Here is a 114,219-nt window from a genome sequence, read left to right as displayed (position 1 = left end):
CCGTCCTCGTCCGACGAGATGCCACCGGCTCCGCGTCACAGCCATGTGCGGAACGCGCAGCCCAATCTGCTCGTCCATCGGCGCTGCGCAGGGTGCGGAGAGATTAGGTGGCGAGGTCAGCAGTATCGGGCGACGATGCCGCTGTAGGAGCCGGTGTCGAAGTCGGTGAACCACATGCTCAGGCCCCCGCCGGCCGGGTTCATGTCGACAACCGCGCCATGCGATTGCAGGGCCGTGCTCGGCGCGTTCGAGACGGCCTGGATCGCTGTGCCGCAGCTGTCGGTCTGCCGCGAGAAGGCCATAGGGACGGCGTAGACGTCGCGGCGGGCATTGACGACGCCGAACACCCGGTAGCCGTCGCCGCCCGACGCGGACGGGCCGCAATTACCGCCGTACACGCGCAGCGCCGCGTACGCGCGGCTGTTGCTGGTGGCGTACTTCACCCGGAACAGGCATTCACCGCCACCGACGCCGGGGCCGCGCAGCAACGGCGTCCAGGTGCCGAACGGCAGGTGGTAGTACACGTCGATCTGGGCGCGGGCAGGGGCCGCAGGGGAGGCGAGCACGAGGCCGGCCAAGCAGGTCAGGCCCGCCGTGACGGCGGCCGAGCGGCGACGCAGACGCATCTTCCCCTCCTCGGGGCGCGGGGTTCCCCCGAGCGTGACACCTGACCGGCCCTGTTCAAACAGCGCCGCCGTGCCCACCATCGGCCAGCCCCGCGGCATGCCGCTCAAACGTCACCCCGGCGTCGCCCGGCCGTTCGACAAGCTCGCCGTCCACTACCAGGCCATAGTGACTGGCTCCACCAACCTCGACATGTGCCCTAGTGCTTGACGGGCTGCGCGGTGATGCCGATGCGCAAGCGCAGCAACAACGACGCTACGGCGCCCGTCGCTGCGGCAAGCACACCACATAGGATGAGCGCCGACCGGACGCCCGAGGCGTGGACGGTATGGGTGAACGTGCCGCAGAGGGCGACCCCCAGCGTGAGGCCGAACTGCCGGGCGGCGTTGGCCGCCGCGCCCGCCGTCCCCGCGTACCGGACGGGCACGGAGGCCATCGCGACGGCGGGCAGCACGGGCGACACGATGCCCGCCCCGACACCGCTGAGGACGAGGAACGAAAGCAGCATCGCCCAGCTCGATCCCGCGTGCAGCGCGATGCCGGTCAGCGCGCCGATGCCGATGACGACCGTGCCGGCTCCCAGCGTCCAGTGGGGACGCAGCCGCTGCAGCCGGTTGCTGATCAGCCCCGACACGGCGATGAAGACCAGCAGCTGGGCCACCAGGACGAGCGAGGTGGCGAGCGCGCCGAACCCGACGTCCGCCTGGATCCAGGCCGACAGGCTCGGCAGCGCGCCGAAGGCCGCGAAGTAGTACCCGAAGGCCACCAGCAGGACGCCGACGAATCCCGGTGTGGCGAACAGGGCGGGCGGCAGGATCGGCCGGGTGGTGGCGCGCTCGACCAGCACGAACCCGACCAGCGCGACGGCCGCGATAAGCCAGGCGACCAGCGGCCCCGGCGCGTCCCAGCCTGCTTCGCCGGCCGCGATGACGGCGTAGGTCGAGGCGGACACGGTGACCGTGATGGTGGCGATCCCCGGCCAGTCGACCGTCCTCACGGCCTGTCCCGGACGCGGGCGTCCCGTCGCCGGAGGCAGGAAGCGCGCGGCCAGAACCAAGGCGAGAGCGCACAGCGGCAAAGCGCCGAGGAAGATCCAGCGCCACCCCGCGTACTGGGCCAGGACGCCGCCGCCCACCGTGCCCACGGCGGAGGCCGCGCCCGCCACCGCGCCCCACACCGCGAACGCGGTCGCCTTGTCACGGCCGGTGTAGGCCGATCCGATCAGCGGCAGGATGGAGGCGAACATGGCGGCCCCGGCCGTCCCCTGGACGGCGCGGGCGGCGACCAGCCAGGACGGGGACGGGGCGAGGCCGCACGCCAGCGTCGCCACGCCGAAGGCGACCAGCCCGGCCAGGTAGAGGCGGCGTCCGCCGAGCGCGTCGCCGAGCGCGCCGGCGCCGAGCAGCAGCCCGGCCAGCGCCAGCGTGTACACGTCGATGATCCATTGCTGGGCTCCGAAGCCCGCGTGCAGGCCCGAGCCGATGCTCGGCAGCGCGACCGTGACCACCGAGGTGTAGAGCAGCAGCAGGAACGTCCCCAGGCAGCACGCCGCCAACGGCAGCCAGCGCGCCGCCCCGGGTCTCGGCTCCGCGTCGGCCGCGTCGGTCAAGGGCGTGGTGTTCGCAACAGATCCAATAGACACGCTTCAACGGTGATGTAATGAGCTTGTGTCTGTAAATCCTTACGGCAGGACGCTGCTGCTCGCCGTCGTCGATCTCCTCAACCGTCCGCCGGCCACCCCCGCCGAACTGGCGGACCGCTGGACCGGGACGGGCATGCCGCTGGAGAGCGTCCCCGGACCGGACGACCTCACGACCGTGCACGGCTACCTCGAAGACTGGACGCGCCTGGTCGGCGCCGCCACCGAAGCCGACCGCGTCGTCCTGCTCAACGAGATGCTCGCCCGCTACGCGACGCCGCCCACCGTCACCGACCACGACGGCAGCGGATGGCACATCCACTACCGCCGCAACGACGCGGGCTTCGCCGCCATCCTCACCGCCGCGACCACGGTCGCCGCCGCGCAGCATCTCACCAGCACGGGCATGCACCGGCTCGGCTTCTGCGCGCTGCCCGAATGCGACAACGCCTTCGTCGACTTCAGCCGTCCCGGACGGCAGCGCTACTGCTCTCACCCCTGCTCGAACCGGGACGCCGTCCGCCGACACCGCACCGCCCAGAAAGCACGAACCACAGCCCGCTGAATGCCACCTCCGGCTTCCGCAACCGTGGGTAGGCAGCCGCCCGAGGACGTGCCCGTCAACAGCATCCCCTCGGCTTACGCGCGTCTTGCTTTCCCAGCGGTGTTGTCCTCGTCCACGGCTCGTGGACGTGGCGCGGGCTCGTCCGAGGTGGGTTGGCCGGGGCGGGTGGTGATGAGTACGGCCACAAGGACCGCCATCGCCAGCAGGATCCCGGCCGCCCAAGCGCAGGCGACGGCGTTGCCGTGGACCGTGGCTTGAGCGAGGGCCGACGGTGCGTCCCGGTGGGCGGTGAGGTAGACCGAGGCGGCGCCGGCGGCGATGGTGTTCAACAGCGCCGTGCCGATCGAGCCGCCGATCTGCTGGGCGGTGTTCACGACGGCGGAGGCGATGCCGGCGTCGCGGGGATCGCCGGTGCTGGTCGCGGTGCTCATGCTGGGCGCGAAGAGGCTTCCCATCCCCAGCCCGCACAGCAGGAGGGCGGGCAGGACGGACGCCGCGTACGGGCTGTGCGGGGACAGCCGAGTGAGGACGGTCAGCCCGGCGGACGCCAGGACGAGTCCCGGCGCGATGATGGTCCGGGGCCGCACCCGCGACAGGAGTCGGCGGGAGACCTGGGTCGCGGTGATGGCCGCGGCCACATAAGGCAGGAACGCCAGCCCGGTTCGCAGCGAGGAGTAATGCAGGACCGTCTGCAGATGGAAGGTCATGAACAGGAACATGCCGAGCATGCCGAAGGTGGCGGTGGCCACGGCGAGGAACGCGCCCACCCGGTTGCGGTCGGCGAGCACCCGCAGCGGCAGCAACGGGTCGGACACCTTCGCCTGCACCACCACGAAGGCCGCTAGCAAGACCACGGCGGTGACCAGGAGCCCGATGATCGGGGTGGAGGCCCATCCGTAGGAACCGGCCTCGCCGAGGGCGTAGATCAGTGCGGTCATTCCACCGCAGCCCAGGATCGCCCCGGGAAGGTCCAGCCTGACCCCGGCGTGCCCCGGGGTGGCGGGGAGCACGGTGACGGCTCCGACCACCACGGCGGCCGCGATGGGAACGTTCACGTACAGGCACCAGCGCCAGCCGAGGTACTCGGTGAGTGCGCCACCCAGGATCTGCCCGCAGGCGCCGCCGGCCATCAGGGTGACGCTGAACATGGCGAAGGCCCTGGCTCGCTCGCGTGGGTCGTTGAAGACGGTCGTGAGCAGGGCCAGCGCCGATGGGGCGAACAGCGCGGCGAACGCGCCCTGCGCGGCGCGGGCGCCGATGAGCATGGCGGGGCCGGTCGCGAGGCCGCCCAGCATCGAGGCGACGGCGAATCCGGTCACTCCCGCCAGCAGCGTGCGCCTGCGTCCGAGAAGGTCTCCCAACCGTCCGCCGAGCAGCAGCAACCCTCCGAAGGCCAGCGTGTAGGCGGTCACGACCCACTGCCGGCCGCCGTCGGAGAGGCCGATCGATCGCTGGGCCGAGGGAAGCGCGATGGTCACGACCGTCGTGTCGAGAACCACCATCAACTGGGCCAGGGCGACCACCCCGAGCCCCCCACCAGCGTCCGTGCCGTCCGGCGTGCGCACTCGCGTCGGGCATCCCGCACCTCCTCCGCATAACTGGACGGTAACCGTCCTAGTTCGCGGTCACGCCAACCTATGTGGACGGAAAGCGTCCAGTCCGCTGGGACGGGCAGGAAGAGGAGACGGGATGCGGCACGCGCACGAGCAACTGCGGTCCGACGCACGGCGGAAGCGGGACCAGATCGTCCTCGCGGCGCGCGCCCTGTTCGTGCGCCAGGGCATCGACGTTCCGATGGAGGAGATCGCGCGCCAGGCCGGAGTCGGCAAGGGCACTCTCTACCGCCGCTTTCCCGAACGCGACATGCTCGTTAGTGCGGTGGCGCTGGATGTCTACCGCCAGCTGGGCGACATGGCGCGCGCAGCGTCCCAAGAGGAGCCGGACGCCTGGAGCGCGTTGAGTCGCTTCTTGCACGACTGGGCCGAGGTCCGGTTCGGCTTCCTGCACGCCGGAATGTGCGCGCCGCTGCCCGGATTGCTGCAGGCCGATGAAGAACTGCGGCAAGCCCGCGACACCTGGCTCGGGATGGTCGACCAGATGGTGAAGGGCGCGCAGGCCGAGGGTGTGCTGCGCACGGACGTCGGCACCGGAGACCTCGCACTGTTCATCAACCTGCTGGTCCAGCAGCGCGACGTGCCCGACGGCCTGGCCGGCCTCCTCCCTCAACGCTTCCTGGCGCTCATGCTGGACGGACTGCGCGCCCACCCAGCAGCGCCGCTCCCCGGCTCTCCCATCACCAGCGCCGCCCTCGACCCGGCAGGTTGAACCCAGATTGGCTATGAATCGGCCGGTAACTGGTCTCGGAACCGGATAGCCGCCGCTTCTACCTTCCGTGACATCAACCAGCTAGGGCCGCCGACTCGGAGGACGCGGCTCCAGGAAAGGGAGAGTCACGATGACCAAGACCACCCCCACCACCAAAGGCCGCCGTGCCCGCCGTCTCGCCGCCGGGCTCGCCCTGACCGGCGGCAGCGCCCTGGCGCTGCTGGGCCTGGCGGGTACCGCCCACGCCGACGCCAGCAGCGTCACCAACGCCTGGCTGGCCCCCGGCCAGGAAGCCTGCGCCGCCGCCCACGCCACCACCTACCTGGAGGCCTCGCAGCAGAGCACCTCCCCGGGCCTGAAGTTCAAGCTCATCGCCCAAAGCGGCCTGGTCATCAACAGCAGCCCCGGCCCCTACACCTACTGGAAGACCTCGACCGGCACCGGCTCGGCGAACTGGCAGGGCCCCGGCGACTACACCGCATGCGCCAAGAACAACGGCACCTCCCCGGTCTACCTGTACTACGTCATCATCACCACCTCCTGAACCCACCGAAACCGGACCTCGCCCGCTGGCATCGTCCACGGCCATCGCTGCATGCAGGTGCTTGGTCAGCGGTAGCGGGCGAGGTCGTCGTGGTGTTGCTGAAGGGCGGGGGAGAGCGCGACGCGGTCCGGTTGGAGGAGCCCACGATCAGGAACCCGTCGCAGGTGCCCAGCGCCTCATGGGAGGCGGGCGTGCCGATCAGGCCCATGCCGCCGGTGGTGTAGGGGCTGTCACCGGGCACGCAGTCCTTGCCCAGCCCCGCCTTGATGATCGGCGCGCCGAGGACCTCGGCCAGGTGCGAGGGCGTGCGGTTCATCAGGGCGCTGCGCACCGCTCGGTCACCAGCCAGGTTCGCTCGCGTTCGGAGGTCGGTGACGGGCGCGGGCCAGGCGAATAGGCCCTGATTCGGAGTCTGGCCAGGGGTGTTACCAGGTGTAGAAGGCTTCGTAGGCGGGTTCGAGGAGGTTGATTAGGTTGCGGCCGTGAGCGGTGATGGCGGGGCGGTCGAGTCGGTAGAGGGCTGGGACGGCGGGTGGGGTGTGGGGTGGGGGCGTGCGGGGTGGGGCGGCCTCGCGCCAGAAGCTGTCCGGGAGGTTCTCCGGTGGGAGGTCTTCCTGGGGTGGCCGCGTCGCGCCGGGGGCGGCGAGGTGTAGGCGCTCTTGTAGCCGGGTGCGGGTGCGTCCTCGCCAGGTCAGCAGGACGAAGGGGTCGTCATCGAGGGTGTCGGCGAGGCTCTGCAGGACCGCGGTGACGTGGACGCACAGCCGGTTTCGTCCCGGGCAGGGGCAGTCCAGGGTCAGGTCGCCGGGCCGGGCGGGGAGCAGCGCGAGGCCGAGGGAGGCGAACAGGCCGTCGACGTCGGGGGCGAGCTCGCCGCCGAGGATCTGGTGGGCCAGGTCGGGGGCGGCCGCGATGGCGTTCTCGACGCGGGTCCATTCGGCGCTGCTGTATACCGGAAGGTCGATCCATACGTCATAGGGGCGTCGGCGCGAACCCCGCACCCGGGCGTTGACCGAACCCGGCGTGACGGTCAGATCGGACACCGCAGCGGGCACGGAACTCGTCCGGACGGTCATGCCGAAGGAATCGAGGCGGTCGAGGAAGCGTCGCGACCAGGGGACGGGTGTCATGCGGTCACCTGCTCGCGTCCGGCGTCGGCGGGCAGCGCCACCAGTTCGTGCAGTGCGTCCAGGCTCAGGTCCGCCAGCCAGTCCTCCCCGGTGCCGACGGCCGTTTCGGCGAGCGCGCGTTTGGTCTCGATCATCGTCTCGATGCGCTCCTCCACCGTGCCCGCGCAGACGAGCTTGCTGACCTGGACGTCCCGGCGCTGGCCGATCCGGAAGGCCCGGTCGGTGGCCTGCTCCTCGACCGCCGGGTTCCACCACCGATCGAGATGGACGACCTGGTTGGCGGCGGTCAGGTTGAGGCCGGTGCCGCCGGCCTTGAGGGACAGGACGAAGACCCGCGGGCCGTCCGGGTCCTGGAAGCGGGCGACCATCTGCTCACGCGCGCGCCGGGCGAGTCCGCCGTGCAGGAAAAGCACCTCCTCACCGAGTCGCTCGGTGAGATGCGCCTTAAGCAAGGTCCCGAATTCGGCGAACTGGGTGAAGCAAAGCGTCTTGTCTCCCTTGGCGAGCGTCGCCTCCAGGAATTCTTCGAGGCGGGCCACCTTGCCCGATCTGCGGGCGAACCCGGCGCCGGTGCCCTCCTTCAGGAATTGCGCCGGATGGTTGCAGATCTGCTTGAGCTTGCTCAGGCTCGCCAGCACGATGCCGCGCCGTTCGATGCCGTCGCGTCGCCGGGCGGCGTCGAGCATGTCGGCCACCACCCCGCGGTAGAGGGTCGCCTGTTCGGCGGTGAGACCGCAGGTCAGCGTCGTCTCCCTCTTGTTGGGAAGGTCCTGGATGATCGCGGGATCGGTCTTGAGCCGCCGCAGGATCAACGGCCGGGTATGCCGACGCAGGGCGGCCGCCGCGCGCTGGCTGCCGGTCTGCTCGATCGGGAGGGAGTAATGCTCCTTGAAACGGGCGCTCGATCCGAAGAGGCCGGGATTGGCGAAGTCGAGAATGGAATGCAGCTCCGACAGGCGGTTCTCCACGGGCGTTCCGGTCAGCGCGATGCGCTGCTCGGCGGGCAGCGCCCGGACGGCTCTGGCCTGCTCGCTGTTGCGGTTCTTGATGTGCTGGGCCTCGTCGGCGACGATCCGCAGCCAGTCGATCCGGCGCAGCGCCTCGACGTCCAGCCGGACGACCGCGTAGGTGGTGATCACGATGTCGGAGCTGGTGACGGCCTGGCGCAGGGCGTCCCCCGAGCGCCGGTCGACGCCATGGTGCACGTACACCCGCAGCGCCGGCGTGAACCTCTCGATCTCGCGGCGCCAGTTGTCCACCAGTGACAGCGGGCAGATCACCAGGGTCGGCCCGTTCTGCTGCCGGTGTTCGGCTGCGACCAGCCCCAGCACCTGGACCCCCTTGCCCAGCCCCATATCGTCGGCGAGGACGGCCCCCAGGCCGAGCTGGGACAGCAGGCTCAGCCAGGCGACGCCCCGCTCCTGGTAGGGCCGGAGCGTGGTGCCGAACCACTCCGGCAGGACGACCTCGTCCAGTTCCTGCCCGCCGTTCAGCAGGTCGCCGAGGCGTCCGTCGGCGAGGACTTGCGTCACCGGGAGGCCGCCTGCGCTGGCCTCGGGGTCCAGCGCGGTCCGGACGACGCGTCTGGCAGGCATCGTCCCCGTTGCCTCACGTGCCACGAAGTCCGCTGCGGCGGCGAGCCGGGCCGGATCGACCCGCACCCAACGGCCGCGCAACCGGATCAGCGGCTTCTTGGCGGCCACCAGGTCGGCGAGTTCCTGCTCGTCCAAGGCGAGTTCGCCGATCGCCACCTGCCACTCGAAGTTCACGATCGACTTCTTGTCGATCAGGCTCGGGCCCTGCACGACGTCGGGCCGGGCCGAGCGGGTCGTCAGCGCCAGGCCGACCCGCGCGGGCCGCTGCCACCATGCGGGCAGGTACACCTCGAAGCCCGCTGCGGTCAGGACCGGCGCGGTCTCGTTCAGGAAGGTGAGGGTCTCGGCGCGGTTCAGGGTGACCGCGCCCGGTCGCGGGGCCCGCAGCAGCCGCCTCAGCTCGGGACGGATCTCGCAGGCGCGTTCGAGGAGGGCGAGGAAAAGCTCCTGCGGCTCGTCCACCTTCCGCTGGAGCGCGGCGAGGGCCGGGCCCCTCGACCACAGCTCGCTGGCGGTGACCAGGAGGGACGGCTCGTCGGCCGCCTGCACCAGCGGCTCCAGGGACCAGCGGTCATCGTGATCGGGGCCCTCGCCAAGCGGCTCGGCCAGCCGGAAGCCCAGGCGCAGGCGTTCGTCCTCCGGAGTGTCGGACATGTGCCAGGCCGCCAGGCCGGCCTGAAGCGCCCGCATCTCCGCCGCGTCGGACGGCTCGGCTGCGTCGGACGCGTCGGGCGAGTCGGTTGCGTCGCGCGGGGCGATGCGTCCGTCCTTGGAAGCCAGCGCCTTGAGCCAGCGCTCCGCCGCCGTGCCGGCCGGTCGGCCTCCGCCCAGCAGCGCGGGACGGTCCTGGAGGATGGCCCGGGCCTCGCAGTCCACCAGCACTTCCAGCAGGCCCGCGGTCAGCTCGGCGGCGTGGCGGCCGGGCCGTCCGCCGGTCGGCTCCGCCAGGCAGATCGGCGGGGTCGTGGCGGCCAGGTCGGCGATCTCCTGCCTGCGGACGGCATCGGGCGCCGGCCGCCACCTGGCGTAATGGCCTACGTCGTCCGCGGTGACGAGCGTGGGAAGGATCTGCCCTTGACCGACCAGCCTCCATGCCAGGTCGTGGACGTTGGTGAGCCAGCGCAACGAGGCTCCGTAGGGGATGTCGAGCTCGTCGTCCGTCACCGAGCCGGTGGCAAGGTAAGGGCGACGCGGCGCGTGCAACTCGCCGAGGAGCTGGGCGGCGTCCGAGGGCTCGAAGAGCAGTGCCGGAACGCGCCATTGGGAGCGTGCAACCGCGCCGCGCGGATGCGCCGTTGGGAGATCCTTGCCGTAGGGGCCGGTGAGTTCGGGAGACCGGAAGGGCGCTCCGGCATGGGAGGGAAGCACCAGCTCGATCGTCCCCTCACGGGCCCTGGTGTCCACCAGCCATTCGAGGGAGAGACCCGCTCCGCTCAGGAACTGCCCGACCTGCTCCGCGGAACAGGCGAACGGGTGTGCGAGCTGAGGCTGCTTCCCCGGGAGCGGACGTGCGTCTTCAGCCCAAAGGGCGAGACGATGATCCGCCCTCCAGAGTGCATGCAACGCGAACATTCTCAACCTGATCGTCGATGTCGTGGGGGAGTCCTCAGCCACCCTGCCAGCCGCCGATCAGTGCCCGATCAGCGAGCACGGATGCGGCCGGCCGGCCGGTAGTACTTACTACCAGCAGCAACACCGTCCTCGCCGCGCCCGCCCGCGCCCACCCCGCGGACGGCTGGGTGCCGTCGTTCCGGACCGCGACCTCGATAGGATCTGGCGCGCCCGGAATCCGGCGGGCGCCCAGCCGCACAGTGAGGGAGAACATGAAGGACGCGGTTGCCGGGCCGGACGGCGCGAAGATCCGGTGGGTCGAGATCGCGGGCGACGAACCGGTGCGGGTGTGCGTCCACGGCGCCGGGGCACAGGCGGCGGCGTACTTCACGCACGCGATGACCCTGCCGTCCGTGGCTCGGCGGCGGACGTTGATGATGGACCTGCTCGGGTTCGGGCTCAGCGATCGGCCGACCGGTTTCGGCTACGGGCTGGAGGACCACGCCGACGCGCTGGCAAGGGCGCTGGACGCCGCGGGCGTCGGTGCGGCAGAGGTCATCGGGCACAGCATGGGCGGCGCCGTGGCGATCGTGCTGGCCGTCCGGCGACCGGATCTCGTGTCGCGGCTGGTGTTGATCGAGGCGCCTCTGGACCCGGTGCCGCCGCCCGCACCCGGCACGACCGGCATCACCAGCTTCACCGAGGCCGAGTTCGCCGAGGGCGGGATGGCGCAGATCCTTGAGCGGGTCGGTCCGTTCTGGGCCGCGACCATGCGCCTGGCCGACCCCGTCGCCCTGCACCGCAGCGCGTACGGCCTGCGCGCCGGGACCAGCCCGTCCGCCAGAAAGCTGCTCATGGAGCTGACGATTCCGCGCACGTTCCTGGTCGGATCCCTGTCCCAACCCCTCGAAGGCCGGACGGAACTGGAGGCCGCGGGCGTGCAGGTCGTCACCGTTCCCGATGCCGGACACAACGTCATGGTCGACAACCCGCAGGGCTTCGCCCTCAGCCTCGACGACTCCCCGACACCTGGAACTCCCGAACGATCTAGCTGAGCCGGACCAGGTGCTCACAGCCCTCACCGGACAGCCCCCGGAAGGCGGCTTGCGGGACGAGCGCACGCGACACGGCTGGTATTACTGGGGCATGCAGGAAGAGACCGCACGCTCGGCGATCGACACGTTCATCTCCGCGTTCAACGCCTCGGACGACGACTCGGTGGCCGCCCTGCTCTCCCAGGCCCTCACCTCGGACGTGGTCTTCTGGGGGCCGCTGGGACGCAGCGAAGGAATCGGTGCGGTCGCGCGGTTCGTCCTGGACCTGCGACGTCACCCGGCGGGGACCGGCACGATGATGCGCTGTTCAGCGGTGGACATGCCCGACGAATGGGCCCGGTACCAGTGGGCCTTCACCACCCCTGAAGGAGGCCCTCGCCTGGCCGGAACCGACGTCGTCCACCTGCGCCGGAACCTCATCGACCAGGTCATCGTCTTCGCAGGCGACATGAAGCCCCTCGCCTCCTAACCCGTCCTGGCGTCGCCGCCCTCCCCCGAATTTGCTGCGGGTGCGGGCGCGTTCGGCGTGGCCCGATCTGCACGGTGGGCGCTTCTTCGCCGGGACGCGCCCCACTCCCGAATCCGATGGGGCGGGTTAATAGCGCTTGGCGTACCAGGTGGGTGGTTCGCCGAAGATGGCTTTGAAGTCGCGGATGAAGTGGCCCTGGTCGGCGTAGCCGAGGTCGGCCGCCAGGGCGGCCCAGTCGATCGCTCCGCCGGTGGCCATGCGCGCGGTCACCTCGTGCAGGCGGTAGCGGCGGATCACCCATTTGGGTCCGATGCCGACGTACTCGGCGAACAGCCGTTGCAGCCCCCGCATGCTCAGCCTGAGCTCGCCGGCGAGGTGTTCGACCCTGGTCACGGCCTTGTCTTTGGCGATCAGCTCGACCGCGGCCGCCGCCTGGCGTGCCCGGGGGTCGTCCTCGGGCAGGTGTTGCAGCAGGAACGCCTCCACGGCCGGCACGTCGAGCGTGGTGGGCAGGTCCGGGCCGAACACCTCGGCCGCCGGGACGACGCGGTCGGTGATCGTCGAGACGGAGGCGCCGAGGAGCGGGCGGAAGCAGCCCGGACGGAACGCGACGCCGAAGACGTGGCCACGGCCCTCCAGGACCTTGATCTGATAGCCGCTGCACACGCCGTTGACGTCCGCGCGGTCGCTGCTGAACGACAGGTGCACCTTGGGGTAGGGCACGATCTTCTGCCGGTAGGGCTCGGCGTAGTCCCAGCGGGCCTCCCAGTACCGCTCCACCCAGGGCGCGAGCGCCGGGGACGGGTCGTGGAAGGTGTGGCGCTGGTACCTCGTCCACGCACCGCGCAGTTCACGAACGTCCCGCTCCACGCGGCGAAGTGTATGTCGCCTTTGTTCAATCCCTCGCGGCACGGGACGCCTAGCGTCTCTGCCATGTCACATCTGTCCAACGCTGCCGAGGCCCTGGCTGCCGTCGCCGGCGCCATCAACGACGACCAGCTCGCCAACAAGACGCCGTGCACGGAGTACGACGTGCGGGCTCTGGTCAACCATCTGCTGTTCTGGGGGCCGTCGCTCGCCGGCGGCGGCCGCAAGGAGTCGGTCCCGCAACCGGCGGCCAGCGAGTCCGAGGCGAACCTGGCGGACGACGACTGGCGCGGCCGCCTGCTCGCCCTGCTGGACGACATCACCTCGTCCTGGGCGCCGCCGAGCGCCTGGGAGGGCGAGACGGACATGGGCACACCGCAGACGCTGCCCGCGCCCGTCCTGGGCGACATGATCACCGGCGAGCTGGCCCTGCACGCCTGGGACCTGGCGGTCGCGACCGGGCAGCGGCTGGAACTGCCCGCCGACCTGCTGGCGCATCTGCACGGCAGAGTGCTCGCCAGCGTGGAGCAGGGGCGGGAGATGGGCATGTACGGACCACAGGTCGCCGTGCCGGACGACGCCCCCGCCTTGGACCGCATCCTCGGCCTGACCGGCCGCGACCCCGCCTGGACGTAGCCGACCGGGGAATCGGAGCGACCGAGCACCTCACCCCACCCGCAGCCGGAACCCCCCGGCGTCCACGACACCTGCACACGGCGACGTTTCGGATCGCGGCCCGCCAAGGCTTCTTGGTTGGGGCCTGTCGCCGTGGGGAGGTGTGGCGGGCCCGCGACCAGCGCCTGGGACGTTCCGTCGCCGTCAAGATCATGTCGGTGTGGGCGGAGGCGTCGCCGGAGCGGTCGGCCCGGTTGATCAGGGAGGCCAGGGCGGCGGCGTCGCTCCAGCATCCCGGGATCGCGGTCGTGCACGATGTCGCCGAGCAGCAAGGTGCGCCGTTCCTTGTGATGGAGCTGCTGCACGGCGTCGATGTCGGCACGCTGATCTCAGGACGGTTCGCCGGCGGCATGCCCTGGTCACGCGCGCGGTATCTGGCGGTCGGCGTAGCGGAGGCGCTGGCGCACGCACACGCCCGGGCCGTCGTCCACCGGGACATCAAGCCGGCGAACATCATGGTCGTGGACGGCCGGGCGAAGATCCTTGATTTCGGCATCGCCCGGTTGGCCGAGGCGTCCACGCTGACCGCGCAAGGCCAGGTGCTCGGGACGCCCTCGTACATGGCTCCCGAGCAGTGGCGCGGAGTTGCGCATTCGAATGCGTGGCCCATCGGTGAGGTCGCCGAGCCAGTCGATGAGCAGGGCCGACACCTCGGCCCGGACGCTGGTGGTCGCCGCGGACGTCTCGAAGAAATGCCCGGCCCGCGGGACGATCTCGCATCGGACTGGCAGTCCCAGCGCGGATGCAGCCTTGCGCAGCGCTTCGGTCTGGTAGGGCGGGCACACCCGGTCGTGCTCGCACCCCACCAGGAGCAGCGCGGCGTCCAACTCGTCCAGCCAGGTGATAGGGGAGCGGTCGCGGTAGGGGGCGTGGCTCAGGTCGGGTGCGCCGAGGGCGGCGATGACCTGGTCGGTGTAGTCGGGGAGGAACGCGCGGGCGCGTTGGACGTGGTCGGCGAAGTCGGCGATCGGGCACAGTGCGGCGATCCCGGCGACCGGCAGGGCCCGGCCCAGGTGGAGGGCGACGCGTGCGCCGGTGGAGTGCCCGACCGCGACCAGAAGCCGGTCGTCGGGCAGTCCGGCCGCGCGAACCAGATCGGTGACCGTCCGATAGGCGCGAGGTCCGCCGCGATCGTCGTCGTCCTCGTCGTAGAGGCCGGTCACCAGCGTGGCGTCCCACCCCGCCGACACGGCCGCCTCGGCGATCCACCGGTACCAGTCCGGCGCGACGCCCCGGCCCGGCACGACCACGACCGTGCCACCGGGTTCGGCCGGGTGCGGCGGGGCGGGGAAGTCGCGAAGCGAGGGCATCTGCGTACCTGGGTCATGCGTCGGATTGGACGGACGGGACGGCGTCCGCGCTGCTCAGGCTGCTTTCTCGGATCACTCGTCCGAGAGTCAAACAGTCGCCCCTCGCCCGGTCAAGGCCGCTCCCTCGCCCCAGGGGCTTGTCCGACTGGTCAGGCTGGGGGGTGTTCATCGGTGGGCGTGGTGGGCTGGGGGTTGGGGCGGCCGGGGAGGAGGAGGCAGAGGGGGATGGCCGCGGCGGTGAAGGCGGCTGACCACCAGAAGGCGTCGGCGAAGCCGGAGGCGAGCGCGGCGGGGGAGTGGGCCCCGGACGAGGCGCGCTGCAGGATCATGACCAGGACCGCGACGCCCACCGAACCGCCGACCTGCTGGGTGACGCGGCTGATGCTGGAGGCGGCGGGGATCTGCTCGCGTCCGAGGCCGACGAACGCGGCCCCCATGATGGCGATCATGGCGGCGCCCAGTCCGAGGCCGCGCACGAACAGCACGGCCATCAGCATCAGGTCGCTGGTGGAGGCGGTGATGAAGCCGAACGGGACGGTCGCGGCCAGGGCGGCGGCCAGGGAGACGAGGGCGACCGGACGGGATCCGAAGCGGTCCATGTACCGTCCGGCCAGCGTGCGGGACAGCAGCGTGCCGACGCCTTGGGGGATGAGCAGCAGTGCGGCGTCCAGGGCGGATTGGCCGCGGACCTGCTGCCAGTACAGCGGCAGCAGCAGCATCGTCCCGTACAGGGCGGCGCCGGACAGGAACACCAGCGCCGAGGACGAGGCCAGGGAGCGGTGGCGCAGGAGCCGGAGGTCGAGCATCGCGCGGGGGCCGCGGCGTAGCGCCCACCAGACGTAGCCGAGGAGCAGGGCAAGGCCGCCGGCCAGGGGCAGCGCGACCGTGAGGGCGGTCGAGCCGCCGGGTCCGGCGAGCTGGGTGAGGCCGTAGATGACGGCGGCCAGGCCGGGGGACAGCAGGAGCATGCCCACCGCGTCCAGGCGGGGACGGGGAACGGGGCGGGACTGGTCGGCGGGCAGGTCGCGCCAGGCCAGGTAGCCGCCGAGCAGGCAGAACGGGATGTTGAACAGGAAGATCCAGCGCCAGTCGCCCAGGTGCAGCAGGACGCCGCCCAGCACCGGTCCGAGGACCGGGCCCAGGGCGGTCGGCACGGTGATCAGGGACATGACCCGGCCGATGTCGCGGCCCTGCGCCGCCTGCATGATCAGCGTGGTCATCAGCACCATCATGATGCCGCCGCCGACGCCCTGGACGACCCGGAAGGCGATCAGGCTCCGGATGTCCCACGCCGCCGCGCACAGCAGCGACCCGAGGAAGAACAGGCCCAGCGCGGTGATCCACAGGCGCTTGCCGCCGAGGACGGCCTGGGCCCACCCGAGCGTCGGCATCGCGGCCGACAGGGCCAGCAGGTAGGCGGTCGTCACCCACTGGGCGGTGGTGAGCGAGGTGTGGAGCCGTCCGGCGAGGCCGCCGGTGGCGACGCTCATGATCGTGGTGTCGAAGATGACGGCGAGCGCCCCGATGATCAGGGTGATGGTCAGCCGCCGGACGGCGGGGTCGACGCGTCCGGATGCGGCGGGCGGCGGTGGTGGCTTGGCGGTGGTGGCGTGCACCGATCCTCCTTAGATAGAAGACTCTATCTTGCAGTGCCACCCTAGGCCGCTAGGATTGGATAGGCAAATCTATCTAGAGTGGATCCGGGGGACGCATGGCCGAACGACGCCGCGGCGCGGCACTGGAGAAGGCGCTGCTGGACGCGGCCTGGCAGGAGCTCGCCGAAGGCGGGTACGCCCGCTTCACCATGGACGCCGTCGTCAAGCGCGCGGGCACCAGCCCTCCGGTCCTGTACCGGCGCTGGCCCGACCGCGACGCGCTGGTCAGGGCGGCGATCGTCCACGTCGCCCGGGAGAACATCCTGACGGTGCCCGACACCGGGAGCCTGCGCGGCGACCTGCTCGCCCTGATGCGGGAGATCAACGCCACCCGCGTCCCCCTGGTCATCGTCATGAACGCGCACCTGGCCGACTACCGCCAGGAGACCGGGGCCGGTCCCGGTGACCTGTTCGACCCCGCGGTGACCGGGCGCAAGGAGGCCCTCGACGCGCTCTACGCCCGCGCCGTCGACCGCGGCGAGATCCGACCGGAACGGCTCACCGAGCGCATCAAGACCCTGCCCTTCGACCTGCTGCGCCACGAGATCCTCACGACCTTCGCCCCCGCGCCCGACCACGTCCTCGAAGAGATCGTCGACACGATCGTCCTGCCCTTGATGCGCTGAGCCACCGGGCCCTGCCACCTCGCCGACTGGCGCAGCGAGCGCGTCGCCGAATCACGCCCGCTGCTGGACGAGGAGGCCGCCGCCGCAGGCCGCGACCCCGCCCACATCACCACCATCTACAACGTCTCCGGACCTTGCCGGGCGCTCAGCTCCAGGAGTTGAACGGGCGTTAGCGCACGTCTGAGACGGCGGACTTCAGGTCATCGAGTGCTTCGTGGATGAGCGGCGCCAGGTCGGGCGGCGGGGATTGGCCGATCCAGCCGGTGAAAGCGACCTTGAAGGCGGCGATCCCCGCCTCGGCGGCCAAGGTCGCGGTCCGGTCCGGAACGCCGCGCGTCCGCAGCGCCTCCGCGACCGTCCGCGCAAGGTCCGCCAGCTTGACCAGCTCGCGTTCCCGCAGCTCGGGATTGGCCTCGATGACGGCCTGGCGTGCGCTGGCCTCCTCGTGGCGGTCCTGCAGCAGCCCTGCGGCGGCTTCCAGGCCCGCGGCGACCGCGCCGATGGCGCTGGACGTCCGGGGCGCACCGGTCACGGCGTCCAGCACGCGTTCCTGGAGGACGCCCGCGCCCGCGAACAGGACATCGCGCTTGTCGGCGTAGTGGCGGAAGAAGGTCCGCTTGGTCAGCCCGGCCCGGACCGCGATGTCCTCCACCGTGGTCTGGTCGAACCCGCGCTCGGCATACAGCACCAGCGCCGCCTGCTCCAGGCGGCCGCGCGCGTCCGGTTCCCAGCGGCCCACTGCCCGCCTCCCCACGATGTTTGTCCGGTCCTTGATTCTACGGTGACGACACCTAGTGTCATGACGGGCTATAGTGATGTCATCGAGTGTCATCACTATCCGGGAGGTTGCGATGCGGGTGTTCGTCACGGGAGCGTCGGGCTGGGTCGGCTCGGCCGTCGTCCCCGAACTCATCGACGCAGGCCATCACGTCCTCGGCCTGGGCCACTCGGACCACTCGGCCGCCGCCCTCACCGCGGCCGGAGCCGAGGTGGTCCGCGGCGGACTGGACGATCTGGACGTCCTGCGCGAAAGCGCCGCCGACTCCGACGGGGTGATCCACCTGGCGTTCGTCCACGACTTCACCAAGTTCGACCAAGCCGTCCAGACCGACGCCCGGGCCATCGAGGCTCTGGGCGCGGCGCTGGAGGGCTCCGGCAAACCGCTGGTGGTCACCGCCGGGACCCCGGCCGTCCCCGGACGCGTCGCCACCGAGAACGACCAGGCGCAGCCCGGCAGCCCGGCGGCCGGCCGCGACGCCAACGCCCGGACCGCCCTCGCCACCGCGGCGCGCGGGGTTCGCCCGTCAGTGGTGCGGCTACCCCGCTCGGTCCACGGTGAGGGCGACCACGGCTTCATCGCCCAGCTGATCGGCATCGCCCGCGACAAGGGCGTCTCCGGCTACGTCGGCGACGGCACCAGCCGCTGGCCCGCCGTCCACGTCCTGGACGCCGCGCACCTGTACCGCCTCGCCCTCGAAGACGCCCCTGCGGGATCGGTCCTGCACGCCGTCGGCGACGAAGGCGTCCCCACCCGCGACATCGCCGCGACCATCGGGCGGCACCTCGACCTGCCCACACGTCCTGAACCGGCCGAGGACTTCGGCTTCCTCGGCGCCCTGCTGGCCACCGACCAGCCCGCCTCCAGCGCTCTGACCCACGAGCTGCTCGGCTGGAAGCCCACCCGTCCAGGACTCCTCGACGACCTGGACCAAGGCCACTACTTCACGTCGAAGGCCTGACAAGAAGCCCGGTGCGGCCACCGGCAGCTCTCACCCTGCGCCTGCGTCCTGTTGGCGTGTGGCGATGATCGATCCGCCGCCGGACGGGTTGGCCAGCGGCCTGCCGTAAGAGGCCGCGATGGGTGCGAGTTCGCGGAACTCGGTGCTCCAGCCGGTCTGCTCCAGCCGCTCCGGGGCGTCGGGGCCCAGGCCGCGTTCCTGTTCGGCCGCCTGGGTGGTCATACCGGGCATGATGCGCGCGGCTCCGGGGACAGGCTGGACCCGCCGGGCCATCGCGTCCAACGGGATGTACCCGAAACCGAAGCGGCTGTCGGGCGCGGACAGGGCGGTGATGGTGTCGGCGACCTGCCAGGCCTGCTCGCGGAGCAGGTAGGCCAGCACGCCCGCATCGACCCACTGGGTCGGCATCTGCGGCTGGAAACCGGCTTCGAGCAGCGGTGCGGACCAGTCGCCGCGCAGGTCGGCCGGCACGACGCTGCGCCGGCAGGTCGGGGTGGCGTGTTCGTCGGCCAGGACGCGTTCCTTGAAGGCGAACAGCTCGGGCACGTCGAGTTCGATCAGGTGGACCGAGGACGGCAGCGCCAGCCGGAAGGCGTGCGTGTCCAGGCCCGCGCCGAGCATGACGATCTGCTTGCGGCCGGCGGCGACCGCTTCTCGCAGGGAATCGTCGCCCATCCGCACACCGACGGTACGTCCCTGGTAGAAGACTTCGACCAGTCGCCCGACCGTGGCCCAGACGTCCGCCGCGTCCGCCGAGGAGTCCTGGAACTCCCGCTCTGCCGCTGCCACGAACGCTTGGGCATAGGGGTCTTGGTACAGATGATCGGGCCGGGCGGTCTCCCGTGCCCGGATCATCGCCATACCGATCGCCGTGACACCGACACCGGTCAACGATTCGGGCAGGGCGGGAGAGGACATCGGCACCTCCGTCGCAGATGCCCGCGAGTCTCTAAAATACGATCACGTCTGTCAAACCCCGGAGCCGATCTCTCGATGTTCGGCACGCGACGGAGATGCCGTCCAGCGGCTTGCCATGCTCACCGCCATCGGGATCGGCCCGCACAACTTCGCCAAGGGCCTGGCCATCGGCGATGCCGCCGCCATGAAACCCTCACGACCTGGGGCGTCCTCGCCGGACTCGTCCTCGGCTTCGCGACCGACGCTTGGGACGCGCCCCCCGGCCGCGTCCCGTTCTCAAGGATGAGTCAGCCGGGGAACGTCCCGGAGCTGGAGACGTACAGGCGGACCCCGCCCGCGCTCAGCGGGCCGACCACGCCACGCCCCGGGAAGCCCACCTCCTGCGGGCTCAGGATCACCAGCATGGGGTAGATCTGGACGGTCTTGCCGAGGACCCGGCGGACCTCTTGGAGCGTCCCGATGTCGGTTTGGGCGCCCATGCTCGCCGCGTTGCCGTCCCTGAGCGCCTTCCACTGCGTCAGGATCAGCGGGTGGTGGCTGTCGACCAGGACGTCCTTGGGCATGTTGTAGGCGATGTCGAACGCCCGCTCCGGGAACGGCGGCGCGATGTACTCGCGCTGGTAGCTCGGGGCCTGCGCGCCGCGATGCGCGGTCTGCCAGAACAGGAACTGGACGATGGCCCACTGCTCCCAGCCGCCGCCCTTGAGGTTGCACGCCTTGTCGATGAGAGGGGCTTCGGCCTGGTACCAACCGTTCAGGTCGTCGAGCAGTTCCTTCTCGCTGATCGCCGTGGGCACGATGCCCTCCCCTTCGAGGGTCGAGGACGCTTCGGCAGCGTCGCCGCCTTCACTTCAGCCCGAACACCGAGGCAGAGCAAGCGCGCGGGCAACATGTGGACACCCGTGACCACACGGGGACACGCCAGTTGGATTCCGGCAGCGCTGTGCGTACCACCAGCAGCTGAAGACCAGCCACACCTGCGACGACTCCCACGCCCCATCACCCCCTCCCATCGCCTCGACCCCGTCGGCAGAGATGGACGCCAGCCGCTCCCTGACACCGGCGACGGCAAGGTTCCTGCTCGGTTCCCTTCCCGACCTCCGGTCACGAGGACCTGCGTCGGGTCTCGGCGAGGTGGAGGTTGATGTACCGGGCGAGGATCAGCGGGTCTTCCGGGGCGTCCGCCTGGAAGCTCACGCGTCGCAGCAGGCTGACGTTGTCGAGCGTGATGCCTTCGCGGGCGAGGACGAAGACGAGCGCGAGGAAGGCCGCGCGGGCATTGCCGTCGTCGAAGGGGTGGAAGAAGCACACGTCGAGATAGGCCCGTGCTGCGCGGGCGGGCAGGGGAACCCGCGGGACGACTGGTGTCGTCCAGTGGGAGGGATTGGGCGAGCCGTTCGGCGATGTCGTCCACCAACACCGTGTCGGGGCTGATCCAGCTGTGGAACCGCCCACCGACCGCCTCGCCGACCAGCGCCTGCGCGAAGTCCGCCGGCACCTGCCAGCGGGACAGGAACCAGGTGAGCACCTGCGCGCAGTGCCGGTGCCAGCCGCTGCCGTGGCCGGTGCGGTCAACGACCTGCCAGATCAGGTTCCGGGCGGCCCGCTCCCACACAATCCGCTATCAGCGACCGCGGGCGGATCCAACTGGTAAGCCTCGAACCAGCCGGCGACGCGTTCCAGCCAGGCGCGCCACTCGCACAGCGCTTCGACCACGCGGGCGAGCGTCTCCCGCTGGGTGGTGATCGAGTGCCGTGGGCAGCACCACGCACCGACGGGGCCTCCGTCGAAGTCGCCCTCGTCATGGGCCCACCGCCAGCCCAGCGCCCATCGGCCGTACCGCTCGGCGAGCGCATGCGACATCGCGTCCGCCCAGAGAGCGCCCCGCTTGCCCCAGTTGCTCATCTCGCCGACATCGACGGAGCCCTCCGGACGGCCGGGCACGCGTCGGGCCGGCCCAAGTGAACCCACCACCCCCACCGCCGTGCTCACCTGGGCCTACCTGGTCCCCAGCCCCCTGGATTGTCCCGCCCCCCGGACTGACCAGCCAGGACGGCACCGTCATCACCGGCACATGACCCCAATCGACGCCGCGAGCAGGTCGCACGCGCGCATGAGTTACGCGGGACGGCCTCCACAGCCAGCGGGCCCGGGCCACGGACCAGACCGCGTCCAGCCGCGCCGAGGTTTCGACATTCCTTGAAGTCGGGCCGCCTATTAGGAACGAAGCTTGCCTAAAGGGCTTCTACCTTGATGGTCATGAGGAACGACCGCACGATCGGCCCGCTTCGGATCGAGCTTGACCAGGGTCGAGCTGGTGCGCTGGCGCGGGTGGGACTGGCGCGGTGCGGTCGGCAACGGCGGCGGGCTGCTGGTCTCGCCCTAGGAGGGTCGGGTTGAGCCCGACACCGTCGGCGGACTTCCTCAGACCCCGTGTATTCGCTCGAAAGGATCTTCCATGTACCTCGTCATCGGTGCCACGGCCCACTTCGGACGTCAGGCGGTAGAGGAGTTGGTCGCCGCGGGTGCCCCGGTGCGGGCGCTGACCCGTACGCCGGAGCGGGCCGGGCTCCCGCCGGAGGTCGATGTCGTCCGGGCTGATCTGACCGAGCCCGAGACGCTGCCGGCGGCGTTGGACGGCGTCGAGGCCGCCTTCCTGGTTCTGCAGTACGGGATGGACGTTGAGCCACTGCTGGCGGCCGCGGGCCAGGCGGGGGTGCGGCGGTTGGTGTTCTTGTCCTCGGGGGCGGTCGTCCCGGGTGCCGAGCGGCAGCCTGACGTGATCGCCCAGTACCACCGCGATGTGGAGCGGGCCGTCGAGGCGTCCGGAATGGAGTGGACGTTCCTGCGGCTGCTGTTCCCCGCCATCAACTCGTTGACGTTCGCGATGCAGTTGCAGGGCGGTGACGTCATTCGCGCCCCGTACACCGAAGCGGCCTTCGGCGCCGTGCACGAGCGCGACGTCGCCGAAGTGGCCGCGCGGGTCCTGGTCGGCGGCGGGCACGCGGGGCGGGCCTACGACCTGACCGGCCCCGAGTCGCTGACCCAGGCGCAGCAGGTCCGCATCCTCGGCGAGACGCTGGGGCGCCCGCTCACCGTCGAGGACCTCGACCCGGAGCCCGTGCTGGAGCAGATGAGCGGGTTCATGGACCCCGAGTTCCTGGCCGCGCTGTTCGCGCTCATGGCGCAGGCGGTCGGCAAGCCCGCGCAGGTCAACGACGTCATCGAGCAGATCACCGGGCATCCCGCGCGGACCTACGCTCAGTGGGCCGCGGATCACCGGGCCGACTTCAGCGGCTGATCAACGAGGCTGGGGCGGCATCGGCCGTCCCAGCCGTGCGGACGGAGAGGACGGCACGGGTGGCACAAGAGCTGGGGCGACGGGAGTTGGGAAGAGCCCTGCTGGCCCGGCAGTGGCTGCTGGAACGGTCCGACGCGACCGCCGAGGAGGCGGTCGCCTGGCTGGTCGGCATGCAGGCGCAGGCGCCGTACGCGCCCTACTTCGGGCTCTGGAGCAGGTTGCGGACGTTCGGCACCGACGACCTGGCGGGCGCGCTGACCGAGCGCCGCCTGGTGCGGGTCGCGCTGATGCGCAGCACCGTCCACCTGGTCACCCCGGCGGACTACCGCTCGTTGCGGCCATGGGCGCAGCCCGCGCTCGACCGTGAGCTGGACACCGCGTTCAGGACGGCCCTGAACGGTGTGGACCGGGCGGCCGTGGCGGAGTCGGGCCGGGCGCTGCTCGACGCACGGCACCTCACCCCCAAGGAGCTCAGGGCGGCGCTGCACGAGCGGTGGCCCGAGCACGAGCCGCGCGCGCTCGCCACCGTCGTGCGCAACCTGGTGCCGCTGGTCCAGGTGCCGCCACGCGCCGTCTGGGGCGTCGGCGGTACCAACCGGTACGCGACGGCGGCTGCCTGGACCGGGGCCGAGCCCGCCCCCGCCGCTGACTCCGAACACATCGTGCTGCGCTACCTCGCCGCGTTCGGCCCGGCCTCGGTCGCCGACCTGCAGACCTGGGCCGGACGAACCCGGCTGCGTCCCGTCCTGGAGAGGCTGCGGCCGCAACTGGCGGTCTTCCGCGACGAGGACGGGGCGGAGCTGTTCGACCTGCCGGACGCGCCGCGTCTCGGCGCCGACGTCCGCGCGCCGGTCCGCTTCCTGCCCGAATACGACAACCTGCTGGCCTCCCACGCCGACCGCACCCGCGTGATCTCGGACGAGGCCCGCAAACGGGTCATGACAGGCAACGGCATGCGCGCCACCTTCTTGGTGGACGGCCAGGTGGCGGGCGCCTGGAAGCTCCAACCGGGCAAAGCGTCGGCGACCCTGGAGATCGACCCGTTCCGGCCGCTGACCCGCACCGAGCGCGCCGAGGTCGAGGCCGAAGGCGCCCGACTGCTGGAGTTCGCCGCACCCGGCGCCGCGCACGACCTCCGCAGCAGCAGCGCCAAGTGACCGGCGAGAGTTCGTCCAACGAACCCCGATCATCCGTGCCATTCGACACCCCGGGCGTCGGGAGAAACCAGGTCGCCTCACCGATGCCGGCATGCAACGGTTGCCGCATGCCTCAACCGATCTTGCGCACCGAGCGCCTGCTGCTGGTACCGCTGGCCGACCGGCATCTCGACCTGGAGGTCCACCTCGACTCCGACCTGGAGGTGCTGCGCTACCTCGACGCGAGGACGCCGACCAGGGACGAGGTGGTCGCCGCCCATCGGCGGCGGATGGCCGCGGCCGGCAAGCAGGACGGGTTGGGCTTCTGGACGGCTCACCTCTCCCAGGAAGGAGAGGAGGGCGAGTTCGTCGGCCTCATGATGCTGCCGCAGGCGCACGGCCCCGACCAGCCCGACGATCCGACCGTCTGCGATCTGGGGTACCGGCTCGTCCGCCGCTACTGGCGTCAGGGCCTGGCCAGTGAGGCGTCCCGTGCCCTTCTGCGGCACGCCTTCGACACGGTCGGGCAGAGCCGCGTGATCGCCCAGACCATGGCCGCCAACGCCGGATCCGTCGGAGTGATGCGGGCCATCGGCATGCGATACGTGCGCACCTACTACCCCCACTTCGACCAGCCGCTCCCAGACACGCACCTAGGCGAAGTCGAGTACGAAATGACCCGCACCATGTGGAACCAACTCCGCTAAACCAACCCCAGCCCCGAGACCTCCCGGCTTCGAGGCATCACGACCAGCCGGGGCCGTCAAAGGGGAACTCGCCATGGCGCCACACCATCGACCCGGTCCGGTCGCTGAACCCGGAGAGCATGGCGATCTCGCAACTTTCGAGCTCGTCCGGCTCCGGGTTGGCCACGATGGAACCGGACTCGAACCGGACGGCGATTCCGGTATCCGAACCTTCCTCAACCGCCCGGACCGGATGACCGATCAGGGAGCAGAGGCTGTCGCGGTAGCCGTGATCACCGAGGCCGCGGGCCTGGGCGTCGACGGTCACCCGCGGCCACACCAGCAACGTCAGCCGGGGGCCGTCGAAGTCCAGCTGGAGGTAATCCCGGACGAAGATCACAGACCCCAGTTCGTGACCGACCAGAGCCACAAGCAGCGAGTCGGTCATGACGAACTTCCCGAGCCCTGTGACCGGATCATGGCCCGGAAGCCGGCGGCGCGCCGCCGAAAAGAGCAGACCTCCACTGGCCCAACAATGGTGTAGTCGCCGCTGGCGCGCATCCGAACCAGCTCAGCCTGCTGGCGGGTGATGGGATTGAGGCGTCCGGAACCTACGCGGCTGCCCAGCGACAGGCGGACGCGGCGGGCGATCAAGGTGCTGCCGACGTGGACGGCCGTCGGCGCCCGGCCGAGGCCGGCTCGTTCCCGATTGGTGGAGGCGACTCGCTTGTCGAGGCAGGTGCGGTTTTCGGGCATTTCGGCAGTCGTGCTCGTTGGGTATGGCTCGTCTGCACAGGGCTTATGTCACTTCGGCAGCCCTGTGGAGGATTCTGTTGCCTTCAGATGGAGCCGGAGTCCGTCGGGCCGTCGCTGCCGCGGGGCTGCCGGCCGGATACGGTCCGTTGAAGAGGGGCAGCGGATTCCCCTGCGGCAGGGGGAGGGCGCGAATGGTGTTGGTGAGCCCCGAGGCGAGGCGCGTGCTTGGGGACGGGGCTGTGGCGAAGCTGTGCGCCTCGGACGTGTATGGGCGGGCGGTGATCGAGGCCGGGTGGGTGCTGGATGACGGAGCGGCGCTGCTGGTCGCCTACCGGAGGTCCTACTTCGGAAGGCGACCAGCCGAGGCGGTGGATTGGGAGCTGGCCGTCAACGGGCGAGGCATTCCCGATGGCGACATCACCGCCTGCGGGGATGAGCGGATACGGCTGTTGATGCGGCGTGGGATGGCGTTCGCCTGGGAGGCGCTTCACGCGCTCGGCACGTCGGCTCCCGGACATCCGATGATCGCGCGTGTCTCGGCCAGCGAGGTGTTGTCAGAGCCCGGCGCGTTCACTGGATACGTCTCCTTCTTCTCGGCCGAGTTCGCCGATGCCATGGGGGTGGGGCGTGGGGGCGAGGGCGACGGGGTGCTGGTCTACCTGACCAGCGAAGAGTGCACGCAACCTCTGCCGGAGGACGCGGCGCGCATCCGATGACCGGAACGAGGGTGGCCGTCCCCGCAAGGGACTTGTGAGGAGCGGTGCCGTATGCGGTCGGGGTCGGGCACGGGCCGCCTCCTGATCTGGCGTCCTACGTCCTACTCGCCTCAGTGTTGTCGGTCAGCGCTGTGATGCTGGGCTCGTTCAGTCGTCGGTGGTTTGGAGGGCGGTGGCGATGGGGGTTAGGGCGGTGATGAGGGCGTCGAGTTCGTGCGGGGTGAGGGTGTTGTAGGCGGGGGCGGCTTGTTGGTCGGTGAGGTCCTCGATGCGCTGCCTGGTGGCGCGGCCGGTGGCGGTGAACTGGCCGGCGGCGTTCACCAGGCCGCGGTCGCGTAGGCCGTTGATGACGGCGGCCAGCTTCGCCTTGGGCAGGTGGTGGATGCGGCCGAACTCTTCGGGCTTCATGCCGAGGGTCAGAGCGACCAGGACGTGGGCTTCGGTGCCGCTGATGCCGTGGGCGAGCAGGACGGCGTTGTGGCCGTCCCCGCGGTGTTCGCGCAGCAGCGTCGCTGCGTGCCAGAGCTTGGCGACCGGTTCCTGCGGGATGTCCAGCGCCCGCAGTCCGGCGTACAGGGGACGGCCTTCGGTCGGGGCGCTGATCGCCGCTCGGGTGGTCAGGTCGGCGATGCGTCCCAGGTCGGGGGAGTCGGCGAGGACGCCGATCCGCTGCCGGAGGGCGGCGGCGCTGCCCCGCTCGCGGACGGCGATCGCCTCCTCCGGGGTGATCTTGCCCCAGACCCAGGGGATGTGGCGCGCCACCTCGCCGTCGGCGAAGTTGTAGAAGACCGCGTGGACGACTTCGGCCGGGGCCAGGCCCAGCGGGGCGGCGCGGCCGGCGAAGTAGCCGTCCCAGTAGTTGCGCATGCCGAGGGCCAGGAACTCCTCGTTCGGCACCTCGGAGAAGGTGACGGCGCCGATCGGCTCGATGAGCTCGGACATGCGGTGGATCTTGGCCAGCGGGTGCGGCATCGGTCGGTGTCCCCTCGGGTCGCGACCGCCTCCTGGTGGCGGCCTCTCACCATGGCTACGAAGGGCCCGTCCCGGATCCGACAATGTCTGCTCGATTTTTTTTCGGCGCAGCGAGCGGGGCCAGCGACGGCTCACGGCAGGATCGCGTCGACGTAGCCTCCGTCGACGCGCACCGCGCCGCCTGTGGTGGCCGAGGCGTGCTCCGAGCTGAGGTAGACGACCATGTTGGCGATCTCCTCCGGCTCGATCAGGCGCTTGAGCAGCGAGTTGGGACGGTGCTCGGCCATGAAGCGCCGCTGCGCCTCGTCCCAGGGCAGGTCGTCGCCGACCAGCTCGCCGACGAACTTCTCCACGCCGGCGGTGTGAGTCGGTCCCGCGAGGACGGTGTTGACGGTCACGCCCGTCCCGGCGGCGGCCTTGGCGTAGCCGCGCGAGACCGCCAGCAGCGCCGTTTTCGACATGCCGTAATGCACCATCTCCTCCGGGGTGACCACCGCGGAGTCGCTGGCGATGAACTGCACCCGTCCCCAGCCCCGCTCGGTCATGCCCGGCAGGTAGAGGCGAGCGAGCCGCACCCCCGACAGGACGTTGACCTCGAAATAGCGGCGCCATTCGTCATCGTCGATGTCCAGCACGGGCCGGGCCTCGAAGATGCCGAGGTTGTTGACGAGGATGTCGAGGTCGGGCACCTGCTCACGCATGGTTTCGGCGCCGTCGGCGGTGGCCACGTCGGCCGCCACGCCCTGCAGCTTGGCTCCGGGCACTTGTGAACGCAGGGTGTCGAGCGCGCTGTCGACGCTCGCCTTGGAGCGTCCGTTGACGACGGTGGACGCCCCGGCCCGCGCCAGCCCCGCGGCGATCGCCAGGCCGATGCCCTTGGTGGAGCCGGTCACCAGCGCCGTCCGCCCCGTGAGATCGATGTCCATGCCGGTGATCATGCCCAGCCCGGCCAGCGCCGAAATCACCAAGCCGCGGACGCGGTCGGGGTGGGGACGGGGCGGCGGCTGCGAGGGGTCATGGTTTGCGGTAGTAGGTCAGGAACATGTCGACGCCGCTGGTGATGAGGGCGTCGGTGAAGGCGGGGTCGAGTCGGTCGCCGTAGGCGCTGTGGACGATGTGGGGGTAGAGGACCAGGGCGTAGAACTGGACGAGGGCCAGGTCCATGTCGGGGATGGCCAGGTCCTCGCGGGCGCTCAGGGCGGCGGCGAGGGGTTCGGCGAAGCGTTCGGGGCCCTGCTCGCGCCAGGCGCGGCCGAGGTCGGGGAAGCGGCGGGCTTCGGCGGCGATGAGTCCGCGCAGGGCGAGGATCTCGGGTTGGGCCATGCCGCCGACCCATTGGCGGGCGGTGGCGATCAGGACGTCCCGCAGGTCGTCGCCGGTGCGCAGGCGCTCGGACATGGCCTGCATGGTCTCGCCGAGGGCCTGTTCGAGGGCGTCGGTGACGACCTCGGTGAACAGTTCCTCCTTGCCGGCGAAGTGGTTGTAGACGGTGACCTTGGAGACGCCCGCTTCGGCGGCGATGTGGTCCATGCCGGCGCCGAAGCCCTGCTCAAGGAACTGCTGGCGGGCCGCGCGCAGGATGGCGGCCCGCTTGCGCGCGGCGCGTTCTCCCGACGGGACGTGCCTGCTGGTTGTCGTCATGCCCCGCAGTCTAGCTGTACTGAACTGTTGAGTTCATATGAACTGTCCTGTACAGTTCAGTTCGCCGCGCGGCATCCACTTCGGGCCTCAGTCGGCCTTCCCGTGAATGAAAAGAGACTGCACATGACGAGCGAGCTGACGATCCTCGGGATCTCGGGGAGCCTTCGTACCGACTCCTACAACTCCGCCCTGCTGCGGGCTGCCCGCGACCTCGCACCGGCCGGGGTCGCCCTGGACATCTACGCCGGACTGCGCGATATCCCCCCGTACGACATGGATCTGGACACCCCGGACCGCCGACCTGCCGCCGTCCAGGACCTGCGCGACCGGATCAACGCGGCCGACGGCCTCCTGATCATCACGCCGGAGTTCAACTACTCCATTCCCGGCGTCCTGAAGAACGCCCTCGACTGGGCCAGCACCGACTGGACCGAGACCGAGGGGCTTCCGCTGCTGCGCAAGCCCGTCGCCATCGCCGGCGCGGCGCCGACCAACTTCGGATCGGTGCGCGCCCAGCTCGCCCTGCGCCAGGTGTTCGTGTGGACCGACTCCGACGTGGTGACCAAGCCCGAAGTGATCGCCTTCCGCGTCCATGAACGCCTCGGCCAGGACGGCCGGCTCATCGACGAGGGCACCGCCGTCCTGCTGCGCAACCTGCTGGACGCCCTGACCGCCAAGGCCGCCGCCAAGGCCGCGACCAAGGTGGGAGCAGCCCGATGACCACCGACATCGTGCAGGGAACGGTCGCCGCAGGGTTCGAGGACGTCCGGACGGCCCTGGAGCAGGTGGCCGCCGACGAGCCGGGCCTGGGCGCCCAGCTGGCCGTCCGGCACCGGGGACGGCCGGTCGTGGACCTGTGGACCGGACCAGGCCTCACCGGCGACTCCCTGCTGGCGACGTTCTCCTCCGGCAAGGGCGCCGCGCACCTGGTCGTCGCGCTGCTGGTGCAGGACGGGACGCTGGAGCTGGACCGGACCGTCGCCGACTACTGGCCCGAGTTCGCCGCCGCGGGCAAAAGCCGCATCACCCTGCGGGACCTGCTGGCCCACCGGGCCGGGCTGATCGGCGTCCCCGGCGGGTTCAGCACCGCCGAACTGGCCGACGACCGGCTGATCGCCAAGCGCCTCGCCGAGCAGGCGCCCCACTGGCCGCTGGGCAACACCTACGGCTACCACGCCTTCGTCATCGGAGCGCTGACCGGCGAGGTCGTCCGCCGAACCACCGGCCGCTCGATCCAGGAGCTGTACGAGGAGCGGCTGCGCGTCCCCTACCAGCTGGACTTCTACCTCGGCCTGCCCGAAGACCAGGAGCCCCGCTACCTCCCGACGCAGCCGCTGCCACCAGACAAGCAGGCCCTGCTCGCCCGCCCCGAGCCGGAAAGCCTGACGGCCCTCGCCTTCAACCTCAACGCCACCCCGCCGACCGATCTGGTCGCCTTCGCCAACCAACGCACCGTGCGGGCGCTGGGGCCCACCTCGTCCGGAAGTGTCGGCAACGCCCGCGGGCTCGCCAAGCTGTACGCCGCGACCATCGGCGAGATCGACGCACGTCCGCCCCTGCTGGAGGCGGCGACGCTGGCCGAATTCACAAAGCTACACACCCCCGGCGTGGACGTCGTGACCGGCGAAAAGGACCACTTCCTGCTCGGCTTCGAGGCGCTGGGACTCCGCTACCCGGGCCTCGGCGCGGACGCCTTCGGCCACAGCGGCGCCGTCGGCGCCCAGTCCTTCGCCGACCCGGCCAGCGGCATCGCCTACAGCTACACCCGCCGCCGCTTCGCCCTCGGGGACGGGGAAGGAGGCGCCCCCGAGAACCGCCGCCTGATCGACGCCGTCATGCGCGCGGCAACCCGCTGACCCAAACCGCGCTCGTCCTCCCACCGCTCACCGGGAAGCGCGACAACGTCGGCCGCCGCGGCCAGACTCACCGTCAACCCGCGGCGGCCGCCCGGGCCGGTGGACGGCCTTGAGGGCCCGAATCTAAGGGCAGCGGCCGAGGGGGACCACGAAAACCCGGCGATACCAAAGGGCGGGTCGGCGGCGCGTCACATTTCTTGCTCCCACCAACCGCGGGTGTTGACGCCTGCGGTGTCGGCAAGCGCCTCCAGTTCAGTGATCTCCTCCTCGGCCAGGGCGATGCCGCGAGCCCGGATCAGTCCGTCGATGTAATCGGCCCGCGTCACACCGACGATCGGGGTGGTTCCCTTGGCGATGGCCCATGCGATGGCGATCTCGGCGGCGGAGGCGCCGCGGTCCTTGCCGAGGGCCTGCATCCGGTCGGTCAGCGCCTGCAGCTGGGGCAGGATGCCGTTGTACACCGCCGCGCGGTTGCTGCCCTCCGGCAATGGACGGGCCGGACTGTACCGGCCGGTCAGCGCGCCTTGCTCTAGGACCATGTAAGCGAAGAATCGCACCTCGTGCTCGCGGCAGTACTCCAGCAGACCCGCGCGTTCGGAGCCGCGGTACAGCAGGCTGTAGTGGTTCTGGATTGCCTCCACACGGAACCCGGCCTCCCCGAGGATCTGATCGGCGAGCGCGACCTGCTCCCGGTTGTGGTTCGAGACCCCGACATGCCTGACCCTGCCGTCCTCCAGCAGCGGGATCAGCGAGGGCGTCCATCGCGCCACGTCGGCGGGATTGTGGATCCAGAACAGATCCACGTAATCGGTCCTCAGCCGCTCCAGGCTCTGCTCCAGCATGTCGGCGACCGGATCGTCCCCCTCGCCCGCGGCCTGCGGGGTGAACTTCGTCGACAGCTGGTACTCGCTCCGGTCATAGCCCGCCAGCGCCTCGGCCAGGACGCTCTCCGAACGGCCCATCCCGTACACCACGGCGGTGTCCCACAGGGTGAATCCGTTCGCCTGCGCCTTCTCCACCACGTCCCGCAGACCGGATGCGCTCAGCCGGCTGCCGAAGTAGCCGTCGCCCGCCTCGCCGCTGTCTCCCCAGGCCCAGGTGCCCAACGCCACCGGCGGCACTGTCAACGCCTTGCTGCTCATGTCGTGTCTCCATCACTTGATCTCGCGCCCGGATTGGACGCTTGCCCCCAGCAGACCGCGAGCGCCGCCCCCGCGGAAGGCCGCGCCTATCGGGGGGACAACCTCAACCCCCTTCTACCCCGTGACCAGCGCATACCATGAAGGACATGGACCAACCGCCCGGAAACCGCGGCGACATCCGGGATTTCCTCGCCAGCCGACGCGCCAAGATCACCCCGGCGCAGGCCGGGCTGCCGACCAGCGCCCGGCGCCGCGTCCCGGGGCTGCGGCGCGAGGAGGTCGCTGTCCTGGCCGGGGTCAGCACCGAGTGGTACACGCGGCTGGAGAAGGGCCACATCGGCGGCGTGTCCGACGACGTCCTCGACGCGGTCGCCCGGGCCCTGCGCCTGGACGAGAACGAGCGCACCTACCTGTTCGACCTGGCCCGGTCCTCACGGCACACCGGCCGCACACCGTCGCGCCGCCGGGACGTCGAGATCCCGCCCCGAGTCCAGTGGCTGATCGACTCCATGACGCTGTCGTCGGCGTTCGTCCGCAACGGCCGCACCGACATCGTCGCCGCAAACCCCCTGGCCCGAGCCCTGTTCGCGCCGCTGTACGACAGCGCCACGCTGGACAAGCGCGGCCGCCCCAACCTGGCCCGCTACATCTTCCTCGACCCCGGCGCCCCGGACTTCTTCATCGACTGGGACGCCGCCGGCGCCGCCACCGCCGCCCTGCTACGCGCCGAGGTCGCACGCGAGCCCGGTGACCGGGCCCTGCGCGGTCTCGTCGGCGAACTGTCCACCCTCAGCCCCGAGTTCCGCGAGCACTGGGCCGTGCACGACGTCCTGATCCGCCACGACGGCGCCAAGCGGCTCCAGCACCCCGACGTCGGCCACCTGGACCTGACCTTCCAGTCCCTCGACCTCCCCCTGCCGGGCCGCGCCGTCCACGACCTGATCACCTACACCGCCGAGCCCGGCACACCCTCCGAGGACCGCCTCAAACTCCTCGCCAGCTGGGCGGCCACACCGTCTCAGCCCGGCCCGCGCTGATCCTCCGGACCGCAAGGACGGATTGTGCGCCACGCGACACCGCCGACCGTTTGACCTCAAGCAGGATTGAGGTTCCAGACTGCTTCCAAGGACGACATGGGGAGTGGACATGAAGGTCATAGAGGCAGCGAAGTTCGGTGGGCCCGACGTGCTGGTGCCGCGGGACGAGCCGGAGCCGACCGCGGGCCCCGGTGAGGTCGTCATGCGCGTCGCGGCGGTGGACACGCTGTTCGTCGACACCCGGATCCGGTCGGGCTGGGGCCGCGAGATCTTCGGGATCACCGCGCCCTACATTCCGGGCGGCGGCATCTCGGGCGAGGTGGTCGAGGTCGGCGACGGCGTGCCGCAGGACTTGATCGGCAGCCGGGTGCTCGCCTACACCTCCGATCCCGGCCCCAGCGGCGGCTACGCCGAGCAGCTGGTGGTCGCGGGGGACGCGCTCATCCCGGTGCCGGACGAGGTCGGCCTCGACCAGGCGGCCTCGCTCATCCACGACGGCGTGACCGGCATGCGCCTGATGGAGACCGCGGCCATCAAGCCCGGCGAACGCGTCCTGGTCGTCGGCGCCACCGGCGGCATGGGCATCCTGCTCGTCCAACTCGCCCACGCGGCTGGCGCGCAGGTCATCGCCGCCGCCCGGGGAGCCGAGAAACTCGCCCTCGCCCGGGATCTGGGCGCCGACATCACGGTCGACTACTCCGAACCGGGCTGGGCCGACCGCGTGCTGGAGGCGACCGGCGGCCACGGGGCGGACGTGGTCTTCGACGGCGTCGGCGCCGAGATCGGACGCGCCGCCTTCGACGCGACCGCGCCCGGCGGACGCTTCTCCGCGCACGGCGCGACCATCGGCGGATTCACCGAGCTCGACCCCCAAGAGCTCCAACGCCGCCGCGTGACCCTGCGCGGCATCGCCGACGTGCAGCTCGACCTGGACGAACGCCGCCGACTGGCCACCGCCGCCCTCGCCGAGGTCGCCGCCGGCCGCCTGAAGCCCGTCATCGGCAAGACCTACCCCCTGACCGACGCCCCCGCCGCCCACAGCGCCATCGAGAACCGCACCGTAATAGGAAAAATCCTCATCCTCCCCTAAGTGCCTGGGTGCTTGGGGAAGCAGGCCGCAGAACGAGGGGTCGTGCTGGCCCAACGAAGCCAGAGTCCGGCACCGGCTGTGTTCACCGGTTGGCGGCCAGCACGGCTGCGAGGCCTTCTTGTAGATCCTTGGCGAAGTACTCGGGAAGCTCCAGCGACGGGAAGTGGCCGCCGCTTTCGGGCAGCGTCCATCGGACGATTTGCCGGAAGCGCTCCTGTGCCCAGGCGCGCGGGATCCGGTTCTCCATGTCACGGGGGTACATGGTGATTGCTGACGGGACGTCGACCCGGAGTTCGGGGTCCAGCGAGTTGTGGCTTTCGTAGTAGAGGCGGGCCGCCGATGCGCCGGTCCGCGTCAGCCAGTAGAGGGTGACGTCGTCAAGAATGCGGTCTCTGGAAATCGTCTCGAACGGGCTGTCCTCGGTATCCGACCACTCGGCGAACTTGTCGAGGATCCAGGCGAGAAGCCCGACCGGTGAATCGACGAGCGAGTAGCCGATGGTCTGCGGCCGGGTCGCCTGCTGCTTGGCGTACGCCGCATGGTGGAGCCAGAAATCGCGGGTTTCCTCGGTCCACTGGCGCTCGACCTCCGTCAGCCCGTCGGTCGTCAGCCCGGGCGGCGGCTCCGCGAACGTCGTGTGGACGCCGAGAACATGCGCCGGGAACCTGCCGCCGAGAATCGTGGTGATGCCACCTCCGAAGTCGCCGCCGTGGGCTAGGAAATTGCTGTAGCCGAGCCGTCCCATCAACTCCACCCATGCGGCCGCGATCTTCTCGATGCCCCACCCGGTGGTGGTCGGCTTGTCGCTGTAACCAAAGCCCGGCAGCGACGGGACCACGACGTGGAACGCCTGCGCGTCCGCATCTTTCGGATCTGCCAGCTCGTCCACCACATCGATGAACTCGGCGATGCTCCCCGGCCAGCCGTGCGTCATGATCAGAGGAGTGGCATCCGCGCGCGGGGATCGGCGGTGCAGGAAGTGGATTCCCAGGCCATCAATTGTCGTGCGGAACTGGCCGATCCGGTCGAGGCGCTTTTCGAATGCCCGCCAGTCGTACTCGGTGCGCCAATAGTCGACGAGGTCGACGAGGTCGGCAAGCGGAACGCCCTGGTCCCATCGACGAGGGTCGGGCGCAGGGCGGTACACCGTCTCGGCCTCCGGCAACCGCGCCGCGGCCAAGCGTGCGCGCAGATCGTCGAGCTCAGCGTCAGATACGCGGGCTTCGAACGCTTGCACGTCGCTGGACGGGCGGGGCATAGAACCTCCAGGCTCGGTTCGGCGTCCACAACTGATCGCTGTGGCTTCAACCGCCCAGCGTATGAGTGAGCCTGGAGCAACCCCACTGGCGGGGTAAGCCACGGTCCTCTCAGTGGGTGGGCCGTCGAGCGGATCGCGACCACGACCGCGATGAGCCCAGCCATCGTGCTCGCCCACATGCACCGAAGGCCAGGCATCGAAGAGTCGAGGCCGCCATGGGTATTGGGGGTACCGCTGTGGGGGTTGAGCCCTTATGTTCTTTGCCGGGTTGGTGGTTGGGGCCTGCCCTTGGTGTCGTTGCGTCGGTGGACGCCGGCTTGCGAATGGAGTTCATCGATGGGACGGGTTCGAGGGCTTGGGGCCGTGGTCGTTGCGGGGGTTGCCGCCAGCGGTGTTGCGGGGGCGGGGGTGACTGGTGCTGCGGACGCGGCGACGCGGTGGCCCGTTGATGCGCCGGTGGCCACCGGGATCGCTGACCCCGGCACCATCCACACAGCGGGCGGCTGGGTCACGCTGAGCACGATGGACTGGGATCAGCCTGGACGGATCCGCACCGCCAAGAAACTCACCGGACCGTGGGCCAAGGTCGACCGCAAGCTGCTGACGCGCAAGGCCGCCTGGATGGGCGGCACCAAGAGTGTTTGGGCGCCGTCGATCGTGCAGGCGACCGACGGGTCCTACCGGGTGTACTTCGCCGGTGCGCTGCCCGGCTCGTCCAACCGGTGCATCGGTGTGGCGCGCGGTACCGATGCCCGCGGGCCGTTCACCCCGTATGACCGTGCGCTGGCCTGCTACGCCGGGGCCGGTGCCCGCGCTTATGACACGGTCGCCAAGGAAGGCAGCGGGCAGTCGCTCATCGACCCGACGCCCGCCCGGGTCGGCGGCCAGCTCGTCCTGACCTACAAGACGGGGTATCGCGGGGGCGCGGGCAAGCCGTGGCACACCACCACGCGGATGGTCCGGCTCAACCCGGCCCATCCCGAGCGGACCCTGGCCAACCCCGTCCACAAGAACGGGGACGGCGTCAAGCTCACCGACTCGGTGGACAAGTACATCGAGGAGAACCCGGTGCTGGTCGAGCACGCCGGGAAGTACACGCTGTTCAACTCGTTCGGCTGGTACGGCACGTGCGACTACTGGACCCGCTACCGGCAGAACACCGCTTTGTGGACGGGCTGGACGTCCAAGGCGCCGATCCGGCTGGCGTTCCCGCGCTCGATGAACACCTGCGGCACCGGCAACGCCGACATCGTCCACGGCCTGCCCGAGGGCTCGTGGCGGATCCTGTTCAACGGCCACCCCGACCGCAACACCGCCGGCGGCCCGGACGGGCTCTACGTCGGCGTCCTCGGATGGACCGGCGGACGCCCCGCCGTGACGAGCCTCCTCCACTAGACGCCCCGGGCGGATTCAGGAGGTCGGGGCGTCGCGGTAGCGGGTCACGGCCAGGCGGGACAGGACGACCGAGCCTGCCGTGACACCGGCCCACATCGGCGCCATGAGGACGTGCAGCACGCCGAGCCCGGCGATCGCGTCGAGCCGGTACAGGACGACCTGGGCGGCCAGGCTCGCCAGACTCACCAGCGAGATCGCCAGGGTCGTCCGCCGGTAGAAGCGGTGCAGCCGCCGGTGGGTGCGCCAGTCCCGCGGGCCGCCCACGATGCGGTTGGCGACCAGCCCGGCCAGGGGACGGCCGGCCAGCACCGACAGCAGGCACGCCGTCGCCGCGGCCGCGGGCAGCAGCATGGGCAGCAGGAAGAAGGTGCGCGCCTGCCCGGTGCCCGCCGCCACGGCGGCGCAGACGACGGCGAGGAGCGTCCCAATGGTCGCGTGAGCGAGGTGGCTTCGACTGCGCAGCCGCCACGCGAGGACGAGGACTGCGCTGACCGCGGTCGCGATCAGCGCGGATCGCAGTCCGCCGACGGCGGCGGCCAAGACGAACACGAGGGTCGGAGCGGCCGTGGTCACCAGGGAGGAGGCGTGGCCGCCTGGTCGGAAGGCCGCCCGCGCCGCCTCGCGCAGCGACATGCTGTAGCGAGGTCGCTGGGACGCGGTGCCGGGACGGTCGTTGTCAGGCATGGTCGTCATGGGGGCCTTCGCGGTGAGGGTCGCGGAGATGGGGTCACGCTCCCGTGGTGGAGCCAGGGCGGACGATCATCAAGATGGTGACCGCGGCCCACAGCAGATTGAAGAGGCCGGTCAGCATGGCCAGCCGCCGAACCTGGCCTGAATCGAGCCGCGCCACCGCCGCCGCGCCGGAGGCATCGCGCCGCGCCGCCGCGGACACGCCGTCGGCGCCGGAGGCGCCGCTGGTCAGGGCAGCGATGGCGGACTCCTGCGCTGGAAGGACCAGCAGTGCGAGCACGAGCGCGGCGACGCCCGTCAACGCGATCGAGACCATCAGCCAAGGGCTGCGAAAGATGTGCATGCTGCTCGCGGTCGCGAACCCGAGGACCGGGACGGCCAGGCCGACGACCGCGTAGACGCGGCAGATGCGGTGCAGCAACCGGACGGCGGCCAGCGCCTCGGGACGCTCGGCTCCCGCTGCGGCCTTGCGGGCCGCCGCGGGGAACATGCTGCCCGCCACCGTGATCGGGCCCACGGCGATGACCGCCGCCAGGACGTGCAGGATGAGGAAGATCTTGCTCATTGCCGGAAACGCGCTTTCGTCGCGGGAACGGGAACGGGAACGGGAACGGGAACGGGAACGGAGGACAGGTCAGGCGTGCACCGGTGCGGGCCCGTGCTCGCGCCAGACGACGCCGCGGCGCTCGTGGGCGAACAGCTCCTCCACGGCGAGCGCGACCTTGGGTCCCACTTCCCGCTCCAGGAGGTAGAGGCCCAGGTCCAGGCCGGAGGTGACGCCGCCGGCGGTGACCAGGTCGCCGTCGTCCACCACGCGGGCCCGGACGACGTTCACGCCGCCGGCGCCGAGCACGTCCAGGCCCTGGTGATGGGTGACGGCGTTGCGGCCGACGATGAGCCCGGCCATCGACAGCACCAGCGAGCCGCCGCAGACCGTCGCCACGGTGGTGCCGGACGTTGCCAGGGCCTTGGCCAGCAGCCCAGGCAGCCCGGTGGTCAGGGACCGGGCGAGGATGGCGGGGATGGTGGCCTCCCGCTCCTCCTCGGTGAGGTCGCCGCCTTGGTGAGCCATGCGTCCGGCAGCGCCCGGGACGACGATCAGGTCCGCGCGATCCGGGGCCAGGCCGGCGGTGGCCGTCAAGGACACCGCAGGGATACCGCTGCGGACCACGCCCGGGCCGTCGGCGGCGACCAGCACGACGCTCACCAGGTCGGTGAACTGCTCCGCTGCGCTGAAGACCTCGAACGGGCCGATGACATCCAGCGGGTCGAAGCCATCGAAAAGGACGAACTGGGCGAGCATCGGTGCCTCACATCTGTTGTTCCGTCGGTGCCGTACCGACGTTAGGAGGCGTGGCGGCCACGGACCATTGGCTGGATCGCCACTTTCCAACGGATTCTCGCCAACACTCTGACCTGCCAGATCACACCCACCAGCACGACAACGCACCGATAGGCGTTGGCTGGAACCAGGCGTACGCTGCGTTCGTGCACACGGTGGCGATCCTGGCGCTCGACCAGACGGTGGTCTTCGACATGGCCATTCCGATCGAGGTGTTCGGCCGCGTCCGCCTCCCCGACGGGCGCCGCCCGTACCGGGTGCGGACGTGCGGTACGCAGCCGCAGGTCCCGACCGAGGCCTTCACCATCCACGCCCCCTGGGGACTGGACGCCCTGGCCGACGCCGACACGATCATCGTGCCGGGGTGCGCCGAGACCGCCGGGCCGCCACCGGCCCGGGCCCTGGAAGCGCTGCGCGACGCTGCTGCGCACGGCACGCGCATCGCCTCGATCTGCGGCGGCGCCTTCACCCTGGCCGCCACGGGCCTGCTGGACGGGCTGGCCGCGACCACGCACTGGACCGCCGCGCGGCGGTTTGCCGCGATGTTCCCCAAGGTCGAGGTCCGGCCCGATGTGCTGTACGTCGACAACGGGCAGCTGCTGACCTCGGCCGGCGCGTCCGCGGGACTGGATCTGTGCCTGCACATGGTCCGCCGCGACCTGGGCTCGGCCGTCGCCGCCGACGCCGCGCGCCTGGCCGTCGTCCCGCTGGAGCGCGAAGGCGGCCAGGCCCAGTACATCGTTCACGAGCACCACCCGGTGCCGCGCGGCTCCCTGCTGGAACCGGCGCTGGCCTGGATAGAGGACCACCTGAACCACGACCTCACCCTGGAGGACATGGCCGCCCGCTGCGGCATGAGCGCCCGGACCTTCAGCCGCCGGTTCCGCGAGCACACCGGCACGACGCCGATGCAGTGGCTGCTGCGCGCCCGGGTCAGGCGGGCGCAGTACCTCCTCGAACACACCGACCACTCGGTGGAGCGCATCGCCGACCAGGCAGGCTTCGGATCCGCGACGGCCTTCCGTGAACGCTTCAAACGCGTCGCCGGCACGACCCCGCAGGCCTACCGCGCCGCCTTCCGCAGCACCCCCTGACCCCCGCGCCCCCGCAGGACCCCCTGACCCCCGCACCCCCGCAGTACCGCCTGACCCCCGCGCCGCCTTCCGCGGCACCGCCTGGCCCCGCGCGGGCTAGGCGCGCTGGTGGTCGCCGCTCGCGCCGTCGATGAGCTCGCGCACGATGTCCATGTGGCCGACGTGCCGGGCGGTCTCCTCGATCATGTGGATGAGCACCCAGCGCAGCGTCATCCGCTCGCCGCGCTCGTTGGTGCCGAGGTCCTCCAGGCCGAACTTCTCGATGACCTCGTCCGAGGACGCGCGGGCGCGGGCGTAGAAGGCGAGGACATCGGCGGTGGTCTCGCCGGGGTCGACGCGCAGGTCGGCGTCCTCGTCATCATCGTCGAACGGGAGCTCCTCGTGCGGCTGCCCGAACGTGTCGGCGAACCACCAGTACTCGACGGCCGCCAGGTGCTTGATCAGGCCCAGGAGGTTCGTCCCGGACGGGGTCATGGGGCGCCGCAGCGCCTCGTCGTCCAGGCCCTCGACCTTCCACAGCGCCGCGTCGCGGTGCCGGTCCAAGGCGACCTGGAGGCTTTCCTTCTCACCGCCGGTGAACGGGACTTTCTTCATCCCCGGAACCTACAGCAGCCCCCCACCCCCACGAACCGGCTCGTGGGGTCAGCACAGGGTTTCGTTGGGGGTCTGGGTGCTGAGCCAGTGGGTGAGGAGCATGTGGAGTTCGAGGCGCTGCGCGGGGTCGGTGAGGCGGTCGCCGAACAGGCGCTCAAGGCTCCGCAGGCGGTAGCGGACGGTCTGCGGATGCAGGTGCAGGCGTTCGCCGATCGCGGTGGCGTTGAAGCCGTGTTCGAAGCAGGCCACCAGCGTCGTGGCCATGCCGATGCGTTGCGGCGCCCGGATCGACAGCAGGGGCTTGAGGGTCCGGGCGATGGCGTGGGCCATCAGGCGCGGATCCTGGGCGAGGACGAGCAGGGCCAGGTGGTCCTCGGCGAAGACCGGTCCGGGCTCGTCCACCTTGAGGGTGAGGGCCTGCCGGGCCCAGCGCAGCGAGTCGGCCGCCTCCACCAGCGGGACGGGCAGCCCGACCGCGGCGCTGTGCCCGGCGAACGCCGAGGTCAGGACGGCTCGGCGCGCCGGTCCGCTGGGGTCGGGGATGAGCGCGACGGTGCCGCCCCCGTGCCGTCCGACCAGGATCCCCGACGGCAGGACGACCCGGCGCGGCAGGTGGTCGAAGGCGACGGCCGCCACCTGGTCGGGGACCGGCCAGCGCGCGTCCAGGGCCCGCTCGCCGATCTCGTCCAGGGACGGGACGGGGTCCAGCAGCGCGTCGACCAGGGCCTGGTCGGGCGTCGCTCCGCGGGCCTGCTCCGGCGGCGTGGTGAGGAGGGTGTCCTGGAAGTCCGCGAGCGCCTGCGCGATCTTGGACATGGTGTCCTCAAGGGCCCGGCTGTGACGGGACTCGCGGATGTCGGTGAGGGTCATCTCGCGCCTTCCTGGCCGAGTGGCACGGCGATGGGGGGAATGCCCAATCTCCCAGACCGGCCCGGGGGTGTCTTTCCGCATCCGGGGCAATATTTGCGTGGAATGATTGGGCGATGTCCCCAATCGAGGAGCGGCTCTCGGCGCACCTTCCGGAGTTGACCCGCGCCGCGGTGGAGGCCTGCCGCCGCGAGGTCCCCTTCTACCGCTCGCTCCCGCCCGAGCTGCTCACCGGCGAGGTGGCCGACAGCTTCGCCGACGCCGGACGGCTGTTCCTGGACCTGTTCGTCCAGCGGCGCCTCCCCAACGGCGCGGAGTTGACCGAGGTCATCGAGCGCTCGGCGCGGCGCGCGGCCGACGGCGTCCCGCTGGACGCGGCGCTGTCCGCCTACCTGATCACCATGATCACCACGTGGGACTGGGCGTCGGCGACGGCCGACACCGACGAGATGCGCCGGTACGGCAGCCACACCCTGCGGTTCCTGGCCTCGGTGCTGCCGGCCCTGATCCTGGCCCACCTGTCCGAGCAGCAGCTCATCGAGAACCAGCGCCGCGACATCCGGGGCGAGCTGATCCGGGCGCTGCTGTCGGGCAAGGCCGCGCACGCGCTCGCCGAGCAGTCGGGGGTGCCGCTGGCGCCCGGCTACCGGCTGCTGCTGTTGCGGCTGCGGCTCGGATCGGCCGACGCCCACCGCGCCGGACGCCGGCTGCAGGCCGCGCTGGACGCGCACCAGCAGACCGACGTGCTGGCCGACTGCACGGCCGACCCGGCCACGGTCCTGCTGCCCGCCGATGCTTCGGGGGATCTGTCGGACCTGGTCGCCGGTCTGGAGGAGAGCATCGGATGCCAGATCACCGCCGCCGTGGCCGACGCGCCCACCCTGCCGGAAATCCCCGAGGCGTTCAGCGAGGCGGCCCAGGTCGTCGATCTGGCGTCCCGGCTGGGCCTGCCGCCGGGGCTGTACCGGCTCGAAGACGTGCTGATCGAGTACCAGCTGGCGCGTCCTGGCCGGGCGTTCGCCGCCCTCACCGCCTGCCTGGAGCCGCTGGAGGAGAACCCGACGCTCCTGCAGACGGCCGAGGCGTTCGTCCGGCACGGTCACAACCGCAGCCGCACCGCCGACGAACTCCGCATCCACCGCAACACCCTCGACTACCGCCTGACCCGGGTGGCGAAGCTGACCGGCCTGGACCTGTCCAGCGCCCGGGGCCTGCAGCACCTGGACGCCGCCATCCTGGTCGGCCGGCTCCGCCACCAGTGACCGCGCGGAGCGGGAGAGGCGCGTCCGGGACGGACGGCGTCCGGTTCAACTGACGTCCGTCCGCCCGAACCGCACGCATGGCCCGGAACGCGCCTCCCGATGCGTCCTCGGGCGGGTCAGGGGCCGGGGATGGCGAGCGCGAGCGGGTTGCGCTCGGTGGCCAGCCAGGTGGGGCCGGAGCAGATCCCGCAGCCGGGCCCGAAGAAAATGCCGCGCGCCTGCTCGTCGCCCATCAGCTCGAACCGGAACCAGGCGGTGGTGATGCCGCGGAAGCCCCCGCCGTCACCGGCGGCGGTGAAGTGCGTGGCGCCCGCCAGCTCGGTGAACTCGGCGGGAACCTGGGTGCTGGACGTGTAGAAGTTGTGGACCCAGTTCGGGTTGACGACGGTGTCGTCCTGCCCCGCCAGGTACAGCGTCGGGCCGTGCAGGTTGGAGGTCGAGGCCAGCGGTCCAGGCTCGATCGGCACGGTGGTGTCGACGCGGGAGTCGGCCGAGGACTGGATCGCTCCGGCTCCGCCCTGGGAGTGGCCGGACGCGCCGACCCGGGTGAGGTCGACCTTGCCGTGGAACGGCGAACCGGACGTCCCGTTGAGCGTGGTCAGTCGATCGATCCCCGCGCGCATCGCCGTGCCGGAGTTGGCCTGGGTGGTGTTGGCCGCGGCGACGATGAACCCGTGGCTGGCCCAGTGCCGCAGCAGCGCGTCATAGGCCGCGGGCGTGACGCCGGTGCCGTTGCCCCAGATGATCACCGGGTGCTTCAGCGGGTTGGTGGCGATGTCGGACGGATAGTAGAAGGTGGTGACGGACTCGGTCTGCACCGAGACCGCATAGGGGCCCGCGGTGCCCCAAGCGCCGTTGACCGAGGGGAATCCGGTCGTGGTGTCGGCGCGGGCCGGGACGGGCGACAGCAGCAGCGAGCACGCGGCGGTCGTGCTCGCCAATGCGCTGACGATGCGGCGCATGAACCCTCCAGATGGCTCTGACCGGGCGCGGCAGGGGTGGTGTGTGATGCGCGCCACGTCCGGCGGCCCCTCAATCTGCCACCGGCCCGAAGTCTCTGTCTTTCGGCAACCGGGGCATATTTCGGCAGCGTCCTTTGTGCGATTCACCGAAGGACGACGTGCCTAGCGTGCGCACCGGCCCGGCGGTACTCACTTTCCGGCAGACCTCCGCGCGAAATCGACGATGTCCTGCGCGTCGTCCCTCCCTACCGTCGTGCCAGCTTCAGTCCTGGTGCGCCTCACGGCACAACGACCGTCGCGGCGGCGGCGGTAGCTCGTCATCGCCGGACCTTCCTTGCCCAAGGGGGAACAGTGCGGCGAATGAGCAAACGCCCCGTCCACCGCCGGACGCGCTCGATCCGGGCCCGCGTCCTCAGCATCGCGCTCATCCCGGTCGTCGCGATGCTGCTGATCGGGTTCGGCCTGTCCGGTTACCTGGTCAAGCAGGGCCTGAGCTCCCAGGCGTTCGCCGACGTGCACCGCGACGGCATCCCGATCACCAGCGCGTACGTCGCCGACCTGGAAAAGGAGCGCGCTCTGACCATGGGCGTGCTCGCCGGCCGCGGCGGCGACCGCGAGGAGCTGGCCGCCGTCCGCCGCAAGGTCGACGCCGACCTCACCGCGATGATCGGCTGGGCCGGGCACGTCGCCCAGTACGCGCCGCAGACGAGCGGGCAGATCACGCAGATGCGGCAGTACGCGGTGCGGTTCCAGAGCATGCGGGCCGCGCTCGACGCGGGCAAGGTGAGCGCCACCGACGGATTCGCCTTCTACAACAAGATGCTGGAGGCGCTGGTCATCGGCGCCAAGCGTTTCGCGCTGGTGGCGAGCAACGCGCAGGTCGCCTTCGAGAACGTCGTGGCGTCCGACCTGTTCGCCTTCATCGAGAGCCTCGCGCAAGCGCACTCGCTCGGCGTGTACGTCCAAGCCCAGCGGACACGCGCGAACGTCGCGCAGTTCACGGTGCTGTCGGCGTCCTACCGGGAACCGCCGGCGACGCTGATCGTCAATCTCACGCCCGGCGAGCAGGCCCGCTTCGCCCAGCTCCTCCGCTCGCCCGAATGGGCCGCCCTGCGCGCCGGCGACGCGGCGCTCGCGGCGGGCAAGAAGTTCGACGCCTCCGGCTGGGACCGCGCCTCCGGTGCCGTCCAGAACGAGCTGACCCAGCTGTACCTGTCGCATTCGGCCTACAAGTCCGACCTGGCCGAGCACCACGCCCGCTCCACCCTGCTGCTGTCGGTGTCGGTGGCGGCCGGGGTGGCGGTCCTGACCCTGCTGATCACGCTGATCTCGCTGCGGTCGGCCAACCGGCTGGTCGCCCGGCTGCGGCGGCTGCGCGACCGGACCCTGGAGCTGGCCGACCGCGACCTCCCCGCCCTGATGGCCAAGATCGGTTCGGGAGAGCGGCCGGACGCGGCGTCCGCCGTGCCCCGGCTGGAGTTCGGCCACGACGAGATCGGCGAGGTCGCCGAGGCGTTCGGCAAGGCGCAGCACGCGGCGGTCACCGCCGCGGTCGCCGAGGCCGAGACCCGGCACGGCGTCCGCGCGGTCTTCCTCAACATCGCCCACCGCAGCCAGGCGATCGTCCACCGGCAGCTGCGCGAGCTGGACCAGATCGAACGCTCCGAGGACAACCCCGACCTGCTCGACCGGCTGTTCCACCTGGACCACCTGGCCACCCGCGCCCGCCGCAACGCCGAGAACCTGATCATCCTCGGCGGGGAGAAGGTCGGACGGCAGTGGCGGCACCCGGTCAGCCTCAACGACGTCATCCGCGGCGCCGTCTCGGAGACCAAGGACTACACCCGGGTCGCGGTCGGCGGCATCCCCGACGCCTTCCTGGCCGGATCGGCCGTCGCCGACGTCGGACACCTGCTGGCCGAACTGGTCGACAACGGCACCTCCTTCTCGCCGCCGGAAACGCGCGTCACCGTCCGCGCGAACATCGTCGGCAAGGGCGTCGCCGTCGAGATCGAGGACCAGGGGCTGGGCATCCAGCCCGAGGTGCTCGGCCGGCTGAACGACCTGCTGCACCAGCCGCCGGACTTCAGCTTCATGGCGCTGGCCGGAGACCTGCGGATCGGCCTGTTCGTGGTCGCGCACCTGGCCGCCAAATACGACATCCGCGTGAAGCTGCGCGAGTCGGTCTACGGGGGAGTGCAGGCGGTGATCCTTCTGCCGTCGACCGTCATGGTGGACGAGCGTCCCGCGGCGCGGCCCCCCGTGCCCCCGCCTCCGCCGCGCCCGGCACTGCCCGAGCCGCCGGCGACGGGCTCGTCCGGACTGCTTTTCGAACCGACGGAACTGGCGACGGTTCCTGGATACCCCGCGGAACCCGAGACCCGCGATGGTCCGCTGCAATGGGGATCGGCGGCGCGGCGCGCTCCGCTGCCGCAGCGCCAGGCCCAGAACAACCTGAACCCGAACCTGCTGGACGCGCCCGAACCGCCGCCGCCTGCGCCCGTCGCGGACTCGGGCAGCCGCGACTCGGGCAGTCACGAACGCTCGGCGCACGCGCTGGCCGCCTTCCAACGCGGCACCGCCCAGGCCCGCGCCGACGCTCGCACGAGCGCCGCATCCGCAACCGATTCCGTCCCGCCCGGCTGAAAGGGACGAGGCCGAAGTGGATGAACAGCAGCGCTGGTGGTTCGACGACGCGGCGGGACCGGTCGTCCGCCCCTACACCCTCACTCGCGGACGCACCCGCACCGACGGCATCGACCTGGACGTGGTCACCCTGGTCGTGGCCATCCAGCCGCAGGTGAACGCGGCCCGCGTGGACGACGCGTCCGCCCGGCTGCTGCGGGTGTGCGAGCACCCGCTGTCGGTGGCCGAGGCCGCGGCGGGCGTCGGCCTTCCGCTCCGGGTCGTCAAGGTCCTGCTCGCCGACCTCATCCAGCAGGGCCTCATCCTCCGCACCCTCGACCAGCCGGCGGCGGCCGGGCCCGACATCACGATCCTGCGGGAGGTACTCCATGGTCTCCGCGCCCTCTAGCGGGCAGAGCCCCCAGGCCGCCCTGGACGCCACCACCGTCAAGATCCTGGTCTCCGGCGGTTTCGGCGTCGGCAAGACCACGGCGGTGGGGTCGGTGAGCGAGGTGCCTCCGCTGCGGACCGAGGAACTCATCACCGAGACCAGCAGCGCCGTCGACGATCTCACCGGCATCGAGGACAAGGACACCACCACGGTCGCGCTCGACTTCGGCCGCATCACCATCAGCAGCAAACTGATCGTCTACCTGTTCGGCACGCCGGGCCAGGACCGGTTCTGGTTCATGTGGGACGAGCTGGCGGTCGGTGCGCTGGGCGCGATCGTCCTGGCCGACACCCGCCGCCTGGACAGCAGCTTCGCCGCCATCGACTTCTTCGAGCGCCGGAACATCCCGTTCCTCATCGGCGTCAACTGCTTCCACCGCGTCCAGCCCTACAGCATCGAGGAGGTCCGTGCGGCTCTCGGCCTTTCCGCGGCCGTTCCCATTCGGCTGTGCGACGCCCGCGAGCGGCATTCCAGCAGGGACCTGCTCATCGACCTGGTGACGCACATCATCGAAGGCCCCGCCGCTTCGCGCGAGCCGGAAAGCGGCATAGTCACATCATGAAAGCGGCATAGTCACATCCTGATGAAAGGACGCGAGAAATCGCAGCAGGAAAAGGCGCCGGAATGCTCCAGGGTGGGTGCTCGTCATCGTCCATGCCCCCGACTGGAGTGACCATGAGAACAGCAAGCGCCTGCCTGGCCGTCGCGCTGGCGGCCGCAGCGCTGACGGGAACCGGCACGGCCTCGGCGGACCCGATCGTCGCGGGTTCGCAGGTGCCCGACCAGGACCCCTTCTACGCCGCCCCGGCCGACATCGGCACCTACGCGCCCGGCACCCCGATCGCCACTCGGCCCGTCGCCCTCACCATGCCGGGCCTGACCGACACCGACGCCTGGCAGATCTCCTACCGGACCAACGATTCGCACGGCGCGCCCGAACTCGCCGTCACCACCCTGGCCGTCCCGAAGACCCCCTGGACGGGTTCGGGCCCCCGGCCGGTGATCTCGCTGCAGCTGGCCGAGGACGCCACCGGCACCCAGTGCGCCCCGTCCTACCTGCTGGCCAAGGGCGCCCTGCAGGACGCCCCGACCGCCGTCCTCGCACCCCCGATGATCAACAAGGGGTACGCGGTCGCCTTCCCCGACTTCGAGGGCCCCAAGTCGGTGTACATGGCCGGGCCGCAGGCCGGGCACGCGGTCTTGGACGGGATCAGAGCCGTCAAGCGCGTCAAGGCCGCGGGCATCGGTGAAGGCAACCCCTGGGGCCTGGACGGCTACTCCGGCGGAGCCGAGGCGACCGGATGGGCCGCCCAACTCCAGCCATCCTATGCGCCGGAGGTGAAGCTCGCCGGAGCGGCCATCGGCGGCACTCCCGCCGATCCCGGCATCGTCGGCCGCTCCCTGGACGGCGGCCCCTTCAGCGGGTTCGAGATCGGCAGCGAGTACGGCCTGATGACCGAGTTCCCCGAGGCGCGCATCGACACGCTGCTCAACGCCGACGGCAAGGCGGCCATGAAGGCGGCCGCAGGCAAGTGCACCAACGACCTGCTGCTCGGCTTCGCCTTCAAGAAGATGTCCGACTACGTCACCGTGCCCGACTTCTCGTCCGTCCCCTCGGTCGCGGCGATGCTCAAGCGGAACACCTTGGGCGCGGCCGCGCCGCTGGCGCCGGTTTACGACTACCACACGATCGCCGACGAGATCGTCCCGGTCGGGCAGGACGACACGCTGGTCAAGGCCTGGTGCGCGGGCGGCACGTCCGTCCAGTCGGTCCGCGACCCGCTCGGCGGCCACGTGACCGAGGCCCTCACCCGCTCCGGCGACGCCCTCACCTACCTGAGCGACCGCTTCGCCCACAAGCCTGCCCCGACCACCTGCTGAGCCTGGTGCACGGGTGCGTTTCGTGACGACTGATCGGCTCGGCTGACATCTGGCTGTCGGCGCCTTTCGTCTCGGCAGGCGCTCTTTCCCAAGCCGAACGCGTTGCGCTCGGCCTCGCCGCCCGGCGAGGCCGAGCATCGCGATCCCGGGAGACCACCGGCCAATCGGGCCCTAGGCTCGCTCCCGTGACCGATACCCAAGGCATTGACGAGACCCCGGCGGCGAGGGGCGCCCGCTTCCGCGCGGAGGCCGCGGCCCGCGGTTTTGAGGCCGCCGAGGTGGAGTCCTACATCAGCACCGCTCGTCCGGCCGTCTACCTGGCGTCGGACGGGCCCGGCCCGGTGGTGGCGCTGACCGGCGGGCATCCGCCGCTGCCGGAAGACGCTCCCGCGCCGAAGGCGGCGTTCGTCGCGTCCGTCGACTGCGCGGCCTTGCCTCCGGGCGCGACCGATCTGCCACTGCCCACCGAGGGTCGGCTGCTGTTCTTCGCCGACCCCGATCCGGGCAGCGGAGCAGTGACCGCCGACGCCGTCCGGTACCTGCCTGCCGGGACACCCTTGGTGGAGCGTTCGGACGATCCGGACGACGGTCCGGGCGCCTATCGCCGGGCGCGGCTGGACTTCTGCTTCCACCAGTGGTCGTGGCCGTGGCGCGAGGAGGACGACGACGAGGAGTCGGAGCGGGCGGCCGAACTGGAGTCAGCCTGGTCGCACGTGGTCGGCTGGCGTCCGCACTGGCGTTTGCAGCTGGGCGGCGAGCCGGTGGTGTTCAACGACGACCCGATCGAGGTCGTCCGGGACGAACTGCCGCTACCCGACGGCGACGAGTGGACGTTGCTGGCCACCTGGCGCGGTGAAGACGACTGCGAGGAGTTGGAAGCGGGCCTGTTCCACTGGGTCATCCGCCGCGCCGACCTGGCCGCTCTCCGCTTCGACCGGGTGTACGTGTACGTCGACGCCTTCTGACGGCCAAAGCGTTCGGGCCTCGCGCCCGCAGACGAGTCTGTCGGCAAGAAGTCGGGGCCGGACCCGGGAGGGTGTCCGGCCCCGAGGGTTGGGGTCAGCTGCGGCCGAGCATTTCGGCGGTGAGGATGTTGCCGCCGAGGCCCCAGCCGCCATCGGGAACCTCATCGACCAGGACCAGCGTCGTAGCCCGGGCGCGCTCGCCGTACACGTTGGCGAAGGCGTCGGTGACGGCGTCGATGAGCTTCTTCTTGGACTCGGGGGTCAGGGTGTCGGCAGGGACCTTGAGGTTGGCGAACGGCATGATGCGACCTTTCTCGTGGTGGTGATTCACAGGGAGGCGGTCGAGGACGGCATGTCCTCGATGCTCCGGTGACGGGGACGGCCCGTCGTGCGCGGGGGGATCAGATGATGCCGCCGTTTGCGCGGACGACCTGCCCGTTGACCCAGTGTCCGGCCGGGCCGGCCAGGAAGCAGACGACCTCGGCGATGTCCTCGGGGGTGCCGAGCCGCTCCAGCGGCGGCTGCTGGGCGAGCCGCTGGATCGTCTCCTCGTCCTTGCCGTCCAGGAACAGCTCGGTGGCGGTCGGGCCGGGCGCTACAGCGTTGACCGTGATGTCGCGTCCGCGTAGCTCGCGGGCGAGCACCAGCGTCATCGCCTCGACGGCGCCCTTGCTCGCGGCGTACGCGCCGTAGGTCGGGAACTGCAGGCCGACCACCGAGGTGGACAGGTTGATGACCGCGCCCCCGTCGCGCACGCGGCGCGCGGCCTCGCGGGCCATCACGAACGCGCCGCGGATGTTGGTGCGGTGCAGGGCGTCCAGCTCGTCCAGATCGAGGTCGGCGATGGGGGAGAGCGCCAGCCGTCCCGCGGAGTTGACGACCACGTCCACCCCGCCGAAGGACTGCTCGGCTGCCTCGAACATCGCCGCGACGGCGGCCTCATCGGCCACGTCCGCCTGGACCGGGATCGCCCGGCCCCCGGACGCGGTGATCTCCTCCACCACCTGAGCGGCGGCGGAGGCCGCCCCCTGGAACCCCACCGCGACCGCGAAGCCGCGCGCCGCCAGCGCCACAGCGACGGCCTTGCCAATCCCGCGGGAGCCGCCGCTGACGACGGCAACACGCTGCTCACTCATAGAGAACCCCCTTGCTCGATATCGCCGGTACGGCAGGGCCGTATCAGTGTTACGACGCCACGCTAGCACAGATCCGTAGCATCGTTATCGGATGGCGGTATCATCGATCGCATGGCAGAGGTGGACCCGCTTCGCGCGGCGATGATCGAGGCGGCGGAACGGCAGCTGGCCTCGTCCTCCGACCACGAGATCGCCACGCGGGCGGTCTGCGAGGCCGTCGGCGTGAGCCAGCCCGTGCTCTACCGGCTGTTCGGTGACAAGCGCGGGCTGCTCGACGCCGTCGCCGACCACGGCTACGAGCGGTACACCGCGCTCAAGGCCGCCCAGGAGCAGACCGGCGACCCGGTCGCCGACCTGCACGCCGGCTGGGACGGCCACATGGCGTTCGCCCAGGCGAACCCGGCCCTCTACCAGCTGATGTTCACGCCCCGCCCGTGGTCGCACTCGACGGCGCGAGACCGCGTGACGGAACTGCTGGTGGCCACGCTCACCCGATGCGCGGCGGTGGGCGCTTTGAAGCTCGACCCGCAGACCGCCGCGCAGCTGATCCTGCCGGCCAACATCGGCGTTGCCCTGGACCACATCGCCCGTCCCGCGCTGTTCGACGACCCCGCGCTCTCCCATCGCATGCGCGCCGCCGTCTTCTCCCAGGTGCTCACCACCCCGTCCGCCCAGGACGATGCCGACCCCCTGCGGACCGCCGCGCTACGCCTGCGGGCGCAACTCCAACTCGGCGGCACCGAGGCCCTGGAACCAGTCGAAACCGCCCTCCTCCAACGCTGGCTCGAACGCATCGCCCACCCCTGACCCCGCGGACGCGAGCACCCACTGCAGGGGCATTTGCTGTAGGGGCATTTGCTGCAGGGGCAGTTGGTGCCAGCTCGGTGAAGCCGTGGTCGGAGCGCTAGCTTCGCGTCATGGAAGTTCGACGCGCGCGGGTTCATCGTTCGGTCTCGACTTGGCAGCAGCCCACGCCCCCTGCCGGGACGCCTGAGCGCACCGCGGTGGTCGAGCGGATCGCCGAGCGCATCCTCCGCCTGGGCGCGGGACGGCTGCGGGTGGCGATCGACGGCCTGACCGCCGCAGGCAAGACCGGCCTGGGCCACGAGCTGGCCGAGCAGATCAGCGCTGCTGGACGTCCGGTGCTGAGGGCGAGCCTGGACGACTTCAAACGGCCATGGCGGGAGGCCCATCTCTACGACCGCACCTCCGGCGAGGGTTACTACCGCAACGCCTTCGATTACCCGGCGATCGTGAGCCTGCTGCTGCAACCCGCCGGGCCGCGCGGTTCGGGACGGTGCGTCCTCTGCGGCATCGACCCGCTCACCCAGCAGGACCACTCGGCGATCACGGTGCAGGCGCCACCGGACGCCGTGGTCGTCGTCGACGGGGTCTTCGCCTTCCGTCCGGAGATCAACGAGCACTGGGACCTGCGGATCTGGCTCGAAGTGGATCCGGAGGTGTCGCTCCGGAGGGGCATCGCCCGAGACCAGGCGATGGAGGGTAGCGGTGCCGAAAGCCTGCACCGCGACCGCTACGTCCCCGCCGAACGCCTCTACATCGCCGAAGTCGGGCCGGCGCGCCTGGCCGAGGTCGTCGTCGACAACACCGACTTCGACCACCCGAGAATCCTCCGGATCTGAACTCCCATCGAAGGCGCGGACGGCGTTCAGTACGCGAGTTCTCCAATGCCGCCGTCCACGCGCAGGACGGTGCCGGCGGTGTAGGCCGACTCGTCCGAGGCGAGGTAGACGGCCGCCTTCGCCAGCTCGGTGGTGGTGCCGAGGCGATGGAGGGGGACGGTCCGCCGGAGTTCGTCGTAGATGGCGGCCTGGCGTTCGGGGCCGAGCGGTCGGAAGGTGTCGGTGACGGTCGGTCCCGGGCTCAGCCCGTTGACCCGGATGCCCCGGTCCTTCAGCTCGTAGGTCAGCCCGCGGGCGAGGGACAGCAGACCGGCCTTGGCGGCGCCGTAGACCGCGGCGTCCTGGTGGCCGATGAACGCCGAGACCGAGCCGACGAGGATCACCGAGGCGTGCGGTGAGAAGAGCGGCAGCAGGGCTTTGACCAGGAAGAAGGGCGCCTTGAGGTTGGTGGCGACGAGCCGGTCGAAGGCGTCCTCGGTCCAGGATTCGATCGGCAGGTGGGTGACGTCGGCGGCGTTGCTCATCAGGATGTCCAGGCGCGGCCACTCGTCCTGGAGCCGCGCCGCGAGCGCCGCCTGGCCGGGACGTCGCCGGCGTCGCTGCGGAGTGGGAGGAGTGGACCGTCCAGCCGGCGGGCGGCCTCGTCCAGCCGCTCCTGCGAGCGGCCGGTGATCGCGACGGTCGCTCCCTCGGCGAGGAACTGGCGGGCGGTCTCCAGCCCGATGCCGCCCGTCCCGCCGGTGATCAGTGCGTACTTTCCGTCAAGTCGGCCCATCGAAATCCTTCTCCTCACGTGCGCCCGAGGCGCGGGTTCTTCGTAGCGGGTGGTCGGGGCGATGACGCCGCCGTGATCGGTGCGGGTCAGATGGCGGTGCGGCCGCCGTCGGCGGCCACGACGGCGCCGGTCACGTAGCCGGCCTGCTCGCTGGCGACGAAGGCGATCACCTGCGCGACCTCGACCGGGTCGGCGGCGCGCTTCAACGCGGTCGTCAGGCCCATGCCCCCCACGTCCGGGCCCAGCGCCGCCACCACCTTGGAGGTGGTCATCGGCCCGGGCGCCACGGCGTTGACGCGCACGTTCGCGGTGGCGAACTCGGCCGCCCAGGTGCGGGTCAGGGACTCCAGCGCCGCCTTGGTGGCCCCGTAGACCGCCATCGGCGGCATGCCCAGCACGGCCGCGGTGGAGCTGACGTTGACGATGCTGCCGCCGCCGCGCGCGGCCATCTCCGGCGCGAGCCGCGCGACCAGGAGGAACGGTGCGCGCACGTTGACCGCGAAGGCGGCGTCGTAGTCGGCGATGTCCTGCTCGGCGGTCGAGCTGAACGGGACGATGCCGGCGTTGTTGACCAGGATGTCCACCGCCCCGGCGGCGTCGGCGAGCCGCTGGACGGCCTGCGGGTCGGCCAGGTCGGCGGGGACGAAGCGCACGCTCGCCGCAGCGGCGCCGGCTGTGCTGCGGACGTCGTCCACCACCTGCTCGCCGCGGTCCGGATCGGTGCCGGTGACGATCACCTCCGCGCCGCCGGCGGCCAGGAGCCGCGCGGTCGCGTGCCCGAGCCCGCCGAGGGCGCCCGAACCGGTGACCAGTGCCGTCTTGCCGGTGAAGTCCATGTGCTGCCGCCTCTCGTCCCGCCGGCACGCTCGCGCGGCCGACTTCTGTGCAGTCGTTCAATAAGTCGTCCGGGCATCACCGTACGACCTTTTGTGCAGCCGGTCAAAAAGTCCTAGGGTGGGGGGCATGGCACGGACAGGGCGTCCCCGCGCATTCGACAAGGACCAGGCTCTGGAGCGCGCGCTCCTGCTGTTCTGGTCCCGCGGCTACGGAGCGACCTCCGTTCAAGACCTTGTCGATGCGCTGGAGCTGGAGCGCGGCAGCCTGTACGGCGCCTTCGGCGACAAGCGGAGTTTCTACCTGGCGGCGGTCCGGCTGTACTGGGACATCTACGAGCGCCGGCTGGCCGAGGCGCTGGAGACCGGGCCGGTGCTGCCCGCGCTGCGGGAGGTGCTGGCCATCCCGACCCAACTGCAGGAGTACGCCTCCGACGTCGGCGTTCCGCAGGGGTGCATGATCGGCAACACCCTCGCCGAGCTGGTCCCGCAGGACGCCGAGGCCCGCGAGGTGGTGGCCCGCTCGAACGCCCGGTTCGTCCAGATCGTCGCCGACGCGCTGCGGCGCGCGCAGGCCGAGGGCGAGGTCACCCAGGCCGCCGACCCCGAGGATCAGGCGCGGCTGCTGCTGTTCACCGTCCAGGGCCTCTCCCTGGTCTCGCGCACCGGACTCGACACCGCCACCGCGCTCTCCGCCGTTGACGCCCTGCTGGACGCGCTCCGCGCCTGATCCGCAGAATCGACCGCTCCCCGTCCGGGGACTCGTCAACTGCTAGCGACCGATGGCGCAGTTGTCACGGGCGGATATGGAGCTGCCATCTCAAACAGATGACAATGTCTGTATGAGATCCGGTTCCTAGACGTCTGCGGGCTCGGCGACGCCGCCCAGGTTCGGCGCCCCGAGCGGGCTCGGCCCTTGGAGAGTGCGCATGAGGTACCTTGCGAGGCCCCGGCGTCGGTCGGTGTGGCCTGTCGTCCTGGTCCTGGTCGTGTCCGTGCTGGTGGCGGCCGCGCCCTGCACCGCCCACGCGGACGGATTCAGCGCGAAAGGACCCGTGGGGTGGGACACCCTGCGGCACCTGGAGCAGTTCGCCACCCTCCCGCAGGGCGTGCAGACCCGCCAGTTCTCCAGTTTCGACCGGGCGCAGAACAACAACGATTACAACCACTGCCTGCGCCACATCGACATCACCGGGTGCGTGATGGCCGAGGCGGACGGGCCGGGCGAGATCGATGCGATCTGGCTGACGTCGATGCTGATCTCCTATGGCGGCAACGACGTGGGCAACATCGTCGTCGTCCTCGACGGCAAGACCGTCCTCAATGCCGGCCTGTGGTCGGTCGTCAACGGCACCCTCGGAGCGCCGTTCGTCTACCCGCTGGTCGCCAACGCGAGCCAGAGTTCCGGCGCCGCCTACATCGGCGTTCCGATGACCTATCGCTCGTCGATGCTCGTCTACACCACCGGCACGACCGTTCCCGACTTCTTCCACGTGACCTACCGCGCGTTCGCCGACGCCGAAGGCGTCTCGACCTTCGACCCCGCCGACAAAGCGCCGGACGTCATCTCCAGGCTCCAAGCCGCCGGCACCTCCGATCCCAAGGCGGCCCAACCCGGCGCCACCACGACCCGGACGCCGTTCACCCTGGCGCCGGGGCAGTCGGTCGCCTTGGCCACGCTGCACGGCCCGGCATCCGTGTCGGCCGTCCAACTCGACCTGCCCCAGCTTGCGACCGCCTCCACCGGACGACTCGTCCTGACCACGGCGCGGATCCGGATCGAGGTGGACGGGCGGCAGACCGTGGACGCCCCCGTGGGGGAGTTCTTCGGCTCCAGCGGCGACCGAGGCTGGGTCGCAGCGCTAATGACGGGCCTTGACCCCGCCTCCGGCAGAGGGTCGTCCTGGTGGCCGATGCCCTTCGCCGACAACGCCACGCTCACGCTGTACAACGGCAGCGACAACCTCACCCTCACAGGCAACGCGGCGATCACCTCGGCACCCTGCCCCACGTGCGCAACGGCCCTGGCCGACGGCCGGATCGGCTACTTCCACGCCACATCGCACTCCGTCCCCGCCGCCGAGCAAAAGACCGGCCGCGACTACACGCTCCTCGCGGTCAGCGGCCACGGCAAATTCGCGGGCGTCGCGCTGGGCATGGCCGGACCCAGCACCGGCGCGTTCATGGAAGGCAACGAACGCGTCTACGTCGACGGCAGCCGCTCACCCAACCCCAACGGCACCGGGACCGAGGACTACTTCAACAGCGGCTGGTACTTCCGCAACGGCCCATACAGCATGCCCTTCACCGGAAACCCGGTGAACCAGACCGCGACCTCCGGATGCCCGTCCGACACGCAATGCGTCTCGGCCTACCGGCAAGCCATCACCGACGCCGTCCCGTTCACCTCATCTATCAACTACGGCATCGAACACGGCGGCACCGACAACATCGCCGCCGACTATTCCTCCACCGCGTTCTGGTACGGCGACACCCGCACCACCCAGCGCGTCAGCGACACCCTGGACGTCGCCGACCCCGCGAGCGAGACCGCCCACAACTACACCTCGGCGACCCCCGGCACCCCCGGCCGCCTCACCGACACCTACGAAGGCAACGACGGGACGCCCGAACCGGTGACGATGACCGGCCGCACCACCCGAGCACCGGTGACGTTCACGATGGCAGTCGACCCCGCCAACACCGGCGTCACCCTACGGCGCACCAGCGACCAGAACCTAGGCCCCCAGAAAGCCACCGTCACCGTCAACGGCGCCCCCGCCGGAACCTGGCTGGAACCACTCGCCAACCCCAACCACCGTCTACTCGACGACAACTTCCTCATCCCCCCGGCGCTGACCGCCGGACGACAACAGCTGACCATCACCCTCACCCCGGCCCCCGACGCCCCAGCGGCCTGGTCGGCCCTGCGCTACACGGCGCTGTCCCAGGTCCCGCCGTCTACCGACACCACCGCCCCCGCCGCCGCGTCCGACGTCGTCGCCCGCGCAACCACCACCACGTCCGCCCTACTGACCTGGCAACCAGGGACCGCCGATCACTATGCGGTCTACACCGCCCGGGGCACCGCCCCCACGATCTCCGCCGCCGACCTTGCCGGAACCACCCCGGTCCCCTCCTTCGCCCACGACGGACTGGACGCCGGCCAGACCTGGTACTACCGGGTCGTCGCCATCGACGCCGCCGGACACCAAAGCCCGCCTACGCCACCGGTCTCCCTGACGATCAGAGCACCAATCCAGCTCAACGCCTGGAGCCTCATCACGACAGCCAAGGGAACCGCACCCGCCACACCGCAGTTTTGGCCCATCTGGCCCGGCGGAGCCCAACTGCTGATGTCGGCCACCGCCCCCGGCCAGCACACCACCCTCACCTTCAACATCCCCGCTGCTGGCCGCTATGACCTGTCGGTCGTCCACTCCCTGGCACCCGACTACGGCGTGACCACCCTGGCGATCGACGGCACCCCGCTCGGCGCCCCCTTCAACGGCTACGCCCCCGCCCTCCAGGTCACCCCACCCCAGGACTACGGCCCGTTCACCCTGGCCGAAGGCCCGCACACCCTCACCCTCACCGCGACCGCCAAAGCCCCCTGGTCCACCAACCACTACGCCGGCATCAGCACCCTGACCTTCAGCCCCGCCAGCACCCCCACCTGACGCTCCCGCGGAACGACGCGTTCAGGAAAGTGCCTAGTCGCGGCTGCGAACAACCGATTCCTGGCGTGCGCTGACGCTGGCGTCGGAGTTCTTCGTGAACCGGACGATCAGGACGCGATCGCGGTCGGACGGCGCGGTCACCGCGAACGCCCGTCCCTGGTTCAGCCCGGGCGCCCGGAAGAGGACCCGGGACCCGAACGCCGTCCCCAGCATCGCGCAGCGCCGGTGCCCGTCCCGGTCGAACGGGTCGCGCTCGTGCCCCGTCGGCTGCAGCGCCTGATCGACCTTCCTGATGTCAGGCCGCGCCGCAGTCCCGACGTTGACGCTGTTCCACACATGAAACGCCACGTCCGAACAGACGGCCACCCTGCTCACGGCCTGGGGATCCGGATCCCCACTACCAGCATTGGCAACGCAACCCCCGACGACCAACACCCCGCATCCCACACCCCCAGCCCAGACGACCACCCCACCAACCCGCCTCCGACCCGCCCAGCCCACCGACCCTCCCCAACAAGACCGTCGTCATCGAGACACCAACCGCACCGGCCCGACCACCGCGCTGGCCAACACCCATTCGCCTCAACGCAGATCCACACCAGTCAGCTCAGATAGATGCCCCAGACCACCTGTTGGTTCAGAGAAAGCCCGACAGGTACCGCCGGGATGGCGAGCTAGGGACTGTCAATTTTTCGGTGTAAGTCGATCTTGGATGGGTTAGTTGTTCCTGGTCAGGCGGCCGTCGAAGTGGATGTCGAAGGCGTTGAGGGCCGGCTTCCAGCGGCGGACCCAGGCGCCACGGCCTTTGCCGGTGGGGTCCAGTCCCATGAGCGCCATGTAGAGGCATTTCATCGCGGCCTGCTCGGTCGGGAAGTGGCCGCGGGCGCTCACGGCCCGGCGGAGCCGGGCGTTGATGGACTCGATCGCGTTCGTGGTGGCGATGACCTTGCGGATCTCGACGTCGAAGGCCAGGAATGGCACGAACTCGGCCCAGGCGTTGGTCCACAACCTGACGATCGCGGGATACTTGCGCTCCCACTTCTCGGAGAACTCGGCGAACCGGTCGAACGCCGCGGCCTCGGTCGGGGCGGTGTAGACGGGCTTGAGATCCTTGGCGAGTTTCGACCAGTCCTGCCTGCCGGCATAGGCGAAGCTGTTGCGCAGCAGATGAACCACGCAGGTCTGCACCACGGTCTGCGGCCAGACCGCAGCAACCGAGTCAGGCAGCCCCTTCAGCCCATCACAGACCAGCATCAGGACGTCCTTGACACCGCGGTTCTTCAACTCGGTGAGGACACGCAGCCAGTACTTGGCGCCCTCACCGTCACCGTGCTCACCGGCCCACAGCCCGAGGAAGTCGCGCTGCCCGTCGACCGTGACGCCCAGGGCGAGGTAGATGGGGCGGTTGGCGACCTGGCCGTCCCGGATCTTCACCCGCAACGCGTCGATGAACACCACCGGATACACCTCGTCCAGCGGACGCGACTGCCACTCGGCCATGCCCTCCAGCACCCGGTCGGTGATCGCCGAGATGGTGTCCTTCGACACCGACGCGCCATACACCTCGGCCAGATGCGCCGAGATCTCACCCGTCGTGAGCCCCTTCGCGCTGAGCGACAACACCATGCCGTCGATCCCGTCCAACCGCCGCTGCCGCTTCCGCACGATCTGCGGCTCGAACGAGGCGTCCCGGTCCCGCGGCACCTCGATCTGGACCGGACCCGCCTCGGTCAGCACCGTCTTGGACCGCTTCCCGTTCCGGGAGTTCCCACTGCCGCGACCAGCGGCATCGTTTTTGGCATAGCCCAGATGAGCGTCCAGCTCGCCCTCAAGCGAAGACTCCAGCACCAGCTTGGTCAGCTGCTGCAGCAACCCACCCTCACCCGACACCGGCAGACCCTGCGCCTGCAACTGCGCCACCAGATCAGCAACCTGCCCAGCCACAGCCGAAGGCACCTCACCAGCGGACTCACCGCCATCAACCGGCTTGCTCACGTTCGTCACAGGTGTCTCCTACACCTCAGGAGTTACACCGAAATTTCTACAGTCCCGCGAGCCTACGAAGGGGAGTGACGAGCCTCGTCAACTCGCTCCACCGCGAGGTGGCTACGGTGAGGGATGGTTATGAGGTGCGGCATGCATGCATGCATGCATGCCCAAGAGTCCACCACCGCTGGCCCGCTCACGGCCGCGTCATCGGTCTAAGGGGGCCTCGCTGGAAGGCGGTGGCTGGTGGGGCGTTCCTGCGTGGGCTTCGGGGAGGCGGATCGTTACCAGGAGGCCGCCGGTTGGGCGGGGGGCGAGGTCGAGGGTTCCCTGATGGGCGCGGACGATGCTGTGGACGATGGCCAGCCCGAGCCCGACACCCGCGTGGCCGTCGGTGCGGGCGCGTTCGGCTCCGCGTTGGAAGGGCTCGGTGAGGGTTGGGAGGAGTTCCGGTGGGATCTGCTGGCCGGTGTTCTCCACCTGCAGCACGCTCGCGCCGCATTGGGAGGTGGTATGGACCCTCACCATGCCGTCGCTGGGCAGGTTGTGGACGATGGCGTTCTGGACGAGGTTGGTCACCATCTGCAAAAGGAGTTCGGCCGACCCGAGCGCGTGCGTTGCCTCTCCGGTGACGTGGAGGGTGATCTGGCGCTGTTCGGCGAAGGGGAGCAGCGTTTCGGTCGCCTCTTCGGCGATCAGGGACAGGTCGACGGGGCTGCGGGTGAAGCTCTTGCGGTCGGCGCGGCTGAGCAGCAGGAGGGCTTCGGTGAGGTCGATCGCCCGCGTGTTGACCGTCCGGAGGCGGTCGATCAGCTCCCTCTGCTTCTGGGTGAGATCGGCAGGCGCCACGTCGAGGAGCGCCCTGGAGATCGCCAGCGGGGTGCGCAGTTCGTGGGAGGCGTTGGCGGCGAAGCGCTGCTGCTCGGTGATGTGGGATTCGAGCTGTTCGAGCATGGTGTCGAACACGTCGGCCAGTTCGCGGAACTCGTCGCTGGGGCCTTTCAATCGGATGCGGTGGGACAGTGACCCGTCCGCGGCCATCCGGGCCGCTTCGGTGATCCGTGTCAGCGGTGCGAGCATCCGGCCGGCCAGGAGCCATCCGCCCACCAGGCCGAACACCAGGAGGAACGCCAGCGCCATGGCCGTGGCCGGGAGGAGGCGCAGCCGGACCGAGCGCGCCAGCCTGCCATCGGGAGCAGCGAGCGCCCACGGTGCGTACCGCACCATGTAGGCCCCGATCACCGCCAGCAGGATCGCGCCGGCGAACATGAGGAAGCCGGCGTAGCTGAGGGTGAACTTCAGCCGAGCGCTGAGCCCTGGGCGTCTGGTCATTCCGGCCGCGTCCCGCCCCGGACGGCCTCGGGCGGGGACGGCTCGTCCTCGACGATCAATGCGCGCATGCCCGGAGCCTAAACACCCAGGGATATCGCCGACATATGCGAAACCGGCCCCCATGAGCGCACCGACCGGACGGGCCCGCGAGGGGGCTGGGCGGTGCAGGCGTGCGTTGGTCAGTTGAGGGCGATCAGGTCGAAGGGGTCGCCGCCGGAGCCGCTCCCCTTGGCGGAGAAGGAGGGGAAGTCGGTGTTCCCGCCGTTGGCGAGCCAGGTCATGTTTCCCTGGGCGTTGACGACGGTCCCGTTGGGGCGCTGCTTGAAGGCGATGAGGTTCCGGAGCTTGTCGTTGGCCGGGTTGGTGCAGGCCTTCCCGGAGGCGACGCTGGAATCGATGAACGGGAAGATGCAGTACCCGTCCTCGCCGAACACGGTGCCGTAGCCGCCTGCGTCGACCGCGCGGCGCTCCCAGCGCTGGGCGGCGTTGTTCGGGTCGCAGGCGCTCAGCCGGATCGAGTGGGCGGCCTTGTTCAGCGTGGCGCACAGCGTCTTGCCGTTGCCGAAGGTGTGCCTGATCTGGAACGGCGTGTTCAGCGGTGGGAACTGTGTGGTGGCGCGGGCCGCCGACGCTCCCGCGGCCGCGTGGTGGGTCGAGGCGGTCGCGGCCCCGGCACCGGCGAGCAGGGGCGCGGACGTCGCGCAGATCACGGCGGTGCGGGCGACGCTGAGAGCCTTCACATGCACGAGGGAAATCCTCCTGTCGGTAGAGGAGTCGCAGTGGGCGGACCCGAGACTCACTTGTCCGATGGTCGCATACCGTAATCGGACTATTACAATTTGCTTCACGGTGTGTCCCATGTGCTGGCCGTGCCCTTGGCCAACGGCGTCGCCGGCTTGCGCGCGTCACCGGCGAAGGGTGGGGGTCCCCTTGCCTGGGGTCAAGATCTACTTTGCTCGGGGGCGGGCACCCAGGAGGTGTGGCGCGAGAACCCTCGGACGGCGAAGTCGAGCGAGCGATGCAGCTGCTGCCCAAGCTCGGGCAGGAGATGTTCACCGCCGGCTCGGAAACACGCACGATCATCACCGCGCTCACCGCCGTCGCCGGACGGCTGGGCCTGCGGGGCCTGGTCGTCGACCCGATGGGCCGCTCGCTCGCCCTGACCTACCGGGAACGCCACAAGCCGCCTTACACCCTGGTCCAGGTGAACCCGGTGACCAGCGACCGCGACCTGTCGAAGCTGTGCGTCACCCACCGGCTGGTGGAGGATCTGGTGCACGGACGGGTCGACCCGGTAGAAAGCATCACCGAGCTCGACCGCCGGCTCAAGGCCCGGTCCCAGGTGCCCGGATGGGCGCGGCTGCTCGGCGGGATGGTCCTGGCGATGGCCATCTACCTGCAAGCGGGCGGACCAGCCGCCGGACTCGTCGTACCGGCGGTGTTGCGGATCCTGGTCGACCGGGGCGGCGAGCTGCTTCACCAGACCAAGCTCCAGGCCTTCTATGCCACCGTGGGACAGGCGATGTTCATCGCCGCGTCCGGTGCGGCGCTCGTCCACATCGGGCTCCCGGCCGCCTGGGTGACCGCGGCCGTCGCGGCCAACCTGGTCCTGCTGCTGCCGGTCCTGGCGGTGGTGTCGCTCACCGAGGACACCGTGTTCGGCTACCCGCTCACGGCCACCTACCGCGCGGTCATCGTGATCCGGACGATCTTCGCGCTGACCGGTGGCATCGCGGTCGTCAACTCCCTGAGCCCCACCGCCCAAGGCCTCCGGCACAGCCTGGCCCACCTGGAGTTCTCCCCGCTCCCGCTCGCGCTGACGCTGCTGGCCGCCGCGATTGGGGCGGCCGGCAACGTCGTCCTCGCCGGTGGGGGACCGGACCTGCTCCTCGGCGGGATCGGGGCCGGGGTGCTCGCGGCGGCGGTGAAGGGGATCTGCCACCAGCAGCTGTCCATGCCCGCTCCGGTCGCCGTGCTGATCGCCGCGACCGTCCTCGGCCTCGTCGCCGGCTGGGTCGGCGGCAAACGCGACCGCCCCGCCACCGCCATGATCATCCCTGGCGTCACCGCGGCCTTGCTCCCGAGCACGGCGGTCGTCACCGCCCTGCTGCGCTACGGGCAGCAGACGGGCGTTTTCCACGCCTACCAGCAGGTCCTCATCACGACCGCGACGATCGGCGTCGGCGTCGTCCTCGGCACCACCCTCAGCCGCCGCCCCCTCACCTGAGCCACTTGGGGCTGGCCCCGTCCGGGCAGGGATTCCTTACTCGCGTGACAACAGGTCAATCGGTCGTGCTGGCGTGGGCGGCGATGACTCGCCAGCCGTGCGTGTCGTCGTGGAGCCAGGTACGGGTGTAGCGCATCCTGGCCGCGAACGGCGTCCCGGAGATGGTCCCTTCGACGGTGCCGAGAAACCACGTCACGCCAGTGCGGCCATCGGCGAGCACGGTCAGCTCCTCCTCGGCCAGCCTGGTCACCACCTGCGCCCGAGTGCGGTGCAGCTCCAGGTCGTCCGCCTTGGTCTGGACGTTCGCACCGAAGGTGAAGATCAGCCGGTCGTCCAGCAGCCGGTCCAGCGCCTCGACGTCCCCGGCGAGCTGCGCGGCCTGAAGTCGGTGCTCGGCGTCCCGCAAGTCCTCCATGAGCCCCACCCTCCCAGCCGGCGCCGTACGCGCGCCAGGACGTTCACGCTCGGCTGATCTTGGGGATCAGCCGAGCGCCCTCGGGGTGTCCTTGCTCGCGCCGGACCGCCGTGCGGTCATGCCGTCGCTCCGTTGCCGTAGACGGGTTCCCACATGGCCTGCCGGACGGCTTGGCCGGGATCGGACGGCTTGCCGGTGGCGACGCCGTCGCTGACCGCCGCTTCGACCACGGATGCCGCGGTGATCGCCGAGGACTCGCGCAGATCGTCCACCGGCGGCAGCAGGGACGCGCCCCGCGCGCCGATGTCGACCTGGTCGGCGACCGCCCGGGCAGCGGCGGACAGCATCCGATCGGTCACCTTCGACGCGCCGGAGACGATCGTGCCCAGGCCCAGTCCGGGATACAGCAGTGCGTTGTTGGCCTGCGCGATCCGGTAGGTCACCCCGTCGTGCTCGACGGGCGGGACGGGGATGCCGGTGGCGACCAGGGCCTTCCCCTTCGTCCAGGCGATGATGTCGGCCGGCATGGCCTCGATCCGCGAGGTCGGGTTGGACAGGGGGAGGATGATCGGGCGTTCGGCGCCCCGGGCCATGGCCTCGACGACCTCGCGGGTGAACGCCCCGTGCACGGCTGAGGTGCCCACCAGGATCGTCGGCTTGACCTGCTTCACAGTTTCCAGAAGGGAGATCGCGCCGTCGTCCCGCGTCCAGTCGGCGACCTCCGCCGGATCGCGCGCGTAGGACTGCTGGAAGTCACGCAGGTCAGGCGTGTCGCGGGTGAGCAGGCCCGGCTTGTCGATCAACCAGACCTGGGACGTGGCCTGCTCGCGGCTGCCGCCGTCCCCGGCCATGGCATCGCGCAGCTGGTCGGCGATGCCGACTCCGGCGGTGCCCGCGCCGAAGACCACCACCTTCTGCTCCCGCATCGGCGCGCCGCTGACCTTGATGGCCGACAGGACCGCGGCCAGAACGATCGCACCGGTGCCCTGCATGTCGTCGTTGAAGATCCGGTAGCCGCCGTAGGTCTCCAGGATCCGCCGGGCGTTGCTGGGGCCGAAGTCCTCGAAATGCAGCAGCGCACGCGGGAACATCGCCGAGACCGTCCGCAGGTAGGTCTCGATGAACGCGTCGTAGTCGGCGCCCCGGACTCTGGGATGCCGGTTACCCAGGTACAGCGGATCCTTCAGCAGCTCCTCGCGGTCGGTTCCCACATCGAGGGACACCGGCAGGGTGCGGGCCGGGTCGATGCCGGCTGCCGCCGAGTAGACCGCCAGCTTGCCGACCGCGATCTGGATGCCGCCCACGCCCCAGTCGCCGATGCCCAGGATCTGCTCCGCGTCGCTGCACACGACCAGATCCACGTCCTCGGGCCCGAGGTGAACCGTGGCGAAGGCCTTCTCGACGTCCTCGGCCCGGTCGATGGACAGGAAGAGGCCGCGCGGGTTGCGGTACTCATGGGAGTACTTCTCGATCGCCTCGCCCACCGTGGGGTCGTACACCACCGGCAGCAACTCCCCGAGGTGATCGGTGAGCACCTTGTAGTACAGGGTCTCGTTGCGGTCGTGGAGCTGCTCCAGATACACGTTCTTGGCCAGGTCACTGCCTTGCGCCTGCAACTGCTGGTACGCGCGCTGCGCCTGCTGCTCCAGCGTCAGCACCGCGGACGGCAGGCGCCCGGTCAAACCCAGCTCGTCCCGGTCCGCCTGCGTGAACCCCACTCCCCGGTTGCGGAGTGGATCATTCAGGACGCGTGGAGTGGCCGGAGTCCGCCCGGCGTGCCTGGCCATCATCGCTCTCCCGAACCGTCCCACGTCCCATGGCCATCGACCTGCTGGGGCATTGAAACCGACGATGGCACGGACCACGTGATTGCGGCTCCCTCAAGAAGCCATATTCGGGTCAACTGCGCGCGCGTGCAGATCCCCGCAGGCCGGCTCAGACTGCGCGGACGTCGGCGAGTCGCTTGGCGCCGAACGGGTCGGTGCCGGTGGGGTCCCAGCAGACGGCCGCGTCCAAGGCGGCCTTCGCCTGCGCCGCGATGTCGTAGGCCTCGTCGTCCAGACCGGCGGCGTTGTGCGGCAGCGCCAGGTCCAGGTCGGGGACGTCGAGGTGCGCCTCGTCCCAGTCGATCAGCGTGACGCGATCGGCGGTCATGCGGATGTTGCCCGGATTGGGATCGCCGTGGACGACCGACATCCCGCGACCGTCAAGGCGCGCCCATGCTGCCCGGCAGCGCTCGACCCCCTCAGCGGGCATCGCGCCCAGATCGACCCGCGTCCCGGACTCGGCGTGCAGCAGGTCGGTCGAGGAGCGCCAGCCCGGCCGTTGCGGCCACCCGCGGGTCAGTTGGTGCAACTGGCGCAGAGTGTCGGCGACACGCCGCCAATCACCCGCAGACTCCGGCGGCCGCCCCTCCACGTAGGACATCACCACCAGCCCGTCGGCGAAGTACCGTCCCTCGGTGGTCGGCAGCGGCACCGGCACCGCCATCCCTTGCCGGTGCAGATGAAGCAACAGGCCGGTCTCCCACGCCAGATCAGCGTCGCTGCGCCGCCCGAGCCGACCGACCGCACGGCGCCCGTCGACCCGCACGCTCCACACCTGGTTGAGGCCGACCCCGCCCGCGAGCGGCTCCCCACGCACAACCCCCTCGCCCCACTGCCCAAGCGCCTCCCACCCCACCCCCACATCCTCACAGACCCACGAAAAGCCTTCAACGAGAATGCTCATCGCAGAAGCAACGGAAGCCGAGTACACAAGAAAGCTGAACCTCGACATGCAGAGGCAGGCGAGGCTCGTCATGTGCCGTTGCGGGCGGGTTTAGGGAGGGCGGGTGCCGGAGTTGCGGTGTGAGGCTGTGCGCTGGGTGGACGAGGCGGCGTGGCCTTACTTCATCGAGGTTCAGTTCGTCGATGCCGCGGGGCGGCGATGGTCCTTGATCGACAAGTGCGTGATCTTCGATCCGGGGCTGACCCCGGCTACGGACTTCCCGGTCGAGGTCACCGTGAGGTGTGAGATCCGCGGAGAGGTCGCGGCGGCCGCCGGTGATGCGGTCGTGGAAATCTCCACCTCCTCACCGGACGCAGTACAGACGCCAGACGGGCGAGATGTCTTCAGCGTGAGGCGCAGCCAACTCGTCCTGTGAGGACGAGTTCTCGCAACCCGGGGGCCTGAAAGTGGGAGGGGATGGCCGAACCGCCGGCTTGGGGTGTCTCTGGGGGGCTTTGCCGGCGGTGGCCTGGGAATCAGTCAGGGGTGTTGGTAGGTGGGGTAGGTCAGGTAGCCCTGGTTGCCGCCCTGGTAGTAGGTGGTCTCGTCGGCGGGGGTGAGGGGGGCGCCGATGCGTAGGCGTTCGACCAGGTCGGGGTTGGCGAGGAAGGCGCGGCCGAAGCTGATCAGGTCGGCGCCCAGGCCGAGCCAGCGGTCGGCGGTGGCGCGGTCGGTCTGGTCGGGGCCCATCGGCAGTACCGGGTTCATGATGAGCGTGCCCGGCCAGGCGCGGCGGAGCGCCAGCAGGGTCGGCTCGTCGGCGGTCGCCTCCACGTGGATGTAGGCCAGGCCGAGGTCGGCGAGCTCGCCCAGGAGCGCGGTGTACAGCTCGACCGGGTCGTCCTCGGCCACGCCCCAGAACGTCCCGTCGGGGGAGAGGCGGATTCCGGTCCGGGACGCGCCGATCGCCTCGACCGTGGCGGACGCGGCCTCGACCGCGAACCGGATCCGGCCCTGCACCGAGCCGCCGTACCGGTCGGTGCGCAGGTTGGCGTTGGACGACAGGAACTGCGAGATCAGGTAGCCGTTCGCGCCGTGCAGTTCCACTCCGTCGAAGCCCGCTTCGATCGCGCGGCGCGCGGCCTCGGCGTAGGACCGGGCGTGCTCGGGCACCTCGTCGGTCTCCAGTGCGCGGGGGACCGGCGTGGGCTGCGGACCGTTCGGGGTGAACACCTCGCCGACGGCGGGCACGGCCGACGGGCCGACCGGCTGCATTCCGGTGGTGTCGGCGTGCGAGACGCGTCCGCCGTGCATGAGTTGCGCGAAGATGCGTCCGCCGTTGGCGTGCACGGCGCCCGTCACCTGCCGCCAGGACGCCGCCTGCTCGTCGGTGTGCAGGCCGGGCGTGCCCGGGTTCGACTGCCCGACCAGGCTCGGCTGGACGCCCTCTGAGACGATCAGCCCGGCGGTGGCCCGCTGCGCGTAGTAGGCGGCCATCGAGGCGGTGGCCAGCCCGCCGGACGCGGCGCGCACCCGCGTCATCGGGGCCATCACCACCCGGTTCGGCAGCGTGAGCTCGCCGAGCCGGTAGCCGCTGTGCAAGGACACCTCTGGAGTGGACGGGGCAAGCGTGGTCATCGGGCGGTCCTTCCTCGGGAGTTGGGGGACCCGCCGTTCCGGGTCCGACGTCGGCTACGCTAAAACCTGACATTGACGTCAGAGGCAAGGTGTGTGGCGGAGGTCACGACCGGAAGGGGGCCCATGCGGATCGGTGAGCTGGCCGAGCGCGCCGGAGTGAGCGTCCGGTCGCTGCGCTACTACGAGGAGCAGGGCCTGCTGGCCAGCGTCCGCAGCGCCAGCGGCCAGCGCCACTACACCGAGGCGCAGGTGGCGCGGGTGCTGTTCATCCAGCGCCTGTACGCGGCGGGACTGTCCAGCCGCACGATCGTCGAGCTGCTGCCGTGCGTGGACGCGCCGAGCGAGGAGCACGCGTTGGACGCGCTGGACCGGATGGCGCAGGAACGCGCCCGGCTCGACGCGCACATCACCGAGCTGGCCCAGACCCGCGATGCGCTCGACGAGGTGATGGCCGGCGCCCGCAAGGCCCTCGCCGTCCTGCGCGAGCAGCCGAACCCGGCCGTCGAGCCGTCCAACCGCGAGCCGTCGCGCGAGGCCACGCCCGCCGCGAACGCGCATTGAGATGTTCTGCGGCCAGGCGCTCTTGGTGAAGAGCCATCCGCGGCCCTTGCGGGTGCAACGGCGGTGGTAAGCGAGGCGCCGCAGCGGCCTAGGGCCTGAAGCGATGGCGGGTGGGTGTCAGGAGAGCGAAGACGGTGGCGGCCGTCAGGCCGTAGACCAGGTGAGCGGTGAGGTCCTTGGCCAGCGTCGTCCGGTCGTAGTCCTCGATCGGCTTGTACAGGCCGGTCGGCGGCAGGACGAGGTAGCCGGTCATCCACACGGTCGCCCCGAAAGGCAGGCCGAAGGCGATGCGCGGACGCGGGGTCGACCCGGCGACCAGGCCGTAGGGGACGCCGCCGACCGTCCCGTACGTCCAGTGGGTGAGGTTGCCGACGGGCCGGGCCAGCCGGTCGGGCAGGGGCCGCTGCAACAGGCCCTCCACCACCCGCCGTCCGATCTGCGCCGGGACCGGGGCGTTCCTCCAGTCGTGCACCGACGCGGACGACTCGAAGGGGACGAATCCCTGCTCGCCGCCGCCGCGCCGGTAGCGCAGGTACAGCAGCACGTCCATCGCCAGCGTCCCCGCGGCTCCCGCGAGCAGTCCGCGGACGGCGGCGCCCAGCGGCGTCATCCTCCCCATCAGTGCGGCGGGTCGGGTAGGGCGCCGAGGAAGTCGGCGCTGGGCACGTAGAAAAGGCCGCCGGTGACTGCGGTGGAGAAGTCGAGGATGCGGTCGTGGTTGCCGGGCGGTTCGCCGACGAACATGCGGTGCAGCATCCGTTCGGGCACGGCCGGGTCGGCGGCGTAGCCGATGTAGTAGGTGCCGAACTCGCCGCGTCCGACCGCGCCGAAGGGCATGTTGTCGCGGACGATGTCGTGCTCGACGCCGTGGGAGTCGACGACGGTGTTCACCGCCACGTGCGAGTCGGGCTTCTTGTCGTCCAGTTCGATGTCGTCGAGCTTGGTGCGGCCCATCGCCGCTTCCTGCGCCTCCACCGACAGGGCGTTCCAGCCGTCCAGGTCGTGCAGGTACTTCTGGACGATCACGTAGCCGGCGCCGTCGGCGTCCAGCGCCGAGGACACGGCCGCCTGCCCTGTCGGGTTGGCGGTGCCGTCGACGAAGCCGAGCAGGTCGCGCTGCTCGAAGGAGCGGAAGCCGTCGACCTCGTCCACCACCCGGCAGTGCGGACCCAGCCGCTTGACGACCTGGGTGGCCAACTGGAAGCACAGGTCGGCGCGTTCGGCGCGCAGATGGAACAGCAGGTCGCCGGGGGTGGCGGGGGCGTGGTGCACTCCGCCGTGCACCTCCCGGAACGGGTGCAGATGGGCGGGAGGCTTGGTGGCGAACAACCGCGGCCACACCTCGGCGCCGATCCCCACCACGCAGGTCAACCCCCCGCCGGGGACGCGGAATCCGACCGCCTTGCACAGATCGCCGACCCCGGCGAGGACGTCGCGGGCGGCCTTCTCGCCGCCCGAGCCCACGGTGACGGTGAGGAAGCGCGCCGCGCTGCTGAGTCCGCTCAAGACCGCCTGTGGCGTTCCAGTCATGCCGGAAATCTTCCCCAGCGCCTCGGCGGCGAGGGGCGAGCGCAGGTAAAGACCTGGACAGGACGATCCCACCCGATTTTCTGCCGAGTAACAGGGGCGGTCGCGCGGCGCGCGGGCGGCCAGGGTTAGGGCCCGGAAGCTGCGGGGACACCTGCCGTGGGGCTGGGACACGACCGGCACGGATGCCGCGGTCGGCACACAAATCGAAGGCACAGACGAGCCTGGTATCAGGGACGGGCCGCAAGCACCACAGGGACGGGGGCTCTACCGATGGCGCATCACCACAAGCAGAACCAGCAGGTCGAAGGCGATCCCGACACCGGGCACAGCGACGGTCTTCCGCTGCGTCCCGACGAGGAGCGGCTGCAGGAACGCACGCAGGTCGACCGCGCCCAGGCGGGACTGCCGATCGAGCACGACGAGTCGGACGCCGAGGTCCGGGCCGAGGCCGATGAGGCGGCCGAGGCGACCCGGGCGGCCGAGGACGACGCGCGCGACCGCGGAGACGACTTCCCGCCGACGCGCTACGACGGCTGACGCGAGACCGCGGCGGTGGCCGGACCGTCGTCCCTCGACTTCAGGTCCGAGCCGCCGCCCCACCCCCACCTGAGCCAGCCTGGACCGACCAAGCCGTTCGTCCACAAGCCCAATCCCTCAAGCGCGGCCCGCCTAGACCCCTGAGAGCCGCGCCCGGCCCCCCCGTCCACGCCCTCACCGACACCCCAGCTCGCGGATCCGAGCGCTCGCACGGTGTGGCTCCGGCGTCGTGAACCGCCTGGTCAGGACAATGCTCAGGTGGACCAGTTGGTGTTGGTGTTCCTGATGGCCTTGGCCGCGATCCTGGCCGAGCCGCTAGGCCGCCGGATCGGCGTGGCCTCGCCGGTGCTGATGACGTTGTTCGGGCTCGTGCTCGCGCTGGACCCGGACATCCCCGACATCCACCTCAAACCTGAACTGATCCTGCCGCTGGTGCTGCCGCCGCTGCTGCACGCCGCGGCGCGGCGGACCTCCTGGCGGCAGTTCGCCTCGAACTGGGCGCAGATCACCCGGCGGGCCTTCCTGCTGGTGATCGTGACCGCGGTGGCGGTCGCGTGGGCGTTCCACTCCTGGTATCCGGCCCTTCCGCTGGCGGCGGCGGTCGCGCTCGGCGCGATGGTCGCCCCGCCCGATCCGGTCGCCGCGATCGCGCTCGCCTCGCGGCTGGGCCTGCCCCGCAGGCTGACCTCGGTGCTGGAAGGCGAGGGCCTGTTCAACGACGTCACCGCCGTGGTCATCTACGCCGGCGCGGTGGAGACGGTGCTGGCCGGCGCGTTCTCCGCCAAGCAGACGCTGATGGAGCTGGCGACCGCGGCCCTGGTCGCGATCGGCGTCGGCCTGGCGCTCGGCTGGGGGACCGCGTGGCTGATGAGACACCTGCGGGACACGTCCGGCAAGGTCGCGCTCAGCCTGCTCGTCCCGTTCGGCGCCTACAGCCTGGCCGACGCCTGGCGCGGATCGGGCGTGCTGGCCGTCCTGGTGTGCTCGCTGTACCTGAGCGAGGCGGCCACCTCCTACGGGGACCGCGCCTTCCGAGTGGTCAGCGACGCGTTCTGGGAGATCATCGAGATGCTCGTCAGCGGGTTCGCGTTCGGGCTGATCGGCCTGGAGCTGGCCACGGTGCTGCACGAGGTCGGGTCGCGCTGGCCGCGGATGCTCGGCAGCGCCGCCGTGGTGATCGCGGTGGTGGTCGGGGTCCGGCTGGTATGGCTGCTGGGCACCTGGTGGCTGTTCGCCCGGCGCCGCACCGAGCCCGACGGCCCGCAGAACTGGCGCGAGACGATCGTGACGTGGTGGGCGGGCATGCGCGGCGTCGCGACCGTCGCGCTGGCGCTGGCGCTGCCGTTCACCCTGGACGACGGCGCGCCGTTCCCCGGACGCGCCGAGATCCTGTTCATCGCCTTCGCCGTGGTGCTGTTCACCCTGCTCGTCCAGGGGCCGACGCTGCCGCTGGTGGTGCGGTGGACGTGCGTCCACGCCAACACCCAGCGCGAACGCGACCTGGAGTTGCAGCTGTGGCACCTGGTCCGCCAGGTGGAGCTGGAACGCGCCGAGGTGCTCGCCTTCCAGGAGAACCTGTCCACCGACACCTACGAGCAGCTGCGCGACCTGGTCCAGCGGCGGCTGGCGCGGGCCTACCCCCACGTCCACGAGGACGACCCGGACGGCGACGACGGCAAGCAGGCCGAGCGGAGCAGGCTCCTGCGCCGCCTCATGACCGACATCGTCTCCACCGGCCAGCAAGAGCTGCTGGCCATGCGCAGTTCACCCACCATGCCGCCCGACCTCGTCGACCGCGTCCTGCACCACCTCGACGTCTACGGCGGCCCACCCCGCTGACACCTGCCCTCGCTGGCCCCCGCGCGGGCCCCCAACGGCCGCACAATTGCGCAGGTCCCCAACGGCCGCACAATTAGGCGTGACCCGGCCGACAACCGGCCCCCGCAGTGGGAACCTGATGTCCATGACGCAGAGCAGCGGCGCTGTGACCCAATGGGGATGGGCCCGAAGCAGCACGCGACACGAACCGACCGCCTTCATCGGACGCGCCGCCGAACTGGCCGCGGTCGCCGAAGCGGTGCAGCACGCGCGCATCCTCACCTTGACCGGCCCCGGTGGCGTGGGCAAGACGCGCATCGCCGTCCGCGCGGCGCATCAGCTGGCGACCGCTTTCCCCGACGGCGTCAGCATCACCGAACTGAGCGGGCTGGGCGACGGGGAACTGCTCCCTAACACCGTGGCCTCGGCCGTGGGGCTCCCCGAGGTCGCCGCCCTGCCGCCGATGGACCAGCTGATCGAGCACTTCGCCGACCGCAGGGCGCTGCTGCTGCTGGACACCTGCGAGCACCTGGTCGACGCCGTGGCCATGTTCGCCGACATCCTGCTGCACAACTCGGCCCGCCTGGTGCTGCTGCTCACCAGCCGCCAGCCGGTCGCGCTGCCGGGCGAGGTCGTCCTGGCCGTCCCGCCGATGCCCATGCCCGAGCCGGACGCGCAGGACGACGCGAACGACACCGTCGCGCTGTTCCTCGCCCGCGCCAAGGCGGCCCGGCCGTCCTTCCGCCTGGACGAGGACAACCGCGCGCAGGTCAACGCGCTGTGCCGCCGCCTGGACGGCATGCCGCTGGCGATCGAGCTGGCCGCCGTCCGGCTCCGCACGATGCCGCTGGAGGAGATCCTGCAGCGCATCGACAACCGCTTCCAGGTCCTGACCGGCGTCCGGTCGGCGCAGGCGCGGCACCAGACGCTGCGCGCCACCATCGAGTGGAGCCACGAGCTGTGCACCCCGCCCGAGCGGGAGCTGTGGGCGAGGCTGTCGGTCTTCGCCGGCGGCTTCACCCTGGCCGCCGTCGAGCAGGTCTGCTCCGGCGAGGGACTGGACGCCCCGGACGTGGTCGACCTCCTGATGTCGCTGGTGGACAAGTCGGTCGTCCAGCGCCTGGAGGGCGGGGCCGAGCAGCGCTACCGGATGCTCGACACCATCCGCGAGTACGGTGCGGAGCGGCTCCGGGCGAGCGGACGCGCCGACGCCTGCGCGCGGCGCCACCTGGAGTACTTCGTGCGGCTGGCCGACCGCGCGGGCCAGGAGTGGTTCGGCGACGACCAGATCGAATGGGGCCGGCGGCTCGCGGCCGACCTGGACAACTTCCGGATGGCGATGGGGTTCGCCATCGCCCATCCCCGCGACGACGAGGCGCTATTGCTGGTCAACGGTCTGTGGGGGCTGTGGCTGAGCACCAGCCGGCTCACCGAGGGACGCCGCTGGATCGCCAAGGCCGTGGACGCCGACCCCCGGTCGACCCTCGAACGCGGCAAGGCCCTGTTCCTCGACGCCTACTACGCCCTCCTGCAGTCCGACCCGGCCGCCGCCGAGGCACTCCGCCGATGCCGCGCCGCCGCCGAGGGCCTGGGCGACGACTTCCTGCTCGCCCGCACCGCCGGCCTGGAGTGCCGCGCGATGGTCATGTGGGGTGAGGACCCGGACCTGACCGTCCGGTCCTACCAGCGCGCCCGCGAGCAGATGACCGCGACCCAGGACGTGTTCTTCCTGGCCGCCGGCTACACCCAGACCGCGGCCCTGTTCACCGGACAGGACGAACCCGACCGAGCCCTGGAGGAGGTGGAGCAGGGCCTGCGGCTGCTGTCCCACATCCCCCACGAACGCTGGCTGCGCACCTACCTGCAAAGCATGCAGGTGGCATCCCTGTGGGCCCTCGGCGAAGGGCAACGCGCCCGCGAGCTGGGCCAGAGCGTCCTGCCGTCCATCGTCGAGCAGGGGCACACCATGGGCATCGCCGCCATGGTGGAGTTCCTGGCCTGGGTCGCCCAGGGCGAGGACGAGCCGGAACTCGCCGCGACCCTCCTCGGCGGAGCCGCCCCCCTCTGGCACAAGGTCGGCACCATCACCTGGAACGAGCCAGGCATGACCCGCCTGCACCGCGACGTCGAGAACGGCCTCATGCGAACCCTGGGAGCCGAACTGTTCACCCAGAACTACACCCGGGGAACGCACCTGCCCCTCCAGCAGCTGATCGACCTGGCCGGCGGAACCACCCACACCCGTCCGGCCGAACCCCTCGCCCGCGACGACGACCCCGGCCCCCTCGCCCCCCTCACCCCCCGCGAACGCCAGGTCGCCCACCTCATCGCCGACGGCCTGTCCAACCGCCAGATCGCCGAACGCCTGGTCATCTCCAAACGCACGGCCGACGCCCACGTCGAACACATCTTCACCAAACTCGGCTTCAACGCCCGCAGCCAGGTAGCCACCCTGATAGGCACCCTGAAACCCCAATGACCCCGCACCCCCCGGCCGGATCCAGGGAAGAGGTCACCGCGCGTGGAGTGGCACGCGACCGAGAGGGGGAAGTAACAATGAGTGACCATCCTGAACGAGACCTACACCCTGTCCAACGGCGTCCAGATCCCCAGGCTCGGCCTCGGCACCTGGCTCATCGACGACGGAAAGGCCGCTAAGGCCGTCCGCGACGCAGTCGAGATCGGCTACCGCAACATCGACACCGCGCAGGCCTACGGCAACGAGCGCGGCGTCGGCGAAGGCGTGCGCACCGCGGGGATACCCCGCGACGAGCTGTTCGTGTCCACGAAGCTGGCCGCCGAGATCAAGGACCACGACCGGGCGGCCGCCGCGATCGACGGGTCGCTGGACGACCTCGGGCTCGACTACATCGACCTGATGCTGATCCACAGCCCGCAACCGTGGGACGACTTCCGCGGCGGCGACTACACCGAAGGCAACCAGCAGGCCTGGGCCGCGCTGGAGGAGGCGCACAAGGCAGGCAAGATCCGCTCGATCGGCGTCTCGAACTTCCTGGAAGAGGACCTGGACGGCATCCTGCAGGACGCGGCCGTCACCCCGCACGTCAACCAGCTGCTGGTGCACGCCGGCAACACGCCCACCGACCTCCTGGCGTACTGCGAGGACAGGCAGATCCTCGTCGAGGCCTACTCACCCATCGCGCACGGCGAAATCCTGGAGAACACCCAGCTGGCGGAAATGGCGGACAAGTACGGCGTCACCGTCCCTCAGCTGTGCATCCGCTACACGCTGCAGCTGGGCACCGTGTCCCTGCCCAAGACCGCCAACCCCGAGCACATGCGCTCCAACGCCGAGGTCGACTTCGAGATCTCCGAACCGGACATGGCAACCCTGCAGAACCTGCACGCCCAGAACTACGGCGACTCCAGCGCCTTCCCCGTCTACAGCGGCAAGTGACCACTACACCCAAAGAGGCCCCGCCCAGTCATCGCCGGTCGGGGCCTCTTGCCGCTGTTGAGCAGCCTGACCGCTCAGTTCGTCGAGGTCGCTCGCGCTGGCGGGGCTGCGGGAGTGGGCTTTAGCAATATACGTGGGCGCGGACGACGATGTTGGTGTTGTCCAGCGTCCTCTGTGACCACGGCGCGGTGTAGTCCCAGGTGCCGTCCTTGTAGTACACGGTGAAGCCGTTGCCATTGGCGATGGCATAGCTGTAGTGGTCGTAGACCGCGTTGTCGCCGCACTGTTCCATATTCCACCAGGGGTCGTCGGTGTTGGCCGCCAGGCGAATGCAGGCACGGCCGTACTCGCAGCCGAAAGACCAGGCCATGGGGCGTGCCGGTGAGGCTGAGGCCTCGGAGGGGGCGGCGAGCAGACCGGCTGTGGAGGCGAGCATCGTGGCGCAGGCGAGAGTTTTTCCGAGGCGGCTGAGCATGGTTGCGAATTCCCTCTCGTTGGGAGGACGGCACGGGGGAGCGCGGCATTTGCCGCATTGCCGTGTTTTCGTCCGAGACATTACACCATCGCTGCGACGGAACGCGGAACGATAAAGCGACATCGAGAAACAAAAGGGATTAATTGGTCAACACCAATGGTTTCTAGAAGGGGCGCTGACCTGCCCAAACCGTTCGGGAAGAGGTTTTTGGGATCGGAGTGCCTCCCCTGGTCGCGGACGGGGCGGTGACGGCCTCCGTGTGGCGCCTGCGGGGTTGAGCGGCGTGCTCGTCCGTGGTCGAGCGAAGGGCAAGCCGATCGAGGATCCTGAGCGGCTTGATGAGCGTCGCGCTGCGGTTGGGCTTGGTTTGCAGGCCGACTATGACCGGACGATGCGTGAGGTGGACCGCTGACCGGGGTGTGCGGTGGCGTGGGGCGGGTTTTCCCGGGTGGGGCTGTTGGCGCTCTGGGTCAGGGGGTGGTGGGGGGCTTGCGGGTTTTGTGGTGGGTGATGATCGCTAGGGGGACGATCGCCAGGTCCAGGGCGACGTGCCAGATGCTGAACGGGTTGCTGTGCAGGAAGGCGAAGCGGAGGATGCCCAGCGTCCCGCCGATCACCGGGAGCACGACGGACGCGGGGATCGTCCACCGCCAGTTGCGCAGCAGGCCGGTGCCGAGGACGGCGTAGATGACGCCGAATGCCGCCGCGCCGAGGACGTTGCCTTCGGTGCCGTAGACCGGAACCTGGAGGACATGGGTGACCGCGGACAGTAGCAGCAGGCACGCGGCGGCCTGTCGGGTGCGGACGGCCGCGGCCGGACGCCGCGAGGTCGCCGTGTCATCCATGACGTTCATGTCGCCACCATGCATCCGTGGGGAGGGCCGCTCGGGGTGGTGCGATGACGCGACCGCCCTCGGGTCGGTAACTTGGTACGTAGTCCTGACTAATTTCCGAAATGGTACGGTGACCTGACTAACATGTCAACGAGGAGCTCCGGCGAGGGGCTGGAGGCGCTGGCCGTCAGCGCGGTGGGCCCGGACTCGCGGATCGGCGCGCTCGCGCGCAGGCTCGCCGCGCTGGTCACCCATCGCGTGCAGGAGGGCCTGGCGGACGAGGGCATCACCGACGTGCGGCCGACCCACCTGCGGGTCTTCGCCGCGATCGAGCAGGGCCCGGTGCGGATCACCCAGATCGCCGAGCGGCTGGGCAGCACCAAGCAGACGGTCGGTCCGCTGGTCGACGAGCTGGTCAGGCTCGGTTACCTCTCCCGCCTGCCCGATCCGCAGGACGCCCGGGCCAAGATCGTCGACTTCACGCCGTCCGGGCTGGCCGCCGCGACCACGGCCCAGCGATGCGCCGACGCCCTCGACCGGGACCTCACCGCGCAGATCGGCCTCCAGCGCGCCGAGCACTGCCGCTCCGCACTCTGGGAGCTCATCACCAGCCTGGAATGACAGTTCGTCTCAGGCGCGGTCGGGGTTGAGGGTCTGCTCGACGTCCCGCCAGGAGAAGCGGTAGGCGTTGCCTTGGCGCTGGGCGGGGAGCAATCCGTCCTTGGCCATCTGCCGGATCTTGCGCGGGGACATCCCGAGCCGGTCGGCGAGTTCGGAAGTGGACAGCACCTCGTCGGTGACCGAGCCGTTCAGTGGACGGGCGTCGAGCCGCGTCGGCGGATGCGGGATCGGGTCGGCCAGCACCATCCTGGACGGCTCGTCGGCAAAGGAATTCCGCCGGTCGGCGTCCAGGCGCGTGGTGCCGGGGTCACCGGCCTCGGGTGTGCCGGTCAGCGCCCGCGCCAGGTCGCCGGGGCTCTGGTACCGCTCGGCCGGGTCGCGGTGCAGCGCCTTGGCGAGGACGGTGCGCAGCGGTGGCGAGACGGTGAGGGCCGAGACGTCCATGGTGCGTTCGACGATCCGCGACAGGACGGTCAGCGGCGCCTCGGACGCGAGCGGATGGGCGCCCAGCAGGCAGGTGAGCAGCACCATGCCGAGCGCGAAGACGTCCGCCCGGATGTCCACGACGCGCTCGCCGTCGATCTGCTCGGGCGCCATGTACAGCGGTGTCCCGATGATGACGCCGGTCTGGGTCAGCTGGTTCTGGTTCAGCGCCGCCACGGCCTTGGCGATCCCGAGGTCGATGATGACCGGGCCCCGTCCCGGGATCAGGATGATGTTGCCGGGCTTGACGTCCAGCCGGGCCAGGCCCTGCTCGGACAGGTACTGCAGGGTGCCCGCGAGGGTCACGCCGATGCGGACGACCTCGTGCGCCGGCATCCCGCGCGGCCCGGGGAACGGCCCGGACGGCGGCGCGTCCGCCAGGGCCTCGGCGAGGGACGGGCCGTCCAGGTACTCCATCACGATCGAGACGGCCGCGCCTTCGGTGACGATGTCGTGGACCGCCACCACGTTCGGGTGGCGCAGCCCGCGCGTGATCTCCGCCTCGCGCCGGAACCGCTCCCGGGCCTGCCGGTCGTCGGCCACCGACGACCGCAGCTGCTTGACCGCGACCGTCCGCCGCAGCAAGGTGTCGTAGCCCTCGTACACCGTGCTCATGCCGCCCTCGCCGATCAGCCGGCGCAGCTCGTACCGGTCGTCCAACGTCCGCAGGCCGTGCCCGGCGCCGACCGGCGGCGGGGCGGGACGGCCGAACAGCCCGGTCACATCGGCGGCGCCGGCCGCCTCCGGCACGACGGTCGCGCCGGACCGCATCTGCGGCGACAGGGTGACGTTGAGCTCGGCGCGCTCGTCCGGGGTCGCGTTGGCGACCACGCGCAGGTGGCGGCGGGCCGCGTCGGTCAGCCGGTAGGACGTGAGCTTGGCCTCGGCCACATCGGCCAGGAAGGTGGCGGACGCGCTGACCTTGCGCACGACGGTGAGCAGCCCCGCTTCCATGAGGTGCTCCAGCAGCAGTTCCACCGCGGCGGGACGGATCCGCAGCTCGGCGTCGAAGTCGCCGTCCGCCTCCGCCTTCTGGATGTCGGCGGCGGTGAAGGGGAGGCCCTCGCTGCGCAGCACCCAGTCGGTGACGTAGTGCGCGCCGAGCCGCCAGCGGTCCTGGTCGATCTCGGACGGGAACACCCGGTCCGCCGAGGCGTCGAAGAATCCCTGCAGCGTGCGTTCCAGATCGGCGTAGAACGAGACGCGTTCCCAGTCCTCGGGCGAGAAGCGCAGGTACGGCCGCCCGTCCTGCCAGGACACGAACGCGTGCGTCTCCTGCAGCAGCTTGCGCAGCACGCCCCGCGACTTGTAGGTCAGGTACAGCGACAGCCGCCGCAGCGGCTCGTGCAGGGGGGCGTCGTCACCGCCGACGATCAGCCCGTTCACCAGCGTCCGCGCCGCCGGCCAGCTGCACGGGACGTACAGCCGCCAGGCGAAGACGCTCTCGTACACGCCGTTGCCGCGGCCGATGTCCAGCAGCACCCGGTCCTGCAGGTCGGGCCCGGCGACCACCACGTAATAGGCGCCCGGCATCGAGATGACGTTCTTCATCCCCGCCAGCAGCCGCTCCAGCGCCGCCATGCCTTTCTTCGCGGCGGTGAGCTTGTCCACCTCGTCCAGCACGACCACCAGGCTCAGCGGCGGCTCGGCGCGCCGGCGCAGCGGGACGAACCGGCGGCGCGCGCCGGGCCGCGCCGCCGACAGCATCCGCACGATGCGCATCATGTCGTGCTCGACGTCGGTCTCGGAGTAGGCGAGGAAGGCCGCCTCGGTCGCCAGCGAGCGGGTGCGCTTGGCCGACATGCCCACCTTCGGCAGGCTGAGCCCGGCCGCGCCGAGGGCTTTCAACCCGGCCGCCGACAGCCCGACCTCGGCGCTCGCCCCGTGCTCGGTGGCGTTGGACCGGGTCTCCTTGAACGACAGCGAGGTGCGCATGTAGGTCAGCAGCAGCGACTGCCGGGTCGCCTCGGGCAGCCGGTCGAACTCGCCGGTCTCGTTCAGGGCCTCGAACACCCGCCGGACGATCGCGAACAGCAGGTGCGCGGTGGACATCGGACGCGCGACGCTGAGCACCACCGGCAGCACGCGCCGTCCTTCGGGCGGATGGTCGGCCAGCGCGGCGAGCGCCCGCTGGACCATCGTGGTCTTGCCGACGCCGCGGAACCCGGTGATGAGGAACGTCCCGCCGCGCGAGTAGGTGATGCGTTCGCGCAGCGCCTCTGTCAGCTGGGTGTGGCCCAGGTCGGGAAGGCCGGGACGCGACTCCCACAGCGGCTCGTGCACGTAGCGGAAGTCCTCGTGCAACGGGACGACGGGCGGTTCTCCAGGACCCGCATAGGAGGTGGATCCCCACTCAGGCGAGAACCAGTCACCGAGGAACGGATCGCTGGGCCGGGCGGGCTCTGCGCGTCGGCGGCGCACCAGCCGCCACAACGCCCTCATCACCCATCGCAGGGCCCAGCCGGTGACCGCGACGCAGGACAGGAGCGCGAGGAGGAGCGGCGCTGCGACGAGGAAGGCCGCTACCAGGACGAGGGCGACCGGCGCCAGGAGGATCAGGCCCGCGATGAACGCTGCGACGAGCGACCAATCGCCCGCCGCGCGGCGCAGCGCGCGCAGCCGGGCGCGCCGGTCGCCCCGTGCTGACGCGAGGACGTCGGCGAACTGTTCGGCCGGTCGCCGCTCGTCCCTCAGCGGCGCGTTCATCGCGGTGGACGTCTGCTCCCAGATGCGGCGCGAGGGGAAATCGGTCGAGTCGAGCGTCCCCAGCCACCGGTTCGCCAGCTGCCAGGCCATGCCGAGGTTGCCGCGCACCAGCTCCGGCGTCGCCCTGAACCAGCCCCCATCGGCGCGCGTGACCTGCCCGGCGCGGACGGACGCACCGGAGGGGGGCCACTCGTCGACTGTGGGGGACGCGCTGGCCGAGGGGGGCTCGGCGGCTGTGGCGGACGCGTCGGCCGTGGGCCACCCGTCGGCCGTGGGCCACGTGACGGCCGTGGGGGACGCGTTGGGCGACACCGCCGTGGCCAGCCCCAGGTCGCGCAGCACCGGCAGGTCGTCCCCGGGACGCCGGACGAACTGACCGTCCTCCAGCGCGAGCAGCCCGAACCCGGCACGGTGGACGGCGGCGACGGCGCGCACCGCCGCTTCGGCCCGCCGCAGCACCTCCACCGCGTCGCCCTCGCCGTCCGTCCGCGGCCACTCTGCCGGGACGACCTGCTCGGTGACGCGGTAGGGACGTCCGCTGCGGGTGATGCCGGTATCGAGCACCTTCACCACGCGCGACGACCGGCACAGCCGCAGGACGTCGGTCTCGTCGTTGAACGCGCGCGTCGCGGCCCACACATGGCGGCGCGCCAGCAGCGTGATCGTGACCGGCGCGCCGCCGGCCGCCTCGTCGCGCGCCAGCCACGCATCGGCCAGCGCGGACGTCTCCGACCGCCGCTCCAGCCGGTACCGATCCCCGATCAGACGCCCGGACATTCCCCCATGATGCGCCCGGACACCCGCGTCAGCGGCGCTTCGTGACGCACCCGAGGCCATTGCCGCCCGGCCAGCCCCATCGGCCAAGGTCAGGCGGCATGGCCTGGATCGGTCTCAGCCCCCGCCCGGCCGGTTCACCGCACGCTCAGCCCGGCCGGGTCATCGCACGCCCAACCCGGCCGGGTCATCGCAACGCTCAGCTCGGGCGGGTCATTGCAGGATCAGCTTGGGAGGGGGGCGGGGACCAGGAGCCCGCTTCGGCGATCACCGCCGCGGCGATCCCGGCGGACCGGGCGGCGATCTGCTGCGAGGTCAGCGGCCGGTCGTGGGTCAGCCACCAGGAGATGCCCGCGGCGAACATCGCGCTCAGCATGCTGGGCGCGAAGTCCGGGGCCCGCCGGTCCGCGGGCGGCGGGAAATGCGGCGTGACCATGTCGGCCAGCGCGTTCCGCATCCGGTCGGCGAACCAGACGCTGCCCCGGTTCCCCAGCAGCGCGCGGTACATCGTGTCGTAGGCGGCGAGGTGGTCGAAGAACGCGACCAGGCGCTCGATCGGCGGCCGCTCGTCCAGGCCGGCCATCGTGCCCCGGAGCCCGGCCATCGCCTCATCGAAGATCTGCTCGACCAGCTGGTACTTGTCCCGGTAGTTCCGGTAGAACGCCGCGCGGCTCACCATGGCCCGGTCCACGATCTGGTTGACCGTGATGCGGTCGAAGTCCTGCTGCTCCGCCATCAACGCGACCAGGGCATCGCGCAGCAGAATCCGCGTCCGGCGGACGCGCAGGTTCTCCGCCTTGCCCGTCTCCCGAGACACTTTCTCCCTTTCTGTACCGGGTGGGACGGCGGCCGCGAGTTGAACCTTCCGCCGCCCGCCACGCCTTCGCCACCATCGAGTCGAGGGGCTCGTCCGGGACAAGTTGTCCCACCGCCGAGCCCGATGTCAACAGCCGCAGCGCAAGCCCGGAAGCCGCCCGGAAGCAGGACGGGAACCCGCGGCCATACCCGTGCCGGTAACCCCCGAGACAGAAAGGCGCGAAGCCATGACCGGAAAGCATGCACACGGCCGATCCAGCCGCACGAACGTGATAGTGGCGACGGCCGCCTGCCTGCTCGGCGTGTTCTTCCTCGCGTCCGGGCTGCGCAAGCTCTACGGCTGGGAATGGGCGCTGGAAACCTACCGCGCTCACCATCCCCTTTGGGTCTATTACACGTCCGCTGTGGTGGAAGTCGTGACCGGCATCGGCCTCCTGTTCGGCCGCGCCCGTTTCTGGGCGTCCACAGGACAGCTAGCGCTCATCTTCTGGGTCACCTTCTGGCCCGTGCGCGCGCTCGACCCGCAAACCGCCGTCCCTTTCGCGGTCACGTCCCTCCTGCTCTTCTGCATCGCCGCCATGACCCTGCCGCGCCCAGAGCAACGCACCGGTACCCGCCCCACCCTCGAATAGTCGCAGCCGCGCCCTCCGCCGAGGCTTCAACAATCACGCAATCCCACGAGGGCAATCATTCAGAGGAGAACCCATGAGAAACAAGGTGAAAATCGCCGTCCTCGCAGCGGCGACAGCCGGAAGCACGCTCGCCATCGTTCCAGCGGCCCAGGCGTCGACGCCCGATGCTCCGCGAGGAGCCACCACGGCGCAGGCCGGTCCGCACGTTGAGACGCCGGCCGAAATGCTGGCGAGGTGCATCATCGTTCACCGCCCCTACGGAAAATATGAGGGCGGAAAATGGAGGCTGTACGGCGCCGTCACCCAGACCTGCCACGGCTCGCCCGCCGGAAGATGGCAGTTCTCTCTCCAGAAGAAGCACTGGTACGGCTGGACGGCCATCGGTCCAACCCGCACGCTTCGCAGTAGCCAGGTAGGGACGTTCACGGTCCGCGCCACCTGCGAAAGCATGAAGTTGAACAGCTTCCGCGTCTGGCAGCACGCGTCGACCACCACCGTGAGCTCCACCCTGCGCGTTCACTGCTAGCGCCCGGACCCCGATGCACATTCAGGACCCCGGATGGCCGTGCTCGCGGCCGTCCGGGGTCCTGCGTCTTTGTGCGGGCCTGCGGCACGCCTTATAGGAGGTCTTCTTGGAGGGGGTGGCGTTCTTGCTGGCGGGAGGTCGGGGTGGGTTCTTCGAAGATGAGGAGGGTGCGGGTGCTGACCACGCCGTCCATGCCCTGGATCTCGTCCAGGACGAGGCGGCGCAGGTGGGCGTTGTCGCGGGCGCGGACCAGGAGGATGACGTCGAACTCGCCGCCGACGAGCGCGATGTGGGCCACGGCGGGGAGCTCCTGGAGCTTGGCGGCGATCTGGCGCCAGGCGGGCTGGCGGATGCTCATGGTCACGTACGCCGAGGTGCCGAGGCCGCTGAGCTCGGGGTCGATCTCGGCGCGGAAGCCGCGGATGACGCCGGTCCGCTGCAGCCGGGTGACGCGCGCGTAGGCGTTGGCGCGGGAGATGTGCAGGCGTTCGGCCAGCGCCCGGATCGACATCCGGCCGTCGTCGGTCAGCGCTTCGAGGATCTTGTGATCGGTGTCGTCGAGGGCGTGGTCGGCCACCTGTCTCATCCTCACTGGAGATCACGGCGCTGTTCTGGACGTTTGGCAAGATTTGTCCGGGTCGTTGCGGACACTTTCTCGTACTTTCCCCGAAGGCGGAACCTGGATGGCCGCCCGAGCATGCTGAGCGCATGACGAGCGACCCGGACTCCCTGCTGCCGTCGGACGAGCCGATCCGGCTCATCGACCACCAAGGACGGCCGACCGGACGGGCGGGCACCGACCTGCCCGACCAGGACGCCCTGCTGAAGGCCTACGGCGCGCTGGTCACCGCGCGCCGCCTCAACGACCAGGCCAACGCGCTGGTCCGGCAGGGCCGGCTCGCCGTGTACCCCTCGTCCCATGGCCAGGAGGCCTGCCAGATCGCCGCGGCGCACGTGCTCGGTGACGGCGACTGGCTGTTCCCCACCTACCGCGACACCGCCGCCGCGGTGGCGCGGGGCGTCGATCCGGTCGAGGTGCTGGTCCTGCTGAAGGGCGACTGGCACTCCGGCTACGACCCCTACCAGGCCCGGGTCGCCCCGCAGGCCACCCCGCTCGCCACCCAGCTGCTGCACGCCGTCGGTGTCGCGCACGCCGCGCGCCTGCGCGGGGAGCCGACCGTCGTGATGGCCCTGTGCGGGGACGGCGCGACCAGCGAGGGCGACTTCCACGAGGCGCTGAACTTCGCCGGAGTGTTCCGGGCGCCGGTGGTGTTCTTCGTGCAGAACAACCAGTACGCCATCTCCGTCCCGCTGGCCCGGCAGACCGCGGCCCCGTCGATCGCCCACAAGGCGGTCGGCTACGGCATGCCCGGCGAGCGCGTCGACGGCAACGACGTCGCCGCGCTGCTCACGGTGCTGGGCGAGGCGGTCGCCCGGGCCCGTTCGGGCGAGGGGCCGCAGCTGGTCGAGGCGCACACCTACCGGGTGCAGCCGCACACCAACGCCGACGACGCGTCCCGCTACCGCGGCGAGGACGAGGTCGCCGCCTGGATCGAACGCGACCCGATCACCCGGCTGGAGACCTACCTGCGCGGCGAGGGGCTGCTGACCGACGAGCGCGCCGCCGCCTGCGCCGCGGACGCCGAGGAGGTCGCCGCCCACGTCCGGGACGGCCTCAACCAGGACCTGGTCCCGCGCCCGGACGACCTGTTCGACTTCGTCTACGCCGCCAGGACCCCGCAGCTGGACGAGCAGGCCGCCCGGCTCGCCGACGAGATCGCCCGCGAGGGGGAGAAGTGACCCTGGAGAAGCTGACCATGGCGCAGGCGCTCAACCGCGCCCTGCGCGACGCGCTCGCCGACGACCCGTCCGTCCTGGTCTTCGGCGAGGACGTCGGCGCGCTCGGCGGCGTCTTCCGCATCACCGACGGCCTCACCGCCGAGTTCGGCACCGACCGCTGCTTCGACACGCCGCTCGCCGAGTCCGGCATCATGGGCCTGGCCGTCGGGCTGGCGATGAACGGCATGCGCCCGGTGGTGGAGATGCAGTTCGACGCCTTCGCCTACCCGGCGTTCGAGCAGATCGTCAGCCACGTCGCCAAGTTCCGGAACCGGACCCGCGGACGCGTCGGACTCCCCATCGTGATCCGCGTCCCCTACGCCGGCGGGATCGGCGGCGTCGAGCACCACTGCGACTCCTCGGAGTCCTACTACGCCCACACGCCCGGCCTGCACGTCCTCGCGCCCGCGAACGCCGCCGACGCCTACGGCCTGCTCCGCGAGGCGATCGCCTCACCCGACCCCGTCGTCTTCCTGGAACCGAAGAAGCTGTACTGGTCCAAGGAGAACGTCGACCTCACCCGGAGCGTCCCCGGCATCGGGACGGCCGCGGTGGTGCGCGAGGGCACCGACGCCACGCTGATCGCCTACGGGCCGTCCGTGCCGACCGCGCTGGAGGCGGCCGAGGTCGCGGCGGGGGAGGGCCGCAGCCTGCAGGTCGTGGACGTCCGCTCGATCGTGCCGTTCGACGACGCGACGGTCTGCGCCGCCGTCCGCGGCACCGGACGCGCCGTCGTGGTCGCCGAGGCCGCGGGGTTCGCCTCGGTCGCGTCCGAGATCGCCGCGCGGGTGACCGAGCGCTGCTTCCACTACATGGCCGCGCCCGTCCGCCGCGTCACCGGATTCGACATCCCCTATCCGCCGCCGAAGTTCGAGCACTTCCACCTCCCGAGCGTCGACCGCATCCTCGACGCCGTCGACGACCTGCAGTGGGAGGACGCGTGACCGCGCCCACGACCCGACTCCAGGTGTTCAACCTCCCCGACCTCGGCGAGGGCCTGACCGACGCGGAGATCGTCCGGTGGCTCGTCGGTGTCGGCGACACGGTCGCCGTGGACCAGCCGGTCGCCGAGGTCGAGACCGCCAAGGCGGTCGTCGAGGTCCCCACCCCGTACGCGGGCCGGGTCGCCACCCTGCACGCCGGGAACGGCCAGGTGGTCGAGGTCGGCACGCCGCTCATCACCGTCGAGCCGCTCACCGACCCCGCCGCCGAGACCTACCGCGAGGAAGAACGCGCCGGATCCGGCAACGTCCTCATCGGCTACGGCACCCCCGAAGGCCCGACCCGAGGCCGTCGCCGCCGCCCCCGCATTCCTGCCGCCCAGGCTCCGACGCCCACCGCACCGCCATCCCCCGCGCAGGCGACCGCGCCCAAACCCGCCGCGTCCGGCTCCGCCGCCGGGAGGACGACCGTTCACCGAGTCGTCTCCCCGCTGGTGCGCCGCCTCGCCCGCGACAGCGGCCTCCAGCTCGCCGACATCACCCCCACGGGCCCGGACGGCCTGATCACGCGCGGCGACGTCCTGCGCGCCGCCGCAGCTGCCGTCGACACCCCGACAACGCTCTCCGCACCGGCGACGCCTGCCGCGCCGTCCGCCGGAACGGGCGAGCGCCGGACGCCGCTCAACGGCTTCCGCAAGGCCGTCGCCGCGTCGCTGTCGCGCAGCAGGCGCGAGGTCCCCGAGGCGACGGTGTGGGTCGACGTGGACGCGACCGCGCTGTGGGAGCTGCGCGAGAGCCAGCGCACCCCCACCGACCCCGGACCCGGCCTGCTCGCCTACCTCGCCCGGTTCGTCGTCGCCGGACTGCGCCGCTACCCGGTGCTGAACGCCCGCCTCGACACCGAACGCGACGAGATCGTCGAGTACGACCACATCCACCTCGGGCTCGCCGTCCAGGGCCAGCGCGGCCTGGTCGTCCCCGCGGTGCTCAACGCCCACACCCTGACCACCGACGAGCTGGACGTCGCCATCCGCGACGTCACCGGCCGCGCCCGGGAGGGCCGCTCCACCGCCGAGGAACTCGCCGCAGGCACCTTCACCCTCAACAACTACGGCGGCTTCGGCGTGGACGGCAGCGCCGCGATCATCAACCACCCGCAGGTCGCGATCCTCGGTTTCGGCCGCATGATCGACCGCCCCTGGGTGGTGGACGGCGAGATCGTCCCCCGCAAGATCACGCAGATGTCGTTCGTCTTCGACCACCGCATCTGCGACGGCGGCACCGCCGCCGGCTTCATGCGCACCGTCGCCGACGCCATCGAGACCCCCTCGTCCCTCCTACGCCGAATCTGACCACCCCCAACGCCGCCGCGCGGTGGCCGCCCCACCCAACGGCCACCGCCCCGCGGCCACCCACCCGACCCACATCGGAACGGCGCCACCGCCAGACCACGCGCCCCCGGAGCCCTCGGGCACCGGGGGCGGCAAGTTTCCCCATCGGGCTGCAGCGGACACGGCACACGGGTCACGTTCCAGGCGAACGGCTGCCTCCATCCAGCGGACGGCTCAGGCGTACCGGCGCGCCCACGCCGCCGACCGCCTACCGGCCTGCACGACGGGAGGTGCGCGGGTTCATCGAGCGGCAGCCCGATCCGGCCGATGCCCGGGCGCAGCTGGTGCGCGTCACCCGCGAGGGCAAGCTCGCCATCCGCGAGCTGTGGAAGGCCCGGACCACGGCTGTCGCCGCCCTCATGGAGGGCTGGGAGCCCGCTGACATCGAGCATCTGGCGGACGGTCTCACCGCCTTCGCTGAGGCGATCAAGAAAGGCGGATGACCGCAGGTCGCTGGGCCGTGCGTAGGCGACCGGACGGATCGGGCGCCGTGCGTGCCGTTGTGCTGCGCAGATTCCGCCCGCCTTCCGGGCGCCCCCCAAGAGCCGTTGCCGGCCTGGGATGTGTTTCCGAACGATAAGGAGCCAGTGAACGTGTCCACTTCTCCCAAGGTCTTCGTGGCCGGTGCCACGGGACTTCTCGGACGTCAGATCATCAGCGCCCTTCTCGACCGGGGTGCGCCCGTCCGGGCCCTGGTGCGGCCCACGGCCGACGCGGACAAGAAGGCCGCGCTCACGGCGTTGCGGCCGCGCGGCCTGGAGGTGGTCGAAGGCGACCTCAGCGACCCGGCCGAGGTGCTGGCCGAGGCCGTCGGCGACGCGGCCACGTCATCTCGGCCGTGCAAGGCGGCCCCGAGGTGATCGTGGACGGTCAGGCCGCCCTGGCGCGTGCGGCCGCGAAGGCCGGTGCGCGCCGGTTCGTCCCGTCCGATTTCGCCGTCGATGTGACCAAGCTGGAGGACGGCGACAACTTCATGATCGACTGGCGTCGCCGGGCCGCCGCCGAGTACGCCGACGCTGGTCTTGAGGTGGTCTCGGTGCTCAACGGCGCGTTCTATGAGGTGATGGTCGGTTTCATGGGGCTGATCGACTGGGAGCGCGGCGTCCTGGAGCACTGGGGCGACCCTGACCAGCCGCTCGACCTGACCTCGGTCGCCGACACCGCCGCCTTTACCGCCGCCGTCGCGCTGGACCCGACCGCCACGGGCACGCAGCGCTTCGCCGGTGAGGTGCTGTCGACGCGGCAGTTCCACCAGGCCGTCCAGGACGGTTCGGGCCGCACTCTGGAACTGCGGCACCTCGGCACCGCCGACGAGCTGCGCGCCGAGATCGCCCGCCGGGCTTCCCGGACCCAGAACCCGTTCGACTACGTCGCGCTGCAGTACCAGTGGTGCATGGTGACCGGAAAGGGGAAGTTCGACGTCCTCGACAACGGCAGGTACCCGGAGATCACGCCGATGTCGGTGACCGATTTCGTCCGCGCCGCCGCACCCGCGGCCTGACGCCCGACTCGTCCGAGCCGGGCGGACTCCGGTGTGAACGATGACCGGACGCTGGGCCGGAACCACCGCGTCCGGCCCAGCGCGCCGATGCCGCGACCGCCTTCCCGAGCCTGGCGTCAGGAGCGCTGGGCCTGCTTCTCGATCAGCTCTTGGACGGCGCTCGGGAGGGTGGTCTCGAAGTCGATCAGCTTGGCCCAGGTCGGGGTGATGACGATCCGGACCATCCCGTCGTACAGCGCCTTGACCCCGGCCTCCCATTCGACGCGCTGCTCGGGCGTCATCTGGTAGCTGCCGTTCATCGCCAGGTACTCCTCCGGGATGCCGTCGACGACATCCAGTTCGGCCTGGCCGCGCAGGAGCAGGAGCTTCGGCGGGTGCACCTCGGTGTCGATCGTCAGGGCCACCGCCGGGTTCTGGCGGAGATGGACGAGTTTCGGGGCGTTCGTGGCGGTGCAGATGACGATCTCGGTGCCGTTCCAGTGGAACCCGACCGGGACGACGCGGGGCGTCCCGTCGGTGGCGACGTAGGCCAGGCGCGTGAAGTCGCGGGCCAGCATCTCCTGGCTCAGCGGACGGTCCAGGACCTCGCGGACCTCGGTCGGCGTGCTCATAGGGCTGCTCCTGTCGGAAGGTCGTAGAAACGGCGGACGCTGGAGCCGACGCGGCTCAGGTCGGTGCCGTAGATGTGCAGGGACACGGCGGTGCCGTCGCCGCTGTTGCGGACGCGGTGGATGTCGCCGGGCGGCGCGAACCCGCTGACCTCGCCGGTCCGGTTGGCGTTGTGGCCGACCAGGGTCAGCGTCGCGCCGTCCTCGGCGAGGGCGTACACGTCCTCATACTCCACCCCGGCCAGGACGCCGAACACGCACCACGCCACGTGGTCGTGGACGCGCGTCACCGCGCCGGGCTGCCAGACGATGGCGACCATCGAGAACGAGCCGTCCGGCTCCACGTGCAGCCGGTGCCCGCTGGACGTGCCGGGCGCGCCGGCGAGCTGCTCGGCGGTGAGCAGTTCGTCCGGCGCCGGCAGGTGGGCGCGCAGCGCCTCGGCCACGAAGGCGGCGGTCCGCTCCCAGTCGCCGTCGCGGGCGACGGCCTCGCGCACCGCGCCGATCAGGCCGTCCAGGGAGCTGGTGCCGTCCGGCTCGGCGGTGATCGGTTCGCCTGGCTGGGCGCCCGCGTGCGTCGCTAGGGTGTTCACGGTCTCTCCCGAGGGTCGGACGCCTGTTCGGCGTGTGGTTCCAGCGTCCGCCCCGAGGGCACCCGCGGTCATCCGTGCTGACCGCGGAGCACCACGGAGACCGCCACGGAAAGGGGGACGCGGTGGGGGAGCGGATCTCGGAGCGCGAGGCCGAGGTGCTGGCGGCGCTCGGCGCGCGGCTGACCAACGCGCAGATCGCCGGGCGCCTGCACATCTCGGTCCGGACGGTGGAGAGCCACGTCTCCGCGCTGCTGCGCAAGTACGGCATGGCCGACCGGTGGGCGCTGGCCGAGCTGGCCCGCGCCGGGGACCGGGAACCGGGACGGCTGGCAGGGCTGCCGGTGTCGGGCACGACGTTCGTGGGACGCGAGGCCGACCGCGCCGCCGTGCTGGCCGCGCTCGGGGAGGCCCGGCTGGTGACGCTGCTCGGGCCCGGCGGGGTCGGCAAGACCCGCCTGGCCGCGCTCACCGCCGAGAACGCCGTCGCGATGTTCCCCTCCGGCGGCGCGTTCGTGGACCTGGTGCCGGTGCGGGACGGGTTCGTGGCGCGCGCGGTCGCGACCGCGCTGGGGGTGACCGAAGGCTCGCACCAGGCGCTGGACGAGGCGGTCGCGGCGCGCCTCGGCACCGGCCGGTCGCTGCTCGTCCTGGACAACTGCGAGCACGTGATCGACGAGGCGGCCGCGTTCGCCGAGCGGATCCTGGCCGCCTGCCCGGACGTCCGCGTCCTGGTGACCAGCCGGGAGCGGCTCGGCGTCCCGAGGGAGCGCAGCGTGCCGCTCGCCCCGCTGCCGCTGGGCTCGGACGCCGAGCGGCTCTTCCTCGACCGGGCGCGGGCCGCCGACCCGCAGTTCGTGGCGGACCCGGCGGTGGTCGCCGACCTGTGCGCGCGGCTGGACGGCATGCCCCTGGCGATCGAGCTGGCGGCCGCGCGCGCCGCGTCGCTGGGCGCCACCGGCCTGCTGGCCGCCCTGGACGACGCGCTGCGCCTGCTGTCGGGCGGACGCGGCGGCCACGAGCGGCACCGGTCGCTGAACGCCGTGCTGTCCTGGAGCCACGACCTGCTCGACGAGGACGAGCAGGAGCTGTTCCGGCGGCTCGGCGTGTTCGTCGGGTCCTTCGACCTGCACGCCGCGTCCACCGTGGCAGGCGCAGGCGCAGGCGCGGGAGGACAGGACGCGGGCGTCGCGGACCTGCTCGGCCGGTTGGTGGACAAGAGCCTGGTCGTGCACGTGCGCGGGCGCGTCAGCCGATGGCGGCTCCTGGAGACCGTCCGGGCGTTCGCGCTGGCCAAGATGGCGGCGGCGGGTGAGGAGGACAAGACCAGGCAGCAGCACCTGCGCTGGGCCGCGGGCGCCGCCTCGGCCACCGAGGACCGGCTCGGCGACCCCGCCTGGCGGGAGGACTTCGACGCCATGGCCGCCGACCTGCGCGCCGCCCTCGCCGCCTGCGGCGGTCCGGGCGAGCGGCCGCACCGGCTGGCGAGCGCGCTGGCGCACCTGACCTTCGCCCGCCGCCACCTGCTGGAGTCCTTCGCGCACCACCGCACGGCCGCCGCGCTCGCGCCGGACGCGGCCTCGGCCGCCCGCGACCTGCGCGCCGGCGCCGGCTGCGCGCATGTCGGTACCACCTCCAACCAGCACGTGTACGAACTCCTGCTGGAGGCCGCCGCCGAGGCGCACCAGGCCGGGGACGACCGCGGACGTGCGGTCGATCTGGCTCGCGCGGTCGAGACGGCATGCCGGTTCCCCGAGGCGTTCGAGACCCCCGTCCCGGCCGAACACCTGCGCGGCCTCCTGGACGAAGCGGGCGCCGCCGACCCCCGCGACGACCCGCGGGTCACCGCATGCCTGGCGCTGGCCCGCGCCTGGCTGGCCGGCCCGGTGAAGGGCGCGCCGGACGCCGACCTGGCCGCCTCCGCACTCGCCACCGCCCGGACGACCGAGGACCCGGTGCTGGTCAGCGCCGGACTCTGCGCGGTCGGGACGGCGGCACTGCGCGCCGGACGCCTGCGCGAGGCCAACCGCATCACCGCCGAACGCCTGCGGCTGCTGCCCTCGATGGACCGCGACGACCCCTACTGCGCGCCGGAGATCTGCAACACGTACGGCCGCGCCTGCATCTACGCCATCATGGCCGGAGACCTGCCCGGTGCCATGGCCGCCGCGCGCGCCGGCATCGAGGACGACCTGTTGAGCGACACCCACATCACCGCCAGCCGCCTCGTCCAGCCGCTCGCCCTGACCGGCCGCTTCGCCGAGGCGATCGAGCACGCCGAGCGCATGTGGGACCAGTGGGAACGCGCCGGACGTCCCGCCCCGCTATGGATGCTGCCCGCGGTGTCCACCACGGTGCTGGCGTCGGCGATGCTCGGCGAACCGGTCGCGCCATGGCGGGCCCGCGCCGCCGAGGTGGCCGGAGACACGCTCGGCACGCAATCCGTCGCGGCCTTCGTCGATGCCCGCCTGGCCCTTCACGACGGACGCCACGACGACGCCGACACCCTCGTCCGGCGCGCCTTCGCCGTCGAAGGGCCCCTGGATCCGTACCTGGCCTACGCCCGTGCAGCCGGCGCGGAACTGGCCGTGGCGGCGGGCCTGCCCGACGCCGAGGACCGGTTGGCGACAGCTGCCGCCTTCGCTGAGGAGAACGCCTGGGCCGCAGCCTGCCTCGCCCGAACCCGCGCCCGCCTGAACCACGACCCGACGCACCTGGATCACTCAATCCAAGCCTGGGAACACCTGGACGCCCAAGCCGAACGCGCCCACACCCTCACCCTCCGAACCGACCTCTGACCTGCCCACCGCCTGGTAGCCGGGTCGGCCGGGCCGAACCCGACAACGTCTCGCCGCGCACGAGGTTCGCACCATTCCGACTGCCCTGCTGACAGGCAGTGCTGGTGCTCGTGGATTGACCTATCCTCCTCTCCACCAATCCAAATTTCTTCGTGAATAGGGCGAGGTTGCGATCCGGCTCGCACGCGCTGCCACATTCCGGATTCCGTCTGATCCTGGTCAGGGCTAACTCCAGGTGGGACGCGATCTGGGCGGCGTGGGGCGCTCTCCGCCGGCCCCGATGACCTCGCACCGGAGCCGTCGAGGCGGCCGGGCGGGCCTGCGTTGACGCCTTGACAGTGTTTGCGGGAAGCGCACAGGATTTGAGCGGCCGGGTTTTTCCTTCAGTGCGTGTGAAAGCGATTCCGAGGTCACGAGGAGATTTTGATGTCTGACTCGCCGCGTCTCGATGGAGTGCACCACATCAAGCTGCCGGTACGGGATCTGCAACGGACACGGGCCTGGTACGAGAGCAGGCTCGGCTATGTCGCCGACGTGGAATACGTCGAAAAGGGCGAGCTGATCGCGCTGGTGATGCGCCATCCCAACGGCGGTCCGCTTTTCGCCTTTCAGCACGATCCGGAGCATGCCGAGGGCGCCGCGGGTTTCGACTACTTCGCCATCGGCGTTCCGGACCAGGAGAGCATCGAGGCGCTTGCCGAGACCTTCACGGCGCTCGGCGAGGAGCACACCGGGGTGCATTTCGGCTCGGTCGGCTGGAACCTGACGCTGGCGCGTGATCCCGACGGGCACCAGCTGCGCTTCTACACCACCGAGCACCACACCGAGATGTCGGGCGACGGCGTGACGACGCTGAACGAGCCGCGAGCGGCGTTCGCGCGGCGGGAGCGCGAGCTGCGCGAGGCCGCAGAGCGGACCCGATGAGCGCGCCGGGCACCGGGTTGGAGGGGACATGCTGACCGGACGCGAGCACGTGGAGCGCTACCTGGCGACGGACGGCGCGGAAGGGCACGACTGGAACGGGATGCCGATCCTTCTCCTGACGACCACCGGGCGTAAGAGCGGCGCCAGGCACACGACGGCGCTCGCCTACCAGCCCGACGGGGACGACGGCCTGCTTGTCGTCGCCTCCAAACGGGGTGCCGCCGAGCCGCCGCACTGGTACCTGAACCTGGTCGCGAACCCGCGGGTCGAAGTGCAGGTGAAAGCCGACCGGTACGCCGCCGAGGCGCGGACGGCGACGGAGGACGAGCGCGGGGAGTTGTGGCGCAAGATGACGGACATGTACCCCGGCTACGACGAACTCCAGGTCCGCGCCGGACGCCAGATACCCGTGGTCATCCTCACCCGCGTCAGCCAGTAGCCGCCCGCGCCGCCTGCGCCGCCTGCGCCGCCCGCGGCGTCACCGCCGGAGCGCGCCCGGCGCGGCCTCGCCGGTGATTGGCCGGCACTCCGCCGTCCCGGCTCCCGGGAACCAGGGCCGGGACGGCTCTGTGAGAAGAATTTTACGTGGCCGAAAAGTGTCACGGGGGAGGCGTTTCACCGATGCTCCCGGCAGTGCGCGGTCCATGCTGCGGGCCGTCGGCCGGCGGCCCCGCAACGGAGGTATTGAATCAGGATTCCTACCCGGCCGTTGTGATATGGGTCACAGGATCGTTCCATGGCGGCCGGACCGGTATCTATTACCTCCGCCGACTACCGCTGCGAGGCGTGGAGATGCGGAGAGTAAACCTTGTCTCGGGCGGCCCGGCATGAGCAAGATTGGGCCACTGATCGCTCCCAACTTTCATGATCCACATCGGAAATCGCTGCTGTCAGATTGACCCTGTCTATGGCGGTCGACGAGGTGGATGTCCTTGTCGCAACGTCGCGGCGGCATCCGAGAAGAGTTCTCGCTGATACGTCACGGCCGTGGGTCTGCTCCCGTCGTCGGCGATTTCCAACGACGCCCCATGAGCCAGGTGTGCATGAAGTCACGTCAAATTATTGTTAAGAAGCCCAGGTGCGCGGGCGGGTGGTATCGCCCGCTCGACCGCGCCCGGATGGAGAAAGGCCGCGGCGAACCCGACCGTGCCCTCCGTCCTTCCATGAGGCGAACCCGCCTGCGCCCTTCCATGAGGCGAACCTGCCCGCGCGAGTGAAGCGGCCTCCGCGGACGGGGTAGCGATCTCGTCCGCCGGCGGGGTGCCGCTGGCGGCGCGAGATCCCAGCCGAACCGCCACAGCGGTGGTTCGCGCATGTCCACGCCATGGTCTCGTGCACGTCCACGCCGTGGCGCAGTCACCGGAACGTTCCAAACGACCGGGCCCTCCGGGGGCGGGCGTCGGCGGGTGGCGGTCCTTCCGCCGCGTCGCCGCGCCGCGCGCGAGCCGGGGCCCGGTGCCCGGAGCCGGATGTTGAAAGGACGTCTCATTGGAAACGGGGAAGCTCCCGACCGAGGGCCCCTTCCAGGAGGTGGAGATCTCCCGCCTCGCCCTCATCGACTCACCGCGGATGGCCGGTGAGGATCCCGAGCACGTGCAGGTGCTCGCGGCCGTGCAGGACCGGCTGCCGCCGATCATCGTGCACCGCCAGACCATGCGGGTGATCGACGGGTTCCACCGCGTGCGCGCGGCGGACGCCAGGGGCCAGCGGACGATCCCGGTCCGCTTCTTCGACGGCCCACTCGCCGACGCCTTCGTGCTGGCGGTGGAGGCGAACGTGACGCACGGGCTGCCGCTGTCGACCGTCGACCGGAAGCAGGCGGCCGGCCGGATCCTCGCGTCGCATCCGACGTGGTCCGATCGGCGGATCGCCGCCGTGACGGGCATCGCTCCCGCCACGGTCGCCGGCCTGCGCAAGGCGACCCCGATCACGCGGGAGGTGGCGAGCCCCCGGATCGGCAAGGACGGCAAGGTCCGGCCGCCCAACGCCACCGACGGGCGCCGGAAGGCCAGCGAGCTGATCGCGGCGAACCCCGAGATGTCGCTGCGCCAGATCGCCAGGTTGAGCGGCATCTCCCCGGAGACCGTGCGCGACGTGAAGAGCCGCCTGGAGCGCGGTGCGAGCCCGCTGCCGCAGGCGGCCGGCGACAGCGGCGCCGAGTCCCGGCGCGCGCCCAGGCGCCTGCCGAGGCCGCAACCGGGAAGCCGATCCTTCGGCGAGATGCCGCTGGAGCAAGGCGGACGCGTGGTCCAGCGCCTGCGCGCGGATCCCGCTTTACGGCTCAACGAGACCGGCCGCGAGCTCCTGCGGCTGATGAGCGCGCATCTCATGGGCGCCGAGGAATGGCAGCGGACGGCCGACAACGTCCCACTGCACTGCAGATCGGCGGTCTCCTATCTGGCCCGCCAGTATGCCGAACTCTGGCTGGCCCTGGCGGACCGCATGGACGAGAGCGTGGAGAAGATGGCGTAGGTCGCGAGCCTTTCGGAGAAGCGCCTGCCGTCCAACTGCTCAACCTGTGCAGTTGGACGGCACTGGTCGGGAGTCGCAATTTTTACATTTCCTTAACCTTTGTCGAATCGATGGCCGTGCCCGACTTCGTGTGACCATGCTCACATGAAGTCGGGCAGTGCTGTTTCTGAGTCGCCGGCGGTGGCCAATCTAGCCGCTGACCTCGTGATCTTCGAGGCCCATTAGGCGCGCGAAGTGCTCGGGTGCTGGTCAGTGGACATAACCCGGCCCCGGCACGTAACTTCACTTCGGCCGACCGGTAGGAGTGATTGCGATGAACCCATCGAGTGCGCAGGCGGACGTTGTCGTCGACGAATTGATTCGCAATGGTGTTCGCCATGTGGTGCTCTGTGCCGGGGGTTACACCATTCCCCTCGCGATAGCTCTCTACAAGGCGCACAAGGAAGGCCGGGTCCAGCTTCACGTCCGCATCGACGAACGGTCGGCCGGATTTCTCGCGGTCGGACTCGGCCGTTCCGGTGAGGGCCCGGTCGTCCTGCTGTGCACACCGGGAACCGCCGTCGCGAACTTCTATCCCGCGGTTCTCGAAGCGCACCACTCCGCGCTCGGCCTCATCCTGCTCACGGTCGACCTGCTGCCGCAGTACCGCGGCACCGGCGCCAGCCAGTCGATCGACCAGCAGGCGGTGTTCGGCGCCGCCGCCACCACCATGGAGTTCCCGGTCGCCGAGCCGCGCGCCGGCCAGAACGCGATCTGGCGCGGTCTGGTCTGCCGCGCCGCCGCGCAGGCGGCCACCGGACGCTCGGTCCAGATCAACATCTCCTTCCGGGAACTGCTGCCCACGGCCGACGAGAGCTGGTCCGCCGAGCTCGAAGGCCGCCCGGACGGCCGCCCGTGGACCACCTGGACGCCGCCGACCCGTCCCGCGGGCGGCTTCGGCGAGGCCGTCCCCGCCCGCACGCTGATGGTGATCGGCAGCGGCGATCCGGCGCGCGCGCGAGCCGCCGCCGAGGTGGCCGCGCAGGCCGGCTGGCCGGTGATCGCCGAACCGATCGCCGCTCCCGACGCGCTCCGCGCGGGTGCCACGGTCCTGCGCGGCGGCATGATGCTCGCGGTCGGCGGCGAGCTGTCCACCAGCCCGCGCACCTTCCCCCCGCACCTGCGGCCGGACGCGATCGTGGTCGTCGGCCGCACCACGCTGGCCCGCGACGTCCCCGACGGCCTGACCGGCGCCACCGTGTACCGGGTGGACGACCAGGCGCACTGGACCGACCCGTACCACAACGCCACCCACAGCGGCACCTGGCTCGACCCCGCCGACCCCGGCCAGTACGCGGCGCCCGACCCGGCGTGGCTGGCCGGCTGGCAGCGCTTCGACGACGCCGTCGCGGCCACGCTCGACAAGCACATCGACGAGGCGGGCTGGCCCGCCGGCCTCTACGTCGCCCGGAAGCTCGTGGCGGCGCTGCCCAAGGACGCGAACCTGTTCCTCGGCGCGTCCAACTCCGTCCGCGACGTCGGCCGGTTCGCCGCGGCGCGCGCCGACCTCGCGGTGCACGCCAACCGCGGCGTCAGCGGGATCGACGGCAACATCTCCACCGCCGCCGGCCTGGCCCTCGGCCGGTCGGGCCGCGGCAGGCCCAACTACGCGCTGATGGGCGACCTGACGTTCCTGCACGACGTCAACGGCCTGCTCCTCGGCCCCGACGAGCCGCGACCCGACCTCACCATCGTGGTCGTCAACAACCGCGGAGGCGGCGTCTACTCACTGCTGGTCAGGCACGAGTCGCCGGAGGACGCCGCCGGCATCGAGCGGATCTTCGGCACCCCGCACTCGGTGGACGTGGCGGGGCTGTGCGCCAGTCACGACGTCGCCTACCAGCGGATCAGCGACCTCGACGACCTGGATCTCGCGCTTGCCCCCGCGGGCGGGATCCGGGTCGTCGAGGTTGAGACCGCCGACCGCAGCCGGCTGCTGGACATCCACCGCCGCATCCACACCTCCATCAACGACCTCCTGTCCATCGCGGACTGACCGAGGCCTCGCGGACCGATCCGGCGCCTCGTGGACCGATCCGGCGCCTCCATCGCGGACCGGCGCGACGCCGACGACGCTCGAAAGGACCCAGCGGTGCCCGACGACAAGTGGCGGATCACCGTCGACCAGACGGTGTGCGAGGGCCGCGGCATCTGCGCCGCGGTCGCGAGCGAGTTCTTCGAGGTGCGCAGCGGCATCTCCCACGCCCACCCGGGCCCGGTGGACCCCGACGAGGGGATCACCGACGCCGCCGAGTCGTGCCCCAACGCGGCCATCTCGGTCCTGTCGGCCGCCGACGGCACCCTCATCGCGCCGGAGCCCTGACCGGGCGGCGCGCGGCCGTCCCGATGCCCCAGAACGCCAGAGCCAAGGAGCGACGACATGACAGAAGCGGACGAGCCCCTCTTCAATCCGTTCGCCCCCGGGTACGCCGAGGACCCCTACCCGCAGTTCGCGAGGCTGCGCGCCGAGGCGCCGGTGTATGAGCACCCGCTCGGCTTCTGGGTGCTGTCCCGCTACGAGGACGTCCAGGCGCTGCTGCGGTCCGAGGAGTCGGTGGAGCTGGTCAACCTCGCCGCCGGCCCCTACCGCGACATGCTCCAGCAGCTGCACGGCGGGGTGATCACACCGCGCATGCAGGGCCTGTCGATGCTGGACCGGGACGACCCCGACCACCTCCGCCTGCGCAAACTCGTCACCAAGGCGTTCACCCCCAAGGCCATCAGCGGACTCCAGACCTGGATCGACGCCATGGTCGAGGCCCGCCTGGACGAGATCGCCGAGGCGGGCGGCGGCGACGTCGTGGACGCCCTCGCCTACCCGATCCCCTTCGAGGTCATCTCGAAGATGCTCGGCATGCCCGAGGCCGACCACGAGCGGATCCGGGAGCTGACCGGCGTGATCGCCGGCTCCGTCGAGCCGCGCATCGACCCGGCGGTCATCAGGGCGATCGCCGAGGCCGACGAGGAACTCTCCGGCATCTTCCGCCGCGTGATCGAGTGGAAGCGCGAGCACCCGTCCGACGACGTGCTCTCCGGCCTCATCCGCGCCGAGGACAACGGCGACGTGCTCAGCGACGACGAGCTGGTCTCGCAGTCGGTGCTGATGTACATCGCCGGCCACCACAACACCGTCAACCTGATCTCCAACGGCGTCCTCGCGCTGCTCCGCCACCCCGGGCAGCTCGCCGCCCTGCGGGAGGACCCCGATCTCCTCGACAACGCCGTCGAGGAGGTCCTGCGCTACGAGAGCCCCGCGCACTTCACCCGACGCGTCACGCTGAATCCGTACAAGGTCGGCGACGTGGAGATCCCGCCCGGCGCGTTCGTCATGGCCTCCTACGCCTCGGCCAACAGGGACGAGGAGTTCTTCGGCCCCGACGCCGCCCAGGTGCGGCTGGACCGCAAGGAAGCACGCCTGCACCTGTCGTTCGCGGCCGGCGGACGCTACTGCCTCGGCGCCGCGCTCGCCCGGATGGAAGGCAAGGCCGCCATCGGCGGGCTGGTCCGGCGCTTCGAGAAGCTGACCGCCGACGGCGACGTCGAGTGGAACGGCCGCATCAACCTGCGCGGGCCCAAGAAACTGCCGATCGCCGTCTGAGCCGGCCCGTCCCCTGGCCCGCGCGGGCTGTGCTCCAGCAGGAAGGTACGTGAAATGCTCGCCGATCTCGTTCCGCACCCCTCCGGCCGGCTGCCCGTCTTCGGCGACGCCCTCAAGGTGTCCCCGAAGACGCGGATCCAGGACCTCCTCACCCTCGGACGGGAGCTCGGCCCCATCTTCGAGGTGCGGATCAGAAGCGCCCGGTTCGTCATCGTCTCCTCACCCGAGATCGTCGCCGAGGTCTGCGACGACGGCCGGTTCACCAAGAAGGTCGTCGGCGGCGTCGCCGAGATGCGCTCGGTGCTCCGCGACGGCCTGTTCACCGCCCACACCGACGAGCCGAACTGGCGGCTCGCGCACGACATCCTCCAGCCGGCCTTCTCCCAGGCCGCGATGCGCCGCTACCACGGCACGATGATCGACATCAGCGACGAGCTGATGGCCGACCTGGACACCTGGGTCGGCCGTCCCGTCGAGATCGTGAACGAGCTGACCAAGTTCACCTTCGAGACCGTCACCCGCTGCGGGTTCAACTACCACCCCGACAGCTTCGCCCGGACGGGCCCCGACCCCGTCGCGGCCAGCCTGATGAACATCGTCCACCGCGCCCAGGCCCCCGGCTTCCAGTTCCCGGTGCTCCGGCGCTACAAGGCCAGGCAGAAGACGCTGAAGAACGCCCGGGACACCGCGCACATCCGCGGTGTGGTCGACGAGCTGATCCGCCGGCGCGTCACGGGCGAGAGCGACGACGCCCCCGACCTGCTGGGCGCGATGCTCAACTCCGCCGACGACGTGACCGGCCAGGTCCTCGACAGCGACAGCGTCGCCAACCAGGTCCTCACGTTCATCTTCGCCGGGTACGTCACGACCGCCGCCGCGCTGTCGTTCGCGCTCTACCACCTCGTGACCGACCCGGACGTGCACCGGAAGGCCCGCGAGGAGGTCGACACGCTCTGGCCGATCGGCAGCGGCCCGCTCGCCTACGAGCAGGTCACCAAGATGCGCTACCTCCGCCGCGTCCTGGACGAGTCGCTCCGGCTCTGGCCGACGGGCCCCGCCTTCACCCGGCAGGCCCGCAAGGACACCACCCTGGCGGGCCGCTACCCGATGAAGGCCGGCGAGGCCGTCACCGTCCACGTCCCGCTCCTGCACCGGGCCCCGCTCTGGGGGGACGACCCCGAGCGCTTCGACCCCGACCGCTTCCTGCCCGACCGGATCAAGAAGCGCCCCGCGCACTCCTACAAGCCGTTCGGCACCGGCGAGCGCGGCTGCATCGGCAGGCAGTTCGCCCTGCACGAGGCGCTCATCGTCCTCGCCTCGATGCTGCACCGCTACGACCTCGCCGGCGACCCCGGCTACCAGCTGAAGATCCGCGAGACGCTGTCGCTGCGCGCCGACGGGTTCAACCTCTGGCTCTCCAGGCGCACCGACGGCCCGGCCCGCCCGCAGGACCGGACCCGGGAGCCGATGAGCGTCGGCGGCGGCGAAACCCTCGACGAGCAGGCATGCCCCCACCTCAAGGGCGAAGCCTGACCCTGTCCCGGCGTGGCCCTGAACCGTCCCGGCGGGACATGCCCTCGGCCGGATCCGGAGGGGCGAATCCTGGCCGGTTCCGGAGGGGCAGGGCCTCGCCGGATCCGGAGAGCAAGACCGGGCCAGTTCTGGAGGGCAGGACCTGGCCAGTTCCGATCAGAGAAGCCGGCCCAACGAGCTGCGAGGTACCTGCAGACATGTCCGTTCGTCGTGACTCGAAGACCGACATCGCGGTTGTCGGGCTCTCGTGCCGGCTTCCCGGAGCGAGCGGCCCCCAGGAGTTCTGGAGACTGCTCCGCGACGCGGAGTCCGCGAGCGGCGACACCCCGCCGGACCGGGCCGTCCCGCAACCGCCGCGCGGCCTCGACCTGCCCACCCGCGGCGGGTTCATCGAGGACGCCGACCTCTTCGACGCCGGCTTCTTCGGCATCTCCCCGCGGGAGGCCGAGGAGCTCGACCCCCAGCAGCGCCTCCTGCTGGAACTGGCCTGGGAGGCCCTGGAACACAGCGGAACGGTGCCGGGCCGCCTGAGCGGCACCGACGCCGGCGTGTTCGTCGGCGCCATGGCGGGCGACTACGCCGAACTCGTCGCCCAGGGCGACCTGCGGGACATCGACAAGTACGCCATGACCGGGACCGCCCGCGGCCTGCTCGCCAACCGCCTGTCGTACTTCTTCGGCTTCCACGGACCGAGCCTGTCGGTGGACACGGCCCAGTCGTCCTCCCTCGTCGCCGTCCACCTGGCCTGCGAGAGCCTGCGCAAGGGCGAGTCGACGCTCGCGCTCGCCGGCGGCGTCCAGCTCAACCTCACCCCGAGCGGCGCGGTCGCCATGCACGAGCTCGGCGCCCTCTCCCCGGACGCCCGGTGCTACGTCTTCGACGAACGCGCCAACGGCACCGTCCGCGGGGAGGGCGGCGCGCTCGTCGTGCTCAAAACCCTGGACCAGGCCCTCGCCGACGGGGACACCGTGCACGCGGTGATCCGCGGCAGCGCGGTGAACAGCGACGGAGCCACCGACGGACTCGCCACACCGAGCGCCGCGGCGCAGCAGGCGGTGATCCGGGGAGCCTGCGTCCAGGCTCGCGTCGACCCGGAGCACGTGCAGTACGTCGAACTGCACGGCACGGGAACCGCCGTCGGCGACCCGATCGAGGCCGCCGCACTGGCCGCGGTGTTCGGCCCGGACCGGGACGCCGGATCGCCCCTGCTGGTGGGATCGGTGAAGACAAACCTCGGCCACCTGGGCGGAGCGGCCGGGATAGCCGGGCTGCTGAAGGTCGTGCTCGCGCTGAAGGAACGGACGATTCCCGCGAGCCTCCACTTCGTCCGCGCCAACCCCCGCATCCCGCTGCGCGACTGGCACCTCGACGTGGCCGCCTCGACCCGGGACTGGCCCTCGCCGGAGCGCCGGTTGCTCGCTGGTGTGAGCTCCTTCGGCATGGGCGGGACGAACGTCCACATGATCGTGGAGGAGAGCCCTGCCGCCGCTGCCCGGCCCGCCGTCCGGACAGCTGGTAGCGGTGAGCGTGAGCTGCCGGTGGTGCCGTGGGTGCTGTCGGCCAAGTCTGCGGGTGCGCTGTCGGGTCAGGCGCGCAAGCTGGCCGATTTTGCGGCTGGGCTGGAGGGGGCGCGGCGGGCGGCTCTGGATGTGGGTTGGTCGTTGGTGTCGGGTCGTTCGGTGTTCGATCACCGCGCGGTGGTGCTGGCCGGGACTGGTGAGGGCCTGGTCGAGGGTCTGCAGAGCTTGGTTTCCGGCGTGGAGCATCCGGGTGTGGTGGTGGGTGCTGGTGCTGAGCCGCTGGGTGGTCGGGTTCTGGTCTTTGGTGGTCAGGGTTCGCAGTGGTTGGGGATGGGCCGGGAGTTGCTGGGCTCGTCGCCGGTGTTCGCGGCTTCGATCAGTGAGGTCGAGGAGGCTTTTGAGGGGCTTGTCGGTTGGTCGTTGACCGACACGCTGCGTGGCAGCGGTCCGGGTGTGGGTGATGTGGGCCGGGTGGATGTGGTTCAGCCGGTGTTGTTTGCGGTGATGGTGTCGCTGGCCCGGCTGTGGAAATGGATGGGTGTCGAGCCCGATGCGGTCGTGGGGCATTCCCAGGGGGAGATCGCGGCTGCGTGTGTGGCAGGGGCGTTGAGTCTGCAGGACGCCGCCCGGGTGGTGGTGCTGCGGTCCCAAGTCCTGGCAGGGGTTGCTGGCCGGGGTGGGATGGCGGCGGTATCGGCCCCGGTCGAGCAGGTGGGGGATTGGCTGACCGGGTGGGATGGCCGGTTGGAGATCGCGGCGGTGAATGGGCCGTCGTCGGTGGTGGTGTCCGGTGATGCCGAACCGGTGGCGGAGTTTGTCGACTGGTGTGAGCAGCAGGGAACACGGGCGCGTCGTCTTGCGGTGGATTACGCAAGTCATTGCTCGCAGATGGAGCCGCTGCGCGAGCCGATCCTTGACGCGTTGGGGGATGTTCAGGCCCGGTCGGTGTCGACGGCGTTCTATTCGACGGTGACCGGTGGCCGGATCGACACCGCTGAGCTGGATGCGGCCTATTGGTTTGAGAACCTGCGGCGGCGTGTGCGGTTTGAGGACGCGTCCCGGGCCCTGCTGGCTGATGGATTCCGGGCGTTCATCGAGGCGACTCCGCATCCGTCGCTGGTCACTTCGATTCACGACACCGCCGAGGAATCCGACTCCGGACCGGTGGTGGCGGTGGGATCGCTGCGCCGCGACCGTGGCGGCCTGGACCAATTCCTCACCTCGGTCGCACAGGCCTTCGTCGCCGGCGTCGAGGTGGACTGGGCGCAGGTGTTTGAGGAGACCGGTGCCAGCTGGACCGACCTTCCCACCTATGCCTTCGACCGGCGTCGTTACTGGACGAACAAGCGGAGTCTGCAGGACGTCACGGGCGTTGGACTTGCTTCGGTAGAGCATCCGCTCCTGGGCGCGGCCGTGGAACTGCCCGATGGCGGGGGTGTCGTCCTCACCGGACGCCTGTCGATGGGGGAGAGCGCGTGGCTGGCCGACCACGTCGTCCTGGGACACGTGCTATTCCCCGGCACTGGTTTCGTCGAGGCCGCGATCCGCGCCGGAGACCAAGTCGGCGCCGGTCATGTCCGCGAACTGACTCTCCATGCCCCCTTGCCCCTCTCTCCGGAGCAGGCCACGCAACTGCACGTCATGGTGACGCCCGCACCGCAGGACGGCGACGCCGCTGCTGCCGGCGAAGGCTTGGGCTCCGCGTCCGACCAGAGGCCTGATGCCGAAGGCCGGGAGTGGCGGGTGGCGATCTACTCGCGCCCTGACGGTCGGCCCGACCACGCGTGGACACTCCATGCTGACGGGGTTCTGTCCGGCGGGGGCATCGGGGCAGAGAACCAATGGGACACCGCCTGGCCGCCTGAAGGCGCGGCCGCAGTGGACTTGACGGACGCCTACGATCGGCTCGCCGCACGCGGTCACGCTTACGGACCCGGCTTTCAGGGGCTTGCTGGGGTGTGGCGGCGCGGCTCCGAGGTGTACGTCGAGGCGGCGCTGCCCGAAGCTCTGCGCGACGAGGCGTCCCGGTTCGGTCTGCATCCGGTGCTCCTGGACGCTGTCCTTCAGGCGGGCCTGGTGACCGACGTCCTGGGGGAGGGCACGGTCCTTCCGCACCAGTGGCACGGCCTGGCTCTGCATGCGTGCGGTGCGGCGACCGTCCGGGCCCGGCTGGCTCCCCATGGTCCAGACGGCCTGAGCGTCACGATCATCGATCCCGCCGGACAGCTCGTCCTGACTGCGGACTCGCTGGTGACCCGGCCGATCGACCCTGCCTCGCTGTCGGATGCCTTCTCTGGTTCTGGGGCGCTCTACCACCTGGAGTGGATCCCGGCCGAGCGCTCGTCCGCCGCAGAACTGGCCGAGGATGTCGTCGCGTTGTCCCTGGCCGAGACGGGGATCGACGGCGAATTGCCCGACGGTCCGGCGACTGTGCTGCTGCGCTGCCGTACGGCGGTTGCGAGTGATGACGAGCCTGCCCTTGAGGACCTGGTGTGCGAGGTCCTGAGCGTGGTGCAGCAGTGGTTGGCGCGGGCCGACGAGGACGCTCGGCTGATCGTGGTGACGTCGGGTGCGGTGGGTTGGGAGCAGGACGAGGTTCGTGACCTTGCGGGCGCTGCGGTGTGGGGCCTGGTGCGTTCGGCGCAGAGCGAGAACCCGGGCCGGATCGTCCTCGTGGACGTGCCCGACTGGGAGACGCCCGACTCGGCTGTGCTGGAGGTCGCCTCTCTGGACGAGCCCCAGTGCGCGCTCCGCGATGACCAGGTGTGGGTTCCTCGCCTGCGTCGCTCTTCCGAAACGGACTCTGCGGACGGTGTGACCGCCGTGGCGGACACCCTCCTGATCACCGGCGGGACGGGACGTCGAGGAGCGCTGGCGGCCCGGCATGCGGTGCAGCGGTGGGGTGCGCGGGACCTGGTTCTCGCGAGTCCCCGGGACACGGCGGACGACGCCATCGGTGAGCTGGTGACCGAGCTGGAGCAGCTCGGGGCCCAGGTCCGAGTCGTGACCTGCGATGTCGCCGACCGATCCGCCGTCGCTGAACTGGTGGCGGGGATCCGTGCCGGCGGCGGACGGGTATCGGGCGTTGTGCACGCTGCGGACGACCCGGAGGACGCGGAGGCATCCGGGGCGACGCCCGACCGCGTCCGGGCCGTCCTGGCGGCGAAGGCCCGAGGAGCGTGGAACCTCCACCTGGAGACCCTGCCCGACGAGCCGTCACTGTTCGTGATGTTCTCTTCCGTCGCAGGCATTCTCGGATCGATGGGGCAGGCGGACCATGCGGCGGCGGACGCGTTCCTCGATGCGCTCGCGTGGCATCGGCGCGCGAGCGGCCTGCCCGCGGTGTCGCTGGTCTGGGGCGCAGACGGCACCGATCAAGCTCGTCCCCGGCAGGATTCACCGCCGCTGCTGACCGCCGACCGGGGCCTGGAGCTGCTGGACGCGGCCCTTGCTACTGGTCGGCCGGTGTCCGTTCTGGCGCAGGTTGACATCGCATACCTTCAAGCCTCCCCGACGGTGCCGCGGCTGTTGGCTGACCTGGTGGCGGTCCGCCGCACCGCGGCATCGCAAGGAAACTTCGGACGTCGCGGATTGCAAGAGCAGTTGGCGGCGGTGAAACCGGACCGTCGCCTGCAGATGGTGCTGGATCTGGTGCGTGCTCACGCCGCGGCGGGGTTGGGTCATGCGGCCAGCGGCGACATCGATCCTGGACAGACGTTCCGTGATCTGGGCTTCGACTCCCTAGGCGCGGTGGAATTCCGCAACCGACTGTCGGCCGCAGCGGGTGTCCGGCTGCCGTCGACCGTGACGTTCGACTACCCGACTCCGAGCCTGATGGCGCAGTTCTTGCTGGCCGAACTCGTCGACGGGTTCGCGGCTGACGCGTCGACGGTGGCCGGGCGCCCGGTGGCGGATGCTGACGAGCCGGTGGCGATCGTGGGGATGAGCTGCCGGTTCCCCGGTGGTGTGGTATCGCCCGAAGGGCTGTGGGACCTGGTCGCCAAAGGCCGCGATGTGATCTCGGAGTTCCCCGAAAATCGCGGCTGGGATGTGGCGGGGATCTTTGATCCCGAGCCTGGTGTGCCAGGCAAGTCCTACACGCGTCGGGGTGGGTTCCTTGATGGTGCGGGCGAGTTCGATGCGGGGTTCTTCGGGATCAGTCCGCGTGAGGCCGTTGGGATGGATCCGCAGCAGCGGTTGCTGTTGGAAGCGGTGTGGGAGGCGTTCGAGCGCGCCGGTATTGACCCGGCCGGGCTTCGCGGCAGCTCCACAGGCGTATTCGCGGGGTTGATGGCCCAGGACTATGGCGACGGCGTCGGCGGGACAGAGGCCGATGGTTACGGCCTCACCGGCTCGACGACGAGCGTGGCGTCAGGGCGGGTTTCCTACGTGCTCGGCTTGGAGGGCCCGGCCGTCACGGTCGACACCGCGTGCTCCTCGTCACTGGTGGCCCTGCACTTGGCGTGTCAGTCGGTTCGGTCGGGTGAATCGGAACTTGCCGTCGCTGGTGGTGTGACGGTGATGGCGTCGCCGGGGATGTTTGTTGAGTTCTCGCGGCAGCGTGGTCTGGCGCCGGACGGTCGTTGCAAGTCGTTCGGTGAGGGCGCGGACGGTACGGCCTGGGCCGAGGGCGTCGGCGTGGTCGTGGTCGAACGTCTCTCCGAGGCGCGTCGCCTTGGTCACCGTGTATTGGCGGTGGTGCGTGGTTCGGCGATCAATCAGGACGGTGCGAGCAACGGACTTACCGCGCCGAATGGTCCGTCCCAGCAGCGGGTGATTCGCCAGGCGTTGGCGAATGCGGGCTTGGGCGTGACGGACGTCGATGTTGTTGAGGCGCATGGCACGGGGACGAGCCTCGGGGATCCGATTGAGGCGCAGGCGCTGCTGGCGACCTATGGCCAGCGTCCTGTCGATGGCCCGCCGCTGTGGTTGGGCTCGCTGAAGTCGAACCTGGGCCACGCCCAGGCGGCTGCGGGTATTGCCGGTGTGATCAAGATGGTGCAGGCCCTGCACCATGACACCTTGCCCGCGACCTTGCATGCTGACGAGCCCAGTTCTCATGTCGATTGGGACGCCGGCCGCGTACGGCTCCTCACCGAAGCCCAGTCTTGGCCAGCCGACCATGTTCGTCGTGCCGCTGTGTCGTCGTTCGGGATCAGTGGCACCAACGCCCACGTCATCCTCGAACAACCACCCGCCACCCGTCCGGTTGATGCCGGTGGGCTTGAGATGCCGGTGGTGCCGTGGATTCTGTCGGCCAAATCCCAGCGCGCTTTGTCAGGTCAGGCTCGCAGACTGCTGGACTACGCCGCTGAGCGGGGCTTGGACACCGCTGACGGTACCGCCGCCCTTGCTGATGTGGGTTGGTCGTTGGTGTCGGGTCGTTCGGTGTTCGATCACCGTGCGGTGGTGTTGGCCGGGGCTGGTGAGGGCCTGGTCGAGGGTCTGCAGAGCCTGGTGTCCGGTGCGGAGCATCCGGGTGTGGTGACAGGTTCGGGTGCTGGATCGCTGGGTGGTCGGGTTCTGGTCTTTGGTGGTCAGGGTTCGCAGTGGTTGGGCATGGGCCGGGAGTTGCTGGAGTCCTCGCCGGTGTTCGCGGCTTCGATCAGCGAGTGTGAAGAGGCGTTCGGCGGTCTGGTCGATTGGTTCTTGACCGAGACGTTGCGTGGCAGCGGTCCGCGCGCAGGTGACCTGAACCGGGTGGATGTGGTTCAGCCGGTGTTGTTTGCGGTGATGGTGTCGCTGGCCCGGCTGTGGAAGTGGATTGGTGTCGAGCCGGACGCGGTGGTCGGCCATTCGCAAGGGGAGATCGCCGCCGCATGCGTGGCGGGCGCGCTGAGCCTGCAAGACGCCGCCCGGGTGGTGGTGCTCCGGTCCCAAGTCCTGGCTGAGGTTGCCGGCCGGGGTGGAATGGCGGCGGTTTCGGCCTCGGTCGAGCAGGTCACTGACTGGCTGACCCGGTGGGATGGCTGGCTTGAGGTAGCAGCGGTCAACGGGCCGTCGTCGGTGGTGGTGTCGGGTGACGCCGACCCGGTGGCGGAGTTCGTGGACTGGTGTGAGGGGGACGGGGTTCGGGCGCGTCGGTTGGCGGTGGACTACGCCAGTCATTGCTCGCAGATGGAGCCGCTGCGCGAGCCGATCCTTGACGCGTTGCAGGGGATAAGCCCCCAATCGGTGTCGACGGCGTTCTATTCGACGGTGACGGGCGGTCGTATCGACACCGTCGAGCTGGATGGGGCCTACTGGTTTGAGAACCTGCGTCGGCAGGTGCGGTTTGACGATGCGTCTCGGGCGCTGCTGGCTGATGGATTTCGGGTCTTTATTGAGGCGACTCCGCATCCGTCGCTGGTCACTTCGATTCACGACACCGCCGAGGCGTCCGACTCCGGGCCGGTGGTGGCGGTGGGGTCGCTGCGCCGGGACCGTGGCGGCCTGGATCAGTTCCTCACCTCGGTCGCGCAGGCCTTCGTCGCCGGCGTCGAGGTGGACTGGAAGCAGATCTTCGAGGGCACCGGCGCCGCCTGGACCGATCTCCCGACCTACGCCTTCGATCACCGGCATTACTGGCTGAACGGCCGCAGCGGCCATGACGTGAGTGGCGTGGGGCAGTCGGCGGTAGAGCATCCCCTCCTCGGCGCGGCAGTGGAACTCCCAGACGGAGGCGGCGTCGTCCTCACCGGACGCCTTTCAACTGGCGTCGACACGTGGCTCGCCGACCACGCCGTCCACGGCCAGGTCATCTTCCCCGGGACCGGATTCGTTGAGGCCACGATCCGCGCCGGGGACCAGGTCGGTGCGAGCCACCTACGCGAGCTGACTCTGCACAATCCGCTACTGCTCACCAAGGAGCACGCCACCCGGCTGCACGTCATGCTCACACCGCTCTCGCAAGGTCAGCACGGGGCTGCGTCCACCGGCGGAGAATGGCGGGCGGCGATTTACTCGCGGCCGGATGGCGGCGAGGACCACCCGTGGATCCTGCACGCCGAAGGCGTCCTCGGCACAGAGCCCGGCGATGCCGGCGCCCCGGTCACCTCCGATGCGTGGACCGCCTGGCCTCCCGTGGACGCGGATCCGGTCGATCTGTCCCAGGCGTACGAGGGTCTCGCCGAGCAGGGCTACGAGTATGGCCCGGTCTTCCAGGGTCTCGCCGGTGTGTGGCGACGTGGCTCGGAGGTGTTCGTTGAGGCGGCCCTGCCCGAGCGGGCGCGCAATGAGGCGTCTCGGTTCGGTCTGCATCCGGCGCTCCTGGACGCGGTGCTGCACGCCGCTCTGCTGACTGACGTCATCGAGGGGCCCGACGCTGACGGACGGATCGCGCTGCCCTACTGCTGGAACCAGGTGGCGCTGCACGCATCCGGCGCGGCCACCGTCCGGGCCCGTCTAGCCCCCGAAGGACCAGACGGTCTAAGCGTCACGGTCGTCGATCCGTCCGGACAGCCGGTTCTGACCGCGGACTCGCTGCTCACCCGTCCGATCGACCCGGCCCGCCTGCGCCAGGCGCCGTCCGCCGCCGACTGGCTCTATCACCTCGCGTGGACTCCCGCCGGTACGGACGCTCCGGCCGACGACGGGCGGGCCGACGAGGGCGACGAGCTCCTGACGCTGGTCGTCAGTGGGACGGACTCCGCCACCGACCTCCCGGAGCGTCCACCCGCCACCATGCTGGTCCACTGCCGCCCGAGTTCCAGTCTCAAGCCGGACGAAGTGGCCGACTCGGCGGAGACCATCGTCTGCCAAGTGCTGGGCGTACTCCAATGGTGGCTCGCGCGCAGCGACGAGGATGCCCGGCTGATCGTGGTGACGTCGGGTGCGGTGGGTTGGGAGCAGGACGAGGTTCGTGACCTTGCGGGCGCTGCGGTGTGGGGCCTGGTGCGCTCGGCGCAGAGCGAGAACCCGGGCCGGATCACCCTTCTCGACGTGCCCGACTGGGACACCCCGATTCCCGCACTCGTGACCGCGGGGATGCCAGGCGAGTCGCAGTACGTCGTGCGCGACGAACAGCTCTGGATCCCTCGCCTCCAGCGTCCGAACACGGGCGACCTGGTCACCCCTGAAGACGGCGCGCACGATGCGACGCCGACCATCGACTCGGGCTCCCTCGTGATCACCGGCGGCACGGGCGGCCTGGGTGTGGTGGTGGCCCGGCACGCGGTCGAGCGGTGGGGCGTGCGTGATGTGGTGCTGGTCAGCCGTCGCGGTCCCGAGGCCGAAGGCATCGAAGAAGTGCTGGCCGAGTTGAGGAGCCTCGGGGCGCAGGCACGCGCGGTGGCCTGTGATGTGAGTGATCGTGACGCCGTCCGTGAGCTGGTGGGCGGGATCCGTGCCGGGGGCGGACGGGTCGCGGGCGTCGTCCACGCCGCGGGCGTGCTTCACGACGGTGTTGTCGAGACGCTGCCCGCCGACCGCGTCCAGGTGGTCCTCGCAGCGAAGGCTCGTGCAGCGTGGAACCTGCACCAGGAGACCTTGGACGACGAGCCCGGCCTGTTCGTGATGTTCTCCTCCGTCGCCGGCGTCCTCGGTCTTGCGGGGCAGGCGGGATATGCGGCGGCCAACACCTTCCTGGACGCCCTCGCCTGGCACCGCCGCGCGCAAGGACTCCCCGCAACGTCGCTGGCGTGGGGGTTGTGGGCGTCGCCCAGCGGCATGACCTCCCACCTGGACACCACCGATCAGGCCCGGCTGCAGCGCAACGGCGTGTTGCCGCTGCCGACGGCGCAGGGGCTGGAACTGCTGGACATCGGCGTCCGTGCCGAACGTCCGGTACTGGTGCCGGCCCGACTGGACCTCGCATCGTTCTCCGGAGCTGCCGCAATGCCGCCGATGCTGGCCGGGTTGGTGCGGTCGCGGCGTGCGGTGGCGTCGCAAACGGAGGGCGCCAGCGGCGACTCGTTGCGAACCCGACTTGCGGGCCTGGATGCCGATCGTCGCCTGCCGGTGGTGCTGGATCTGGTGCGTGCTCATGCTGCGGCGGTGTTGGGTCACGCGGCTGGCGTGGAGATCGATCCGGGTCAGGCGTTCCGTGATCTGGGCTTCGATTCTCTTGGCGCGGTGGAGTTCCGTAATCGGTTGTCGGCCGCGGCAGGAGTGCGGCTCCCGTCGACGATGACCTTCGACTACCCAACCCCCGAACTGCTCGCGCGCTTCCTCCTGGCGCAGGTGGTCGACGATGCTCCAGCTTCGGCGGAGGCTACGCCCTTGACTGGACGGTCGTCGGCCCAAGACGACGAGCCGGTGGCGATCGTGGGGATGAGTTGCCGTTTCCCGGGTGGCGTGGTGTCGCCGGAAGGCTTGTGGGACCTGGTCGCCGAGGGCCGCGACGTGATCTCGGAGTTCCCTGATGATCGCGGCTGGGATGTGGCGGGGATCTTCGATCCCGAGCCTGGCGTGCCGGGCAAGTCGTATACCCGGTGGGGTGGGTTCCTTGAGGCCGCGGGCGAGTTCGATGCGGGGTTCTTCGGCATCAGTCCGCGTGAGGCCATGGGCATGGACCCCCAGCAGCGTTTGCTGCTGGAAGCGGTGTGGGAGGCGTTCGAACGCGCCGGCATCGACCCGGCCGGACTGCGAGGGACGTCGACCGGTGTGTTCGCAGGCTTGATGGCCCAGGAGTACGGCGTTGGCATCGGCGGGACAGAGGTCGATGGTTACGGCTTGACCGGCTCGACGGCGAGCGTGGCGTCAGGCCGGGTCTCTTATGTGCTGGGTTTGGAGGGCCCAGCGGTGACGATCGACACGGCCTGCTCCTCATCGCTGGTGGCGTTGCACTTGGCGTGCCAGTCGGTTCGTTCCGGCGAATCGGAACTCGCCGTCGCTGGTGGCGTCACGGTGATGGCCTCGTCAGAGATGTTCGTGGAGTTCTCCCGTCAGCGTGGCCTAGCGCCAGATGGTCGATGCAAGTCGTTCGGTGAGGGCGCGGACGGTACGGCCTGGGCTGAGGGTGTCGGTGTCGTCGTGGTCGAACGCCTCTCCGAGGCGCGCCGCCTGGGCCATCGCGTGCTGGCGGTGGTGCGTGGTTCGGCGGTCAACCAGGACGGTGCGAGCAACGGGCTGACTGCGCCGAATGGTCCTTCTCAACAGCGGGTGATCCGCCAGGCCCTGGCGAACTCTGGGCTGGGCATTGAGGACGTCGATGTGGTCGAGGCTCACGGCACCGGGACCAGCCTCGGGGATCCGATTGAGGCGCAGGCGCTGTTGGCGACCTATGGCCAGCGTCCTGCGGATGGTCCGCCGCTGTGGTTGGGCTCGTTGAAGTCGAACATGGGCCATGCCCAGGCCGCTGCGGGGGTTGCCGGTGTGATCAAGATGGTGCAGGCCCTGCACCACGACACCCTGCCGGCGACGTTGCATGCCGACGAACCCAGTTCCCACGTCGATTGGGATGCAGGCCACGTGCGGCTCCTCACCGAAGCCCAGCCTTGGCCGGCCGACCATGTCCGTCGTGCGGCGGTGTCGTCGTTCGGGATCAGCGGCACCAACGCGCACGTCATCATCGAACAACCCCCCAGCATTACGACCGTCGTCCAGGAAACCCCCGGTACGAAGTTGCCGGTTCTCCCGTGGGTCCTGTCCGCCAAATCACCGCGTGCATTGTCCGGCCAGGCCCGCAACCTGCTGGACCACGCCGCTGGCCGAGGCATGGAAGCTTCGGACGGTGCTGCCCGGGCGCTAGTGGATGTGGGCTGGTCGCTGGTGTCGGGTCGTTCGGTGTTTGATCACCGTGCGGTGGTGCTGGGTGAGGACGGTCAGGAGCTGCTGGCGGGTTTGCGGTCTGTGGCTGAGAAGCCTGCTGACGAGCTGGCCGGTCCTGTGGTGTCGGGCGTTGCCCGCGCTGGCAGGTCGGTGGTGGTTTTCCCTGGTCAGGGTTCGCAGTGGCTTGGCATGGGACGTGGCCTGTATGAGGCCTACGGGGTGTTCGCCGAGGCGTTCGACCAGGTCATAAGTGAGTTGGAGTCCTGTCTGAAGGACGACATCGCTCCTGGGGCGTTGCGGGAGGTGGTGTGGGGTGAGGATGCGGACCTGCTGAATCAGACGTTGTTCACGCAGGCGGGTTTGTTCGCGGTTGAGGTGGCGCTGTTCCGCCTGGTCGAGGCGTGGGGCCTTCGCCCGGATTTTGTGTTGGGGCACTCGGTCGGCGAGATCGCGGCGGCGCACGTGGCCGGGGTGTTGTCGTTGGCGGATGCGGCGCGGTTGGTCGCGGCCCGTGGCCGGTTGATGCAGGCCCTGCCGACCGGTGGCGCAATGGCGGCGGTGCAGGCCGACGAGGCACAAGTCACCGAGTTCCTGACCGCGCACGGGCTGGCGGACGTAGGGATCGCAGCGGTCAACGCACCCGGCTCAATCGTCGTATCAGGTGCC

Annotated in this window: 101 protein-coding genes and 2 pseudogenes; 54 read left to right on the top strand and 49 right to left on the bottom strand. The window is 70.7% G+C overall.

Going from position 1 to position 114,219, the window contains the following annotated elements:
* Positions 1-116: 116 nt before the first annotated feature.
* Together FHU30_RS37165 and FHU30_RS37160 are read right to left on the bottom strand one after the other, a co-directional pair.
* Positions 117-626: a hypothetical protein gene (locus tag FHU30_RS37165; RefSeq protein ID WP_253882251.1), complete on the bottom strand. Its 510-nt coding sequence runs from the start codon at positions 624-626 to the stop codon at positions 117-119.
* A gap of 197 nt (positions 627-823) precedes the next feature.
* Entirely contained in the window at positions 824-2,233 is a 1,410-nt protein-coding gene (locus tag FHU30_RS37160) for an MFS transporter (RefSeq protein ID WP_253882250.1), read from the bottom strand.
* A gap of 58 nt (positions 2,234-2,291) precedes the next feature.
* Between FHU30_RS37160 and FHU30_RS37155 the strand changes: the two genes are divergently transcribed.
* Complete coding sequence (locus FHU30_RS37155; RefSeq protein WP_253882249.1) at positions 2,292-2,828, top strand: CGNR zinc finger domain-containing protein; 537 nt, start codon at positions 2,292-2,294, stop codon at positions 2,826-2,828.
* A 74-nt stretch (positions 2,829-2,902) separates the two neighbouring features.
* Here the strand turns inward: FHU30_RS37155 and FHU30_RS37150 are convergent, their stop codons facing one another.
* Positions 2,903-4,393: an MFS transporter gene (locus FHU30_RS37150; RefSeq protein WP_253882248.1), complete on the bottom strand. Its 1,491-nt coding sequence runs from the start codon at positions 4,391-4,393 to the stop codon at positions 2,903-2,905.
* Positions 4,394-4,517: 124 nt separating this feature from the next.
* On the opposite strand from FHU30_RS37150, the gene FHU30_RS37145 reads away from it, so the two are divergent.
* On the top strand, positions 4,518-5,153 hold the full coding sequence (locus FHU30_RS37145; RefSeq protein ID WP_253882247.1) for a TetR/AcrR family transcriptional regulator: 636 nt from the start codon (positions 4,518-4,520) through the stop codon (positions 5,151-5,153).
* A 130-nt stretch (positions 5,154-5,283) separates the two neighbouring features.
* Positions 5,284-5,697 carry a hypothetical protein gene (locus FHU30_RS37140; RefSeq protein WP_253882246.1) on the top strand — a complete coding sequence of 138 codons (414 nt, stop codon included), beginning with the start codon at positions 5,284-5,286 and terminating at the stop codon, positions 5,695-5,697.
* On the opposite strand, the gene FHU30_RS37135 is transcribed toward FHU30_RS37140, so the two are convergent.
* The 3 genes from FHU30_RS37135 to FHU30_RS37125 form a co-directional block, all read right to left on the bottom strand.
* A complete protein-coding gene (locus tag FHU30_RS37135) occupies positions 5,684-6,028 on the bottom strand; it encodes a hypothetical protein (protein WP_253882245.1) in 345 nt (114 codons plus the stop codon). The genes FHU30_RS37140 and FHU30_RS37135 overlap by 14 nt on opposite strands.
* A 94-nt stretch (positions 6,029-6,122) precedes the next feature.
* Positions 6,123-6,827 carry an SWIM zinc finger family protein gene (locus FHU30_RS37130; RefSeq protein WP_253882244.1) on the bottom strand — a complete coding sequence of 235 codons (705 nt, stop codon included), beginning with the start codon at positions 6,825-6,827 and terminating at the stop codon, positions 6,123-6,125.
* On the bottom strand, positions 6,824-9,790 hold the full coding sequence (locus FHU30_RS37125; protein WP_253882243.1) for a DEAD/DEAH box helicase: 2,967 nt from the start codon (positions 9,788-9,790) through the stop codon (positions 6,824-6,826). Before FHU30_RS37125 ends, FHU30_RS37130 begins: the two co-directional genes overlap by 4 nt.
* A 455-nt stretch (positions 9,791-10,245) precedes the next feature.
* Here FHU30_RS37125 and FHU30_RS37120 point away from each other — a divergent pair, with 455 nt between their 5' ends.
* The gene (locus FHU30_RS37120; protein WP_253882242.1) at positions 10,246-11,028 is read left to right on the top strand and encodes an alpha/beta fold hydrolase; all 783 of its coding nucleotides are present in this window, start codon (positions 10,246-10,248) and stop codon (positions 11,026-11,028) included.
* Between the two features lie 91 nt (positions 11,029-11,119).
* Positions 11,120-11,497 carry a nuclear transport factor 2 family protein gene (locus FHU30_RS37115; protein WP_253882241.1) on the top strand — a complete coding sequence of 126 codons (378 nt, stop codon included), beginning with the start codon at positions 11,120-11,122 and terminating at the stop codon, positions 11,495-11,497.
* A gap of 126 nt (positions 11,498-11,623) precedes the next feature.
* Here the strand turns inward: FHU30_RS37115 and FHU30_RS47390 are convergent, their stop codons facing one another.
* Positions 11,624-12,367: a DUF6597 domain-containing transcriptional factor gene (locus FHU30_RS47390; protein ID WP_253882240.1), complete on the bottom strand. Its 744-nt coding sequence runs from the start codon at positions 12,365-12,367 to the stop codon at positions 11,624-11,626.
* Between the two features lie 63 nt (positions 12,368-12,430).
* Here FHU30_RS47390 and FHU30_RS37105 point away from each other — a divergent pair, with 63 nt between their 5' ends.
* Both FHU30_RS37105 and FHU30_RS47810 read left to right on the top strand, forming a co-directional pair.
* On the top strand, positions 12,431-13,000 hold the full coding sequence (locus tag FHU30_RS37105; protein ID WP_253882239.1) for a TIGR03086 family metal-binding protein: 570 nt from the start codon (positions 12,431-12,433) through the stop codon (positions 12,998-13,000).
* A gap of 140 nt (positions 13,001-13,140) precedes the next feature.
* Positions 13,141-13,566, top strand: a pseudogene (locus tag FHU30_RS47810) (serine/threonine-protein kinase); the annotation flags it as partial.
* Between the two features lie 108 nt (positions 13,567-13,674).
* Here the strand turns inward: FHU30_RS47810 and FHU30_RS37100 are convergent.
* Positions 13,675-14,349: pseudogene (locus tag FHU30_RS37100) on the bottom strand (alpha/beta hydrolase family protein); the annotation flags it as partial.
* Positions 14,350-14,498: 149 nt separating this feature from the next.
* Complete coding sequence (locus tag FHU30_RS37095; protein WP_253882237.1) at positions 14,499-15,965, bottom strand: MDR family MFS transporter; 1,467 nt, start codon at positions 15,963-15,965, stop codon at positions 14,499-14,501.
* 95 nt (positions 15,966-16,060) lie between these two features.
* On the opposite strand from FHU30_RS37095, the gene FHU30_RS37090 reads away from it, so the two are divergent.
* Positions 16,061-16,630, top strand: coding sequence for a TetR/AcrR family transcriptional regulator (locus FHU30_RS37090; protein ID WP_253882236.1), 570 nt, complete (start codon positions 16,061-16,063; stop codon positions 16,628-16,630).
* A 169-nt stretch (positions 16,631-16,799) separates the two neighbouring features.
* On the opposite strand, the gene FHU30_RS37085 is transcribed toward FHU30_RS37090, so the two are convergent.
* Positions 16,800-17,369 (bottom strand): TetR family transcriptional regulator, encoded by a 570-nt coding sequence (locus FHU30_RS37085; protein WP_253882235.1) that lies wholly within the window; start codon positions 17,367-17,369, stop codon positions 16,800-16,802.
* A gap of 112 nt (positions 17,370-17,481) precedes the next feature.
* On the opposite strand from FHU30_RS37085, the gene FHU30_RS37080 reads away from it, so the two are divergent.
* A complete protein-coding gene (locus FHU30_RS37080; protein WP_253882234.1) occupies positions 17,482-18,369 on the top strand; it encodes an SDR family oxidoreductase in 888 nt (295 codons plus the stop codon).
* A gap of 30 nt (positions 18,370-18,399) precedes the next feature.
* Here the strand turns inward: FHU30_RS37080 and FHU30_RS37075 are convergent, their stop codons facing one another.
* The 4 genes from FHU30_RS37075 to FHU30_RS37060 form a co-directional block, all read right to left on the bottom strand.
* Entirely contained in the window at positions 18,400-19,287 is an 888-nt protein-coding gene (locus tag FHU30_RS37075) for an SAM-dependent methyltransferase (RefSeq protein WP_253882233.1), read from the bottom strand.
* Between the two features lie 287 nt (positions 19,288-19,574).
* Positions 19,575-20,084 (bottom strand): hypothetical protein, encoded by a 510-nt coding sequence (locus FHU30_RS37070; RefSeq protein ID WP_253882232.1) that lies wholly within the window; start codon positions 20,082-20,084, stop codon positions 19,575-19,577.
* A 307-nt stretch (positions 20,085-20,391) separates the two neighbouring features.
* Positions 20,392-20,742: a Fic family protein gene (locus tag FHU30_RS47805; protein WP_372504026.1), complete on the bottom strand. Its 351-nt coding sequence runs from the start codon at positions 20,740-20,742 to the stop codon at positions 20,392-20,394.
* Between the two features lie 132 nt (positions 20,743-20,874).
* Positions 20,875-21,258 carry a hypothetical protein gene (locus FHU30_RS37060; protein WP_253882230.1) on the bottom strand — a complete coding sequence of 128 codons (384 nt, stop codon included), beginning with the start codon at positions 21,256-21,258 and terminating at the stop codon, positions 20,875-20,877.
* Positions 21,259-21,745: 487 nt separating this feature from the next.
* Here FHU30_RS37060 and FHU30_RS37055 point away from each other — a divergent pair, with 487 nt between their 5' ends.
* The 3 genes from FHU30_RS37055 (at position 21,746) to FHU30_RS37045 (ending at position 24,431) form a co-directional block, all read left to right on the top strand.
* Positions 21,746-22,588: an NAD(P)H-binding protein gene (locus tag FHU30_RS37055; RefSeq protein ID WP_253882229.1), complete on the top strand. Its 843-nt coding sequence runs from the start codon at positions 21,746-21,748 to the stop codon at positions 22,586-22,588.
* Positions 22,589-22,647: 59 nt separating this feature from the next.
* Positions 22,648-23,745: a winged helix DNA-binding domain-containing protein gene (locus tag FHU30_RS37050; RefSeq protein WP_253882228.1), complete on the top strand. Its 1,098-nt coding sequence runs from the start codon at positions 22,648-22,650 to the stop codon at positions 23,743-23,745.
* 107 nt (positions 23,746-23,852) lie between these two features.
* Positions 23,853-24,431 (top strand): GNAT family N-acetyltransferase, encoded by a 579-nt coding sequence (locus FHU30_RS37045; protein WP_253882227.1) that lies wholly within the window; start codon positions 23,853-23,855, stop codon positions 24,429-24,431.
* Positions 24,432-24,468: 37 nt separating this feature from the next.
* Here the strand turns inward: FHU30_RS37045 and FHU30_RS37040 are convergent, their stop codons facing one another.
* Both FHU30_RS37040 and FHU30_RS37035 read right to left on the bottom strand, forming a co-directional pair.
* The gene (locus FHU30_RS37040) at positions 24,469-24,858 is read right to left on the bottom strand and encodes a hypothetical protein (RefSeq protein WP_253882226.1); all 390 of its coding nucleotides are present in this window, start codon (positions 24,856-24,858) and stop codon (positions 24,469-24,471) included.
* Complete coding sequence (locus tag FHU30_RS37035) at positions 24,855-25,166, bottom strand: hypothetical protein (protein WP_253882225.1); 312 nt, start codon at positions 25,164-25,166, stop codon at positions 24,855-24,857. The genes FHU30_RS37040 and FHU30_RS37035 overlap by 4 nt, the downstream gene beginning before the upstream one ends.
* 191 nt (positions 25,167-25,357) lie before the next feature.
* Between FHU30_RS37035 and FHU30_RS37030 the strand changes: the two genes are divergently transcribed.
* The gene (locus FHU30_RS37030) at positions 25,358-25,882 is read left to right on the top strand and encodes a hypothetical protein (protein ID WP_253882224.1); all 525 of its coding nucleotides are present in this window, start codon (positions 25,358-25,360) and stop codon (positions 25,880-25,882) included.
* Positions 25,883-26,029: 147 nt separating this feature from the next.
* On the opposite strand, the gene FHU30_RS37025 is transcribed toward FHU30_RS37030, so the two are convergent.
* The 3 genes from FHU30_RS37025 to FHU30_RS37015 all read right to left on the bottom strand — a co-directional run bounded on the left by FHU30_RS37025 (position 26,030) and on the right by FHU30_RS37015 (position 28,495).
* Positions 26,030-26,824, bottom strand: coding sequence for an SCO6745 family protein (locus FHU30_RS37025; protein WP_253882223.1), 795 nt, complete (start codon positions 26,822-26,824; stop codon positions 26,030-26,032).
* Between the two features lie 161 nt (positions 26,825-26,985).
* Positions 26,986-27,780 carry an SDR family NAD(P)-dependent oxidoreductase gene (locus tag FHU30_RS37020; RefSeq protein WP_253882222.1) on the bottom strand — a complete coding sequence of 265 codons (795 nt, stop codon included), beginning with the start codon at positions 27,778-27,780 and terminating at the stop codon, positions 26,986-26,988.
* 88 nt (positions 27,781-27,868) lie between these two features.
* Positions 27,869-28,495 carry a TetR/AcrR family transcriptional regulator gene (locus tag FHU30_RS37015; RefSeq protein ID WP_253882221.1) on the bottom strand — a complete coding sequence of 209 codons (627 nt, stop codon included), beginning with the start codon at positions 28,493-28,495 and terminating at the stop codon, positions 27,869-27,871.
* Between the two features lie 123 nt (positions 28,496-28,618).
* Between FHU30_RS37015 and FHU30_RS37010 the strand changes: the two genes are divergently transcribed.
* Positions 28,619-29,215, top strand: a complete 597-nt coding sequence (locus FHU30_RS37010) for an NADPH-dependent FMN reductase (RefSeq protein ID WP_253882220.1) — start codon at positions 28,619-28,621, stop codon at positions 29,213-29,215.
* Complete coding sequence (locus tag FHU30_RS37005; protein WP_253882219.1) at positions 29,212-30,351, top strand: serine hydrolase domain-containing protein; 1,140 nt, start codon at positions 29,212-29,214, stop codon at positions 30,349-30,351. The genes FHU30_RS37010 and FHU30_RS37005 overlap by 4 nt, the downstream gene beginning before the upstream one ends.
* Before the next feature lie 188 nt (positions 30,352-30,539).
* Here the strand turns inward: FHU30_RS37005 and FHU30_RS37000 are convergent, their stop codons facing one another.
* Positions 30,540-31,493: an aldo/keto reductase gene (locus FHU30_RS37000; RefSeq protein ID WP_253882218.1), complete on the bottom strand. Its 954-nt coding sequence runs from the start codon at positions 31,491-31,493 to the stop codon at positions 30,540-30,542.
* Between the two features lie 146 nt (positions 31,494-31,639).
* Between FHU30_RS37000 and FHU30_RS36995 the strand changes: the two genes are divergently transcribed.
* Together FHU30_RS36995 and FHU30_RS36990 are read left to right on the top strand one after the other, a co-directional pair.
* The gene (locus tag FHU30_RS36995) at positions 31,640-32,530 is read left to right on the top strand and encodes a helix-turn-helix transcriptional regulator (protein WP_253882217.1); all 891 of its coding nucleotides are present in this window, start codon (positions 31,640-31,642) and stop codon (positions 32,528-32,530) included.
* A gap of 109 nt (positions 32,531-32,639) precedes the next feature.
* Entirely contained in the window at positions 32,640-33,620 is a 981-nt protein-coding gene (locus FHU30_RS36990) for a zinc-binding dehydrogenase (protein WP_253882216.1), read from the top strand.
* 82 nt (positions 33,621-33,702) lie between these two features.
* On the opposite strand, the gene FHU30_RS36985 is transcribed toward FHU30_RS36990, so the two are convergent.
* Complete coding sequence (locus FHU30_RS36985) at positions 33,703-34,878, bottom strand: epoxide hydrolase family protein (RefSeq protein WP_253882215.1); 1,176 nt, start codon at positions 34,876-34,878, stop codon at positions 33,703-33,705.
* 456 nt (positions 34,879-35,334) lie between these two features.
* On the opposite strand from FHU30_RS36985, the gene FHU30_RS36980 reads away from it, so the two are divergent.
* Positions 35,335-36,273 (top strand): family 43 glycosylhydrolase, encoded by a 939-nt coding sequence (locus FHU30_RS36980; protein WP_253882214.1) that lies wholly within the window; start codon positions 35,335-35,337, stop codon positions 36,271-36,273.
* A gap of 15 nt (positions 36,274-36,288) precedes the next feature.
* Here FHU30_RS36980 and FHU30_RS36975 read toward each other — a convergent pair whose 3' ends face one another.
* From FHU30_RS36975 to FHU30_RS36965, 3 genes are all read right to left on the bottom strand, one after another.
* Positions 36,289-36,966: a DUF3159 domain-containing protein gene (locus FHU30_RS36975; protein WP_253882213.1), complete on the bottom strand. Its 678-nt coding sequence runs from the start codon at positions 36,964-36,966 to the stop codon at positions 36,289-36,291.
* Positions 36,967-37,000: 34 nt separating this feature from the next.
* Positions 37,001-37,528, bottom strand: a complete 528-nt coding sequence (locus FHU30_RS36970; protein ID WP_253882212.1) for a hypothetical protein — start codon at positions 37,526-37,528, stop codon at positions 37,001-37,003.
* A 69-nt stretch (positions 37,529-37,597) separates the two neighbouring features.
* Positions 37,598-38,266 (bottom strand): DJ-1/PfpI family protein, encoded by a 669-nt coding sequence (locus FHU30_RS36965; RefSeq protein WP_253882211.1) that lies wholly within the window; start codon positions 38,264-38,266, stop codon positions 37,598-37,600.
* Positions 38,267-38,451: 185 nt separating this feature from the next.
* Between FHU30_RS36965 and FHU30_RS36960 the strand changes: the two genes are divergently transcribed.
* Positions 38,452-39,399 (top strand): GlxA family transcriptional regulator, encoded by a 948-nt coding sequence (locus FHU30_RS36960; protein ID WP_253882210.1) that lies wholly within the window; start codon positions 38,452-38,454, stop codon positions 39,397-39,399.
* A gap of 96 nt (positions 39,400-39,495) precedes the next feature.
* On the opposite strand, the gene FHU30_RS36955 is transcribed toward FHU30_RS36960, so the two are convergent.
* Both FHU30_RS36955 and FHU30_RS36950 read right to left on the bottom strand, forming a co-directional pair.
* A complete protein-coding gene (locus FHU30_RS36955) occupies positions 39,496-39,993 on the bottom strand; it encodes a DinB family protein (RefSeq protein WP_253882209.1) in 498 nt (165 codons plus the stop codon).
* A gap of 48 nt (positions 39,994-40,041) precedes the next feature.
* Entirely contained in the window at positions 40,042-40,863 is an 822-nt protein-coding gene (locus FHU30_RS36950) for a PucR family transcriptional regulator (RefSeq protein WP_253882208.1), read from the bottom strand.
* Between the two features lie 113 nt (positions 40,864-40,976).
* Between FHU30_RS36950 and FHU30_RS36945 the strand changes: the two genes are divergently transcribed.
* Positions 40,977-42,122, top strand: a complete 1,146-nt coding sequence (locus tag FHU30_RS36945) for a PucR family transcriptional regulator (protein WP_253882207.1) — start codon at positions 40,977-40,979, stop codon at positions 42,120-42,122.
* A gap of 116 nt (positions 42,123-42,238) precedes the next feature.
* Here the strand turns inward: FHU30_RS36945 and FHU30_RS36940 are convergent, their stop codons facing one another.
* Positions 42,239-43,084 carry an alpha/beta hydrolase family protein gene (locus FHU30_RS36940; RefSeq protein WP_253882206.1) on the bottom strand — a complete coding sequence of 282 codons (846 nt, stop codon included), beginning with the start codon at positions 43,082-43,084 and terminating at the stop codon, positions 42,239-42,241.
* A gap of 360 nt (positions 43,085-43,444) precedes the next feature.
* On the opposite strand from FHU30_RS36940, the gene FHU30_RS36935 reads away from it, so the two are divergent.
* The 5 genes from FHU30_RS36935 to FHU30_RS36915 all read left to right on the top strand — a co-directional run bounded on the left by FHU30_RS36935 (position 43,445) and on the right by FHU30_RS36915 (position 49,006).
* Positions 43,445-45,730 carry a sensor histidine kinase gene (locus tag FHU30_RS36935; RefSeq protein WP_253882205.1) on the top strand — a complete coding sequence of 762 codons (2,286 nt, stop codon included), beginning with the start codon at positions 43,445-43,447 and terminating at the stop codon, positions 45,728-45,730.
* Positions 45,731-45,746: 16 nt separating this feature from the next.
* On the top strand, positions 45,747-46,118 hold the full coding sequence (locus FHU30_RS36930; protein WP_253882204.1) for a DUF742 domain-containing protein: 372 nt from the start codon (positions 45,747-45,749) through the stop codon (positions 46,116-46,118).
* Entirely contained in the window at positions 46,099-46,722 is a 624-nt protein-coding gene (locus tag FHU30_RS36925) for a GTP-binding protein (protein ID WP_253882203.1), read from the top strand. The genes FHU30_RS36930 and FHU30_RS36925 overlap by 20 nt, the downstream gene beginning before the upstream one ends.
* Before the next feature lie 113 nt (positions 46,723-46,835).
* On the top strand, positions 46,836-48,041 hold the full coding sequence (locus FHU30_RS36920) for a lipase family protein (protein WP_253882202.1): 1,206 nt from the start codon (positions 46,836-46,838) through the stop codon (positions 48,039-48,041).
* 185 nt (positions 48,042-48,226) lie between these two features.
* Positions 48,227-49,006, top strand: a complete 780-nt coding sequence (locus FHU30_RS36915; RefSeq protein WP_253882201.1) for a DUF1963 domain-containing protein — start codon at positions 48,227-48,229, stop codon at positions 49,004-49,006.
* Between the two features lie 94 nt (positions 49,007-49,100).
* Here the strand turns inward: FHU30_RS36915 and FHU30_RS36910 are convergent, their stop codons facing one another.
* Positions 49,101-49,307, bottom strand: a complete 207-nt coding sequence (locus FHU30_RS36910) for a tautomerase family protein (protein ID WP_253882200.1) — start codon at positions 49,305-49,307, stop codon at positions 49,101-49,103.
* 100 nt (positions 49,308-49,407) lie between these two features.
* Entirely contained in the window at positions 49,408-50,142 is a 735-nt protein-coding gene (locus tag FHU30_RS36905; protein ID WP_253882199.1) for an SDR family oxidoreductase, read from the bottom strand.
* 111 nt (positions 50,143-50,253) lie between these two features.
* Here FHU30_RS36905 and FHU30_RS36900 point away from each other — a divergent pair, with 111 nt between their 5' ends.
* Both FHU30_RS36900 and FHU30_RS36895 read left to right on the top strand, forming a co-directional pair.
* The gene (locus FHU30_RS36900) at positions 50,254-50,949 is read left to right on the top strand and encodes a TetR/AcrR family transcriptional regulator (RefSeq protein ID WP_253882198.1); all 696 of its coding nucleotides are present in this window, start codon (positions 50,254-50,256) and stop codon (positions 50,947-50,949) included.
* Between the two features lie 110 nt (positions 50,950-51,059).
* On the top strand, positions 51,060-51,785 hold the full coding sequence (locus FHU30_RS36895; protein ID WP_253882197.1) for a nucleoside/nucleotide kinase family protein: 726 nt from the start codon (positions 51,060-51,062) through the stop codon (positions 51,783-51,785).
* A gap of 26 nt (positions 51,786-51,811) precedes the next feature.
* On the opposite strand, the gene FHU30_RS36890 is transcribed toward FHU30_RS36895, so the two are convergent.
* The 3 genes from FHU30_RS36890 to FHU30_RS36880 all read right to left on the bottom strand — a co-directional run bounded on the left by FHU30_RS36890 (position 51,812) and on the right by FHU30_RS36880 (position 53,396).
* Entirely contained in the window at positions 51,812-52,309 is a 498-nt protein-coding gene (locus FHU30_RS36890; RefSeq protein WP_253882196.1) for an SDR family oxidoreductase, read from the bottom strand.
* Complete coding sequence (locus FHU30_RS36885; RefSeq protein WP_253882195.1) at positions 52,309-52,560, bottom strand: SDR family NAD(P)-dependent oxidoreductase; 252 nt, start codon at positions 52,558-52,560, stop codon at positions 52,309-52,311. The genes FHU30_RS36890 and FHU30_RS36885 overlap by 1 nt, the downstream gene beginning before the upstream one ends.
* Positions 52,561-52,646: 86 nt before the next feature.
* On the bottom strand, positions 52,647-53,396 hold the full coding sequence (locus FHU30_RS36880) for an SDR family NAD(P)-dependent oxidoreductase (RefSeq protein WP_253882194.1): 750 nt from the start codon (positions 53,394-53,396) through the stop codon (positions 52,647-52,649).
* 127 nt (positions 53,397-53,523) lie between these two features.
* Between FHU30_RS36880 and FHU30_RS36875 the strand changes: the two genes are divergently transcribed.
* Both FHU30_RS36875 and FHU30_RS46560 read left to right on the top strand, forming a co-directional pair.
* Positions 53,524-54,123: a TetR/AcrR family transcriptional regulator gene (locus FHU30_RS36875; RefSeq protein WP_253882193.1), complete on the top strand. Its 600-nt coding sequence runs from the start codon at positions 53,524-53,526 to the stop codon at positions 54,121-54,123.
* 199 nt (positions 54,124-54,322) lie between these two features.
* Complete coding sequence (locus FHU30_RS46560; protein WP_301324210.1) at positions 54,323-57,073, top strand: DUF2961 domain-containing protein; 2,751 nt, start codon at positions 54,323-54,325, stop codon at positions 57,071-57,073.
* A 33-nt stretch (positions 57,074-57,106) separates the two neighbouring features.
* Here FHU30_RS46560 and FHU30_RS36865 read toward each other — a convergent pair whose 3' ends face one another.
* The 4 genes from FHU30_RS36865 to FHU30_RS36850 form a co-directional block, all read right to left on the bottom strand.
* On the bottom strand, positions 57,107-57,448 hold the full coding sequence (locus FHU30_RS36865; protein WP_253882192.1) for a hypothetical protein: 342 nt from the start codon (positions 57,446-57,448) through the stop codon (positions 57,107-57,109).
* A gap of 342 nt (positions 57,449-57,790) precedes the next feature.
* Positions 57,791-59,029: an IS256 family transposase gene (locus tag FHU30_RS36860; RefSeq protein ID WP_372503872.1), complete on the bottom strand. Its 1,239-nt coding sequence runs from the start codon at positions 59,027-59,029 to the stop codon at positions 57,791-57,793.
* Between the two features lie 237 nt (positions 59,030-59,266).
* Positions 59,267-60,391, bottom strand: coding sequence for a sensor histidine kinase (locus FHU30_RS36855; RefSeq protein ID WP_253882191.1), 1,125 nt, complete (start codon positions 60,389-60,391; stop codon positions 59,267-59,269).
* 179 nt (positions 60,392-60,570) lie between these two features.
* Positions 60,571-61,137: a hypothetical protein gene (locus FHU30_RS36850; RefSeq protein ID WP_253882190.1), complete on the bottom strand. Its 567-nt coding sequence runs from the start codon at positions 61,135-61,137 to the stop codon at positions 60,571-60,573.
* 272 nt (positions 61,138-61,409) lie between these two features.
* Here FHU30_RS36850 and FHU30_RS36845 point away from each other — a divergent pair, with 272 nt between their 5' ends.
* Positions 61,410-62,618 carry a threonine/serine exporter family protein gene (locus FHU30_RS36845; RefSeq protein WP_253882189.1) on the top strand — a complete coding sequence of 403 codons (1,209 nt, stop codon included), beginning with the start codon at positions 61,410-61,412 and terminating at the stop codon, positions 62,616-62,618.
* 55 nt (positions 62,619-62,673) lie between these two features.
* Here the strand turns inward: FHU30_RS36845 and FHU30_RS36840 are convergent, their stop codons facing one another.
* From FHU30_RS36840 to FHU30_RS36830, 3 genes are all read right to left on the bottom strand, one after another.
* Positions 62,674-63,033, bottom strand: coding sequence for a nuclear transport factor 2 family protein (locus FHU30_RS36840; protein WP_253882188.1), 360 nt, complete (start codon positions 63,031-63,033; stop codon positions 62,674-62,676).
* Between the two features lie 116 nt (positions 63,034-63,149).
* Entirely contained in the window at positions 63,150-64,820 is a 1,671-nt protein-coding gene (locus tag FHU30_RS36835; RefSeq protein ID WP_301324226.1) for an NAD-dependent malic enzyme, read from the bottom strand.
* Positions 64,821-64,968: 148 nt separating this feature from the next.
* Positions 64,969-65,811 (bottom strand): phosphotransferase enzyme family protein, encoded by an 843-nt coding sequence (locus FHU30_RS36830; protein WP_253882186.1) that lies wholly within the window; start codon positions 65,809-65,811, stop codon positions 64,969-64,971.
* A gap of 55 nt (positions 65,812-65,866) precedes the next feature.
* Between FHU30_RS36830 and FHU30_RS36825 the strand changes: the two genes are divergently transcribed.
* Positions 65,867-66,178 carry a hypothetical protein gene (locus tag FHU30_RS36825; RefSeq protein WP_253882185.1) on the top strand — a complete coding sequence of 104 codons (312 nt, stop codon included), beginning with the start codon at positions 65,867-65,869 and terminating at the stop codon, positions 66,176-66,178.
* A gap of 104 nt (positions 66,179-66,282) precedes the next feature.
* Here FHU30_RS36825 and FHU30_RS36820 read toward each other — a convergent pair whose 3' ends face one another.
* Positions 66,283-67,380 (bottom strand): alkene reductase, encoded by a 1,098-nt coding sequence (locus FHU30_RS36820; RefSeq protein WP_253882184.1) that lies wholly within the window; start codon positions 67,378-67,380, stop codon positions 66,283-66,285.
* 123 nt (positions 67,381-67,503) lie between these two features.
* On the opposite strand from FHU30_RS36820, the gene FHU30_RS36815 reads away from it, so the two are divergent.
* Positions 67,504-67,941, top strand: coding sequence for a MerR family transcriptional regulator (locus FHU30_RS36815; protein WP_253882183.1), 438 nt, complete (start codon positions 67,504-67,506; stop codon positions 67,939-67,941).
* A gap of 88 nt (positions 67,942-68,029) precedes the next feature.
* Here the strand turns inward: FHU30_RS36815 and FHU30_RS36810 are convergent, their stop codons facing one another.
* Both FHU30_RS36810 and FHU30_RS36805 read right to left on the bottom strand, forming a co-directional pair.
* The gene (locus tag FHU30_RS36810; RefSeq protein WP_253882182.1) at positions 68,030-68,551 is read right to left on the bottom strand and encodes a DUF1440 domain-containing protein; all 522 of its coding nucleotides are present in this window, start codon (positions 68,549-68,551) and stop codon (positions 68,030-68,032) included.
* An 8-nt stretch (positions 68,552-68,559) separates the two neighbouring features.
* Complete coding sequence (locus FHU30_RS36805; RefSeq protein WP_253882181.1) at positions 68,560-69,471, bottom strand: Dyp-type peroxidase; 912 nt, start codon at positions 69,469-69,471, stop codon at positions 68,560-68,562.
* Between the two features lie 270 nt (positions 69,472-69,741).
* Between FHU30_RS36805 and FHU30_RS36800 the strand changes: the two genes are divergently transcribed.
* The 4 genes from FHU30_RS36800 (at position 69,742) to FHU30_RS36785 (ending at position 75,244) form a co-directional block, all read left to right on the top strand.
* Positions 69,742-70,008 (top strand): hypothetical protein, encoded by a 267-nt coding sequence (locus FHU30_RS36800; protein WP_253882180.1) that lies wholly within the window; start codon positions 69,742-69,744, stop codon positions 70,006-70,008.
* 258 nt (positions 70,009-70,266) lie between these two features.
* On the top strand, positions 70,267-71,847 hold the full coding sequence (locus tag FHU30_RS36795; protein WP_253882179.1) for a Na+/H+ antiporter: 1,581 nt from the start codon (positions 70,267-70,269) through the stop codon (positions 71,845-71,847).
* A 124-nt stretch (positions 71,848-71,971) separates the two neighbouring features.
* Positions 71,972-74,305, top strand: a complete 2,334-nt coding sequence (locus tag FHU30_RS36790; protein ID WP_253882178.1) for an ATP-binding protein — start codon at positions 71,972-71,974, stop codon at positions 74,303-74,305.
* A gap of 81 nt (positions 74,306-74,386) precedes the next feature.
* Positions 74,387-75,244, top strand: coding sequence for an aldo/keto reductase (locus tag FHU30_RS36785; protein ID WP_253882177.1), 858 nt, complete (start codon positions 74,387-74,389; stop codon positions 75,242-75,244).
* Positions 75,245-75,365: 121 nt separating this feature from the next.
* Here FHU30_RS36785 and FHU30_RS36780 read toward each other — a convergent pair whose 3' ends face one another.
* Together FHU30_RS36780 and FHU30_RS36775 are read right to left on the bottom strand one after the other, a co-directional pair.
* Positions 75,366-75,719: a hypothetical protein gene (locus tag FHU30_RS36780; RefSeq protein WP_253882176.1), complete on the bottom strand. Its 354-nt coding sequence runs from the start codon at positions 75,717-75,719 to the stop codon at positions 75,366-75,368.
* 470 nt (positions 75,720-76,189) lie between these two features.
* Entirely contained in the window at positions 76,190-76,573 is a 384-nt protein-coding gene (locus FHU30_RS36775) for a hypothetical protein (protein ID WP_253882175.1), read from the bottom strand.
* A gap of 123 nt (positions 76,574-76,696) precedes the next feature.
* Here FHU30_RS36775 and FHU30_RS36770 point away from each other — a divergent pair, with 123 nt between their 5' ends.
* Complete coding sequence (locus tag FHU30_RS36770; RefSeq protein WP_253882174.1) at positions 76,697-77,173, top strand: MarR family winged helix-turn-helix transcriptional regulator; 477 nt, start codon at positions 76,697-76,699, stop codon at positions 77,171-77,173.
* A gap of 9 nt (positions 77,174-77,182) precedes the next feature.
* On the opposite strand, the gene FHU30_RS36765 is transcribed toward FHU30_RS36770, so the two are convergent.
* A complete protein-coding gene (locus tag FHU30_RS36765; RefSeq protein ID WP_253882173.1) occupies positions 77,183-81,139 on the bottom strand; it encodes a protein kinase domain-containing protein in 3,957 nt (1,318 codons plus the stop codon).
* 196 nt (positions 81,140-81,335) lie between these two features.
* Entirely contained in the window at positions 81,336-81,953 is a 618-nt protein-coding gene (locus tag FHU30_RS36760) for a TetR/AcrR family transcriptional regulator (protein WP_253882172.1), read from the bottom strand.
* A 226-nt stretch (positions 81,954-82,179) separates the two neighbouring features.
* On the opposite strand from FHU30_RS36760, the gene FHU30_RS36755 reads away from it, so the two are divergent.
* The gene (locus FHU30_RS36755; RefSeq protein ID WP_253882171.1) at positions 82,180-82,584 is read left to right on the top strand and encodes a DoxX family membrane protein; all 405 of its coding nucleotides are present in this window, start codon (positions 82,180-82,182) and stop codon (positions 82,582-82,584) included.
* A gap of 73 nt (positions 82,585-82,657) precedes the next feature.
* Positions 82,658-83,110, top strand: a complete 453-nt coding sequence (locus FHU30_RS36750) for a hypothetical protein (RefSeq protein ID WP_253882170.1) — start codon at positions 82,658-82,660, stop codon at positions 83,108-83,110.
* Between the two features lie 91 nt (positions 83,111-83,201).
* Here FHU30_RS36750 and FHU30_RS36745 read toward each other — a convergent pair whose 3' ends face one another.
* Entirely contained in the window at positions 83,202-83,687 is a 486-nt protein-coding gene (locus FHU30_RS36745; RefSeq protein WP_253882169.1) for an Lrp/AsnC family transcriptional regulator, read from the bottom strand.
* Positions 83,688-83,818: 131 nt separating this feature from the next.
* Here FHU30_RS36745 and pdhA point away from each other — a divergent pair, with 131 nt between their 5' ends.
* From pdhA to FHU30_RS36715, 6 genes are all read left to right on the top strand, one after another.
* On the top strand, positions 83,819-84,910 hold the full coding sequence (gene pdhA, locus FHU30_RS36740; protein WP_253882168.1) for a pyruvate dehydrogenase (acetyl-transferring) E1 component subunit alpha: 1,092 nt from the start codon (positions 83,819-83,821) through the stop codon (positions 84,908-84,910).
* A 17-nt stretch (positions 84,911-84,927) separates the two neighbouring features.
* A complete protein-coding gene (locus tag FHU30_RS36735) occupies positions 84,928-85,893 on the top strand; it encodes an alpha-ketoacid dehydrogenase subunit beta (RefSeq protein ID WP_253882446.1) in 966 nt (321 codons plus the stop codon).
* The gene (locus FHU30_RS36730; protein WP_253882167.1) at positions 85,890-87,242 is read left to right on the top strand and encodes a dihydrolipoamide acetyltransferase family protein; all 1,353 of its coding nucleotides are present in this window, start codon (positions 85,890-85,892) and stop codon (positions 87,240-87,242) included. The genes FHU30_RS36735 and FHU30_RS36730 overlap by 4 nt, the downstream gene beginning before the upstream one ends.
* Positions 87,243-87,511: 269 nt before the next feature.
* Positions 87,512-87,724, top strand: coding sequence for a MarR family winged helix-turn-helix transcriptional regulator (locus tag FHU30_RS36725; protein ID WP_253882166.1), 213 nt, complete (start codon positions 87,512-87,514; stop codon positions 87,722-87,724).
* 150 nt (positions 87,725-87,874) lie between these two features.
* Positions 87,875-88,141 carry an NmrA family NAD(P)-binding protein gene (locus FHU30_RS36720; RefSeq protein ID WP_253882165.1) on the top strand — a complete coding sequence of 89 codons (267 nt, stop codon included), beginning with the start codon at positions 87,875-87,877 and terminating at the stop codon, positions 88,139-88,141.
* Positions 88,138-88,782, top strand: a complete 645-nt coding sequence (locus FHU30_RS36715; protein ID WP_253882164.1) for an NmrA family NAD(P)-binding protein — start codon at positions 88,138-88,140, stop codon at positions 88,780-88,782. The genes FHU30_RS36720 and FHU30_RS36715 overlap by 4 nt, the downstream gene beginning before the upstream one ends.
* Before the next feature lie 116 nt (positions 88,783-88,898).
* On the opposite strand, the gene FHU30_RS36710 is transcribed toward FHU30_RS36715, so the two are convergent.
* Both FHU30_RS36710 and FHU30_RS36705 read right to left on the bottom strand, forming a co-directional pair.
* Positions 88,899-89,393: a pyridoxamine 5'-phosphate oxidase family protein gene (locus tag FHU30_RS36710; RefSeq protein ID WP_253882163.1), complete on the bottom strand. Its 495-nt coding sequence runs from the start codon at positions 89,391-89,393 to the stop codon at positions 88,899-88,901.
* On the bottom strand, positions 89,390-89,983 hold the full coding sequence (locus tag FHU30_RS36705; RefSeq protein WP_253882162.1) for a cysteine dioxygenase family protein: 594 nt from the start codon (positions 89,981-89,983) through the stop codon (positions 89,390-89,392). Before FHU30_RS36705 ends, FHU30_RS36710 begins: the two co-directional genes overlap by 4 nt.
* A 122-nt stretch (positions 89,984-90,105) precedes the next feature.
* On the opposite strand from FHU30_RS36705, the gene FHU30_RS36700 reads away from it, so the two are divergent.
* From FHU30_RS36700 to FHU30_RS36660, 9 genes are all read left to right on the top strand, one after another.
* On the top strand, positions 90,106-92,778 hold the full coding sequence (locus tag FHU30_RS36700; protein ID WP_253882161.1) for an ATP-binding protein: 2,673 nt from the start codon (positions 90,106-90,108) through the stop codon (positions 92,776-92,778).
* A 426-nt stretch (positions 92,779-93,204) separates the two neighbouring features.
* Positions 93,205-93,702, top strand: a complete 498-nt coding sequence (locus FHU30_RS36695) for a VOC family protein (protein ID WP_253882160.1) — start codon at positions 93,205-93,207, stop codon at positions 93,700-93,702.
* A 28-nt stretch (positions 93,703-93,730) separates the two neighbouring features.
* Entirely contained in the window at positions 93,731-94,141 is a 411-nt protein-coding gene (locus FHU30_RS36690) for a nitroreductase family deazaflavin-dependent oxidoreductase (RefSeq protein WP_253882159.1), read from the top strand.
* Positions 94,142-95,190: 1,049 nt separating this feature from the next.
* A complete protein-coding gene (locus tag FHU30_RS36685) occupies positions 95,191-96,174 on the top strand; it encodes a ParB/RepB/Spo0J family partition protein (protein ID WP_253882158.1) in 984 nt (327 codons plus the stop codon).
* 313 nt (positions 96,175-96,487) lie between these two features.
* A complete protein-coding gene (menD, locus tag FHU30_RS36680) occupies positions 96,488-98,209 on the top strand; it encodes a 2-succinyl-5-enolpyruvyl-6-hydroxy-3-cyclohexene-1-carboxylic-acid synthase (RefSeq protein ID WP_253882157.1) in 1,722 nt (573 codons plus the stop codon).
* A gap of 96 nt (positions 98,210-98,305) precedes the next feature.
* On the top strand, positions 98,306-98,536 hold the full coding sequence (locus FHU30_RS36675; protein ID WP_253882156.1) for a ferredoxin: 231 nt from the start codon (positions 98,306-98,308) through the stop codon (positions 98,534-98,536).
* Positions 98,537-98,593: 57 nt separating this feature from the next.
* Complete coding sequence (locus FHU30_RS36670) at positions 98,594-99,811, top strand: cytochrome P450 (RefSeq protein ID WP_253882155.1); 1,218 nt, start codon at positions 98,594-98,596, stop codon at positions 99,809-99,811.
* A gap of 54 nt (positions 99,812-99,865) precedes the next feature.
* A complete protein-coding gene (locus tag FHU30_RS36665) occupies positions 99,866-101,344 on the top strand; it encodes a cytochrome P450 (protein ID WP_253882154.1) in 1,479 nt (492 codons plus the stop codon).
* Positions 101,345-101,541: 197 nt separating this feature from the next.
* The coding region (locus FHU30_RS36660) for a type I polyketide synthase (protein WP_253882153.1) at positions 101,542-114,219 on the top strand (12,678 nt) is incomplete at its 3' end.

This window comes from Actinomadura rupiterrae (assembly GCF_024172125.1).
GTDB classification, from domain to species: Bacteria; Actinomycetota; Actinomycetes; order Streptosporangiales; family Streptosporangiaceae; genus Spirillospora; species Spirillospora rupiterrae.
The sequence above is the reverse complement of the archived record's forward strand: the minus strand, read 5'-3'. Positions and strand labels throughout refer to the sequence as shown.

Bases quoted from the DNA above. Each gene is read 5' to 3' on its own strand.
- FHU30_RS36975 (WP_253882213.1), bottom strand. From the start codon at position 36,966: ATGACGACCATGCCTGACAACGACCGTCCCGGCACCGCGTCCCAGCGA.
- FHU30_RS36670 (WP_253882155.1), top strand. From the start codon at position 98,594: ATGACAGAAGCGGACGAGCCCCTCTTCAATCCGTTCGCCCCCGGGTAC.
- FHU30_RS36895 (WP_253882197.1), top strand. From the start codon at position 51,060: ATGGAAGTTCGACGCGCGCGGGTTCATCGTTCGGTCTCGACTTGGCAG.
- FHU30_RS36970 (WP_253882212.1), bottom strand. From the start codon at position 37,528: ATGAGCAAGATCTTCCTCATCCTGCACGTCCTGGCGGCGGTCATCGCC.
- FHU30_RS36735 (WP_253882446.1), top strand. From the start codon at position 84,928: ATGGCGCAGGCGCTCAACCGCGCCCTGCGCGACGCGCTCGCCGACGAC.
- FHU30_RS37010 (WP_253882220.1), top strand. From the start codon at position 28,619: ATGACGAGCGAGCTGACGATCCTCGGGATCTCGGGGAGCCTTCGTACC.
- FHU30_RS36755 (WP_253882171.1), top strand. From the start codon at position 82,180: ATGACCGGAAAGCATGCACACGGCCGATCCAGCCGCACGAACGTGATA.
- FHU30_RS37040 (WP_253882226.1), bottom strand. From the start codon at position 24,858: ATGACCGACTCGCTGCTTGTGGCTCTGGTCGGTCACGAACTGGGGTCT.
- FHU30_RS36805 (WP_253882181.1), bottom strand. From the start codon at position 69,471: ATGACTGGAACGCCACAGGCGGTCTTGAGCGGACTCAGCAGCGCGGCG.
- FHU30_RS36800 (WP_253882180.1), top strand. From the start codon at position 69,742: ATGGCGCATCACCACAAGCAGAACCAGCAGGTCGAAGGCGATCCCGAC.
- FHU30_RS36840 (WP_253882188.1), bottom strand. From the start codon at position 63,033: ATGGAGGACTTGCGGGACGCCGAGCACCGACTTCAGGCCGCGCAGCTC.
- FHU30_RS37105 (WP_253882239.1), top strand. From the start codon at position 12,431: ATGTCACATCTGTCCAACGCTGCCGAGGCCCTGGCTGCCGTCGCCGGC.
- FHU30_RS36845 (WP_253882189.1), top strand. From the start codon at position 61,410: ATGCAGCTGCTGCCCAAGCTCGGGCAGGAGATGTTCACCGCCGGCTCG.
- FHU30_RS36665 (WP_253882154.1), top strand. From the start codon at position 99,866: ATGCTCGCCGATCTCGTTCCGCACCCCTCCGGCCGGCTGCCCGTCTTC.
- FHU30_RS37075 (WP_253882233.1), bottom strand. From the start codon at position 19,287: ATGTCCTCTCCCGCCCTGCCCGAATCGTTGACCGGTGTCGGTGTCACG.
- FHU30_RS36775 (WP_253882175.1), bottom strand. From the start codon at position 76,573: ATGAACGTCATGGATGACACGGCGACCTCGCGGCGTCCGGCCGCGGCC.
- FHU30_RS37090 (WP_253882236.1), top strand. From the start codon at position 16,061: ATGGCCGAACGACGCCGCGGCGCGGCACTGGAGAAGGCGCTGCTGGAC.
- FHU30_RS36905 (WP_253882199.1), bottom strand. From the start codon at position 50,142: ATGAGTGAGCAGCGTGTTGCCGTCGTCAGCGGCGGCTCCCGCGGGATT.
- FHU30_RS37140 (WP_253882246.1), top strand. From the start codon at position 5,284: ATGACCAAGACCACCCCCACCACCAAAGGCCGCCGTGCCCGCCGTCTC.
- FHU30_RS36790 (WP_253882178.1), top strand. From the start codon at position 71,972: ATGACGCAGAGCAGCGGCGCTGTGACCCAATGGGGATGGGCCCGAAGC.
- FHU30_RS36945 (WP_253882207.1), top strand. From the start codon at position 40,977: ATGTCCCCAATCGAGGAGCGGCTCTCGGCGCACCTTCCGGAGTTGACC.
- FHU30_RS36770 (WP_253882174.1), top strand. From the start codon at position 76,697: ATGTCAACGAGGAGCTCCGGCGAGGGGCTGGAGGCGCTGGCCGTCAGC.
- FHU30_RS36810 (WP_253882182.1), bottom strand. From the start codon at position 68,551: ATGACGCCGCTGGGCGCCGCCGTCCGCGGACTGCTCGCGGGAGCCGCG.
- FHU30_RS37020 (WP_253882222.1), bottom strand. From the start codon at position 27,780: ATGGACATCGATCTCACGGGGCGGACGGCGCTGGTGACCGGCTCCACC.
- FHU30_RS37055 (WP_253882229.1), top strand. From the start codon at position 21,746: ATGTACCTCGTCATCGGTGCCACGGCCCACTTCGGACGTCAGGCGGTA.
- FHU30_RS36820 (WP_253882184.1), bottom strand. From the start codon at position 67,380: ATGACCACGCTTGCCCCGTCCACTCCAGAGGTGTCCTTGCACAGCGGC.
- FHU30_RS37080 (WP_253882234.1), top strand. From the start codon at position 17,482: ATGCGGGTGTTCGTCACGGGAGCGTCGGGCTGGGTCGGCTCGGCCGTC.
- FHU30_RS36690 (WP_253882159.1), top strand. From the start codon at position 93,731: ATGCTGACCGGACGCGAGCACGTGGAGCGCTACCTGGCGACGGACGGC.
- FHU30_RS37035 (WP_253882225.1), bottom strand. From the start codon at position 25,166: ATGCCCGAAAACCGCACCTGCCTCGACAAGCGAGTCGCCTCCACCAAT.
- FHU30_RS37025 (WP_253882223.1), bottom strand. From the start codon at position 26,824: ATGTCCGAGCTCATCGAGCCGATCGGCGCCGTCACCTTCTCCGAGGTG.
- FHU30_RS36750 (WP_253882170.1), top strand. From the start codon at position 82,658: ATGAGAAACAAGGTGAAAATCGCCGTCCTCGCAGCGGCGACAGCCGGA.
- FHU30_RS46560 (WP_301324210.1), top strand. From the start codon at position 54,323: ATGAGGTACCTTGCGAGGCCCCGGCGTCGGTCGGTGTGGCCTGTCGTC.
- FHU30_RS37000 (WP_253882218.1), bottom strand. From the start codon at position 31,493: ATGAGCAGCAAGGCGTTGACAGTGCCGCCGGTGGCGTTGGGCACCTGG.
- FHU30_RS37165 (WP_253882251.1), bottom strand. From the start codon at position 626: ATGCGTCTGCGTCGCCGCTCGGCCGCCGTCACGGCGGGCCTGACCTGC.
- FHU30_RS36965 (WP_253882211.1), bottom strand. From the start codon at position 38,266: ATGCTCGCCCAGTTCGTCCTTTTCGATGGCTTCGACCCGCTGGATGTC.
- FHU30_RS36985 (WP_253882215.1), bottom strand. From the start codon at position 34,878: ATGCCCCGCCCGTCCAGCGACGTGCAAGCGTTCGAAGCCCGCGTATCT.
- FHU30_RS36855 (WP_253882191.1), bottom strand. From the start codon at position 60,391: ATGACCAGACGCCCAGGGCTCAGCGCTCGGCTGAAGTTCACCCTCAGC.
- FHU30_RS36990 (WP_253882216.1), top strand. From the start codon at position 32,640: ATGAAGGTCATAGAGGCAGCGAAGTTCGGTGGGCCCGACGTGCTGGTG.
- FHU30_RS36695 (WP_253882160.1), top strand. From the start codon at position 93,205: ATGTCTGACTCGCCGCGTCTCGATGGAGTGCACCACATCAAGCTGCCG.
- FHU30_RS37030 (WP_253882224.1), top strand. From the start codon at position 25,358: ATGGTGTTGGTGAGCCCCGAGGCGAGGCGCGTGCTTGGGGACGGGGCT.
- FHU30_RS36815 (WP_253882183.1), top strand. From the start codon at position 67,504: ATGCGGATCGGTGAGCTGGCCGAGCGCGCCGGAGTGAGCGTCCGGTCG.
- pdhA (WP_253882168.1), top strand. From the start codon at position 83,819: ATGACGAGCGACCCGGACTCCCTGCTGCCGTCGGACGAGCCGATCCGG.
- FHU30_RS36910 (WP_253882200.1), bottom strand. From the start codon at position 49,307: ATGCCGTTCGCCAACCTCAAGGTCCCTGCCGACACCCTGACCCCCGAG.
- FHU30_RS36710 (WP_253882163.1), bottom strand. From the start codon at position 89,393: ATGAGCACGCCGACCGAGGTCCGCGAGGTCCTGGACCGTCCGCTGAGC.
- FHU30_RS36920 (WP_253882202.1), top strand. From the start codon at position 46,836: ATGAGAACAGCAAGCGCCTGCCTGGCCGTCGCGCTGGCGGCCGCAGCG.
- FHU30_RS36885 (WP_253882195.1), bottom strand. From the start codon at position 52,560: ATGGGCCGACTTGACGGAAAGTACGCACTGATCACCGGCGGGACGGGC.
- menD (WP_253882157.1), top strand. From the start codon at position 96,488: ATGAACCCATCGAGTGCGCAGGCGGACGTTGTCGTCGACGAATTGATT.
- FHU30_RS36940 (WP_253882206.1), bottom strand. From the start codon at position 43,084: ATGCGCCGCATCGTCAGCGCATTGGCGAGCACGACCGCCGCGTGCTCG.
- FHU30_RS37045 (WP_253882227.1), top strand. From the start codon at position 23,853: ATGCCTCAACCGATCTTGCGCACCGAGCGCCTGCTGCTGGTACCGCTG.
- FHU30_RS36780 (WP_253882176.1), bottom strand. From the start codon at position 75,719: ATGCTCAGCCGCCTCGGAAAAACTCTCGCCTGCGCCACGATGCTCGCC.
- FHU30_RS37015 (WP_253882221.1), bottom strand. From the start codon at position 28,495: ATGACGACAACCAGCAGGCACGTCCCGTCGGGAGAACGCGCCGCGCGC.
- FHU30_RS36950 (WP_253882208.1), bottom strand. From the start codon at position 40,863: ATGACCCTCACCGACATCCGCGAGTCCCGTCACAGCCGGGCCCTTGAG.
- FHU30_RS36880 (WP_253882194.1), bottom strand. From the start codon at position 53,396: ATGGACTTCACCGGCAAGACGGCACTGGTCACCGGTTCGGGCGCCCTC.
- FHU30_RS36765 (WP_253882173.1), bottom strand. From the start codon at position 81,139: ATGTCCGGGCGTCTGATCGGGGATCGGTACCGGCTGGAGCGGCGGTCG.
- FHU30_RS37145 (WP_253882247.1), top strand. From the start codon at position 4,518: ATGCGGCACGCGCACGAGCAACTGCGGTCCGACGCACGGCGGAAGCGG.
- FHU30_RS36900 (WP_253882198.1), top strand. From the start codon at position 50,254: ATGGCAGAGGTGGACCCGCTTCGCGCGGCGATGATCGAGGCGGCGGAA.
- FHU30_RS36890 (WP_253882196.1), bottom strand. From the start codon at position 52,309: ATGAGCAACGCCGCCGACGTCACCCACCTGCCGATCGAATCCTGGACC.
- FHU30_RS36830 (WP_253882186.1), bottom strand. From the start codon at position 65,811: ATGTCGAGGTTCAGCTTTCTTGTGTACTCGGCTTCCGTTGCTTCTGCG.
- FHU30_RS36925 (WP_253882203.1), top strand. From the start codon at position 46,099: ATGGTCTCCGCGCCCTCTAGCGGGCAGAGCCCCCAGGCCGCCCTGGAC.
- FHU30_RS37115 (WP_253882241.1), top strand. From the start codon at position 11,120: ATGCAGGAAGAGACCGCACGCTCGGCGATCGACACGTTCATCTCCGCG.
- FHU30_RS36935 (WP_253882205.1), top strand. From the start codon at position 43,445: ATGAGCAAACGCCCCGTCCACCGCCGGACGCGCTCGATCCGGGCCCGC.
- FHU30_RS37120 (WP_253882242.1), top strand. From the start codon at position 10,246: ATGAAGGACGCGGTTGCCGGGCCGGACGGCGCGAAGATCCGGTGGGTC.
- FHU30_RS36995 (WP_253882217.1), top strand. From the start codon at position 31,640: ATGGACCAACCGCCCGGAAACCGCGGCGACATCCGGGATTTCCTCGCC.
- FHU30_RS37130 (WP_253882244.1), bottom strand. From the start codon at position 6,827: ATGACACCCGTCCCCTGGTCGCGACGCTTCCTCGACCGCCTCGATTCC.
- FHU30_RS36955 (WP_253882209.1), bottom strand. From the start codon at position 39,993: ATGAAGAAAGTCCCGTTCACCGGCGGTGAGAAGGAAAGCCTCCAGGTC.
- FHU30_RS36875 (WP_253882193.1), top strand. From the start codon at position 53,524: ATGGCACGGACAGGGCGTCCCCGCGCATTCGACAAGGACCAGGCTCTG.
- FHU30_RS37005 (WP_253882219.1), top strand. From the start codon at position 29,212: ATGACCACCGACATCGTGCAGGGAACGGTCGCCGCAGGGTTCGAGGAC.
- FHU30_RS36835 (WP_301324226.1), bottom strand. From the start codon at position 64,820: ATGGCCAGGCACGCCGGGCGGACTCCGGCCACTCCACGCGTCCTGAAT.